General features: G+C 67.5%; 92 protein-coding genes, 1 tRNA gene and 1 pseudogene. 64 read left to right on the forward strand and 30 right to left on the reverse strand.

Annotation, left to right across the window (positions count from 1 at the left end; all coding sequences use genetic code 11):
- Positions 1–377, reverse strand: a pseudogene (locus tag BM372_RS18740) (HNH endonuclease); the annotation flags it as partial.
- A 255-nt stretch (positions 378–632) separates the two neighbouring features.
- Between BM372_RS18740 and BM372_RS18745 the strand changes: the two are divergent.
- The gene (locus BM372_RS18745; protein ID WP_090956965.1) at positions 633–1,838 is read left to right on the forward strand and encodes an NAD(P)-dependent alcohol dehydrogenase; all 1,206 of its coding nucleotides are present in this window, start codon (positions 633–635) and stop codon (positions 1,836–1,838) included.
- Complete coding sequence (locus BM372_RS18750) at positions 1,835–2,263, forward strand: HIT family protein (RefSeq protein WP_090956966.1); 429 nt, start codon at positions 1,835–1,837, stop codon at positions 2,261–2,263. The genes BM372_RS18745 and BM372_RS18750 overlap by 4 nt, the downstream gene beginning before the upstream one ends.
- Before the next feature lie 89 nt (positions 2,264–2,352).
- Here BM372_RS18750 and hrpA read toward each other — a convergent pair whose 3' ends face one another.
- A complete protein-coding gene (gene hrpA / locus BM372_RS18755; RefSeq protein ID WP_090956967.1) occupies positions 2,353–6,402 on the reverse strand; it encodes an ATP-dependent RNA helicase HrpA in 4,050 nt (1,349 codons plus the stop codon).
- 156 nt (positions 6,403–6,558) lie between these two features.
- Positions 6,559–6,726, reverse strand: a complete 168-nt coding sequence (locus BM372_RS20795) for a hypothetical protein (protein ID WP_177236077.1) — start codon at positions 6,724–6,726, stop codon at positions 6,559–6,561.
- An 81-nt stretch (positions 6,727–6,807) separates the two neighbouring features.
- On the opposite strand from BM372_RS20795, the gene BM372_RS18760 reads away from it, so the two are divergent.
- Entirely contained in the window at positions 6,808–7,773 is a 966-nt protein-coding gene (locus BM372_RS18760; RefSeq protein WP_090956968.1) for a GlxA family transcriptional regulator, read from the forward strand.
- A 39-nt stretch (positions 7,774–7,812) separates the two neighbouring features.
- Here BM372_RS18760 and BM372_RS18765 read toward each other — a convergent pair whose 3' ends face one another.
- Together BM372_RS18765 and BM372_RS18770 are read right to left on the reverse strand one after the other, a co-directional pair.
- On the reverse strand, positions 7,813–8,109 hold the full coding sequence (locus BM372_RS18765) for a protealysin inhibitor emfourin (RefSeq protein ID WP_090956969.1): 297 nt from the start codon (positions 8,107–8,109) through the stop codon (positions 7,813–7,815).
- 68 nt (positions 8,110–8,177) lie between these two features.
- A complete protein-coding gene (locus BM372_RS18770; RefSeq protein ID WP_090956970.1) occupies positions 8,178–9,236 on the reverse strand; it encodes a M4 family metallopeptidase in 1,059 nt (352 codons plus the stop codon).
- Positions 9,237–9,455: 219 nt separating this feature from the next.
- On the opposite strand from BM372_RS18770, the gene BM372_RS18775 reads away from it, so the two are divergent.
- Complete coding sequence (locus tag BM372_RS18775; protein WP_143111515.1) at positions 9,456–10,385, forward strand: hypothetical protein; 930 nt, start codon at positions 9,456–9,458, stop codon at positions 10,383–10,385.
- A gap of 81 nt (positions 10,386–10,466) precedes the next feature.
- Here the strand turns inward: BM372_RS18775 and BM372_RS18780 are convergent.
- From BM372_RS18780 to BM372_RS18795, 4 genes are all read right to left on the reverse strand, one after another.
- Positions 10,467–10,539, reverse strand: a tRNA-Arg gene (locus tag BM372_RS18780).
- Positions 10,540–10,700: 161 nt separating this feature from the next.
- The gene (locus BM372_RS18785; RefSeq protein ID WP_090956972.1) at positions 10,701–12,335 is read right to left on the reverse strand and encodes a ferredoxin--NADP reductase; all 1,635 of its coding nucleotides are present in this window, start codon (positions 12,333–12,335) and stop codon (positions 10,701–10,703) included.
- Positions 12,332–13,204: an FAD:protein FMN transferase gene (locus tag BM372_RS18790; protein WP_090956973.1), complete on the reverse strand. Its 873-nt coding sequence runs from the start codon at positions 13,202–13,204 to the stop codon at positions 12,332–12,334. Before BM372_RS18790 ends, BM372_RS18785 begins: the two co-directional genes overlap by 4 nt.
- Positions 13,205–13,224: 20 nt before the next feature.
- A complete protein-coding gene (locus tag BM372_RS18795) occupies positions 13,225–13,659 on the reverse strand; it encodes an FMN-binding protein (protein ID WP_090956974.1) in 435 nt (144 codons plus the stop codon).
- Between the two features lie 196 nt (positions 13,660–13,855).
- On the opposite strand from BM372_RS18795, the gene argS reads away from it, so the two are divergent.
- From argS to BM372_RS18845, 10 genes are all read left to right on the forward strand, one after another.
- Complete coding sequence (gene argS / locus BM372_RS18800; protein WP_090956975.1) at positions 13,856–15,520, forward strand: arginine--tRNA ligase; 1,665 nt, start codon at positions 13,856–13,858, stop codon at positions 15,518–15,520.
- A 5-nt stretch (positions 15,521–15,525) separates the two neighbouring features.
- Complete coding sequence (gene lysA / locus BM372_RS18805; RefSeq protein ID WP_090957045.1) at positions 15,526–16,983, forward strand: diaminopimelate decarboxylase; 1,458 nt, start codon at positions 15,526–15,528, stop codon at positions 16,981–16,983.
- Positions 16,984–18,312 carry a homoserine dehydrogenase gene (locus BM372_RS18810; RefSeq protein WP_090956976.1) on the forward strand — a complete coding sequence of 443 codons (1,329 nt, stop codon included), beginning with the start codon at positions 16,984–16,986 and terminating at the stop codon, positions 18,310–18,312.
- A complete protein-coding gene (gene thrC, locus BM372_RS18815; protein WP_090956977.1) occupies positions 18,313–19,419 on the forward strand; it encodes a threonine synthase in 1,107 nt (368 codons plus the stop codon).
- A gap of 2 nt (positions 19,420–19,421) precedes the next feature.
- Positions 19,422–20,408 (forward strand): homoserine kinase, encoded by a 987-nt coding sequence (thrB, locus tag BM372_RS18820; protein WP_090956978.1) that lies wholly within the window; start codon positions 19,422–19,424, stop codon positions 20,406–20,408.
- Between the two features lie 322 nt (positions 20,409–20,730).
- Entirely contained in the window at positions 20,731–22,851 is a 2,121-nt protein-coding gene (gene rho / locus BM372_RS18825) for a transcription termination factor Rho (protein ID WP_090956979.1), read from the forward strand.
- 201 nt (positions 22,852–23,052) lie between these two features.
- Complete coding sequence (gene prfA / locus BM372_RS18830; protein WP_090956980.1) at positions 23,053–24,126, forward strand: peptide chain release factor 1; 1,074 nt, start codon at positions 23,053–23,055, stop codon at positions 24,124–24,126.
- Positions 24,127–24,139: 13 nt separating this feature from the next.
- Positions 24,140–25,045 carry a peptide chain release factor N(5)-glutamine methyltransferase gene (gene prmC / locus BM372_RS18835; RefSeq protein ID WP_090956981.1) on the forward strand — a complete coding sequence of 302 codons (906 nt, stop codon included), beginning with the start codon at positions 24,140–24,142 and terminating at the stop codon, positions 25,043–25,045.
- A gap of 15 nt (positions 25,046–25,060) precedes the next feature.
- Positions 25,061–25,840, forward strand: a complete 780-nt coding sequence (locus BM372_RS18840; RefSeq protein WP_256214433.1) for an L-threonylcarbamoyladenylate synthase — start codon at positions 25,061–25,063, stop codon at positions 25,838–25,840.
- The gene (locus tag BM372_RS18845; protein ID WP_090956982.1) at positions 25,837–26,613 is read left to right on the forward strand and encodes a WecB/TagA/CpsF family glycosyltransferase; all 777 of its coding nucleotides are present in this window, start codon (positions 25,837–25,839) and stop codon (positions 26,611–26,613) included. Before BM372_RS18840 ends, BM372_RS18845 begins: the two co-directional genes overlap by 4 nt.
- A 30-nt stretch (positions 26,614–26,643) precedes the next feature.
- Here the strand turns inward: BM372_RS18845 and BM372_RS18850 are convergent, their stop codons facing one another.
- The gene (locus BM372_RS18850; protein ID WP_090956983.1) at positions 26,644–27,540 is read right to left on the reverse strand and encodes a glycosyltransferase; all 897 of its coding nucleotides are present in this window, start codon (positions 27,538–27,540) and stop codon (positions 26,644–26,646) included.
- Between the two features lie 296 nt (positions 27,541–27,836).
- On the opposite strand from BM372_RS18850, the gene BM372_RS18855 reads away from it, so the two are divergent.
- From BM372_RS18855 to BM372_RS18920, 14 genes are all read left to right on the forward strand, one after another.
- Entirely contained in the window at positions 27,837–28,961 is a 1,125-nt protein-coding gene (locus BM372_RS18855; RefSeq protein WP_090956984.1) for an MraY family glycosyltransferase, read from the forward strand.
- A 117-nt stretch (positions 28,962–29,078) separates the two neighbouring features.
- Entirely contained in the window at positions 29,079–29,564 is a 486-nt protein-coding gene (locus tag BM372_RS18860) for a Cg1360 family ATP-synthase-associated protein (protein ID WP_090956985.1), read from the forward strand.
- Positions 29,557–29,862 (forward strand): hypothetical protein, encoded by a 306-nt coding sequence (locus BM372_RS18865; RefSeq protein WP_090956986.1) that lies wholly within the window; start codon positions 29,557–29,559, stop codon positions 29,860–29,862. Before BM372_RS18860 ends, BM372_RS18865 begins: the two co-directional genes overlap by 8 nt.
- Positions 29,863–29,953: 91 nt before the next feature.
- Entirely contained in the window at positions 29,954–30,754 is an 801-nt protein-coding gene (gene atpB / locus BM372_RS18870) for a F0F1 ATP synthase subunit A (RefSeq protein ID WP_090956987.1), read from the forward strand.
- 125 nt (positions 30,755–30,879) lie between these two features.
- The gene (gene atpE / locus BM372_RS18875) at positions 30,880–31,098 is read left to right on the forward strand and encodes an ATP synthase F0 subunit C (RefSeq protein ID WP_028276067.1); all 219 of its coding nucleotides are present in this window, start codon (positions 30,880–30,882) and stop codon (positions 31,096–31,098) included.
- A 48-nt stretch (positions 31,099–31,146) separates the two neighbouring features.
- Positions 31,147–31,698 carry a F0F1 ATP synthase subunit B gene (locus BM372_RS18880; protein WP_090956988.1) on the forward strand — a complete coding sequence of 184 codons (552 nt, stop codon included), beginning with the start codon at positions 31,147–31,149 and terminating at the stop codon, positions 31,696–31,698.
- Positions 31,698–32,525, forward strand: coding sequence for a F0F1 ATP synthase subunit delta (locus BM372_RS18885; protein ID WP_090956989.1), 828 nt, complete (start codon positions 31,698–31,700; stop codon positions 32,523–32,525). Before BM372_RS18880 ends, BM372_RS18885 begins: the two co-directional genes overlap by 1 nt.
- 82 nt (positions 32,526–32,607) lie before the next feature.
- The gene (atpA, locus tag BM372_RS18890; protein WP_090957046.1) at positions 32,608–34,245 is read left to right on the forward strand and encodes a F0F1 ATP synthase subunit alpha; all 1,638 of its coding nucleotides are present in this window, start codon (positions 32,608–32,610) and stop codon (positions 34,243–34,245) included.
- A gap of 76 nt (positions 34,246–34,321) precedes the next feature.
- Entirely contained in the window at positions 34,322–35,218 is an 897-nt protein-coding gene (locus BM372_RS18895) for a F0F1 ATP synthase subunit gamma (RefSeq protein WP_090956990.1), read from the forward strand.
- An 81-nt stretch (positions 35,219–35,299) separates the two neighbouring features.
- A complete protein-coding gene (gene atpD, locus BM372_RS18900; protein ID WP_090956991.1) occupies positions 35,300–36,754 on the forward strand; it encodes a F0F1 ATP synthase subunit beta in 1,455 nt (484 codons plus the stop codon).
- Position 36,755: 1 nt separating this feature from the next.
- Entirely contained in the window at positions 36,756–37,040 is a 285-nt protein-coding gene (locus BM372_RS18905; RefSeq protein WP_090956992.1) for a F0F1 ATP synthase subunit epsilon, read from the forward strand.
- 10 nt (positions 37,041–37,050) lie between these two features.
- Entirely contained in the window at positions 37,051–37,482 is a 432-nt protein-coding gene (locus BM372_RS18910) for a DUF2550 domain-containing protein (protein ID WP_090956993.1), read from the forward strand.
- A gap of 5 nt (positions 37,483–37,487) precedes the next feature.
- Complete coding sequence (locus BM372_RS18915) at positions 37,488–38,861, forward strand: alpha/beta hydrolase (protein WP_090956994.1); 1,374 nt, start codon at positions 37,488–37,490, stop codon at positions 38,859–38,861.
- On the forward strand, positions 38,858–41,500 hold the full coding sequence (locus BM372_RS18920; RefSeq protein WP_090956995.1) for a bifunctional lysylphosphatidylglycerol flippase/synthetase MprF: 2,643 nt from the start codon (positions 38,858–38,860) through the stop codon (positions 41,498–41,500). The genes BM372_RS18915 and BM372_RS18920 overlap by 4 nt, the downstream gene beginning before the upstream one ends.
- Positions 41,501–41,748: 248 nt before the next feature.
- Here the strand turns inward: BM372_RS18920 and BM372_RS18925 are convergent, their stop codons facing one another.
- The gene (locus tag BM372_RS18925) at positions 41,749–41,952 is read right to left on the reverse strand and encodes a cold-shock protein (RefSeq protein ID WP_011692441.1); all 204 of its coding nucleotides are present in this window, start codon (positions 41,950–41,952) and stop codon (positions 41,749–41,751) included.
- A gap of 300 nt (positions 41,953–42,252) precedes the next feature.
- On the reverse strand, positions 42,253–42,948 hold the full coding sequence (gene nucS, locus BM372_RS18930; protein WP_090956996.1) for an endonuclease NucS: 696 nt from the start codon (positions 42,946–42,948) through the stop codon (positions 42,253–42,255).
- A 77-nt stretch (positions 42,949–43,025) separates the two neighbouring features.
- Here nucS and BM372_RS18935 point away from each other — a divergent pair, with 77 nt between their 5' ends.
- Both BM372_RS18935 and BM372_RS18940 read left to right on the forward strand, forming a co-directional pair.
- On the forward strand, positions 43,026–43,373 hold the full coding sequence (locus BM372_RS18935) for an ATP/GTP-binding protein (protein ID WP_090956997.1): 348 nt from the start codon (positions 43,026–43,028) through the stop codon (positions 43,371–43,373).
- A 49-nt stretch (positions 43,374–43,422) separates the two neighbouring features.
- Positions 43,423–44,262, forward strand: coding sequence for an alpha/beta hydrolase (locus BM372_RS18940; protein ID WP_090956998.1), 840 nt, complete (start codon positions 43,423–43,425; stop codon positions 44,260–44,262).
- A 112-nt stretch (positions 44,263–44,374) separates the two neighbouring features.
- Here the strand turns inward: BM372_RS18940 and BM372_RS18945 are convergent, their stop codons facing one another.
- A complete protein-coding gene (locus BM372_RS18945; RefSeq protein ID WP_090956999.1) occupies positions 44,375–45,673 on the reverse strand; it encodes an AI-2E family transporter in 1,299 nt (432 codons plus the stop codon).
- Between the two features lie 208 nt (positions 45,674–45,881).
- Here BM372_RS18945 and BM372_RS18950 point away from each other — a divergent pair, with 208 nt between their 5' ends.
- The 8 genes from BM372_RS18950 to BM372_RS18985 all read left to right on the forward strand — a co-directional run bounded on the left by BM372_RS18950 (position 45,882) and on the right by BM372_RS18985 (position 55,556).
- The gene (locus BM372_RS18950; RefSeq protein WP_090957000.1) at positions 45,882–47,717 is read left to right on the forward strand and encodes a hypothetical protein; all 1,836 of its coding nucleotides are present in this window, start codon (positions 45,882–45,884) and stop codon (positions 47,715–47,717) included.
- A gap of 56 nt (positions 47,718–47,773) precedes the next feature.
- Complete coding sequence (locus BM372_RS18955) at positions 47,774–48,790, forward strand: tetratricopeptide repeat protein (RefSeq protein WP_090957001.1); 1,017 nt, start codon at positions 47,774–47,776, stop codon at positions 48,788–48,790.
- Positions 48,790–49,890: an NADH:flavin oxidoreductase/NADH oxidase gene (locus BM372_RS18960; RefSeq protein ID WP_090957002.1), complete on the forward strand. Its 1,101-nt coding sequence runs from the start codon at positions 48,790–48,792 to the stop codon at positions 49,888–49,890. Before BM372_RS18955 ends, BM372_RS18960 begins: the two co-directional genes overlap by 1 nt.
- Positions 49,891–49,986: 96 nt before the next feature.
- Complete coding sequence (locus BM372_RS18965; protein WP_090957003.1) at positions 49,987–50,793, forward strand: ABC transporter ATP-binding protein; 807 nt, start codon at positions 49,987–49,989, stop codon at positions 50,791–50,793.
- On the forward strand, positions 50,775–52,346 hold the full coding sequence (locus BM372_RS18970) for a transporter (RefSeq protein ID WP_090957004.1): 1,572 nt from the start codon (positions 50,775–50,777) through the stop codon (positions 52,344–52,346). The genes BM372_RS18965 and BM372_RS18970 overlap by 19 nt, the downstream gene beginning before the upstream one ends.
- Positions 52,347–52,426: 80 nt before the next feature.
- The gene (nagB, locus tag BM372_RS18975; protein WP_090957005.1) at positions 52,427–53,209 is read left to right on the forward strand and encodes a glucosamine-6-phosphate deaminase; all 783 of its coding nucleotides are present in this window, start codon (positions 52,427–52,429) and stop codon (positions 53,207–53,209) included.
- A gap of 73 nt (positions 53,210–53,282) precedes the next feature.
- Positions 53,283–53,609 carry a DUF3039 domain-containing protein gene (locus tag BM372_RS18980; protein ID WP_090957006.1) on the forward strand — a complete coding sequence of 109 codons (327 nt, stop codon included), beginning with the start codon at positions 53,283–53,285 and terminating at the stop codon, positions 53,607–53,609.
- Positions 53,610–53,765: 156 nt separating this feature from the next.
- Complete coding sequence (locus tag BM372_RS18985) at positions 53,766–55,556, forward strand: DEAD/DEAH box helicase (RefSeq protein WP_090957007.1); 1,791 nt, start codon at positions 53,766–53,768, stop codon at positions 55,554–55,556.
- A gap of 52 nt (positions 55,557–55,608) precedes the next feature.
- On the opposite strand, the gene BM372_RS18990 is transcribed toward BM372_RS18985, so the two are convergent.
- From BM372_RS18990 to BM372_RS19000, 3 genes are read right to left on the reverse strand one after another with little or no spacing between them, the layout of a single operon-like run.
- Complete coding sequence (locus BM372_RS18990; RefSeq protein ID WP_371261765.1) at positions 55,609–55,995, reverse strand: hypothetical protein; 387 nt, start codon at positions 55,993–55,995, stop codon at positions 55,609–55,611.
- Positions 55,996–56,023: 28 nt separating this feature from the next.
- On the reverse strand, positions 56,024–56,689 hold the full coding sequence (locus BM372_RS18995; RefSeq protein ID WP_090957009.1) for an isochorismatase family protein: 666 nt from the start codon (positions 56,687–56,689) through the stop codon (positions 56,024–56,026).
- A gap of 1 nt (position 56,690) precedes the next feature.
- The gene (locus BM372_RS19000) at positions 56,691–58,019 is read right to left on the reverse strand and encodes a nicotinate phosphoribosyltransferase (RefSeq protein WP_256214440.1); all 1,329 of its coding nucleotides are present in this window, start codon (positions 58,017–58,019) and stop codon (positions 56,691–56,693) included.
- 37 nt (positions 58,020–58,056) lie between these two features.
- On the opposite strand from BM372_RS19000, the gene clpS reads away from it, so the two are divergent.
- From clpS to rdgB, 6 genes are all read left to right on the forward strand, one after another.
- Positions 58,057–58,422 carry an ATP-dependent Clp protease adapter ClpS gene (clpS, locus tag BM372_RS19005; RefSeq protein WP_090957010.1) on the forward strand — a complete coding sequence of 122 codons (366 nt, stop codon included), beginning with the start codon at positions 58,057–58,059 and terminating at the stop codon, positions 58,420–58,422.
- Positions 58,415–58,981, forward strand: a complete 567-nt coding sequence (locus BM372_RS19010) for a DUF2017 domain-containing protein (protein WP_090957011.1) — start codon at positions 58,415–58,417, stop codon at positions 58,979–58,981. The genes clpS and BM372_RS19010 overlap by 8 nt, the downstream gene beginning before the upstream one ends.
- Positions 58,982–59,084: 103 nt before the next feature.
- On the forward strand, positions 59,085–60,104 hold the full coding sequence (gene murI, locus BM372_RS19015; RefSeq protein ID WP_256214441.1) for a glutamate racemase: 1,020 nt from the start codon (positions 59,085–59,087) through the stop codon (positions 60,102–60,104).
- On the forward strand, positions 60,101–60,898 hold the full coding sequence (locus BM372_RS19020) for an MBL fold metallo-hydrolase (protein ID WP_090957013.1): 798 nt from the start codon (positions 60,101–60,103) through the stop codon (positions 60,896–60,898). Before murI ends, BM372_RS19020 begins: the two co-directional genes overlap by 4 nt.
- Positions 60,899–60,940: 42 nt before the next feature.
- The gene (rph, locus tag BM372_RS19025; RefSeq protein ID WP_090957014.1) at positions 60,941–61,699 is read left to right on the forward strand and encodes a ribonuclease PH; all 759 of its coding nucleotides are present in this window, start codon (positions 60,941–60,943) and stop codon (positions 61,697–61,699) included.
- Complete coding sequence (gene rdgB, locus BM372_RS19030) at positions 61,696–62,373, forward strand: RdgB/HAM1 family non-canonical purine NTP pyrophosphatase (protein ID WP_090957015.1); 678 nt, start codon at positions 61,696–61,698, stop codon at positions 62,371–62,373. Before rph ends, rdgB begins: the two co-directional genes overlap by 4 nt.
- Before the next feature lie 85 nt (positions 62,374–62,458).
- Here rdgB and BM372_RS19035 read toward each other — a convergent pair whose 3' ends face one another.
- Positions 62,459–63,226: a VTT domain-containing protein gene (locus BM372_RS19035; RefSeq protein WP_090957048.1), complete on the reverse strand. Its 768-nt coding sequence runs from the start codon at positions 63,224–63,226 to the stop codon at positions 62,459–62,461.
- Between the two features lie 118 nt (positions 63,227–63,344).
- Between BM372_RS19035 and BM372_RS19040 the strand changes: the two genes are divergently transcribed.
- Both BM372_RS19040 and BM372_RS19045 read left to right on the forward strand, forming a co-directional pair.
- Positions 63,345–64,358 carry a 3'-5' exonuclease gene (locus BM372_RS19040; protein ID WP_090957016.1) on the forward strand — a complete coding sequence of 338 codons (1,014 nt, stop codon included), beginning with the start codon at positions 63,345–63,347 and terminating at the stop codon, positions 64,356–64,358.
- A 199-nt stretch (positions 64,359–64,557) separates the two neighbouring features.
- On the forward strand, positions 64,558–64,986 hold the full coding sequence (locus BM372_RS19045) for a DUF4395 domain-containing protein (protein ID WP_256214444.1): 429 nt from the start codon (positions 64,558–64,560) through the stop codon (positions 64,984–64,986).
- 47 nt (positions 64,987–65,033) lie between these two features.
- On the opposite strand, the gene BM372_RS19050 is transcribed toward BM372_RS19045, so the two are convergent.
- Positions 65,034–66,212, reverse strand: a complete 1,179-nt coding sequence (locus BM372_RS19050; protein ID WP_090957017.1) for an ADP-ribosylglycohydrolase family protein — start codon at positions 66,210–66,212, stop codon at positions 65,034–65,036.
- A gap of 292 nt (positions 66,213–66,504) precedes the next feature.
- On the opposite strand from BM372_RS19050, the gene BM372_RS19055 reads away from it, so the two are divergent.
- The 6 genes from BM372_RS19055 to BM372_RS19080 all read left to right on the forward strand — a co-directional run bounded on the left by BM372_RS19055 (position 66,505) and on the right by BM372_RS19080 (position 74,384).
- Positions 66,505–66,807 carry a YidH family protein gene (locus BM372_RS19055; protein ID WP_256214442.1) on the forward strand — a complete coding sequence of 101 codons (303 nt, stop codon included), beginning with the start codon at positions 66,505–66,507 and terminating at the stop codon, positions 66,805–66,807.
- Entirely contained in the window at positions 66,804–67,142 is a 339-nt protein-coding gene (locus BM372_RS19060) for a DUF202 domain-containing protein (RefSeq protein ID WP_090957019.1), read from the forward strand. Before BM372_RS19055 ends, BM372_RS19060 begins: the two co-directional genes overlap by 4 nt.
- A 240-nt stretch (positions 67,143–67,382) precedes the next feature.
- Complete coding sequence (locus tag BM372_RS19065) at positions 67,383–68,453, forward strand: MIP/aquaporin family protein (RefSeq protein WP_090957020.1); 1,071 nt, start codon at positions 67,383–67,385, stop codon at positions 68,451–68,453.
- A gap of 151 nt (positions 68,454–68,604) precedes the next feature.
- A complete protein-coding gene (locus BM372_RS19070) occupies positions 68,605–69,780 on the forward strand; it encodes an exonuclease SbcCD subunit D (RefSeq protein WP_090957021.1) in 1,176 nt (391 codons plus the stop codon).
- Complete coding sequence (locus BM372_RS19075) at positions 69,777–72,836, forward strand: AAA family ATPase (RefSeq protein WP_090957022.1); 3,060 nt, start codon at positions 69,777–69,779, stop codon at positions 72,834–72,836. The genes BM372_RS19070 and BM372_RS19075 overlap by 4 nt, the downstream gene beginning before the upstream one ends.
- Before the next feature lie 93 nt (positions 72,837–72,929).
- Positions 72,930–74,384 (forward strand): MFS transporter, encoded by a 1,455-nt coding sequence (locus BM372_RS19080; RefSeq protein WP_090957023.1) that lies wholly within the window; start codon positions 72,930–72,932, stop codon positions 74,382–74,384.
- Positions 74,385–74,405: 21 nt separating this feature from the next.
- Here BM372_RS19080 and BM372_RS19085 read toward each other — a convergent pair whose 3' ends face one another.
- Entirely contained in the window at positions 74,406–75,122 is a 717-nt protein-coding gene (locus tag BM372_RS19085) for an IclR family transcriptional regulator (protein WP_090957024.1), read from the reverse strand.
- Positions 75,123–75,314: 192 nt separating this feature from the next.
- On the opposite strand from BM372_RS19085, the gene BM372_RS19090 reads away from it, so the two are divergent.
- The 3 genes from BM372_RS19090 (at position 75,315) to BM372_RS19100 (ending at position 78,930) form a co-directional block, all read left to right on the forward strand.
- Entirely contained in the window at positions 75,315–75,848 is a 534-nt protein-coding gene (locus BM372_RS19090) for a flavin reductase family protein (protein WP_090957049.1), read from the forward strand.
- A 78-nt stretch (positions 75,849–75,926) separates the two neighbouring features.
- Complete coding sequence (gene hpaB, locus BM372_RS19095; protein WP_090957025.1) at positions 75,927–77,381, forward strand: 4-hydroxyphenylacetate 3-monooxygenase, oxygenase component; 1,455 nt, start codon at positions 75,927–75,929, stop codon at positions 77,379–77,381.
- A gap of 214 nt (positions 77,382–77,595) precedes the next feature.
- Positions 77,596–78,930, forward strand: coding sequence for an MFS transporter (locus tag BM372_RS19100; RefSeq protein ID WP_090957026.1), 1,335 nt, complete (start codon positions 77,596–77,598; stop codon positions 78,928–78,930).
- Between the two features lie 82 nt (positions 78,931–79,012).
- On the opposite strand, the gene BM372_RS19105 is transcribed toward BM372_RS19100, so the two are convergent.
- From BM372_RS19105 to BM372_RS19130, 6 genes are all read right to left on the reverse strand, one after another.
- Positions 79,013–79,693: a phosphoribosyltransferase gene (locus BM372_RS19105; protein WP_090957027.1), complete on the reverse strand. Its 681-nt coding sequence runs from the start codon at positions 79,691–79,693 to the stop codon at positions 79,013–79,015.
- Between the two features lie 42 nt (positions 79,694–79,735).
- Positions 79,736–80,563: an alpha/beta fold hydrolase gene (locus BM372_RS19110; protein ID WP_090957028.1), complete on the reverse strand. Its 828-nt coding sequence runs from the start codon at positions 80,561–80,563 to the stop codon at positions 79,736–79,738.
- A gap of 4 nt (positions 80,564–80,567) precedes the next feature.
- A complete protein-coding gene (locus BM372_RS19115) occupies positions 80,568–80,897 on the reverse strand; it encodes a biotin/lipoyl-containing protein (RefSeq protein WP_090957029.1) in 330 nt (109 codons plus the stop codon).
- On the reverse strand, positions 80,890–81,930 hold the full coding sequence (locus BM372_RS19120) for an alpha-ketoacid dehydrogenase subunit beta (RefSeq protein WP_090957030.1): 1,041 nt from the start codon (positions 81,928–81,930) through the stop codon (positions 80,890–80,892). Before BM372_RS19120 ends, BM372_RS19115 begins: the two co-directional genes overlap by 8 nt.
- Complete coding sequence (locus BM372_RS19125; RefSeq protein ID WP_090957031.1) at positions 81,923–82,960, reverse strand: thiamine pyrophosphate-dependent enzyme; 1,038 nt, start codon at positions 82,958–82,960, stop codon at positions 81,923–81,925. Before BM372_RS19125 ends, BM372_RS19120 begins: the two co-directional genes overlap by 8 nt.
- A 106-nt stretch (positions 82,961–83,066) precedes the next feature.
- On the reverse strand, positions 83,067–84,497 hold the full coding sequence (locus BM372_RS19130) for an amino acid permease (RefSeq protein ID WP_371261766.1): 1,431 nt from the start codon (positions 84,495–84,497) through the stop codon (positions 83,067–83,069).
- A 187-nt stretch (positions 84,498–84,684) separates the two neighbouring features.
- Here BM372_RS19130 and BM372_RS19140 point away from each other — a divergent pair, with 187 nt between their 5' ends.
- Complete coding sequence (locus tag BM372_RS19140) at positions 84,685–85,158, forward strand: Lrp/AsnC family transcriptional regulator (RefSeq protein ID WP_090957034.1); 474 nt, start codon at positions 84,685–84,687, stop codon at positions 85,156–85,158.
- 79 nt (positions 85,159–85,237) lie between these two features.
- On the opposite strand, the gene BM372_RS19145 is transcribed toward BM372_RS19140, so the two are convergent.
- Positions 85,238–85,882 carry a maleylpyruvate isomerase N-terminal domain-containing protein gene (locus tag BM372_RS19145; protein ID WP_177236078.1) on the reverse strand — a complete coding sequence of 215 codons (645 nt, stop codon included), beginning with the start codon at positions 85,880–85,882 and terminating at the stop codon, positions 85,238–85,240.
- Positions 85,883–86,083: 201 nt separating this feature from the next.
- Here BM372_RS19145 and BM372_RS19150 point away from each other — a divergent pair, with 201 nt between their 5' ends.
- Genes BM372_RS19150 through BM372_RS19170 form a run of 5 tightly spaced genes read left to right on the forward strand, consistent with a single transcriptional unit; the run spans position 86,084 to position 91,935 of the window.
- Positions 86,084–86,803, forward strand: coding sequence for an NUDIX hydrolase (locus tag BM372_RS19150; RefSeq protein ID WP_090957035.1), 720 nt, complete (start codon positions 86,084–86,086; stop codon positions 86,801–86,803).
- The gene (nadA, locus tag BM372_RS19155) at positions 86,800–88,107 is read left to right on the forward strand and encodes a quinolinate synthase NadA (protein ID WP_090957036.1); all 1,308 of its coding nucleotides are present in this window, start codon (positions 86,800–86,802) and stop codon (positions 88,105–88,107) included. The genes BM372_RS19150 and nadA overlap by 4 nt, the downstream gene beginning before the upstream one ends.
- On the forward strand, positions 88,104–89,810 hold the full coding sequence (nadB, locus tag BM372_RS19160; RefSeq protein WP_090957037.1) for an L-aspartate oxidase: 1,707 nt from the start codon (positions 88,104–88,106) through the stop codon (positions 89,808–89,810). Before nadA ends, nadB begins: the two co-directional genes overlap by 4 nt.
- Before the next feature lie 2 nt (positions 89,811–89,812).
- Positions 89,813–90,778: a carboxylating nicotinate-nucleotide diphosphorylase gene (nadC, locus tag BM372_RS19165; RefSeq protein WP_090957038.1), complete on the forward strand. Its 966-nt coding sequence runs from the start codon at positions 89,813–89,815 to the stop codon at positions 90,776–90,778.
- Positions 90,779–90,786: 8 nt separating this feature from the next.
- Entirely contained in the window at positions 90,787–91,935 is a 1,149-nt protein-coding gene (locus BM372_RS19170; RefSeq protein WP_090957039.1) for a cysteine desulfurase family protein, read from the forward strand.
- 72 nt (positions 91,936–92,007) lie between these two features.
- Here BM372_RS19170 and BM372_RS19175 read toward each other — a convergent pair whose 3' ends face one another.
- Complete coding sequence (locus BM372_RS19175) at positions 92,008–92,490, reverse strand: GtrA family protein (protein ID WP_090957040.1); 483 nt, start codon at positions 92,488–92,490, stop codon at positions 92,008–92,010.
- Between the two features lie 4 nt (positions 92,491–92,494).
- Positions 92,495–93,169, reverse strand: a complete 675-nt coding sequence (locus BM372_RS19180) for a DUF1684 domain-containing protein (RefSeq protein WP_090957041.1) — start codon at positions 93,167–93,169, stop codon at positions 92,495–92,497.
- A 107-nt stretch (positions 93,170–93,276) separates the two neighbouring features.
- Here BM372_RS19180 and BM372_RS19185 point away from each other — a divergent pair, with 107 nt between their 5' ends.
- Positions 93,277–94,185, forward strand: a complete 909-nt coding sequence (locus BM372_RS19185) for a hypothetical protein (protein WP_256214443.1) — start codon at positions 93,277–93,279, stop codon at positions 94,183–94,185.
- Positions 94,186–94,257: 72 nt separating this feature from the next.
- On the forward strand, positions 94,258–95,061 hold the full coding sequence (locus BM372_RS19190; RefSeq protein ID WP_090957042.1) for a transglutaminase-like domain-containing protein: 804 nt from the start codon (positions 94,258–94,260) through the stop codon (positions 95,059–95,061).
- Here the strand turns inward: BM372_RS19190 and BM372_RS19195 are convergent.
- The gene (locus BM372_RS19195) at positions 95,058–95,519 is read right to left on the reverse strand and encodes a MarR family winged helix-turn-helix transcriptional regulator (protein WP_090957043.1); all 462 of its coding nucleotides are present in this window, start codon (positions 95,517–95,519) and stop codon (positions 95,058–95,060) included. The genes BM372_RS19190 and BM372_RS19195 overlap by 4 nt on opposite strands.
- Positions 95,519–96,640 carry an LLM class flavin-dependent oxidoreductase gene (locus BM372_RS19200; protein WP_090957044.1) on the reverse strand — a complete coding sequence of 374 codons (1,122 nt, stop codon included), beginning with the start codon at positions 96,638–96,640 and terminating at the stop codon, positions 95,519–95,521. Before BM372_RS19200 ends, BM372_RS19195 begins: the two co-directional genes overlap by 1 nt.
- A 656-nt stretch (positions 96,641–97,296) precedes the next feature.
- Here BM372_RS19200 and BM372_RS19205 point away from each other — a divergent pair.
- Positions 97,297–97,712 (forward strand): aminotransferase class III-fold pyridoxal phosphate-dependent enzyme (locus BM372_RS19205; RefSeq protein WP_143111516.1); only part of this gene is annotated, 416 nt, incomplete at its 3' end.

Consider the following 97,712-nt stretch of genomic DNA (forward strand, 5'->3'; position numbering starts at 1 on the left):
TGCGGCATTTCGGTGACCAGGGCCTTGGCCAGTCCGAGGAGGCGGCCGCCTTTGGCGGGGGATTCGCGCCGGGCCAGGGCGATCTGCGCGCCGGTGCCGGTGCCGGGCCGTTCCGGCGGTACCCCGGCGTTGGCCTGGGCCCGGCGCTGGGAGAGGTCGAAGGCCACCGCGATCCGGGCCTGGCGGGCCGCGGCGGCGGATTTCAGGTCTTCCAGCTCCCGGATCTCATCAATCATCCCGGCGCAGCCGGTGGCCAGCGGAACGGCCGCCAGCAGTGCGGTGACGGCCCCGAAAGACCCGCCGCGGAGCCGGCCCGCAGCGACGTCCGTGCCGCTGTTTCCCGTCGGAACCACTTCGGGCCCCTGGTTGCTGTCCATGAATCAAGTGTCCTTCGAGGGTCTGACACTTATTAGGACGGCCGGAGCGTTAGGAAAGAATCACGCGGATTTCCCGCGTTCGTGCGACTCCCGGCTCCTGTCCGCTCGAAGCCGATGACCTCGATGGCGGCAAGCGGCCAGGCCGTCTCCCAAACCGGCCAGTCCGCCAAGGTTGGGGATTATCCCTGCGTGCGCTTGTAAGCACCCGTCCCGCCAAAGTGGAACCGACCCCGGGGCCGGGGGTAGCGTCGACCTATGACACCTGGACGTCCTGTACCCCCGCCCCTTGCGAAGCCGCTGCCGAACATCGATACTCCCGACACTACGGCCGCTCCTACGGCCGCTCCCACGACGAGCACCACGGCCGCTCCCGCGACCGCTGGCCCCACCCTGGCCGCTGCGTATGGGGCCACGGCGCCGGACAGCGGACTGGTTCCCCTGACGGTGTCCCGCCGGGAGCCGAAGGCGGACGACGTCGAAATTGCCATCGAATTCTGCGGACTCTGCCACTCTGACGTGCATGCTACCCGTGGCGAATGGGGCGGCAATACGTACCCCTTGATCCCGGGTCATGAGATCGTCGGCCGGGTCACCCGGATCGGTTCCGCCGTCGATGACTTCACCGTGGGTGAGCGCGTGGGCGTGGGCTGCATGGTTGATTCCTGCCGCGAATGCGACAGCTGCCTGGAGGGCCTCGAGCAGTATTGCGAAAAGGGCCTGGTGGGAACCTACGGAGCCAAGGACGGCCGCAACGACGACGACATCACCCAAGGCGGGTACTCCACATCCATCGTGGTGGACCGCAACTACGTCCTGCGGATCCCGGAAGGTCTGGACCCCGCCGCCGCGGCGCCCCTGCTGTGCGCCGGCATCACCACGTTTTCGCCTTTGAAGCACTTCGAGGTTGAGGACGGCGACGTCGTCGGCGTCGTCGGTCTCGGCGGGCTCGGCCACATGGCCGTCAAGATCGCCAAGGCCATGGGGGCTGAGGTCAAGGTCTTCACGACGTCGGAGAAGAAGTTCGACGCGGCCCGCGAGCTGGGCGCCGACGACGTCATCCTTTCCACGGACCCGGCCGCAATGGAGGCCGCGAACCGCAGCATCGACGTCATCATCGACACTGTCGCCGCGCCCCACGATCTCAACCCGTACTTCCGCACATTGCGCCTGGACGGCGCGCTGTTCCAGCTGGGCCTGCCCTCGGAAGCGATGCCGCCGGTCAATCCCGGCGCCCTGATCCGGCGCCGGATCGCCTACGCGGGGTCGCTGATCGGAGGCATCGCCGAGACCCAGGAGATGCTGGACTTCTGCGCCGAACACGGCGTGGTCTCCGACATTGAGGTGGTTGGGGCGGATCAGCTCAACGCAGCCTATGACCGCATGGTGGCCGGCGATGTGAAGTACCGTTTTGTCCTGGACGTCAGCACCCTGGGGTCCCCGGCGGAAAAGGCGGATGCATGAGCACTCTCTTCACCAAAATCATCAACGGCGAGATCCCGGGCCGCTTCGTCTGGCGCGAGGACGACGTCGTGGCGTTCCTGACCATGGGCCCGCTGGCCGACGGCCACGCCCTCGTGGTGCCAGTCGAGGAAGTGGACCGTTGGACTGACGCCTCGCCCCAGGTCGTCGGCAAGGTCATGGAGGTCGCGCGCAAGATCGGCGCCGTCCAGGTGGACGTGTTCGGGGCGGCGCGGGCCGGCCTGATCGTGGCCGGCTACGAAATCAACCACATGCACGTCCACGTGTGGCCCTCCAACTCAATGGCGGACTTTGATTTCGGCTCGGCGGACCATCACCCCGATCCGGCCAGGCTGGACGCCAACGCCGAAAAGCTCCGCGCGGGCCTCCGCACGGCCGGCCACGCCGAGCACGTCCCGGACGCCTAAGCCGGGCACCTAAGTCGGGTACCCGCGCCGGGCACCCGCGCCGGGTACCCGCGCCGGGCGGCTGTGCCGGCGTGGCCCCGGCAAGGGGCCTACGCCGGCGCCAGCACTTTGTTCAGCGCCGCCCGGATGCGCTTTTCGGACACAGAGTAGGCGGTTCCGAGTTCGACGGCGAAGAAGCTCACCCTGAGCTCTTCGATCATCCAGCGCACATGGGTGAGCTCCGCGCCGGCCCGTCGTCCGGGCAGAAGGGCGGAGACGGCGTCGTCGTAGTCGTCCTCAAGGGCCTGGACGGCGGCCATGTGCTGGGCATCCCGCTGGACGTTGCCCGGCAGCTTCTCGAGGCGTTTTTCGATCGCTGTCAGGTAGCGCGGCAGCTGGCTGAGCTGGGCGTAGCCCGTCCGTGCCACAAAGCCCGGGTAAACGAGCTGCTCCAGCTGGCTCTTGACGTCGTTGAGCGCACTGATAAGGGCCAGGCTTGTGGTGCCCTTGAGCTGCTTTTCGATCCGCCGCGTGCTGGCCAGGATGCGTTCGACGACGGCGGTGACCGTGAAGACGGTGTCGATCAGCTCCGCCCGGACGGTCTCATAGAGCGCCTTGAACGCGACCTCATCCCAGGGCAGGTCCGCCGGAGTGAGTTTGTCGATGGCGGCCAGCGCACAGTCGGCGATCAGCGCGGTCACGGAGCCGTGCGGGTTCTGGCTGAACGTCAGCTTCTCAGTGTTGTTCAGGTGCTCCAGGACGTAACGGTCCGGCGGGGGCACCTTTAGGGCCAGAAGCCGGATGACGCCGGCACGCATGGCCTCCTGCTGTTCGGACGCAGACTGAAACAGCCGGAGCGCCACGGAATTTCCTTCATCCACCAGGGCCGGATAGCCGGTGACGGTGTGCCCCCCAACGCTGCCTTGGACCTGGCGCTCAACTTTTCCGAAGGTCCAGTCCTTGAGTCCGGTCAGTTCGGCGAATCCACCGGCAGCCGCTGACGTGCCGGCCGCCAGTGCGGCCGAGGGCGCACCCGACGTCGCCCCCGACGGCGGCGATCCCGCCGAAGTCCGCGACGCGCCCTTTCCATTCGGTGAGGCTTTCCCCCTGGCCGGGGGCGCCGTCGTGCCCGGGGTGGCGCCGAGCGATTCCGCGATGGCGCGGCGGGTGGCCGGGGCCAAACGCTCCTGCAGCGCCGCGAGATCCTTGCCCTCATCGAGCACCTTGCCGCGGGAATCGACCACCCGGAAGCTGACCCGCAGGTGCGCCGGTATAGCGTCCCAGTTCCAGGACCCCGGCGGGATGACCTGCCCGCGGATCCGCCGCAGCACGAGTTCGAGTGACGGCTCAAGTTCATCGGTGGCGGGATCGAAGTCCGCTTCCAGTGCCGCGACTGCATGGCGCGCCACATCCGGTGCGGGAACGAAGTTCTTGCGGATCTGCTTGGGCAGCGACTTAATAAGCGCCGTTACAAGCTCCACCCGCTGCCCGGGAATCAGCCAGCGGAAAGCGGCATCGTCGAGCTGGTTCAGGAACAGCACGGGCACCTCGGCGGTTACGCCGTCGGAAGGATTGGGCGGCGAGCCGGGCGCGACAGGGTGGAATTCGTAGCTCAGCGGCAGCTCGAAGCCCTTGTGTAGCAAGGTCTTGGGGTAGGCCGAATCGTCCAGGGCAGCGGCGTCTTCGCTGATGAGCAGGGACTGGTCGAAGTCGAGCAGCGCGGGATCCTGCTGCCGTGCGTCCTTCCACCACTTGTCGAAGTGCCGCTCCGAGACGACGTCCTTGCCGATCCGGGCGTCGTAGAACTCAAACAGCGTCTGGTCGTCCACCAGGATGTCACGGCGCCGCATCCGTGCCTCCAGTTCCTCGACCTCCTGGAGCAGCGCCCGGTTACGGTGGAAGAACTTGTGGTGGGTCTGCCAGTCGCCTTCAACCAGGGCATGGCGGATGAAGAGGTCCCGGCAGAGCTGGGGATCCACCTTGCCGTAGTTGACGCGCCGGCTCGGGATGATGGGCACGCCATAGAGCGTGACCTTTTCGTGGGCCATCACCGCGCCCATCTTCTTGGACCAGTGGGGTTCGCTGTAGCTGCGCTTGACCAGGTCAGGTGCCACCTGTTCGGCCCAGAGCGGATCGAACTTCGCCGCGACTCGGGCCCAGAGCCGGCTCGTTTCCACGAGTTCGGCTGCCATCACGAACGTAGGGGACTTCTTGAACAGCGCCGAGCCCGGGAAGATCGCGAAGCGGCTGCCGCGGGCACCGGCGTACTCGCGCTTGCGCTCGTCGAGGATGCCGATATGGCTCAGCAGGCCGGAGAGCAGGCTGATGTGGATCCCGTCGTGGTGGCCCACGGGATCGGCCAGACGTTTGTTGTCCAGGCTGATGCCCAGCGGCCGGGCAAGCTGGCGGAGCTGGGCGAAGAGGTCCTGCCATTCACGGACCCGAAGGTAGTTGATGAACTCGTTGCGGCAGAGCCGGCGGAACGCAGTGGAGGACAGTTCCTGCTGTTTCTCCTGCAGGTAGTTCCACAGATTGAGGTAACCCGTGAAGTCCGAGTTCTCGTCCCGGAACCTGGCGTGCTTTTCAGCGGCAAGCTGCTGTTTATCGGTCGGGCGCTCTCGCGGGTCCTGGATGGTCAGCGCCGCCGCCAGGATCATGACTTCCCGGACGCAGCCGCGGCGGCCGGCCTCCACGATCATGCGGCCGAGCCGAGGGTCCACCGGCAATTGGGCCAGCTGCTGCCCGACGGCGGTGAGCCCGCTTCCGGGTCGGCCGGAATCACGGCGCTGCCCGCCGCGCCGGTCGCCGTCGTCGTCCGCTTGCTCCGGCGCCCGCGCGGCGCTAAGCGCGCCAAGTTCGCGCAGGAGGCTGACGCCGTCGTTAATCGCCCGGGAATCCGGCGGTTCCACGAACGGGAAGTTCTCCACATCCTTGGGCCCGCGCGCCACGCCCATGGCAGTCATCTGCAGGATGACGGCGGCGAGGTTGGTGCGCAGGATTTCGGGGTCGGTGAACAGCGGCCGGGACTCGAAGTCCTCTTTCGAATACAGCCGGATGGCGATGCCGTCCGACACGCGGCCGCAGCGGCCCGAGCGCTGATTGGCGGAGGCCTGCGAAACCCGCTCAATCGGCAGGCGCTGGACCTTGGTTCGATGCGAGTAGCGGGAAATGCGTGCCGTGCCGGTGTCGATGACGTATTTGATGCCCGGTACGGTCAGGGAGGTTTCGGCCACGTTCGTCGCCAGCACGATCCGCCGCTTGCTGCCAGGGTGGAAGACCTTGTGCTGCTCCTGGAGGCTCAGCCGGGCGAAAAGCGGAAGAACCTCGGTGCCGGCCAGCCGCCGGTTGGACTGGATGCGGGCGTTGAGGGCCTCCGCGGCGTCGCGGATTTCGCGCTCGCCGGAGAAGAAGATGAGGATGTCGCCGTGGGCCTCCAATGCGAGCTCGTCGACGGCGTCGCACACCGCATCGAGCGGGTCGCGGTCCTCCTCGAGTTCGTCGTCCGAGGCCGCGCCTTCTCCGTCTGCGTCTTCGGCGCCGCCGCCGGCCGGCTGGGAGAGCGGGCGGTAGCGGATTTCCACCGGATATGTCCGGCCGGAGACCTCAATGATGGGGGAGGGCTCTTCCTCGCTGCCGAAATGCTGGGCGAAGCGCTCGGGATCGATGGTGGCCGAGGTGATGACGATCTTCAGGTCCGGGCGCTGCGGCAGGATCCGCTTGAGATAGCCGAGGATGAAGTCGATGTTGAGGCTGCGCTCGTGCGCCTCGTCGATGATGATGGCGTTGTACTTGCGCAGCAGCTTGTCGCGCTGAATTTCCGCCAGCAGGATGCCGTCGGTCATGAGTTTGACCTTGGTGGAGCGGCTGACCTCACCGGTGAAGCGGACCTGGAAGCCGACTTCCTGGCCGATCTCGACGCCGAGTTCCTCCGCGATGCGCTCAGCAACGGTGCGGGCAGCCAGCCGGCGCGGCTGGGTGTGGCCGATCAGCCCGTTCTCGCCCAGGCCTAGTTCCAGGCACATCTTCGGGATCTGGGTGGTCTTACCCGAGCCGGTCTCGCCGGCGATGATGGTCACCTGGTTGGCCGCGATGGCGGCCATCAGATCTTCGCGGCGCTCGGAAACCGGCAGCTCGGCGGGGTAGGAAATATGCAATGTCATGGCTGGAGACAGTCTACTGGGGCGGGCTGTTTCCTGGGGTGTCGCCGGCTCGAATGCCGGCACCGGCGCTTGGCGGGGGCCCGGCTGGATGGCCGGGCCCGGGTGGATTTGCGGGGGTGTTGGTGTGCGGGTGAGCCGTGCGTGTGCGGGTAGGGGTTAGAAATTCCGCAGCGTGTAGTTGACGCTGGGCAGGTCCCGGGCCATCCAATAGTCTTCCGAGCGGACGGGCGGGTTGTGGCCAAGGCCGTCCCTGCGCAAGGCGGAGATGGTGGCCGTGATGATGGCGAGAATCAAGATGATGACGGCGATTCCGAGGAGTTCCATACCTCCATGGTTCTCCTGTGCGCCGACGAAAAAAAGTGGCAGAAATGCCCAAAAAGCTATAATTTCTGCCACACTGGAATCATGATCAAATCAGTGGCGATGATCGTGGTTCCCAACTTCTCGATTTTTGAGTTTGCGACCGCTTTTGAGGTCTTTGGCATCGACCGCTCGGACCGCGGAAACGGCGTGCCCGCCTTCGATTTCCGGGTCTGCGCGCCGGAGCCGGGGGATGTCCCGCTCAAATCCGGGCTGTCCATGCACGTCGGCTTGGGGCTGGACGCGGCGGCGGACGCAGACCTGGTGGTGATGGCGCCTTACGGCCACGACGAGGACGTCCCCCAATCCGTCCTGGACACGCTGCGGGCCGCCCACGCCCGCGGTGCCTGGGTAATGTCCATTTGTTCCGGGGCCTTTGCCCTGGCCCGGGCGGGCCTGCTTGACGGCCGCCGGTGCACCACGCACTGGCACTACTCGCAGGAGCTCGCCAGCCAGTACCCTGCTGTCCTGGTGGATGAAAACGTGCTCTACGTCGAAGACGACCGGATCATCACGAGCGCCGGGACCGCCGCGGGGATCGATGCCTGCCTGCACCTGATCCGGGTTGAATTTGGCGCCAAGGTAGCTGCCGCGATCGCCCGGGACATGGTGGTTCCGCCGCACCGCGACGGCGGCCAGGCGCAGTACATCGACCGGCCCATTCCGCAGTGCGGCTCCGAGCCCATGGAGCAGCTGCTGCAATGGATGGTCCGTCACCTGGACGAGGAGCACCCGGTCAACGAACTGGCGGCCCGGGTCCATATGTCGCCGCGGACATTCGCCCGGCGGTTCCGCGCGGAAACGGGGGCCACCCCGGCGGCATGGCTCAATGGCCAGCGGGTGCTGCGCGCCCAGGAATTGCTGGAGACCACGGAGCTCAACATTGACGAGATCGCGCGGGAGTCCGGCTTCGGACATTCCGTCCTGTTGCGGCACCACTTTACGAAGGCACTGGACACCAGCCCGCAGTCCTACCGCCGCACCTTCCGGGGGCACCTGGCCACGGCATAGGGCAAACCCCGGGGACAACTGCTCCCCCCCGGGGACGGGCTAGGCAGGGTCCGGCGGTGCTGACTCTTCGGCCGCAGCCCGGGCGCATTCCACAAGGTCGCGCCACGGGCCCGTCAATTCACGCTCCGGCAGGACCGCACGGCGTCGATCGGCCCGGATGCTGTACATGAACCGGTCCGGCTGGCCGGCGGCTCCGCCGATTCCCGTGATGGCATCCCACGGACACGCCTCAATCAGCGGTTGCCACCGGTCGGTGTCCTCCGGCGGCTCCGGCTGGACGGTCCACGTCCTTTTCATTCCGGCCACGCCGCCGCTGCGCTGGACGATTATTTTCATGAGCCTGCGATTTTCATGAGCCAGCGATCCTCACGGCCTTGGTTGCTGCGTTGGATTGCTGCGTCGGATTACAGCTTTACCTTCACAGTGTCCCACGCAGACCGGACGGCGTCATGGGCCGGGGATTCGGCGCCGAAAAGTTCCTTGGCGGATGCCGCAGTGGCCTTCGCGAAGGCAGTAAATGTTGTGTTCGGCGCCAGCCCGCCGCCGGTCAAGGTCTCGTACCAGATCTGCCCGGGGGCGTCCCAGGCATTTCCGCCGAGAGCCGTGGCCACCAGGCAGAACGCACGGTTGGGGATGCCGGAGTTGATGTGCACGCCGCCATAGTCCGTCCGTGTCCGAACATAGGAATCCATCGTGTCCGGCTGGGGATCCTTGCCGAGCACGTCGTCGTCGTAGGCTGTGCCTGGGGCCTTCATGGACCGCAGGGCGGCGCCCTGGACCTGATCCGTAAACAGCCCCTCGCCGATCAGCCAGCTCGCCTCCGCGGTGGACTGCTGCTTTGCGTACTGCTCCACGAGGGCCCCGAAGACGTCGGACAGGGATTCGTTGAGGGCTCCGGCCTGGTTGCGGTAGTTGAGGCCGGCGGAAAACTGCGTGACGCCGTGGGCGAGTTCGTGGCCGATCACGCTCAGCGACTTGGTGAACCTGCCGAAGACCTCGCCGTCGCCGTCGCCGAACACCATCTGCCGGCCGTCCCAGAACGCGTTGTCATAGCGTTTGCCGTAGTGGACCGTGGCTTCGAGGGGGAGTCCCCGTCCGTCGATGGAGTCGCGGCCAAAGGCGTCCGCGTAGAGCCGGTGCGTGGAGCCCAGCCCGTCGTACGCTTCATCCGTGGCGGCGTCCCCGGTGGGCGGCTTGCCCTCCTTGCGGACCGGGCTGCCCGGGAGCTCTTCCAGGGACATGGCGTCATAGATGGTGCGCTCGGGCGGGCCCGGTTTGGCGCCGACCATGGCCGGGATCGCCAGCGGGGACGGCTCGGCGCGGGTCGCCTGGAAGCTGCTGACGTGCAGCAGCGCATTGCGTGCGGCCTCGGCCGCGCCGGAGAGCCGCGGCTCCTGCTGGGCGGCGATGCGGCGGAGTAGGTAGGGCGGAACGATGGAACAGTGCACACTTGGAACGAACATGTGAGACCCCCTCATGCTTCGGGGCGTGCAGGGTAGCGCGCCACCGATGAGAACAGCCTACGAGCGGGCACCGACAATCGGCAGGGGACGGGGCCGTTGTTCGTTGGCAATGTGCATGTGTCACGAGTTTCCGCTTAGTCATTGACGGCAGCAGGCCAGCTTCCTAGCATGATGCGCACGGTCTCACGAGAGTGCCCACGCCTGAACCGGAGCCGAGAAATGGGAAGCTCGAAGGACCGGAAGCCAGCGAAGGCTTCATCGCGAAAGAAAACCAGTGGCGCCCCGCCCAAGGACACCAGGACACCGTGGTGGCAAAAACCTTTCCTGTGGGTGGGAGGCGTCGTTCTCATAGCACTGGGCGCGGCTCTCAACGCTCCGCTGCAGTTTACGTTCGGCCGAATAATTGAGAACTTCGCTCCCGACATTGGAGACCCGGTCTCGGCTGTTGTCTCGCTGGAGCATTCTGCCTTGCATGGTGTATCGCTGCCGCGCGCCGGGGCCCTCTCGGATCAGGATCTGGAGAGCCTTCGCAGTATGGGCTCAGAGCAGCAGGTCTCGTGGCTGATGGAAAAACGCGACGGAATACCACTGAGTTATCCCCAGCTCAGGCTGGAACTGAAAAGCAATCGGCCACATCCCGTTCGGGTGACAGACATACAGCCTGTGAGCACTTGCGAGGAGCCCAGCAGAGGAAGTCTCGTGAAAACTGTCCTTGGGGGAGTAGGCAATGCGAGCAATTCGATTGTTTTCCGCCTGTACGCGGACAGGCCGGGTAGCGGTGCCGAAGTCGTGGGGCCGGGCAAGGAACAGCAGCCGTTCTTTCCCAATCGAACGATCACTCTTGCCGGGGAAGAACGGGAGTATCTGGTGCTGAATCTGGAGGCCAGCGCCACAAAACTGTGCCGCCTGGAGGTCGAACTCAAAGTTGTGGACGGCGACAAGGAGGTCCGCCAGACCATTTCGCCTGGCAGGAAGGTGGCCCTGCTTCCTTTTACAGAGGTAGAGGATTTCGAAGACGTTTACTCATCCGTGTACCTGGCAGGAACGATCTGCAACCGGCCTGTACTGGCGCCGAAGAATTACCGGTCAAACGTCGGGGCAGCGTGCGGGCCGGGCAACCTTGGGTCAGAGCTGACCCAAGGTAGATGAGGAGCTTTGCCGGTCCTTTGGGGCATCCAGAAAACAAGAAAGAACCCCTAGAATCCAGCGGATTCTAGGGGTTCGTGTCTGTGCCCTCGATAGGATTCGAACCTACGACCTTCTGCTCCGGAGGCAGACGCTCTATCCCCTGAGCTACGAGGGCATCCAGGGATCCTGCCGTAACCGGCGGGACGTCCTAGAGCTTAGCAGGAAGGTGGCCCCCAACGGAAAATCGGTCCGCCTCCGCCACCTTTTCGAGCATGAATTAGGCGCGTTGAGTGCGTGTCTTAGTCTGTTGACAAGCCACCCAGCTCGCCGGTCGGCTCAGTAGCCGGTGAAGGAGTCCTCGTGCACCCGGCGGGCGCCGGCGCGCCGTGCCGCAGTCCCCAGTGAGCGCACACTGGCGGGCGAGCCGGAAATATAGATCTCCCGACCAGCGACATCGGGGACCAGCTTCTTGAGGGCCGCAGCGTCAATCCTCTCGGCCCCGGCGTCCTGCATGAAGGCCGGCGGCGGTGCCGAGCCGTCGCCAAGCCGGGCCAGGATGCGGGCCCCGGAGCGCTGCAGTTCCTCCGCATAGGCGAGTTCCGCGGCGTTCTTTGCCAGATAAAGCAGGACGACGTCCCTGTTCCCGGCAGGGCCGCCCTGGCCGGCAGCGGAGGCGCCGGCACGGCCGGCACCCGAGGCGGCAGCCGTGGCATCCGCCAGATGGGCCAGGTAAGGGGTGATGCCGATTCCGGCGGCGATGAGCAGCACAGGCGTCGAGGGGTTCCGGGGCAGCACGAAGTCGCCGCCCACCGTGGTGGCGCTGAGCCTGTCACCGGGGACCAAGCCGAGCAGCGAGCGTTTGGCTGATGACACCGGCTCCGCCGTCCCCACACCGATCGTCAGAAGGGGTGCGCCGGGCGCGCTGGTCAGGCTGAACACCCGCCGGATTCCCTTTCCATCACCCTTGCCGGCCTGCCTGCCGCCGGCCTGCCTGTCGCCGGCCTGATCCGGCGGAAGGTGCAGCTCCAGATACTGTCCGGCCGTGAAGCGTACCGGGCGCTCGGGGCGGAAGCTGAATTCCGTCGTCGTCGGCGTTAGCGGCCTCCTGCCGACGAACCGCAGCCGGACTGCGCCGCGCTGCCCGGCGGCGAAGGCGAGCACGTTGCCCACCAGCAGGGCCAGCTCGGGGGAGCTGAATACAAACCCGAGGTCGTAGGGGACGGCGAAAAGCACCCCGACGACGGCGGCCTCCGCCAGCTGCTGCCAGCGCCGTGGCGGCAGGGTGAGCGGCTCAGTCAGCATGAACCCGACGAAGAACAGCACCGGACGCTGCGCGAGCGGCTGCCACAGGGCCTCAGGCAGCGCCATCCCGGACTGGAGAAGGTCGGCGGTCACGACGGACACCGCGACCACTGTGAAGACGGCAGCCATCGTCAGCTTCCGGACCCGGTAGAGCACCAGCAGCGCACCCGGCAACACCAGCAAGAGCATGGCCGGTGTCGCCGCCCACCAGGTGGCAATGTTCAGTCCGGTCAGCCCGGCCAGGAAGGCTCCGGCCGCGGCCGGGTTAAAGATGTGGCGGCCGCGCCAGGCCAGCGCGTATTTCGAGGCCGAGGCCAGCACACAGGCCAAGGCGACGCCGGCGAGTTCGGCCACTTGAATCCCCTGCGTCAGCTGGCTGGGCCAGAAGAGGAAGTACAGCAGGAGGCCTGTGATGAGTGAGGACTCCAGGTGCGGCCGCACGTGGAAGAGCGCGGCGATTGCCCGGTTGGAGCCGTACGTCAGGCCAAGGCACAGGACCAGGTGGGCGATCATTTCCGGCAGCCCGAAGGTGAGCCAGCCCAGCACATTCAGCAGGAGGCTGTAGGCGGCAAGGGCGGCCAGGACCCACAGCACCAGGCGGTACATGGTGAGCCGGCCCAGGGCTGTGTCCAGCCTGGAACCGAGTGAAGTCGTGGTGATGGCAGTCATGAAAACAGCGCCCCCTCAAAGCCGGTGGAAAACTCTGCGTGCCCGTCTGAATATGCGGTGAGCCAGTCGAAGTCGAACTCTTTTTCCAACCGCGGGCCGTCGACGAAGAACAGCGCGGTGGCAAGCGCGTCGGCCACCATCGCGGTTTCGGCCATAACCCAGCTGGCAACGACCGTGCGGACCGGAGCTCCGGTGGTGCCGTCCAGCACGTGGTGGAAGCCGTCAGCCCAGGCCCGCCGGTTGGCGGCCGAAGCACACAGGGCACCGGCGCCGAACCGGATCGTCCCGATGGCCTGCGTGGGATCGTACGGGTGCTCGAGCGCCACCTCCACCGGCTCCGGCCCGGGATTCAGCAGGTCCCCGCTGGCATCGATGAAGTGCTCCGCGTAGCCGCCGTCCCGGAGCTGGGCGGAGAGCAGATCGGCCAGCTGGCCCTTGCCGGCGGCGCCGACGTCGATCACTACGGGGACGGTGTTGGTCAGCACGGCGCCCTGCCAGTCCAGCACATCCTCCCAGCGCGGTGCGGGAAGCGGCCGGCCGGACGGGCGCAGCGTGTACCGGGCGTCGTAGCCAAGCTGCTCCAGGCTGCTGCCGATCAGCGGGGTCATAGCCCCCTCGGTGAGCCGGTACAGCGTGCCATAGAGGTCTCCCAGCGCCGCGGCCTCCGCGGGCAGCTCCAAGCGGCCCGGCGACCGGGCTGCGTCCGCTACGAGCGAGTCGGCCCGGAAACGGGACCACGCGGCGTCGTACCGTTCCACCGTGGCGAGCAGTCCGCGGCGGTGCTCACCGGACAGGCGGGACGGCGTGGAAATCTCCCAGCTGGTCCCGATCCCGTCAAAGCTGAAGTGCGCCCAGCCCGGGTGCGGCACGATTCCTCTGTCCCTGCGCCTTATTGGGCCTGGGACTTGATCTTCGCCACGGCCTGGTTAAAGCCGCCGCTGGTCAGCGAGGATCCGGCGACTTTGGACACCTGGAGCTCGTCAAGCTTCTTACCCACAACCTGGGCCTGGATGCCGCCGGCGAACTCGCCTTGGAACTTGCGGGTGTTCGGGTTTGACGGGTGCGTCGTGATCTTCACATCGGATACCGTTCCGCCGGCCAGTGTCAGTTCCACGCCAACGGTCTCGATGCCGTTGGGGGATTTGTAGTTGCCGTCGGCGCTGTAGGTGCCGTCCTTGTAGGAACCGGTGCCAGCGGACCCGGACGCAGGCGGCGCGGCCTCGGCGGCCGGGGGTTGCACAGCCGGGGCGCAGCCGGCCGCGGTGCCGGCAACGGACAGGCCGGCAAGGCCGACCAGGACGCTCTTACGGATGGCGGTATTCATGCGGAGCTCGATTCGTTGCGGGGACCGGACAGCGAAAGTGTGCAGGCACTTACAGCGGTGATGACGTTGGTTTCAGGGTAGCGGTTCACCTTGGAGCAAGGTGTCCAGCGCTTCTTGAGTTTGTTGCCTCTGGCCCCGTCCGTCATGCCTGGCGCGGGATTCCGCCGCACCACTGGCCCACCGGTAGGCTAGAAGTGTGACCCCAGAAGAACTTTCCCTCGCCATATCCGCCTGCCTGAAGGACGCCGTCGCGGCCGGCGAAATCGCCCTTGCCGCCGCTGACATCCCGGACCAGGTGCGCGTCGAGCGCCCGAAGAACAGGGAGCACGGGGACTGGGCCACCAACATTGCGTTGCAGCTGGCCAAGGGGGCAGGCACCAACCCGCGTGAATTTGCCTCCGTCCTGAGCGCCCGGTTGAAGACGATCGACGGCGTTTCCGCCGTGGATATCGCCGGGCCCGGCTTCCTGAACATCACGGTCGACGCCGCCGCCGCGGGTGCGCTCGCCAAGGCCATCGTCGAAGCAGGCCCGGCCTACGGGACCAACACCGCGCTCGCCGGACACGTGGTCAACATGGAGTTCGTCTCGGCCAACCCGACCGGCCCGCTGCACATCGGCCACACCCGCTGGGCCGCCCTGGGCGACGCGATCGCGCGCGTCCTGCGGGCCTCCGGCGCCGAAGTCACGGCCGAGTACTACATCAACGATGCCGGCTCCCAGATGAACGTGTTCGCGAACTCGGTGTTCGCCAGGCTGCATGGGCGGGACGTGCCCGAGGGCGGCTACCCGGGCCAGTACATCGCCGACCTCGGCCATGAGGTGCTCAGCGAACACCCGGGCATCCGCGAACTGACCGAAGTGGCGGCCCTGCCGGTGATCCGGGGAGCTGCCTACAAGGCACAGATGCACGACATCAAGGCGACGCTGGCCGAGTTCGGCGTCGACTTTGACGTTTTCTTCTCAGAGCAGGAACTTCACGACGCCGGCGCGATCGAAGATGCCGTCGCCCGCCTGCGGGAACAGGGCCACGTCTACGACGACGGCGGCGCGGTATGGCTGCGCACCACCGACTTCGACGATGACAAGGACCGCGTGATGATCCGCGCGAACGGCGAGCCGACGTACTTTGCCGCCGACGCCGCCTACTACCTGTCCAAGAAGGACCGCGGCTACACCGAGAAGATCTACCTCCTTGGCGCCGACCACCACGGCTACATCAACCGGCTCAAGGCCATCGCAGCCGCCGCAGGCGACGATCCCGAGGTCAATATCGAGGTCCTGATCGGCCAGCTGGTCTCCGTCAACGGCGCCAAGCTTTCCAAGCGCGCCGGCAACATCATCGAGCTCAAGGACCTCATCTCCTGGCTCGGCAAGGACGCTGTCCGCTACTCCCTTGCCCGGTTCCCCGCCGATTCGCCGCTGACCCTGGACCCCGAGCTGCTCAAGAAGCACAGCAACGAAAACCCGGTGTTCTACGTCCAGTACGCGCACGCCCGTTCCCGCGGCGCCGCCCGCAACGCCGTGGCCGCAGGCGTGGAGCGCCGTGTGAACGGCAAGGACAGCTTCGACGCAGCCCTCCTGGACCACCCCACCGAAAACGAATTGCTCTCCCACCTGGGCAGCTACCCCTCCGTGGTGGCCAAGGCCGCCGAACTGCGCGAGCCGCACCGCGTGGCCCGCCACCTGGAGGTCATCGCAGGCGCCTACCACCGCTGGTATGACGCCTGCCGGGTGGCGCCCCAGGGCGAAGAGCCCATCACCGACACCAACCGCACCAGGCTCTGGCTCAACGACGCCACCAGCCAGGTGCTGGCCAACGGACTCGAACTGCTGGGCGTCTCGGCGCCGGAACGGATGTGACCGCCATGACAACAGATTCCCCGCTCGCGCCCGCCTGGCTTGAGGTCCCCGCCGACCTGAACGCACTCCACGAACCGCTGTGGGCAGGCGGTGTGGCCCGGAACGGCGACGGCGAACTGACCATCGACGGGTTGACCGTCAGCGAACTGCAGCGCCAGTACGGCACGCCGCTGTTCGTGCTGAGCGAGTCCGACTTCCGCGCCCGGGCCCGGGCGTTCAGCGACGCGTTCAACGACGCCTTCGCGGACATCTGCGGGGGAGTGGACGTCTACTACGCCGGCAAATCCTTCCTGTGCACCTCCGTGGTCCGCTGGGTTGAGGAGGAGGGGTTGCGCCTGGACACGGCCTCCGGCGGCGAACTCGCCGTTGCCGCCCGCGCCGGCATCCCCGGCGCCGACGTCGCCCTGCACGGCAACAACAAGTCCGACGGCGAAATCCACCGGGCTCTCGACATGCAGCTGGGCCGGATCGTGGTGGACAGCCTGGACGAACTCGAACGCGTCGCAACGATCGCCGCCAACCGGGGCGACACCGCCAGGGTCATGCTCCGGCTGACCCCCGGCGTGCACGCCCACACCCACGAGTTCATCGCCACCGCCCATGAGGACCAGAAGTTTGGCCTCTCCATGGCCGGGGATACCACCGACCAGGCCGGCCTGTCCGCTGCCGAGGAAGCCGTGGCCGCGGCCACCCGGCACGAGAGCATCGAGCTACTGGGGCTGCACTGCCACATCGGCTCGCAGATCTTCGAACCGGACGGCTTCGCCCTCGCCGCGGAGAAGCTGCTGGATTTCCTGGCGGCGATGCAGTCCAAGTACTCCATCGTGCTGCCCGAACTGGACCTCGGGGGCGGCTACGGCATCGCCTACACCCCCGTTGACACGCCCCGCCCGGCCGCCGAAATCGCGCAGGCGATGGCCGCCGTCGTGCGCTCCAAGTGCGCCGCGCTCGGCATCACCGCCCCGCGGATCTCGATCGAACCGGGCCGCGCAATCGTTGGAAGCACCACGTTTACGCTGTACGAGGTTGGCACGCTCAAGACAGTCCGGGTGGATGCGCCGGCCGTCGGCGGCGACAACGCCGCCGGCGACGTTACGTACCCCCGCCGGTATGTGTCGGTGGACGGCGGGATGAGCGACAACCCCCGTCCGGTGCTGTACGACGCGGATTATTCGGCGATTCTCGCCTCACGGAGCTCCGACGCGGCGCCGCAGTTGTCCCGCGTAGTGGGCAAACATTGCGAGAGCGGCGACATAGTTGTTAGAGATGTATATCTGCCCGAGGACGTGGCAGCCGGTGATCTGCTTGCTGTACCGGGGACCGGCGCCTACTGCTGGGCCCTGTCAAGCAACTACAACTATCTGGCCCGGCCGGGCGTTGTCGCTGTCAGCGACGGATCTGCCCGACTCATTGTCCGCGGGGAAACCGAAGAAGATTTGCTCAACCGCGACATGGGAGTCTGAATGACCGAATTGCGAACCCTGAAAGTGGCCCTGCTGGGCTGTGGCAACGTCGGGGCCCAGGTTGCGCGCATTCTCATTGACGACGCCGATGCCCTCGCGGCGCGCACCGGGGCCCGCCTTGAATTGAGCGGCATCGCCGTGCGCAATGTGGACGCCCCGCGCGAAGTCGACCTGCCGCGCGAGCTGTTCACCACCGACGCCGAATTGCTCGTCAAGGACGCCGACCTCGTGATCGAGCTCATGGGTGGGATTGAGCCGGCCCGCACGTTGATCCTGACGGCCATGCGCAACGGCGCTTGTGTTGTCAGCGGCAACAAGGCGCTCCTGGCACAGGACGGTCCCACCCTCTACGAGGAAGCGGACAAGGCCGGGGTGCAGCTCTCCTACGAGGCCGCCGTCGCCGGCGCCATCCCCATCCTGCGGCCGATCCGTGACAGCCTCTCCGGCGACCGGATCACGCGCGTACTCGGCATTGTCAACGGCACCACCAACTTCATCCTGGACCAGATGGACTCCACGGGGGCGCAGTTCGCCGATGCCCTGGCCGAGGCCCAGCGCCTGGGCTATGCGGAAGCCGACCCCACGGCCGACATCGAGGGCTACGACGCCGCCGCCAAGGCCGCGATCCTGGCCTCGCTGTCCTTCCACACCCGGTTCGCCCTGGAGGACGTCTCGTGCGAGGGGATCACGGCCGTCACCGCTGCGGACATCGCCGCCGCGAAGGAGGCCGGCTTCGTCATTAAACTCCTCGCGATCGCCGAGAAACTCACCGACGCAGGCACGGAAACTGAAGGCGGCGCCGGAGTCTCCGTCCGCGTGCACCCCACGTTGCTGCCCCGCGAACACCCCCTCGCCGCTGTCCGCGGTGCGTTCAATGCCGTCTTCATCGAAGCGGAGAACGCCGGCGAGCTCATGTTCTACGGCCAGGGTGCCGGTGGCACGCCGACGGCGTCTGCCGTGCTGGGCGACCTCGTCTCCGCGGCCCGCCGCCTGGTCCTGGGCGGCCCCGGCCGGACCGAAACCACCACCGGGCACGTGCCCGCGCTGCCCATCGACGCCTCCATCACGAGCTACTACATCGGGCTCGACGTCGCGGACCAGCCCGGCGTCCTGGCCAAGATCGCCCACCTCTTCGCAGAGCACGGCGTATCCATCGAAATCATGCGGCAGACCATCCACCGCGACGCCGACTCCAACGTGGAGTCGGCCGAGCTGCGGATCGTGACACACCGTGCACGCGAAGCCGCACTTGCAGCAACCGTCGAGGCCGTCAAAGGCCTGGACGTCATCAATTCCGTCACATCCGTACTGCGGGTAGAAGGGGTCTAAGTGGCTCACCAATGGCGCGGTGTCATCCGCGAATACGCTGATCGTCTTCCTGTCACGGAAGCCACTAAGGTCATAACCCTGGGCGAGGGCGGCACCCCGCTTGTGCACGCCCGCCAGCTCTCCGAACTGACCGGCAGCACCGTCTACCTCAAGGTCGAAGGCATGAACCCGACCGGTTCGTTCAAGGACCGCGGCATGACCATGGCCATGACGGCAGCGGTGGCCGCCGGCGCCAAGGCCGTGGTCTGCGCTTCCACCGGCAACACCTCCGCCTCCGCCGCGGCCTACGCCACCGCTGCCGGACTGCAGTGCGCGGTGCTGGTCCCGGAGGGCAAGATCTCCATGGGCAAGCTCAGCCAAGCAATCGCCCACGGTGCCACGCTGCTGCAGGTGGACGGCAACTTCGACGACTGCCTGGACATCGCCCGCAAGCTCGGCGAGTCCTACCCGGTGTTCCTGGTGAACTCGGTCAACCCGGCCCGGATTGAGGGCCAGAAGACGGGCGCCTTTGAAGTGGTGGACGCGCTGGGCGACGCCCCCGACTTCCACGTGCTTCCCGTGGGCAACGCCGGCAACATCAGCGCTTACTGGAAGGGTTACAAGGAGTACGCCGCGGCGTTCGCGTCGCCCACCGCCGGGACATTGCCGGCCGTCGCGACCAAGACCCCGGTCATGTGGGGATTCCAGGCGGCGGGGGCCGCCCCGTTCGTGGCCGGCCACCCGATCACGGAGCCCGACACGATCGCCACCGCCATCCGGATCGGCAATCCGGCCTCGTGGGACACCGCCGTCGCGGCGCGGGATGAATCCGGCGGCGTGATCGAGGCGGTCACGGATGAGGAAATCCTGTCCGCGCACCGCTGGCTCTCCGCCAAGGAAGGCGTCTTCGTGGAGCCCGGCTCCGCTGCCGGCGTCGCCGGCCTGATCAAAAAGCACGCGGCCGGGCAAGTGCCGGCCGGCAGGACGATCGTCATCACCGTAACCGGCCACGGCCTCAAGGACCCGCAGTGGGCCCTGCGCACCGAGGACGGCAGCGATGTGCAGCCGGTCAAGGTCTCCAACGACGTCGTCACCGTCGCCGCGGCACTGGGACTGGAAGAAAAATAGCGTTGGAAACAACCCTCACCGTCCCGGCTGAATCCGCTGCCGGCTCCCCGGCCGTACCGGCCGGCCAACTGGTCACCGTGCGGGTGCCGGCCACCAGCGCCAACCTTGGACCCGGGTACGACAGCCTCGGCCTGGCACTCACGCTGCATGACACGCTCACCGTGGAGACCCTTTCCAGCGGCGAACTTGAGTTCGAGCTCAGCGGAGAGGGTGCCGAGTCGCTGCCCCGTGACGCGACGCACCTGGTGGTCAAGGCCCTCACCGAGGCGCTGCACCGCCTCGGCTTCCGGCACGAAGGTCTCCGGATCACGGCGGACAACGTCAACCCGCACGGGCGCGGCCTGGGTTCCTCGGCCTCTGCCGTGGTTGCGGCCGTCACCGCCGCAAATGCCTTGGTTCCGGAGGCGTCCCGGCGTGGCCGGGACTGGATTCTGCAGCTCACTTCCGAAATGGAAGGCCACCCGGACAACGTCGCACCCGCCATTTTCGGCGGGCTGGCGCTGTCATGGCAGGACAGTGACCAGTACAGCAGCACGTGCGCCACCGTGGCCGCGTCGGTGATTCCCGTCGTCGCCGTGCCGGACTACGAGCTTTCCACCGAAGCCGCCCGGGCCCTCCTGCCGCCATCGGTGGGACACCACGCCGCCGCCATGAACTCCGGCCGTGCCGCCCTGCTGATCCACGCCCTGACCGCCAATCCGGAGTTCCTGCTGCCCGGAACCGAGGACTACCTGCACCAGAGCTACCGTGCCCAGGCCATGCGGCCCAGCGCAGAGCTGATCGCCGCGCTGCGGGGGGCCGGGCATGCCGCCGTCGTGTCCGGCGCCGGGCCGACCGTGCTGGTGCTCGCCAACGGCGAAGCCGAAGCCCGCCAGGTTGTCTACTTCATCGGCGCCTACACCGCAGGCAACACGCCGGAAGTGGGCTGGCGAGTGATGAAGCTGGCCGTGGACGTTGAAGGTGCTAAAGTAGAAGTGCACCGGCGGTAAATACGCAGGCGGTAAATCAGTAACCGTTCCAAAGACCGCGATGTTGGCCATGTAGCCTCTCTCATCTTTCACTGCGCGAATATTTTCCGGTGCCACCTGCTTTCGGTCTGACGCAGGAATCAGCAGATTGTCTCTGCCCCCTGAACCGTCAGCCCGCCGTTCCTCATTTCTCGGATCGTGCATGGTGAAGCAGTATCCGGCCCTGCTGGCCGAAATTCCATCCGGCAAGGCCGAAATCCGGCTGCAGATCTGAACTGCAGCCCAGATCAAATCACCGCGTCCAGCTCTTAGCCTGGACGCCGTCGAGGGGGAAGGATCCTTCGTGACCGAAACCACTGAGCTGTCTCCGGCTGTGGATACATCTTCAGCTGCCGGATCAACGGCCGCACCTGCCAAGAGCAGCGGCCTTGCAGGCCTCAAGCTCGCCCAGCTCCAGGCCCTCGCCAGCCAGCTGGGGATCTCCGGCGGTTCCCGCATGCGTAAGGGCGATCTGGTCACGGCCATTTCGGCCCACCGTGCTGGCACTCCGGTGAACCAGGCACCGGCCCGCGTTGCCGAAAAGGCGACCGACAATGGCACGGTTTCCCGCGCAAAGGCAACGGCACCGGCAGCGGAACCCGCCGCCGCGCCCGCCGCCGAAGAGGCCCCGGCCCAGGAAGGCACCCGCGCCCGCCGCGGACGCAGCCGCCGTGCAGGCAGCGACGGGGTTGTCGCGCCGGCAGCCACGGAGGCACCCGCCCCGGCTCCGGCAGAAGCCCCCGCGGTTTCCACTGACGCCGCCGCCGAAGCCGGATCCGCCGTTTCCGCAACGGAAGGCAGCGACCGGACACGGCAGCCGCGTACCCGCAACCGCCGCCGCGGCGAAGCGGCAGCCCAGGCTGCCGACGCCGCCGGCCAGAACGCCGGTGAGGTTCAAGCCGAACAGCCCGCGGCCGAACAGCGCACCGAACAGCGCGAGCAGCGCGAACAGCGCACCGAACAGCGCCAGGGTGAGCAGCGCGAGCAGCGCGAACAGGGCAGCGAAGACGGCCAGCGCCGCGACTCCCGCAACCGCGGCCGCGACGAGACCGCGGGCAACCGCGACAACAGCCGCGACAACGATGACAGCGACGGCGGAAGCCGCCGCAACCGCCGCAACCGCCGTGATCGCAACGACCGCCAGGGCCAGCAGGACAGCCGCGACAACTCCTCGCGCAACGACCGCTTCCGCGACCGGAACGACCGTCGGCGCGGCCGCGCGCAGGGGCCGGACGTCGACGACGTCGAGGTCACCGAGGACGATGTCCTCCTGCCGGTCGCCGGCATCCTTGACGTGCTCGAGAACTACGCGTTCATCCGCACCTCGGGCTACCTGCCGGGCCCGAACGACGTTTACGTCTCGCTCGCCCAGGTCAAGAAGTACAACCTGCGCAAGGGCGACGCCGTCGTCGGCGCCATCCGCGCCCCGCGCGAAGGCGAGGACCGCAGCCAGCAGTCCGCCCGCCAGAAGTTCAACGCCCTGGTCCGCACCACCTCGGTCAACGGCAAGACCCCCGAGGAACTCAAGGACCGCGTCGAATTCGCGAAGCTCGTTCCGCTGTACCCCTCCGAGCGCCTGCGCCTCGAGACGGACCCGAAGAAGATCGGCCCCCGCGTCATCGACCTCGTGGCCCCGATCGGCAAGGGCCAGCGCGGGCTGATCGTTTCGCCGCCGAAGGCCGGCAAGACCCTCATCCTGCAGTCCATCGCCAACGCCATCACCACCAACAATCCTGAGGTCCACCTCATGATGGTCCTCGTTGACGAACGCCCCGAAGAAGTCACGGACATGCAGCGCACCGTCAAGGGCGAGGTCATTGCCTCCACCTTCGACCGTCCCGCCGACGACCACACCACCGTGGCCGAACTCTCCATCGAGCGCGCCAAGCGCCTCGTGGAAATGGGCATGGACGTCGTGGTGCTCCTGGACTCCATGACCCGCCTGGGCCGCGCCTACAACCTGGCAGCACCGGCCTCCGGCCGCATCCTGTCCGGTGGTGTGGACTCCGCGGCGCTGTACCCGCCGAAGCGCTTCTTCGGTGCAGCCCGCAACATCGAAAACGGCGGCTCGCTGACCATCCTGGCCACCGCGCTCGTCGAGACCGGCTCCAAGATGGACGAGGTCATCTTCGAAGAGTTCAAGGGCACCGGCAACATGGAGCTCCGCCTGTCCCGCCAGCTGGCTGACAAGCGCATCTTCCCGGCCGTGGACGTCAACGCGTCCGGCACCCGCCGCGAAGAGAACCTGCTCTCCGCCGAGGAAGTCAAGATCATGTGGAAGCTGCGCCGCGTCCTCTCCGGACTCGAAACGCAGCAGAGCCTTGAGCTGCTGACCAACAAGATCCGGGAGACCCAGAGCAACGTCGAGTTCCTCATGCAGGTGCAGAAGACGACGCTCGGCGCGAAGTCCGATAACGACAAGTAGCTGGCTTTAGCCGCTCAAAATATGCCGGCCGTTCCCTGGCCGGCATATTTTGAGCGGCTTTGCTGTTTGCCCGCTTTCGCGTGGAGCTCTGCCCACAGCAACGCGGGGTCAGATACGGCCCATTGGGGCCCCCGGAATGGGCGGTAAGTGACCCCGCGTTGCAGTTACTAGACTTGGTATCGAGTCGAAAGAGGTTTGAAAATGTTTGAGTCCGTACAGGGCCTGCTGGACGAGCATGATGCTATCCAGGCCCAGCTGGGGGATCCGGCTGTCTACGCTGACCAGCGGCTGGCCCGGAAACTGGGGCGGCGTTCGGCCCAGCTGAACGGCATTGTCGAGGCTTACCACCGCTGGGAAGGCCTCCGCGATGACCTGGCGGCTGCCAAGGAAATGGCGGACGAGGACCCCGAATTCGCCGCGGAGGTGCCCGAGCTGGAGGCGTCGCTGGAGACGGCGGCGGCCAAGTTGCGCCGGCTGCTGATCCCGCGGGACCCGGACGACGCCCGCAACGTGATCCTCGAAGTCAAGGGCGGCGAAGGCGGCGACGAGGCCGCGCTGTTCGCCGCGGACCTGCTGCGGATGTACAGCCGCTATGCCGAATCCCGGGGCTGGAAGACCGAAATCATTTCCGCCACCGAATCGGACCTCGGCGGGTACAAGGACGTCCAGATGGCCGTCAAGGGCAGCTCGAACGACCCGGCTGAGGGCGTGTACGCGCGTCTCAAGTTCGAAGGCGGGGTGCACCGCGTGCAGCGCGTCCCCGTCACCGAATCCCAGGGCCGCATCCACACCTCGGCCGCCGGTGTGCTGGTGCTCCCCGAAGTGGACGAGCCCGAAGAGCTTGAGATCAACCAAAACGATCTCAAGATCGATGTTTACCGGTCCTCCGGACCCGGCGGACAGTCGGTCAACACCACAGACTCGGCCGTGCGCATCACCCACCTTCCCACCGGCATCGTCGTGGCCATGCAGAACGAGAAGTCGCAGCTGCAGAACCGTGAAGCCGGCATGCGCGTGCTGCGTGCCCGCATCCTGGCGCACCAGCAGGAGCTGATCGACGCTGAGAACTCGGCCCAGCGCAAGTCGCAGATCCGCACCATGGACCGCTCGGAGCGCATCCGCACGTACAACTACCCCGAAAACCGGGTCGCGGACCACCGCACCGGCTACAAGGCGTACAACCTGGACCAGGTCATGAACGGCGACCTGGAACCGGTGATCCAGTCGGCCATCGAACTGGACGAGCAGTCCCGGCTCGACGCCATCGGCGAATAGGTCCGGGCCTGTGATGACAGCAGGCAACCGCCCCAGCCTTGCGGAGGCCGTGCGAGAGGCGACGGCGGTGCTGGCCGCGGCCGGTGTGCCCAGCCCGCGCGTCGACGCCGAGCTTTTGGCCGAACACCTGCTCGGCGTCGGGCTCGGCCGGCTGCGCGCGCTGATGCTCGGCGATTCCCCAGCACCGGAGGGGTATGCGGACCTCGTCGCCGAACGGGCGCAGCGGATTCCGCTGCAGCACATCACAGGTGTGGCGCACTTCCGGTACCTCGAACTCTCAGTCGGCCCCGGCGTGTTCATCCCGCGCCCGGAAACGGAATCCGTGGTCCAGTTGGTGATTGACCGCCTCCAGGGCATGCCGCATCCCAAAGTGGTGGACCTGGGCACCGGGTCCGGCGCGATCGCGGGGTCGATCGCTCACGAGGTCCCCGGAGCCGAGGTTTACGCGGTGGAGTACAGCGAGTTCGCGCACGCCTGGGCGGCGAAAAACCTCCTGCCCCTGGGCGTCCACCTCGTCCGCGGCGACCTGCGCGACGCGCTGCCCGAACACAATGGCACGTTCGACGTCGTCGTCTCCAACCCGCCGTACATTCCGGCCGAAGCGATCCCGAATGAACCCGAAGTGGCACTGCACGATCCCCCGGTGGCGCTCTACGGCGGGGGAGCGGACGGCATGGAACTTCCGACGGCGGCGGCCGCCTCGGCCGCCCGGCTGCTGGTACCCGGCGGCTACTTCGTGATGGAGCACGCTGAAGTGCAGTCACAGTGGATCGCCGCGATGCTCGACCGGACCGGGCTGTGGTCCGAGGTGCAAACGCACGTGGACCTCAACGGCAAGGACCGCGCCACCAGCGCTGTGCTGGCAGTGTCTGATCTGACAACGCGAGGTCTGGCGGCGTCAAAAACGTGCGACAAGTGATGAAAGAATAAGGCAGTGACGACTAGCTACGATTGCACGGCAGCTGAGCAGCGCGCCGCAGGACTCGAACACGCCCAGCGGGCCATCCGTGAGAACAAGTGCGTGGTTTTCCCCACGGACACCGTCTACGGCATTGCCGCCGACGCCTTTTCACCCCTTGCCGTGACCTTGCTGCTCGCGTCCAAGGGCCGGAGCCGGAAGATGCCGCCACCCGTGCTGATCCCCAGGCTGAACGCGCTCGACGGACTCGCCACGGACGTTCCGGCCGAGGCGCGGCGCCTGGCCGAGGCGTTCTGGCCCGGCGGCCTGACCCTGATCCTGCATGCCCAGCCCTCCCTTGACTGGGATCTCGGCGAGACCAAGGGGACAGTGGCCCTGCGGATCCCGGCCGACGACGTCGCCCAGGACCTGCTGACCCTTACCGGGCCGCTTGCCGTCTCCTCCGCGAACCGCACCGGGCACGCGGCGGCGCAGACCGCTGCGGAGGCCGAGGCGCAGCTCGCGGAATCCGTGGAGGTCTACCTTGAGGACGGACCCCGGCCCACCGGCGGTGCCGAGGCCCTCGCCTCGACCATCATCGACGCGACCGCCCTGCCTTTGCGCGTGGTCCGCCAGGGCGCCATCAGCCTCGAGCGTTTGCGGGCCGTGGTCCCCGGGCTGGTGGACGTCGACGGCAACGCCCCGGACGCACCGGGGCCGGTTGAGCCGACCTTGGATGCGCCGGAGCCTGTATTGCCGGAACCGGTCGAGCCCGAGCCAGGCGCCGCGCCGGGCGCAGGGTCCGGCTCCGCATGACGCTCGAGCGCCAGTCCGTCCCGTTTCTCGACGTCGATGCCACTCCGCTGACGGTGTCCCAGCTGACCGCGGTCCTGGGTACGTTTGTGGCCGAGGGCGGGACCCGGTTCGTGGTGGGTCACAATCTGCACAGCGTGACGCTGCTGCACTCCGAGCCCACCTTTCGATCCTTCTACGCGAACGCCGACGTGGTGCTGATCGACGGCGCGCCCGTGCTCTGGCTCTGGGCCAAGACGGGTGAAGAGGACGACGGAAGGGCGCCGGTGATGGACTACCGACTGGGCTCGACCGACTGGATTCCCGCCCTGGGCAACGTCCAGGGCCTCGAAAGGATTGCGGTCATAGGGGCCGGCTCCGTGGCCAACGCGGGCGCCGTGGCGAAGCTGCAGCAGATCGTCCCCGGGGCTCGGGTGGACGGCATGCCCGGCGAGGGCTGGAACTGCGACGTTGAGGAAACCGCCGTCGAATGGCTTTCCCGGCTGCGCCCGCAGCTGGTGCTCCTTGGCCTCGGCATGCCGCTGCAGGAACAGGTCCTGGCACGCCGGCTGGCCGCGCTCCCGCCCGCCGTTTACTGCACCGTCGGTGGCGCCATCGAACAAATTGCCGGCGTCCAGAAACTGGCGCCGCGCTGGATCGGCAGGCTCGGTCTCGAGTGGGCCTGGCGGCTCATGCTGCACCCCCAGCGGGTGGCCTACCGGGTCTTCGGCGAGCCCTGGGTGCTGCTGGGCCTGTTGCTGCGCCGGCGGCTGCCGCAGCTCCGCCGGCAGCCCTAGGAATACAACCTGTCCGCCTGGCGCGGACGGTTAGAACTTCTGGTCCTCCAGCGGGCCGAAGCCCTTGCCGCGGAGCCCCGCGGAAAACGCGGAGAACCAGTGCGCGAGCCCGCGGAAGTCACCGCTGCGCAGGAAGTAGCCGAGGTAGCCGCCCACATCCGCGATGAAGGATTTCACCCGGAAATGGCGGCGGATCATGTAGCCGCGGTTCCGGTAGTAGAAGTAGCGCTTGAAGGCGGAATCCGGAACGATCACGTGCCACCGTGCGCCGAAGACGTGCTTGGTTTCGGAGAAGGCGTGCGGGTGGCTGATGGCAGCGGTGGTGACCGTGCCGAAACGGATCCCGGCCTTGCGGAGCCTGAGCGTGAAGTCCACCTCGTCGCCGCGGATGAACAGGCGCATGTCCGGCAGTCCGACCTTGAAGAAAACGTCGGACCGGATCAGGGCGCCGTTGAAGAAGTGTCCGTCGCCGGGCAGGAAACCGACCTTTTCCACCTCCGCACGCTCGTGGGTGACCTTGCCTCCCAGCCGGAAGAAAAAGGACAGCTGGTCCGGGTGGCCTGGGGCCACCACGAGCGGCACGACGGCCTCGAGGCCGCGGTCCTGTGCCTCGCGGAGCAACGTGGCGAGGCATTCCGGATCCGCCGGCTCGGCGTCGTCATCCATCATCCAGATCCAGTCCGCGCCGCTGGCGACGGCTTTGAGGATGGCCAGCGAGAATCCGCCGGCACCGCCGAGGTTCGCCTCGGACCGGACATAGTCCACATTGGCGTGCCGGTTCGCGACGTCCCGGGACGGCGCGGTGCCGCTGTCGACGAGGCAAATGGAGCGGACCGCGGCGCTCTGGTTGTTGATGGCGTCCAGCAGGACAGCCAGCTCCCTGGGACGGTCAAACGTCACGGCGGCCACTGCAACCGAGGGGGTCATCGCGGGGTCCTTTCAGCACGACCGTCAGTGGTTTTCCCGCCGGCGGAGGGCCGTGTGACGCGAAGACAGGTGGCCGTTGGCATTAGTATCTTGACTAGAGTCCACTCTAATACAGCCCTGTCAGGCACTACGCACTGCCTGCCCTGCGCACGGCGACGGAGAAGTTTCATTTTTCGAAAGACAGTTCCACGGCAATTGAATCCACCCAATTTCCGCAGCTCAGCGGTGCCTCCGCGGCTGCGGAACGTGCCGCCGTGTAGTGTCTGCGCCGATGGCACCGGGCTGGTGGTCTTCCCGTGATCATGTACCTGCTCATGATGCTGACCGCCGCCGTCGTGAGCTACGCGGCCACCTGGAGTGCCCGCCTTGTAGGCAACAAGCTGGAGCTGTTTGCCCCGATCCGCAGCCGCGACATGCATTCGACGCCGGTCTCCCGGCTTGGCGGGCTCGGCATCTTCGCCGGAGTCCTGGTGGCACTGGTCCTGGCCAGCAGTTCCTTCTTCGTTAAGGACATCTTCCGCAACAACACCGCGCCCTGGGGCATCCTTGCCGGGGCAGCCGTCATCGTGCTGGTCGGCGTCGCGGACGACCTGCTCGATCTGCGCTGGTGGATCAAGCTCATCGGCCAAAGCGCCGCGGCACTGGTCGTGGCCACCTGGGGAGTCCGGATGACGATTATCCCGTTCATCCCCGAACCGTTCGTGATCCAGAACGAGGCCGTGAGCATCGCGCTGACGGCCGGGCTGATTGTGACCACCATGAACGCGTTCAACTTCATCGACGGGCTGGACGGCCTCGCCGCAGGCGTGGCCATCATCGGGGGAGCGGCGTTTTTCCTCACGGCCTACTGGGTCCACCGGACCGCCGTCCTGCTGGACCGCTCGGACCTGGCCACCCTCCTGACCGCCGTCGTGGTGGGCAGTTGCGTCGGGTTCCTGCCGCACAACTGGTTTCCCTCCAAGATCTTCATGGGCGATTCGGGGGCGATGCTGATCGGCCTGCTCATGGCATCGGCCGGCGTCGTCTCCACCGGCCAGATCAGTTCCGGACTCTACGACCGGGCCAACGGCATCCCCACCGTGATCCCGATCCTCCTGCCGTTCGCCGTGCTGTTCCTGCCGCTCCTAGACCTGTGCCTGGCGGTGGTGCGGCGGACCGCGCTGGGCCGCTCGCCATGGTCGGCGGACCGCGGACACCTGCACCACAAGCTGCTGGACATCGGATACTCGCACCGCGGCGCCGTCGTGCTGATGTACCTGTGGACCTGCATCCTCGCGTTCGGCGGCCTCGCGTTCGCGATCTTCCCCTGGCATATCGTCCTCGCCGTTGATCTGGCCGCCGCAGCAGTTTTGGCCGTGGTGACCGCTTTGCCGTACCTGCGCCAGCGCGGGCCCCGCCAGGTGGCCGGCACCTCCGAATAGCCAGGGATGCTGCGTTCACAGGGAATTTTCAGAATAATTTCTATCTGATGTAGAATTCAGGGGCGGCTCTTCGCCGCCCACCTTGACCAGCCTTACGCCAGCGACGATTGGGATCTCATGACCTCCAACGCCGAACCGGGACCCGCTTCCGGCAACGGACCTGTTGGTGTCTCCGGCCCCACAAAGTCCCTCTGGCTCAGGCTTCTGGCCATGAGCTCGGCCGCCTCCGCTGTTGCCCTGGTGCTGAGCGGCCTTGCCGCCTTCGTCTTCAACGGTGCCGTGGGGTTCTGGTCCGCTCTCTTCGGGGGAGCGCTGGTGATGGCGTTCTTTGCGATCAGCCTCGCGGTGGGCCACTTCGTCGGCCGCAACAACCCTTCCGGAGCGATCGGACTGTTCGTCGCGACGTACTTCGTCAAGGTTGTCGGCTTTGCTGTAGTCCTCTTCGTCATTGGGGCTCCGGCCTGGTTGCACGGCCGCTGGTTCCTGATCGGCGCCGTCGTGACCGTGGTGTTTTGGCAGGCAGCCGAAATTTACGGCTTCAGCAAGGCCAGACTCCAGATTTACAACGATCCCGACACCCGAAGAGGCGGCACCGATGTTTAGCCGCAAATCGCCTAAATCCACCCCCGGCGCCCCCGGTGTATCAACCGATGACAGTGACGGCGGATACAACGCCGGCATCGCCGTCTTTAGCTACATTGTTGGCGGAATCGTCGTCTGGAGTTTGATAGGGTGGGGACTGGATAATCTGTGGGGAACCCGCTGGATTGTGCTCGCAGGCGCTCTGCTTGGAGCTGCGGGAGGGTTCTATCTATCTCATATGCACGGTCTCACCAGTAATGGAACTTCAGCTGGTGACGGCAATGCTGCACGTGGCCCGTCCCAGGACGAGGAACAGTAATGCCAAATAATTTCACAGGGGGAGAGGCGGGCAGTAATGTCGCCGGTCCCCGCCCGACGCCCAATGATGGACACTGCAGAGAGGAAACGCGTTGATCGCGCTTGCGCTCCCGGCCCAAGATTCAGGAACCTTCACGCCTCCTGGAATTGAAGAACTTCACCTGCCGGCTATCCTGCCCTGGGGTGCGGCCGAAGGATTCTCCAAGCAGATGCTGCTGGTAATCCTGTCGGTCGTCATTATCGCTACATTCTTTGTGCTAGCTGCGCGGAAGCAGCAGCTGGTCCCCGGCAAGCTGCAGTTCGCAGGCGAGGCAGCTTATGGCTTCGTCCGCAATGGTATCGCCAAGGACATCATCGGCGGCAGGGACTTCATGAAGTATGTCCCGCTGCTGTTCACCCTTTTCTTCTTCATCCTGGTGAACAACATCTACGGTGCTATCCCCGTCATCCAGCTCCCGACCTTCTCGCACGTCGGCGGAGCCTACGTGCTCGCCGCGATCGTCTATGTCACCTGGATCGGCATCGGCGTCAAGAAGAACGGCCTGCGCTACTTCAAGCTGGCCACCGTTCCTACCGGTGTCCCTTGGTACATCCTCCCGATCGTCATTCCGATCGAGATCATCTCCAACTTCCTGGTCCGTCCGGTCACGCACAGCCTCCGTCTGTTCGCCACCATGCTGGCCGGCCACCTGATCGTGATGATCGCCGGTGCAGGCGTTGAATTCCTCGTCATGCAGGAAAGCGTTCTGCTCAAGGGCGCGTCCGTACTCGTCCTTGGCGGCGCCATTGCCATGTACATGCTCGAAGCGCTGATCATGGTGCTCCAGGCCTACGTCTTCACACTGCTGACCGCGATCTACATCGAGGGCGCGCTCCACGCCGACAGCCACTAGGCCCGCCGCCGCAGGCGCAAAGCGTCAGGCACAGCGTCAACCGGCGCAAAACATAGTCTTCCCCTCACGGGGATGAAGCAACCCAAACAACCTGCCACATGGGTGGCATCTTGAAAGGAACAAAAATGGAAGGCTCCATCAACGGCTCCCTCAACCTCGTCGGCTACGGCCTCTCCGCCATCGGCGGTGGTATCGGCGTGGGTCTCGTGTTCGCTGCCTACATCAACGGCGTGGCACGTCAGCCGGAAGCCCAGCGCGTCCTGCAGCCGATCGCATTCCTCGGCCTTGCGCTGACTGAAGCCCTCGCCATCCTGGGCCTGGTCTTCGCGTTCGTTCTCAAGTAAACAGAACAACCGAACATCCAGAACCGAGTAGATAAGGACGGGTGAAATATGCATCAAGCGATCATCTCAGCCGCCACCGAAGGCGGTACTAACCCCCTCGTTCCCAATCCTTGGGAGATGCTTGTCGTCTTCGCCGGCTTTGCTGTCCTCATGTTCATCGTGGTCAAGTACGTTGTCCCGATGTTCGAGAAGACCTTCGCAGAGCGGGCCGAGGCCATTGAGGGCGGCATCGCCAAGGCCGAAAAGGCCCAGGCCGAGGCCTCCGCTGCACTCGAAGAGTACAAGCAGCAGCTCACGGACGCCCGCGCGGAAGCCAACCGCATCCGTGAGGAAGCACGCGCCGAAGGTGCCCAGATCCTTGCAGAACTGAAGGAGAAGGCGGGTGCCGAGTCTGCCCGCATCACCGCTCAGGCCCACGCCCAGATCGAATCCGAGCGCCAGGCGGCCGTTGTGTCGCTGCGCACGGAGGTCGGGACGCTGGCCACGACGCTGGCAAGCCGCATCGTCGGCGAGTCGCTGAGCGACGACGCACGGTCGGCCCGAGTGGTTGACCGCTTCCTGGCAGATCTGGAGAACCAGAACGCGGGTGTAGCTAAGTAATGGCAGGTGTATCGAGCGAATCGCTGGCCGCTGCGCTGGCGGCACTGGAAGCCAAGCTTCCCTCCGCGTCGCTGCAGTTGGCAAAGGAACTCTTCGGAATCCTGGGCACGGTGGACAGCTCGGCTGGCTTGCGCCGCGCCTTGACTGACCCGTCCCGGAGCGCCGACGAAAAGTCGGCGCTGATCAAGCAGCTCTTCAGCGGAAAAGTATCCCCTGATGCTGTTGAGATCGCTGCCGGACTGGCCAGCTCCCGCTGGGCGTCGGCACGGGATATCGGCGATGCACTCGAGACCCTTGCCGCTTCGGTGGTCATCGCAGTTGCCGAGAACAAGTCGGCCGTCTCTGCCTCCGGGCTCACCGGGCTGGAATCGCTGGAGAACGACCTGTTCACCTTCAACCAGTCCGTCGAGTCCAGCCACGAGGTCCAGCGCGCTCTGTCCGAGCCGCAGGCCAGCCCGGCCGCCAAGGTGTCCCTCGCCGAGAAGCTCGTACCCGGTGCGAGCGAGGAAGCGAAAGTCCTGATCGGACAGGCCGTCACGGCACCTCGCGGGCTCAAGGTCACCAAGCTCGTTGGCCGTTTCGCCGAGCTTGCCGCCAAACGCCAGCAGCGCTGGATTGCAACGGTCAGCGTCACCCGTCCGCTGACGGAGACCCAGACCAGCCGCCTGCAGGCGGGGCTCAACGCCCTCTATGGGCGCGAGCTCAAGATCAACATCAACGTTGACCCGGCACTGATCGGTGGAATCCGGATCCAGGTTGGGGATGAAGTGGTTGACGCTTCCCTCCTGACCCGTCTGGGTGAACTTCACCGTCAGCTTGCCGGCTAGCCGGACAAGCACAACCTAACGACAAGAAACCCCGGTCATCGTGAGCAACGATGATCACGAAACAGGAGAGCAGGGACTGCAGATGGCCGAATTGACCATCAACGCCGACGACGTCCGTAATGCGTTGAACGAGTTCGCGGCGTCCTACGAACCCGGAAACGCAGAGCGCGTAGAGGTCGGCCGTGTAACAACCGCAGGTGACGGCATCGCCCGTGTTGAGGGCCTTCCCTCGGTCATGGCGAACGAGCTGCTTCGCTTCGAAGACGGCACCCTGGGCCTTGCCCAGAACCTTGACGTCCGCGAAATCGGTGTCATCATCCTCGGTGACTTCACCGGAATCGAAGAAGGCCAGGAAGTCCACCGCACCGGGCAGGTTCTGTCCGTGCCGGTCGGCGACGCCTTCCTCGGCCGTGTGGTTGACCCGCTGGGCCAGCCCATCGATGACCTCGGCGACATCAAGGCCGAGACCACCCGTGCCCTGGAACTCCAGGCGCCCGGCGTGACCCAGCGTAAGTCGGTCCACGAGCCGATGCAGACGGGCCTGAAGGCCATCGACGCGATGATCCCGATCGGCCGCGGCCAGCGTCAGCTGATCATCGGCGACCGCCAGACCGGCAAGTCGGCGATCGCGATCGACACGATCATCAACCAGAAGGCCAACTGGGCTTCCGGCGATGTCACCAAGCAGGTCCGCTGCATCTACGTCGCCATCGGCCAGAAGGCGTCCACGATCGCGGCCGTCCGCCAGACTCTGGAGGACAACGGCGCACTGGAATACACCACCATCGTGGCTTCCCCCGCGTCCGACCCCGCAGGCTTCAAGTACCTGGCACCGTACGCCGGCTCGGCCATCGGCCAGCACTGGATGTACGGCGGCAAGCACGTCCTCATCGTGTTCGATGACCTCTCCAAGCAGGCCGAGGCTTACCGTGCAGTGTCGCTGCTGCTCCGCCGCCCGCCGGGACGCGAAGCCTACCCGGGCGACGTCTTCTACTTGCACTCCCGTCTGCTGGAGCGTTGTGCCAAGCTCTCGGACGAGCTCGGTGCAGGCTCGATGACCGGTCTGCCGTTGATCGAGACCAAGGCGAACGACGTTTCGGCCTACATCCCGACCAACGTGATCTCCATCACCGATGGCCAGATCTTCCTGCAGTCGGACCTCTTCAACGCCAACCAGCGTCCCGCTGTCGACGTCGGTGTGTCCGTCTCCCGCGTCGGTGGCGCCGCCCAGGTCAAGTCCATGAAGAAGGTCTCCGGTACCTTGAAGCTGGAACTGGCCCAGTACCGCGACATGCAGGCCTTCGCCATGTTTGCCTCGGACCTCGACGCAGCTTCGCGCCAGCAGCTGACCCGTGGTGCACGCCTGATGGAACTGCTCAAGCAGGGCCAGTACTCGCCGTTCCCGGTCGAGAACCAGGTCGTCTCCATCTGGGCCGGTACCAACGGCTACCTCGACGACGTTCCGGTTGAAGACATCAACCGCTTCGAGACCGAGTTCCTGGAGCACCTCAAGCACAAGTCCTCCATCCTGACGACGCTGGCCCAGACCAACGTCATGGACGACGACACCGCTGAAGCGCTGAAGACCTCGATCGTGGACTTCAAGAAGGGCTTCTTCGGCGAGGGGGACAACCTCCTGGTCGGTGCGGGCCATGAGGAGCACAACGCCATCGGCGAGGATCAGGTCGACCAGGAAAAAATCGTCAAGCAGAAGCGCTAGTTTCGCTGGCAGGAACTGCCGGGACCCGCACGGGTTCCGGCAGTCCCGGCCATCGGGATCTTAGGAAAGGATAAGTATGGGAGCCCAGATCCGGGTCTACCGCCAGAAGATCAGCTCGACGACGTCGATGCGCAAGATCTTCAAGGCGATGGAACTGATCGCTACCTCGCGCATCGGCAAGGCCCGCGCACGCGTAGCAGCTTCACTGCCTTACGCGAACGCGATCACGCGTGCCGTTTCTGCTGTCGCAAGCCAGAGCGAAGTCGACCACCCGCTGGTCACCGAGCCGGCCCAGATCCGCCGGGCCGCCGTCCTGGTGATCACCTCGGACCGTGGCCTCGCAGGGTCATATTCCGCGAGCGTCCTCAAGCAGGCCGAAGGCCTTAACGAGCTGCTCCACGCGGAAGGCAAAGAAGTCAAGACATTCCTGGTCGGCCGCAAGGCGCAGGCGTACTTCGACTTCCGGAACCGGCCGTACCACCGGGTGTGGACCGGCAATACGGATGCACCGGAGTTTGCGACCGCGAAGGAAGTCAGCGAAGCACTGCTGACCGACTTCGCAGCCGCCTACGAAGAAGAGGGCGGTGTCGACGAGATCCACGTCGTGTACACCCGCTTCAAGTCGATGGTGACCCAGGAGCCGACGGTCGTCCGTCTGCTGCCGCTCGAGGTTGTCGAAGAGACCGCCGCGTCCGAGTCGGACCTGCTGCCGCTCTACGAATTCGAGCCGGAAACGGAGCAGGTCCTCGATGCCCTGCTGCCGCGCTACATCGAATCACGTATCTTCGCCGCCATGTTGCAGGCAGCAGCTTCCGAGCTCGCCGCCCGCCAGCGGGCGATGAAGTCCGCTGGCGACAACGCCACGGAACTCATCAAGAAATACACGCGTCTGCGCAACACTGCCCGCCAGGCTGAAATTACGCAGGAGCTTTCCGAAATCGTGGCCGGTGCCGACGCCTTGAGCGCGTCCTAGCCAGCCCGACGCCGGATCCAGCTGTACCTGCACCAAGAGATAAACTTAACCCCACGCCATCTACTGAGTGAAGTGAGAGAGATGACTGCCACTGCTACCGAACGCGTAGCCGCAACGACCGGTGCCACCGGCCGTATTGCACGCGTTATTGGCCCGGTTGTCGACGTCGAATTCCCGGCTGACGCAATCCCCTCGATTTACAACGCACTCACCACCGAGATCACTCTCAACGGTGAGACCCGCACCATCACGTTCGAGACTGCCCTGCACCTGGGCGACAACCTCATCCGTGCCATCTCCCTCCAGGCCACCGACGGACTCGTCCGCGGTACCAATGTTGTGGACACCGGCGCCCCGATCTCCGTGCCCGTGGGCGACGGCGTCAAGGGCCACATCTTCAATGTCCTCGGCAAGCCGCTGGACGTTGAAGAGTCCGAGATCCAGGCGGCCGACCACTGGCCGATCCACCGCAAGGCTCCCGCCTTCGCGACCCTGGAAGGCTCCACCGAGATGCTGGAGACCGGCATCAAGGTGATCGACCTCCTTACCCCCTACATCAAGGGTGGCAAGATCGGTCTGTTCGGTGGTGCCGGCGTCGGCAAGACCGTGCTGATCCAGGAAATGATCACCCGTGTTGCCCGCAACTTCGGTGGCACCTCGGTGTTCGCCGGTGTCGGCGAGCGTACCCGTGAAGGTAACGACCTCTGGGTCGAAATGGAAGAGGCAGGCGTCCTCAAGGACACCGCCCTTGTGTTCGGCCAGATGGATGAGCCGCCGGGAACGCGTCTGCGCGTGGCACTGTCTGCACTGACCATGGCGGAGTACTTCCGCGATGTGCAGAACCAGGACGTGCTGCTCTTCATCGACAACATCTTCCGCTTCACCCAGGCAGGCTCCGAGGTTTCTACCCTCCTCGGCCGCATGCCTTCGGCTGTGGGCTACCAGCCCAACCTGGCTGACGAGATGGGCCTCCTCCAGGAGCGCATCACATCCACCAAGGGCCACTCCATCACCTCGATGCAGGCCATCTACGTTCCCGCAGATGACTACACCGACCCGGCTCCGGCCACGACCTTCGCACACCTCGACGCGACCACGGAACTTTCCCGTGAAATCGCCTCCCGTGGTCTGTACCCGGCCGTTGACCCGCTGACGTCGACCTCCCGCATCCTGGATCCGCAGTACATCGGCCACGACCACTACAACACGGCCGTCCGCGTCAAGCAGATCCTGCAGAAGAACAAGGAACTTCAGGACATCATCGCCATCCTCGGCGTTGACGAACTCTCTGAAGAAGACAAGATCGTCGTGTCGCGTGCACGCCGCATCCAGCAGTTCCTCTCGCAGAACACCTACACCGCCAAGCAGTTCACCGGCGTCGAAGGCTCCACCGTGTCCATCAAGGACACCGTTGAAGGCTTTACCGCGATCTGCGACGGTGACCTTGACCACGTTGCAGAGCAGGCGTTCTTCAACGTCGGCGGCCTGGACGACGTCGAGCGCCAGTGGGCCAAGATCCAGGAACAGACCAAGTAATATGGCTGAGCTTGAGGTTGAGATTGTCGCAGCGGATCACTTCGTGTGGTCCGGAGCGGCCAAGATGGTCAAGGCCCGCACCAGCGATGGTGAAATCGGAATCCTGCCCGGCCACTCGCCCCTGCTGGCGATTCTGGCCGAAGGTGAACTGGCCATCGAGCCGGTTTCCGGTGACCGGATCACTGTAGCTGTCGACGGCGGATTCTTCTCCGTCGACAACAACAGGGTGGTTATTGTTGCTGACAACGCCCAAATGGGCGAAGCGGCTACTGCGGGGATCCGCTAGCACGACCTTGATGAACGATATTGGTTTGCCGTTCATCGTCCTGGCAACTGCCTTTGCGTTGCTGGTCTTTGCACTGTGCCTTGCGGGGGTGCGCCGCTTCAATCTGCGGCGCGCCCTCGGCACAGTGGACGCCTCCATTTGCACAGCTGGAAAGAGCTGGCAGATGGGGGTTTGTCGTTATCAGGACAACGACTTGGAGTGGTTCCGCGTGGTCTCACTCAGCGTGCGCCCCAAGCACACCTACCGGCGCAGCTCGCTGGAGCTGTTGGGCCGGCGCAAGCCCACCGAGTCCGAGCTCCTCAAGGTCCAGCCTGACGCTGTGATCGTGGAGCTCCGCTACGAGGGGCAGCAAGTCCTGCTCGCGATGAAATTCGACGCCTACGCAGGATTGTCGTCCTGGCTTGAGGCCGGACCCGTCATCGGCGTCGGCACCTGGCGCTAACGCCGGTGGATCTCATCGACGACCTGCGCGTGGTCGACGGCCCCGTTGCGTGGGCCGCGTGGGCCGCCGGTGCCGCGGGCCTGGCCTACCTCCTGTGGCACACCGTCTTCCGGCGCGGCCGCCGGTGGCGTCCCCCCGGCCCGGCCTCAGTTACCCTCGCAGGGGTGGTCCTGCTCGCCGTGGCGCTCGTCGCGGCCCTGCACTGGTTCCTGATTTATGCGGTCTCTGTCTTCCCCTCGGAACTTCCCGCGGAGCCGTTGGCGTGGTCCGCAGCCGCCGTCGCGGCCTTGCTGTTGCTGCTCCTGCGCCTCGTTGGTCTCCGGAATAGTGTCAATCTTCGGAACGGCGTCGGACAGAACCGGACGAAAGCCTGGCGTTCACGCGCCGCCGCCACGGCCGCCTTCCTGGCCGTCCTGGCGCTTTGCGCCGTGCAGATCAACATCTACTTCGGCCTGAACCACACCGTCGGCGACCTGACCGGGGCCGCCGTGGCCCGGATCCCGACGCTCGACGCCGGCCTGGGGCGTGCGGCCGGCGCTCCGCGTGCCACAGGACTCGAACAGTGGCACGCACCCCGGGACCTTCCGGCGGGCGTCATGGGCAAGGCCGCGATCCCCGGCACAGTTTCCGGCTTCCAGAGCCGGGACGCCTACGTCTACCTTCCGCCGGCCTACCAGAGTTCCCCCAGGCCCGCCCTGCCTGTCCTCGTGCTGTTCTCCGGCCAGCCGGGCAGCCCCGCCGACTGGCTGACCGGCGGCGCGCTCCAGAGTCGTCTCGATAACTTTGCCGCACAGCATGCAGGGGTGGCGCCCGTGACGGTGGTGGTCGATCCTAACGGCTCAGCCTCGGCGAACACGCTGTGCATGGACAGCCGGATTGCCCGGGCGGACACCTTCCTGGCCCGGGACGTGCCCGACTGGATCAACCGCACGTTCGACGTCGACCCCGATCCCCGGAACTGGGCCGTGGGCGGCTTCTCCTTCGGCGGTACATGCGCCATGCAGATGGTTACGAGGCATCCCAACGTCTACGGCGCCGCGCTGGCGTTCTCCAGCGAGAAAGAACCGGCCCTGGCCAAGGAGCGCGACAAGACCATCCAGGCCACCTTCGGCGCAGACGTGGCGGCCTTTGACCGGCTGACGCCGCTCTCCGTTCTGGCCAAAGACCGCTTCGACGGCCACGGCGTGTTCTTCGCCGCGGGGGAGCGTGATCCGGAATTCACCGGGTATATGGACGTGCTGTCAGAGGCGGCACGAAAGGCCGGGTTCACTGTCGAAACGCACCGGATTGCCAACGTGGGGCACTCGTGGGAGACCGCGGCCAACGGCCTGCCCGGCGGCCTGGACTTCCTGGAGCGCCGCTGGGGGATGGCACCATGAGCGTGGACACGAACACGCCGACGGCGGCGCGCCGGGGTCCCGAGGACGCATCGTGGCTGGGGGTATGGCAGCAGGGCATGCGGCGGACGCTTGCACACTTCCGGGCCGTGCCCTTCACCCTGGCCGTCCTCGCGGCCTTCCTCGTGACCGGTGCCATCACGGGCAGCTTCCTCTCCGGGCCGCCGCAGGCCCTGCTGCCCCTCGCCTCCGTCAGCGCCCCGGGGCTGCGGGCAGGTCACTGGTGGTCCCTGTTCACCTCCATGTTCTTCGCGACCAATCTGCTGGCCTACCTGGCAGCGTCCCTAATGATCCTGCTGCTGCTGGGCCTTGCCGAGCGGCACCTGGGTACGCTGCGGACGGCTGTCTTCTACTTCGCGGGCCAGTTCGCGGCGGTAACGCTGTACCTGCTGGCCACGCAGACGGCGCGGTATCTCGGCGACGGCTGGCTCGGCCTCATGGTCAATGCCCGGCTGATCGGGCCGTACGCCGCCGTCCTCGCCGTTGCCCTGGCCGCCGGCGGGCTGCTGCCCACGCTGTGGCAGCGGCGCCTGCGGACCGGCGTCGTGTCCGCGTCACTGCTGCTGGTCCTCTACGTCGGGCATCCCGAGACGGTGGTGGGGCTCACCGGGGCCCTCGCCGGCCTAGCCACGGGCTGGTGGATCCAGGACGACCGGGGGACCCTGCACCGCCACCGCTCAACGGGACGCGAAACGCGCAACCTGCTGGCTCTCACGGTTGCCATCTTTGCGGTGGGACCGATCCTCACGGCGGCGGTCAGCAGCCCCACCGGGCCGTTGGCGTTGTTGCGCGACGTCGTGTTGAATCCGCTGCCCACGCTGAGCCAGCTGGAGCAAAACTGCGGCGGGACCGTCGACGTCAGTTGCCTGGAGGCCGGCCGGGCCGGTTTCGCGGGCCCACTGGGCCTTGCGCTGGCAGTCGTCCCGGTGGTCCTGCTGCTGATCTGCGCGGACGGCATGCGGCAGGGACGCCGGTTGGCCCTGCGGATCGCCATCGCCGTCCAGCTCGGCGTGACGGCCCTGGCCGCAGTGTACCTGGCGCTGTTCGCCCGCATCCCGCACTACCCCAACCGGCCCCGGACGGCCGTCATGGGTTCGGGCTTTGTCCACGTGCTTCCGCTCGTGGCCGTGCCGCTGCTGCTGGTTCTGCTGCTGTGGTTCAACCGCCGGCAGTTCCGGGTGGAGACGGCGCCGCGGGCCCGGAAGATCCTGGGCCTGGTGGTCGGCGGTACCTGGCTGGCGCTCACCGGGGCCTATGCGGTGGCGTGGCTGGCCGCCGGCGGGATGGACCGTGACGGCGGAGTGCTGGGCCTGGCGGCCGAACTCGCCCGGCAGTACCTGCCGCTGCCCATTCCGGGCTCCTACGGCCGCCTCTTCCAGAACCGGAACGCCGTCGAGGCCAGTCTGTTCGCCTTTGCCGGCATCATCTTTTGGGGTGTTGCCCTGGCTGCCGTCTGGCTGGTCTTGCGGCGGCGGGTGCACGCCACCGGGCTGAACCGTACGGACGCCGGTTCCGGGGACCGCGATGCGGCCCGTGACCTGATCCGCCAGGGCGGCGACTCGCTGTCCTGGATGGCGCTCTGGGAACCCAACAAATACTGGTTCACGGCGGACCGGCGCGCCGGGGTCGCCTATCAGCAGCACGGCAACGTGGCCTTGACGCTCGCCGGCCCGTTTGGACCCGCGGCCCTGCGTGAGGAAGCCGCGGCAGGGTTCATGCGCTACTGCGCCGAGCACGCCCTGATCCCGTGCTTTTACTCGTGCACCGCCGAACTCTGGCCGATGTTCCGGGCCAGGGGTTTCCGCCGCGTGGCTGTGGCCCAGGAAACCAGGCTCGCCGTGCGCCAACTCGAATTCAAGGGCAAGGAATGGCAAAACGTCCGCACGGCCCTGAACCGCGCGGCCAAGACCGGCGTCGGCGTCGTGTGGGGACGCTACAGCGAATTCCCGGCCGCGCTGCGCGCCCAGCTCATCGAGGTCTCCGAAGACTGGGCGGCGCAAAAGCAGGTGCCGGAAATGGGGTTCACGCTGGGCGGCATTGACGAGCTCGACGACGACGAAGTGCTGTGCTGCCTGGCCATGGACGCCTCGGGACGGGTGCAGGGCGTCACGAGCTGGCTGCCCGTGTATGAGGACGGCCAGCTGGTCAGCTGGACCCTGGACTTCATGCGACGCCGCGGGGACGCCTTCCCTGGCGTCATGGAGTTCCTCATCGCTTCCGCCGTGCTCGAGCTCAAGCGCACGGTCGAGGTCATCTCCCTTTCCGGCTCGCCGCTGGCTAAGGAGGGCGCCGGGGACGACGCCGGGGACGGGGAAGCCGGTGGCGTGGCCGGGGACGGGGCGGCACGGGACAGCGCGGCCGGGGACGGCGCGGTAGCCGACGCCGGTCCGAACGGTCTGGCGGGAATCCTCGACGTGGTGGGCCGTGCCTTGGAACCCGTCTACGGCTTCCGCTCGCTGGCAACGTTCAAATCGCGCTTCAAACCCGACTACCGGACGCTCTACCTGTATTACCAGGATCCGCTGCAACTGCCCGCGATGGGCCGGGCCCTGAGCCGGGCGTATCTTCCCGGCCTGTCCGTCCGGCAGAGCGCGCGTCTGTTGCGAACGCTGGTGCGGTAGGCAGGCAATGCAGTTGGGCCTCTGCGCCCGCGCTGCCGGACAATTCCGCAGAACAATGTGGCCCAACAATGCGGTTGCGCATAGATGTAAACGCCCTGGACTGTAAACGCGCTGGACTGTAAACGCGCTGTGGGACGGTAAAAGCAGCTGAGTGGGAAACCCCGTCCCGCAATGCAAAAAATGATCCCCGGCACAAATGCCGGGGATCATTTTTACCGGAAATGCACTTGGCAGTTCCTGGCGGGAGACTAGACCAGCGTCACGCCGGTAGCCTGGGGGCCCTTGGCGCCCTGGCCGATCTCGAACTGAACGCGCTGGTTCTCATCGAGAGTCTTGAAGCCGCCGGTCTGGATCTCGGAGTAGTGAACGAAGACGTCACCGTCGGAGTCATCCGGGGTGATGAAGCCGAAGCCCTTTTCTGCGTTGAACCACTTCACGGTTCCCTGTGCCATTTGTTTCTCCTCATTGTGGATCTTGAATAAGTCCGGTGCACTTCACACCGGACTTTGGTCACTCTGCGAGAAGAACCTTGGCTTCGGTCCGGATTCACGGGCCTTGGCGGCGGGAGCTTCACGCTCGCAACATGTCTTGCGAGCATGAAAAAACACCTACACAAAGACTTGTATAAGAATTTCATGTCACCTGCGTCAGGTCAACGGGCGCAAGCGAGAATTGCATAAAATTTGTGCAAAGAACTGCTGAACGCGAATCATCCGCCCGGGAATGCGTCCCGGAGCAGGCCGGAGTCCGGCCTAGAAGAGTCTGGACTCGCTGTCGTCAACGCCGCGCATGGCGTCGTAGTCCAAGGTGACGCAGTCGATTCCGCGGTCCTTGGCGAGGACCTTAGCCTGCGGCTTGATCTGCTGGGCCGCGAAGATTCCCCGGACCGGTGCCAGCAGCGGATCCCGGTTCAGCAGTTCCAGGTACCGCGTGAGCTGTTCGACGCCGTCAATGTCGCCGCGCCGCTTGAGCTCAATGGCCACGGTGGTGCCGTCGGCGTCCCTGGCCAGAATGTCCACGGGGCCGATCGCGGTGAAGTACTCGCGGCGGATCAGCGAGAAACCGGTGCCGAGCAGCTCGATTTGGGCCGCCAGAAGACGCTGGAGGTCCGCCTCGACGCCGTCCTTGATCAGGCCAGGGTCCTGGCCCAGTTCGTGGGAGGTGTCGTGCAGCTGCTCGTGGATGTTGATGATCAGCCGGTCGTCGGTCTTGGCGGACTGGACCGTCCACTGCTCGATCACGCCGATCTCGACGTCGACCTCTTCCGGCGTGGACACCCGCAGCGACGCCGGGGGACTCATCCAGTTCAGCGGCTTGTAGGATCCGCCGTCGGAATGGACCAGGACGGAGCCGTCAGCCTTGACGAGCAGTAACCGGGTGGCCAGAGGGAGGTGGGCTTTGAGGCGGCCGACGTAATCGACGGAGCAACGGGCTATGACTAAACGCACCCGGTCTACTCTACCTGCCGCCAGCCGGCGGGGCCGGGGCGAGTGAAGAGGCGGCCGGGCTGGGGCAGAATGGAAGCATGCCCCGTTCCAACCGACCCCGCCGCGCTGCTTCGGGGAAGAGTGCTGCTTCTGGAAAGAAGGCGTACGGAGCGAACCAGGGGCCGGAGCTCGATCTGGAACGAGCCCGCTCAGGCTTCGCCCGCCGGGAGAGCGCGCCGGACGGTGAATGGATGGTCCGCTCCATGACCGCCAGCCGTGCGGAGAAGACCTACATCTGCCCCGGCTGCTCCACGGCCGTGCTGCCGGGCATCGCCCACTTGGTGGTCTGGTCCGAGGACCATCTCTTTGGTGCTGCCGCTGGCCTAGCGGAGCGCCGCCACTGGCACACCAACTGCTGGACCACACGGACGTACCGGTATCGCTAGCCGGTTCCGCTGGCCGGTTTCGCTGGTCGGTTTCGCTAAGGTGGACAGCATGACTTTTGATCCCGCGTCGTACGTCTTCACCCAGCCGTCCGCGCCGACCGCCATCCGCGCTTCCACCATCCTGCCGGCCCGCCGCGAGAACGTCGACCTGCGCACCTCGGACGGGCACCGGCTGGTGGGCGAACTGGCGGTCCCCGAATCCGGGGAGATCAAGGCGACCCTCATCACCTTGCACCCGCTGCCGACGCACGGCGGCTTCATGGATTCGCATGTCTACCGCAAGGCCTCCTACCGGCTGCCGGCCCTCGCCGGGGTCGCGGTGCTGCGCTTCAACACCCGCGGCACCTCCTCGCCGCGGGGTGTCAGCGGGGGATCCTTCGAGGAAGGGATCGGGGAGCGCCTCGACGTCGAGGCCGCGGTGCGGTTCGCCGTGGACCGCGGCCTGCCGAACCGGTGGCTGGTGGGCTGGTCCTTCGGCACGGAACTTGCACTTATGTACGGCGCCACGGAACCGGTGACCTCCGAGATCGAGGGCGCTGTTCTGCTCTCGCCTCCGCTGCACCGGGCCACGGACGCGCATTTGATGCAATGGGCCACGGCAGGCAAGCCGCTGAAGGTGCTGGTCCCCGAGCACGATGACTACCTGCAGCCGGCCGCCGCGGCGGAACGGTTCGCCATCGTGCCCCAAGCGCAGGTAATCGGCGTCGACGGCGCCAAGCATCTGTGGGTGGGGGAGAAGTACGCCGGACGGGTGCTCAACGAGATCGTGGACGAGGTCATTCCAGGCGGCGTTGGTGGCCCTGTAGGCGTTGCCGGTGGTGTTGGGAGTGGCGCCGGAACTGCCCTGCCGCAGGAATGGGACGGACCGGTCGCCACGGCCCACGCCTGAGGAAACCGCGCCGGTTCCGGAAATCCGCACCGAAATAGGACAGCCGCACCGTGGATCCACGGTGCGGCTGTCCTATTTCGGTGCGAAATCCGGCTTTCGGTGCGAAAACCCGTCAGCGGCTGTCCTGCCGGGCGATGAAGATTTCCTTGACCAGCAGCAGGACCGCCGCGGCTGTGGGGATGGCGATCAGGGCTCCGAGCACACCAAGCAGGCTGCCGCCGGCGATGACCGAAATGACGGCGACGGCCCCGGGCACCGCCACTGCCTTTTGCATGATTCGAGGTGAGATGAAGTAGGCCTCGAACTGGAGGTAGGCAAAGTAGCAGATGGCGAAGATTAGTGCCGTCTGCCAGCCGGCGGACAGGGCCACGAGGGTGACGAGGAATCCGGCGATCATGCCGCCCACGAGCGGGATGAAGGCGAGCAGGGCCACGACGAACGCCAGCAGCGTGCCGTACGGCACCCCGATGATCGACATCACGATGAAGGCGAACGTGGCGTTCAGCAGTGCCACGGCGGCCTGGCCGATCACGTAGTTGCCCACCGAGCTGGTGATTTCCTCGGACAGGGCGGCAACCCGGGTCCGGCGCGAGCGTGGCGCCAGCCGGTAGCCCCACTTCTTCATCGAGGGAAGGGCGCCCAGGAAGTACAGGCTCAGGACAAGCACGATCAGAGCGCCGAACAACCCGTTGGCCACGGTGGAGCCGAAGCCCACAACCCCGCCGAAGATGCCGCTTATGGCTTCCTGGTTGTTGACGAACTTCGTGAGCTCCTGGGCGATGCGGTCCCGTATGCCGAACTGCCTGTCAACGTTCCGGAAGAAATCGGAGTCAATGAAGTTCTGGACCCACTGCGGCGCCTGCTGCACCACCTGCGTGACCTGCTGCACAATCGTCGGGATGAGGGTGGCGAAGAATGCGGCCACTGCCAGTGCCAGGGTGGAGACCGCCATGAGAATGCCGGCCGACCTAGGGACATTCTTGCCTTCGAGCCAGCGCACCACCGGGTCCAGCCCCAGGGTGATGAAGAGCGCCGTGAGGATCCACAGGAGCAGCTGCGTCGTGTTCGAGCCGATCCAGTAAACCAGCAGCGCGAAGCCGACGCCGACGGTGCCCATGAAGCCCATATACAGCGGGTGCTGGGCGGACATCCGCGGTCCGGGGCTGCCGAAGCGGGCCCCGGTCCCGTCCTCGGCCTCCGGACCGGCCTCGGCCTCATGGTCGGGCGGCATTTCGAAGCGAAGCCGGGGCTGGGCTCCGGGAATTGGCTGGCGCAGGCGGCGGGCCACGGACACGAGCAGGCTGGCGGCGGCCGCCCGGGGGCTCGGGACGGTCTGGGGGCGGCGTTCCTGGCTGCCGGATTCTTGGGCTTCATCCGATCCGGCGGAGGACGAATCCGTATGTTCAGTCACTGCGTTTAAATGCCCTTAATTCTCTGTGGCGCCAGGCAGGCGGCCCTAGTGTGATGATCACCGCAAACACTATCAGCAGGCTTGTCAACACAAGGGTCGGGGGCCGCGGCGGCCCCCTCGGACGCGGGGGGACCGGGCCGCCGATCTGACTCAGGGGTAACAGAATGGTTACTATTGAAGCTAAGTGTCCGCTGATGATAGGTGTATTTTGCGTTTCAAGACTGCAGTCGCCCTGGTGCTGCTCGGCCTCCTGACACTGCTGGCCGGAATTGGCCAGAAGACTTTTTGGGCTCCTCCAGAGACAATCACGGCCACCGCTCCCGCGGGGACTGCCGCGCCGCTGACCGTCTTCGACGAGAAGCTGAGGACGCTTCACCCCGGGACCGTGCAGATCAACGTCAAGGGTGAAGGCAGCTTCATGCTGGCCGCGGGCCGGCCGGACGACGTCGACGCCTGGGTGGCGAAGACGGCGCACAACACCGTTGCCGGAGTCTCAGACGACGGCAAGGCCCTGCAGTTGACGCATACCGACGGCGAAGCCACCGCGCCCTCACCCGCCGGGTCCGATCTTTGGGTCACCACCGAGAACGCCAGCGGTGAAATGAACTACTCCTGGAACGCGCCGGCCGACGGCGACTGGTCCCTCCTGCTGGCAACTGACGGCACTAAGCCCGCCCCGAGCTCCATCACGATGACGTTCCCCAACGACACCTCCACGCCCTGGGCCATTCCGCTGATGGTGCTTGGCGGCCTGCTGATCATCGCCGGCGGCGCGTTGCTGGTCCTCAAGCCCAAGTCCGGCAGCCGGGCAGGCGGCGGGGGCAGCAGCATCTTCGCCCGCCGCGGCCAGGCCAAGGCGGCCGCAGCACAGGACACGGCAGCACAGGACACGGCATCACAGCCCGTAGCGCCGCAGTCCGCAGCGCCGGAGAAGTCCGCCCCCGGGAAGGCCACTCCCGAGCCGTTCAAGGGCGCCATGAGGGCGCGCCGTTCCGGCATCGTCGTGGCCGTTTTGACCGCAGCCGCCGTCGGCGGCACCTCCGTGGCGGCCCAAGCCAGCCAAACGCCCGCGCCGTCGCCGAGCGCCAGCGCACCGGCCTCCAGCGCCCCGGCCTCCGGCAGCGCGACCCCCGGCACTGCCGGCCAGGACCAGGCCGGTGAAGCACCGGTGCTGTTGGATGCCCAGTTCCGCCGCGTCCTGGAACAGGTTGCCAGTGCTGTCGATGCCGGAGACGCGGCCAAGGACGCCGCCAAACTGAAGCCGCGCGTGGCACAGTCCGAGCTCGAGGTGCGCACGCAGAACTACAAGGTCCGCTCACGGGTCGGCTCCTACGAGGCCCGCATGCCTGTCCGCTCCACGAAACTGCTGACCACGGTGGTCACCAACCAGCGCAGCTGGCCCCGCTCCGTCCTGGCCGTGACGCAGGGCGAGGGCAACGTCGTGCCGCAGCTGCTGACCCTGACCCAGGCTTCCGCGCGGGAAAACTACAAGCTCGTCAGCACCACGCCGCTGCAGCCCGGCGCCACGTTCCCGTCGATCGGGCGGGACGGCACACAGACCCTGGCCCCCTCGGACAAGTCCGGACTCCTGTACAGCGGTGAGGAAGCGCTCGCCGGGCTCGGTGACCGCCTGACCAAGGCCGACTCCACCTTCAAGGACAAGCTCGTTGAAGGCAAGTCGTCCCCGTACATCGCCGACACCCTCGCGTACCAGGCTGACGTCGTGAAATCGGGCGTCAACGGCACCTTTGCCTTCACGCACAAGGTGGCTGCCGACAATACTGTCGTGTTCCGGACGGCCGACGGCGGAGCGCTGGTCCTGGGCCGCCTGAACTTCGCGTTCGACGGCACCCCGAAGGCGGCCGGCGATAAGCTCACGATCGGCGAGGACGCAGCCGCCCTTGCCGGCGGCAAGGAGACCGGCACCGGCATGGTGCTCAACTTCGCCGAGTCCGTGGCCGTCTACGTCCCGCCGACCGGCTCCACGGATCCGATGAAGCTCGTGGCCGCCACCCGTGGCCTGGTCGGGGCGGCTTTCAAGTAGCCGCCCGCGGCGCCTGGGGTGGCGCCGGGGCGGGCTTCAATGGCTAGAGTGGTGCTATGACTACGCCAGCTTCCCGACCGGTCCCGCCAGTTGCCGCCAGCCCGCTCAACCTGCGCGGCGCCGTCGATCTTTCCGCCTTGAAACAGCGGCCGGCGCCCGCGCGCCCCTCCGCCGCCCGCCCACCGGAAGCAGGACCGGCTGCTCCAGCCGGTGACCAGGCCGCGGCCGGCGACGGCGGACAGCCCGGCCGTCCGCTGCGCGTGGACGTGACCGAGGGCAACTTCCAGGAACTCGTGGAGCTGTCGGCCCAGGTTCCCGTGGTGATCGCCCTCTGGGCCTCCTACTCGCCCGGCTCCGCCGGGTTGGTGGATGTCCTGGAAGGCATTGTCGAGAGCTACGACGGCCGGCTGGTCCTCGGCGCCGCGGACATCGACGTCTTCCCGCAGCTTGCCCAGGCCTTCCAGGTCCAGGCCGTGCCCACCGCCGTGGCCGTGGTCAAGGGCCAGCCCGTTCCGCTCTTCCAAGGCGGCGCGGACGAGCAGCAGGTACGCAGCCTCTTCGATGAACTCCTCAAGGTGGCCGCCGCGAACGGCGTGACCGGCCGGATCGGCGCCGGCGGTCCCGGCAGCACTGAACCGGAGGCTCCGCCGCTGCCGCCGCTGCACCAAGCCGCGTTCGACGCGATCGAGGCCGGCGACTACGCGGCCGCGGCGGCAGCCTACCGGCAGGCCCTGAACGAAATGCCCGCCGACGCCGACGCGAAGGCCGGGCTGGCGCAGGTGGAACTCATGGAGCGCCTGCAGTCCATCTCGGGACCCGAGGCGGATGCCCTCCGCCGGCTCGCGGCCGAAGAGCCGGACAACATCGACGCCCAGCTCGGCGTCGCCGACCTGGACATCGCCGGCGGGCACATCGAGGACGGCCTGGGCCGGGTCGTGGCGTTCATCGGCCGGAACTTCGGCCCGGAACGGGAGACCGCCCGGATCCGGCTGCTGGAGCTCTTCGACGTCGTGGGCGCCGCCGACGAGCGCGTCGCCAAAGCTCGGCAGGGCCTCGCCCGGGTGCTGTTCTAGTGGGGGCCGCTCTCTTTGCGCCGCTGGAGCTGAGGTCCCTGCGGCTGGAGCACCGCGGCTGGGTGTCCCCGATGTGCCAGTACAGCTGCGAGCCCGGCACCGGCGAGGGCGTGCCCACGGACTGGCACCTGATGCACCTGGGATCGTTCGCCACCGGTGGGGCGGCCTTGATCCTCACCGAGGCCAACTCCGTGAATGCCGCGGGCAGGATCAGCCCCCGCGACGCCGGAATTTACAACGATCGCCAGGCCGAGGCGTGGGAACGCATCACGTCCTTCGTGCACCGGAACGGCACCGCCGGGGCCAAGATCGGCACCCAGCTGGCTCACGCCGGGCGCAAAGCGTCCTCGTACTGGCCGTTCTCCGGCAAGAAGGGCAGCGTGCCGGCGTCCGACGGCGGCTGGGACACCGTGGGCCCCGGCGCGGGGGCCTTTGACGGCTACGCGCCGCCGTCCGCCATGACCGAGGCACAGATCGACGCCGTGATCGCCGACTTCGCGGCCGCCGCCGTGCGGGCCGCCGACGTCGGGTTCGACACGATCGAAATCCATGGCGCCCACGGCTACCTGCTGCACCAGTTCCAGAGCCCGCTCATCAACGACCGCACAGACAGCTGGGGCGGGGACGAAGCCGGCCGCAACAGGCTGACGCTCGCTGTCGTGGACGCCGTCCGGGATGTCATCCCGGATTCGATGCCGCTGTTGCTGCGGATCTCGGCCTCCGACTGGGCGCCAGGCGGGATCGACGCCGAGGCCTCGGTCCGGATGGCCGCTGCCGCCGCCGAGCACGGCGTGGACCTGGTGGACGTGTCCAGCGGCGGCGCCGTTGCCCACCAGCAGATTCCCCTGGGTCCCGGCTACCAGACCGGTTTCTCCGCCCGGATCCGGCGCGAAGCCGGGGTCAAGACCGGCACCGTGGGACTCCTGACGTCGGCCGGGCAGGCCGAGCACGCGGTGGCCACCGGCCAGGCCGACGGCGTGTTCATAGCCCGGGCCGCACTGCGGGATCCGCACTGGTGGCTGCGCGCCGCGTTTGAGCTCGGCCATGACCTTGCGTGGCCGCCGCAGTACGAGCGCGCCATGCCCCGGCATGTGTTCTAGAACGCCCCGCCAGTTGCACGGCTAGCCGGCCGCCGGGTCCGAAACTACGCCTTGCGGACGATCCATTCCGCGCTGGGGGACGGTTAGTCTAGCGTCATGACTTACCAACCCCCAGCCCCGGACGGACCGCCCGCACCGCCTGCCCCGCCGGTTCCCGCCCTGTCGCTGCGCGGCCTTGCCAAGCGCTTCGGCGACAAAATCGCCGTCGACGGGATCGCCCTGGACGTCCCGGCGGGCTCCTTCTATGGTGTGGTTGGCCCCAACGGCGCGGGCAAGACCACCACCCTGTCCATGGCGACGGGCCTGCTGCGCCCCGACTTCGGCACTGCGCTGGTCCACGGGGTGGACGTCTGGCAGGAGCCGCTGCGCGCCAAGAAGCTGATGGGCATCCTGCCCGACGGCGTCCGGCTGTTCGACCGCCTCAGCGGCACGCAGCTGGTCACTTACGCCGGCCTGCTGCGCGGCATGGACAAGGACGTCGTGACGTCGCGGGTCCGGGAACTGCTCGCGGCCCTGGACCTGACGCAGGACGCCGGCACCCTTGTGGTCGATTACTCCGCCGGCATGACCAAGAAGATCGCCCTGGCCTCGGCCCTGATCCACGCGCCGCGGCTCCTGGTCCTGGACGAGCCCTTTGAATCAGTGGACCCCGTCTCCGCGGCCAATATCCGGGACATCCTGGACCGCTATGTCGCCTCGGGTGGAACGGTCATCGTCTCCAGCCACGTCATGGACCTGGTCCAGCGCATGTGCGACCACGTCGCCGTGGTCGCCGGCGGCCGCGTGCTGGCGGCCGGCACCGTGGAGGAGGTGCGCGCCGGCGTGAGCCTTGAAGACCGCTTCGTCCAGCTGGTGGGCGGCCGGAGCCAGGCGGAAGGGCTGGAATGGTTGCGCACCTTCTAAGGCTCAAGGTCACGCTTCTGCGCAACAGCGTCCGGCGCAATCCCTGGCAGCTCGTGGGCCTCGGAATCGGGGCGCTCTACGCCCTCGGCGTCGTTGGCCTTTGCGTCGTAGGGCTGTTGCTCCTGCGCGGGCAGGACGTTGCGCTGGCACAGACGGTGGTGGTGCTCGGCGGGGCCGCGGCGCTGCTGGGCTGGGCTGTCATCCCGGTGGCCGCGTCCGCGGCCGACCTCACGCTGGACCCCGCACGTTTCACCACCTTTGCCGTCCCTACGCCGCAGCTGTTGGCGGGGCTGGCCCTCGGCGGCCTCATCGGCATCCCGGGAGCCGCCACCGCGCTCGTGGCGCTCGCCACCGTGGGCACCTTCTCCCGCAGCATCCCCGCGACGGCCGCAGCCCTGGTCGGGGCCGTGCTCGGCGTGCTGACCTGCATCGTCTTGTCCAGGGTCGTGACGACGGCGACAGCGGGACTGGCGAGCTCCCGCCGCTTCAAGGACGTCAGCGCCGTCGCCTTCCTCATCCCCCTGGTGCTGATGGGACCCATCATCGGGACCGTCGCACGGGGCATTGCCGGCTCGCAGGACTTCCTGACCGAACTGGCCAGCACCTTGTCCTGGACCCCAGCGGGCGCGGCTTTCTCGCTCGGGGGTGACGTCGCCGCAGGGAACCCTGGAGCGGCAGCGGTCAAATTCGTCGTAGCCCTGGCTACCTTGGCCGGGCTCGCCCTGTGCTGGAAGATCATGCTCCAGCGGGCCCTGGTCACGCCGCCCTACGTGGGCACGTCCAGGAAGCGCGCCGGAGGACTGGGCCTGTTTGGCGTGTTTCCCGCGACGCCGACCGGCGCGGTTGCCGCCCGGTCGCTGAGCTACTGGCTGCGGGACCCGCGCTACGCCGGGGCGCTCGTCGTCGTCCCGCTGCTGCCCGTGCTGATGCTCTTCCAGGGCAGCCAGAGCGGGTTCTATGGGCCGTTCCAGTTCGTGGGACCGGTGACGGCGTTCCTCCTGGCCTGGTCCATCTCCTCGGACGTCTCCTATGACAGCACCGCGTTCGCCCTGCACGTTTCCACCGGAGTTCGCGGCCTCCACGACCGGCTCGGCCGTGCGGTGGCGTGCCTGAGCTTCGCGCTGCCGGTGGTGCTGTTGTTCAGCATCGGCCCGTTCTTCTTCACCGGCGGCTGGGACCGGCTGCCCGCCGTCCTCGGGCTCGCGCTCGGCGTCCTCTTCACCGGCCTGGGCCTGGCCTCGGTGGTCTCGGCACGCTACACCGTGAACGTCCCGCTGCCGGGGGACAGCCCGTTCAAGAAGCCGCCCGGAAACGTAGCGCAGACCTTGGCGGTGCAGTTCGGCGGCATGGGCGTGCTCATGGTCCTCGTCGCGCCCGAACTGGCGCTCGTGGCCGCGCAGTTCATCACCGGCAGCTCCGTGCCGGGCTGGATCACCCTGGTCCTCGGGCCCGTGCTGGGCGTCGCGCTGTTCGTCGTCGGCGTTCGGGTCGGCGGAGCATGGCTTGACCGGCGGGCACCGGAGCTGCTGGCACAACTGGCCGTCGACCGCTGACGGGTGCATGCTGGGAGGGCGCAGATTGGAGCGCCGGAACCAGCAGCAAAGGCCCGGCATAGCAGCAAAGGTAAGGGATCATGGAAGTTGTCATCCTTCCCGGCAGCAGGCAGATTTCTTCGCTTGCCGCGGATGCGGTGGAGGCCCTGCTGCGCCGCAAGCCCGACGCCGTCCTGGGCCTGGCGACCGGTTCCACCCCCTTGCCCGTCTACGCCGAGCTGGCCCTGCGGCACGAGCGCGACGGCCTGGACTTCAGCCAGGCCCGGGCCTTCGCCCTGGACGAGTACGTGGGACTGCCTGCAGGCCATCCCGGGTCCTACCGCGAGGTGATCGCCCGGGAATTCACCGCCCGGGTCAACATCAGCCCGGCCAACGTGCACCTGCCCGACGGCGCGGCGGCGGACATCCCCGCGGCCTGCCGGGCCTATGAAGAGGCTATCCGCGACGCCGGGGGAGTGGACCTCCAATTCCTCGGCGTCGGAACCGACGGCCACATCGGCTTCAACGAGCCGGGCTCGTCGCTGGCTTCCCGGACCAGGATCAAGACCCTGATCGAACAGACACGCCGGGACAACGCACGATTTTTCGGCAGCGTGGCCGAAGTGCCGCACCACGTCCTGACCCAGGGGCTCGGCACCATCCTGGAGGCCCGCCACGTGATCCTCATCGCCACCGGCGCGCAGAAGGCCCAGGCCGTCCGGGACCTCGCGGAGGGCCCTGTCGCCGCGATCTGTGCGGCCTCCGTGCTGCAGTTGCACCCGCACGCCAGCGTCCTCGCCGACGAGGCGGCGGCGTCGTCGTTGCGGCTGGCCGATTACTACCGCCACAGCTATGACCACAAACCTGCCTGGCAGGGCCTCTAGGCTCCGCCGCCCCGCCTCCTCAGCTCCGCCGTCGCGCTTCGGTACGTCGGCCGGCGCACTTCCAACGGCTAAGATGGGTGACATGACTAGCATGACCGATCCTCTCGAAAACGACCCGATGCGCGAGCTCTCCGGAGCTGGCTCGTCAACGGCAACGATCGAGCGCGAGGAACTGCGCCAGGAAGTGGAGCCCGGTGACCGGGAGCGCTTCTCGCACTACGTGCGCAAGGAAAAGATCATGGAATCCGCGCTGACCGGTGAGCCCGTCATCGCACTCTGCGGCAAGGTCTGGACGCCCGGCCGCGACCCGCAGAAGTTCCCGGTCTGCCCCGAGTGCAAGGAAGTTTACGAGGGCCTGCGCCCCGGGAACGACGGCGGCAAGGACTCCGGCGACAAATAGCGGCACGTAGCGGAAGAATCAGGATCCGCTAGCCGTCCCTCTCCGGCGGTGCCCGCCGCGCCGCCGCGATTTTTTCTGTCCAAAATAGATTGGTGTTTTTGTGCTGAATTGCGTTTCCTCGTCGGCTGCAGCCATGCGCGGATGGAGGGCGCCCCGATGACAGAGACACTTTTCGGCGGACCCACGCTTCCCCCCGCCTATCCCGAGCGGGCCGCCTGGGGTACCGCCCCGAAGTTGCGCGCCTGGCAGCAGGAGGCCCTGGACAGCTACTTCAGCACCCATCCCAAGGATTTCCTCGCCGTCGCTACCCCCGGCGCCGGTAAGACGACCTTCGCGCTGCGGGTGGCATCGATGCTGATCGATTCCGGGGTGGTGAACCGCGTGACCATCGTGGCGCCGACCGACCACCTGAAGCGCCAGTGGGCCGACGCCGCCGCCCGGGTGGGCATCGCGATCGACCCGAACTTCAAGAACGCCGACGGCCAGCACGGCCGCGGGTTCATCGGCGTCGCGGTGACGTACGCGCAGGTGGCCAGCAAGCCCATGCTGCACCGGGCCAAAACCGAGGCCGCCCGTACGCTGGTGATCCTGGATGAAATCCACCACGGCGGCGAGGCGCTGTCCTGGGGCGACGGCCTCCGGGAGGCGTTCGACCCCGCGGCGCGCAGGCTGTCCCTGACCGGCACCCCATTCCGCTCCGACACCTCGCCGATCCCGTTCGTGGAGTACGCCGAGGACAGGGACGGGATCCGGCGCTCCAAGGCCGACTACACGTACGGCTACGGCAAGGCGCTGCGGGACCACGTGGTCCGCCCGGTCATGTTCATGGCGTATTCCGGGCAGATGCGCTGGCGCACGAGCGCCGGCGACGAGATGGCAGCCTCCCTGGGGGAGTCGGCCGTCACGAAGGACATCACCTCGCAGGCCTGGCGCACGGCGCTGAATCCCGCCGGCGAGTGGATTCCCGCCGTCCTCGCCGGCGCGGACAAGCGCCTCAGCGAGGTCCGGCGCAGCGTTCCTGATGCCGGCGGCCTGGTCATCGCCACCGACCATGAGGACGCCCGCGCCTACGCAGGCCAGCTGAAGAGGATCACCGGCGAATCGCCCACCGTCATCCTCTCCGACGACGCCAAGGCCTCCAGCAAGATCGAGGAATTCTCCGCCGGCGACAAGCGCTGGATGGTGGCGGTGCGGATGGTGTCCGAAGGCGTGGACGTGCCGCGGCTCTCTGTCGGCGTTTACGCGACCTCCACCTCCACGCCCCTGTTCTTCGCCCAGGCCGTGGGCCGCTTCGTGCGTGCCCGCAAGCGCGGTGAAACGGCGTCGGTCTTCCTGCCCTCGGTGCCGCAGCTGATGGCGCTGGCCAACTCCATGGAAGCCGAGCGAGACCACGCCCTGGACCGGCCGGAGAAGGAGGACGGCGACGGCCTGTTCAATCCCGAGGACTCGCTGATGGACGAGGCGAACCGCGAGGAGAAAGCCTCGGACACGCTGATGAAGGGCAAATTCGAGGCCCTCGACTCGCAGGCGTCCTTTGACCGGGTGCTCTTCGACGGCGGCGAGTTCGGCACCGGCGGTGAAGTCGGCTCGGAGGACGAGCTCGACTTCCTCGGCATCCCCGGACTGCTCGACGCCGAACAGGTCGGCACGCTGCTGCGCCAGCGCCAGCACGAGCAGTTGAACCGCAAGAACAAGCGCGGGACCCAGGCCGTCGGCACCCCCGCGGCGGCAGCCCCGGCCGTGCCGGACCACCGAATGCTCATGGACCTGCGCACCGAGCTGGCAAAGAACGTCGCCGCGTGGTCCGCCCGGACCGGGACGCCGCACGGGGTCATCCACACCAAGCTCAGGACCGTCTGCGGCGGCCCGGCCGTTGCGCAGGCAAACGAGGAGCAGCTGCAGACCCGACTGCGAAAGCTCCAGGACTGGTTCATCGGGCGCAAATAAATGGAAAGGGACCAGGCGAATCGCCTGGTCCCTTTCTTTTGTGCGCTGGTGCTTACTGGCCGCCGCCGCAGACCTGGCCGTAGGTCTGGCCGGCCTCCGTGTAGTCGGCCTTCATGGTGTCGAGCTTGGCGGTGTCCGGGCTGGGCTTGGCCGACTCGTCAAAGTACTCGATGATGGTCTGCAGCGGAGCCCGGAGGTCATCGGATGCCGCTTCCTTTATGGGCCGCAGCTGGTTCGCGACCCTGTTCATGCCGGTCTTGTCGGACGTGGCCGACGCGGCGGAGACCACTGTCTTGACCCGGGCGCAGGTTTCCTCGTTGGTCAGCTGCGGCGTGGCTGCGCAGCCGGCGGCGCCGAGCAGGGCTCCGGCGGCAATCAGGACGGTCAGGGTCTTCTTCATGGTGTACTCCGGGGTTTTACGGTCAAGACGATATGGCAAGGATTTCGAGTCTACTGTGGCTGCGGGCTCAGGTTACATCGACGCCGCCGAGCTCCATCTCGGCAACGGCGTCGTCGAGGTCGTCGGCGATTCCGACCGTCAGACTGCGCAACACGGTGACGGAGTAGCCGGCCTGGATGGCGTCCAGCGCGGTCGCCTTGACGCAATGGTCCGTGGCGATCCCCACCACCACGATATCCTCGACGTCGTGGCTTTGGAGCCAGTCGTCGAGTCCGATCGCATCCTCCATGGCAGCGAAGGAATCCCCTGTTTCTTCCGTGCCGGACGCGGTGCCGGCTCCGGAGACGGGCATGGCGCCGGCCTTCCGGTCTCCGGTGGGGACGTCGTCCTCGGGGGCCAGGAGTCCCTCAAAGCCTGAGTACGCCGCGGCGAACTGGCCCTTGCGGAAGTAGGCCTGGATGTATTCGGGGTCGAGATTCGGATGCAACTCGGCCCCCCGGGTACCGGCCACGCAGTGCCGCGGCCAGCTGTCCTCAAAATCGGGCTCCTCCGAGAAATGCGTCCCCGGATCGATGTGCCAGTCCTGGGTGGCCACCACGTGGTCAAACTGGCCGTGGTGCGCGTCGAGGTACTCGCTGATCTCGCCGGCGAGTTCCGCACCGCCGGCGACGGCCAGGGAGCCCCCCTCACAGAAATCGTTCTGGACATCGACGATGAGCAACGCACGGGACATTTCAGTCCTCCTCGTAGATGGTGGGGATGGCTGCCTCGCCGCGCTGAAGCCGGTTGACCACCGCGGGCAGCTCCTGCATTGTCTCGGCGTGGCGGCGGCGCGCGCGCTGGACCGCCTCGGGGCCGGTCCACCCCGGCAGGACCTCGCCGTTCTTGATGAACTGGTGCAGCAGCGCACGGTCGTTCCCGTCGTCCTCCGGGTGGTGGCCGACGCCGACGATCTCCTGCGTGGCGGTGCCGCGCTCGTTGAGCTTGCGCAGGGCGTACTTGCGCCCGCCCTTGCTGGCTTTGTTCTTGGCCGCTTTCGCAACGGAGACGAACTCGCCGGAGTCGTCGGTGCGGCTGACGAGCTTATAAACCATGCTCGCCGTCGGGGCACCGGAGCCCGTGACCAGCGAGGTGCCCACGCCGTAGGAGTCCACCGGCGCCGACTGCAGCGCCGCGATGGCGTATTCGTCGAGGTCGGAGGTCACCACGATCTTCGTGTGGTCGTTGCCGAGTTCATCGAGCAGCTGCCGGACCCACTGGGCCTGCGCCACGAGGTCCCCGGAGTCCAGCCGGACGGCGCCGAGTTTGTCCCCGGCGAGTTCGACGGCGGCGCGGACGGCAGTCTCGACGTCGTATGTGTCCACCAGGAGCGAAGTTTCCGGCCCGAAGGCGGCAATCTGGGCCTCGAACGCCTCACGTTCCGTGTCATGGAGGAGCGTGAAGGAGTGCGCTGCAGTGCCCACCGTCTTCAGCCCGTAGCGCAATCCCGCTTCGAGATTGGAGGTGCTGTCGAAGCCGGCGATGACCGCGGCCCGGGCGGCGGCGGCCGCGGCTTCCTCGTGGGTCCGGCGTGAGCCCATCTCGATGCACGGGCGGCTCCCGGCGGCCGAGATCATCCGGGAGGCGGCGGAGGCGATCGCGCAGTCGTGGTTGAGCACGGAGAGCAGGTAGGTCTCCAGGATGCAGGCCTCGGCGAAGGTGGACTCCACGACCAGGACTGGGGAGTTCGGGAAGTACGCCTCACCCTCCGGGTAACCCCAGATGTCGCCGGAGAAGCTGTAGTCGGCCAGGTACTCCAGTGTCTGGTCGTTGACCACCTTGGTCCGCCGCAGGAAGTCCAGTTCCGGTTCGCCGAAGCGGAAGTTCGCGATCCCTTCCAGGAGACGTCCGGTGCCGGCCACGATCCCATACCGGCGCCCGTCCGGCAGCCGCCGGGCGAAGGCTTCGAACACCGATTTCCGGTGGGCCGCACCGGACTGCAGCGCGCCCTGCAGCATCGTCAGTTCGTAGTGGTCGGTGTACAGAGACGTGCGGGGACTGTCCCAGCCAGCTGAGGTACTCACAAATTCACTCTAGTGTGCATCCCCATAGAATGGACAGATGACCCTCAGCGTTGCGCTTGGCCCCGACACACGGGAGAGCACCCAGACCGGAACAGCGGCGTCCACCGACGTCCTGACCGCCCCGGACATCCCCTGGAACCTCGTGATCTGGAACGATCCCGTGAACCTGATGAGCTACGTGAGCTACGTGTTCCGCAGCTATTTCGGGTACTCGGAGACCAAAGCCAACAAGCTCATGATGGAGGTCCACAAGAAGGGCCGATCGATCGTGGCGCACGGCAGCAAGGAGCAGGTGGAACAGCACGCCGTGGCCATGCACGGCTACGGACTCTGGGCGACGGTGGAAAAAGCCACCGACGGCAACGGCAGCGGTTCCGGCAAGGGCAAGGGAAAACGTGGCTAAGGCATTCAAATACGGGCTTAAAGGCATCCGGGGCTACCTGGAACCGGCCGAGCGGGAACTTCTTCGCAGCCTCTTCGACGACGTCATCTCCATGCTCGCGCCGGCGAAGCAGGCCAGCCAGGACCCGCTGGCCGCCCTGGTGGGCCTGGACCCCGAAGCCCGCGAACCCTCGGACCGCGCCCTGCGGCGGCTGCTGCCGAATGTCATGAAGAACGACGGCGACGCCTCGCTTGAGTTTCGCCGCTATACCGAGCGGTCCCTGCGCGAAAGCAAGATCGGCGCGCTGAAGGCGGCGGCCCTGACCCTGGACCGGGAGGACCTGGTCCTGACCGCGGCCGACGCCCGGCACTGGGCCACGGCCCTCAACGATGTCCGGCTGGTGCTGGCCGAGCGCCTCGACATCCGCGACGACGCGGACGCCGACAACATCCACCTCATGCAGGACTGGTCCCAGGCCGAGGACGTGGAAAGCTACCTGGCCCTCGTGTACAACTTCACCACCTGGCTGCAGGAGTCACTGGTCCAGGCCATGGTGCACTCCCTCGATGCCCGGCACTGAACCCAGGCCTGTGACACATGAGACACGAGTTGCGCGCCACAATGTGATGGCCGCCCCGCAACCGTTGTCCTATCCTCAAATAATCATGACTTCAGCATCGAGTATGGATCCGGCAGCGGCTGCTGCCGACTCCCCAGCCAGCAGCAGCGCAACCGGCCCCGCCGACCCCGGGCAGGCATCCGAGCCGGGGTCGCGGCCCATTGGCGTCTTCGATTCCGGCGTCGGCGGCCTCACGGTGGCCCGGTCGATCATCGACCAGCTGCCCAACGAGTCCATCCTGTATGTCGGCGACACCGCGCACGGCCCCTACGGGCCCCTTCCCATCGCCGAAGTCCGCGCCAACGCCCTCGGTGTCATGGACGAGCTCGTCGACTCCGGCGTGAAGCTGCTCACCATCGCCTGCAACTCCGCCTCAGCCGCCGTGCTCCGCGACGCCCGCGAGCGGTACACCGCCCGGTACGGCATTCCCGTGATCGAAGTGATCCAGCCCGCCGTGCGGCGCGCCGTCGCCGCGACCCGGACCGGCCGGGTGGGCGTGATCGGGACCTCGGCCACGGTGGGTTCGCGCGCCTACGAGGACACCTTCGCGGCAGCCCCGGACCTGGAGATCACGTCCGTGGCCTGCCCCGCCTTCGTGCCATATGTGGAGGCCGGCATCACCACGGGGCCGGAACTGCTCGCCGTCGCCCGCGAATACCTGGCGCCGCTGATAGCCGCCCGGGTGGACACCGTGGTGCTTGGCTGCACGCACTACCCGCTCCTGACGGGCGTGCTCTCCTTCGTCCTGGGCGAGGACGTCACGCTGGTATCCAGTGCCGAGGAAACAGCCAAGGACGTCTACCGGTCGCTGGCTTCCCGCGGGCTTGAGCGAACGGGCGCCGCGGCGCCCGAACACCATTTCATCGCCACCGGGGATGCCGCCGCGTTCGAGCACCTTGCCCGCCGCTTCCTCGGACCCGAGGTCCTCAGTGTCCGCCACGTGGACCACGTCGCGGCGCAGTATCCCACCGGCAGCCTGGCCCGGATCACCCCGGAGATGATCGCCGCCGCGCAGGCCGGCGCGGACCGGCCGCGGATCTCCAACTTTGTGGGCGGACCCGCAGGCGGGGGAACACTGCTGTGAAGCTGACCATCGTGGGCTGCACCGGGTCCTTCCCCGGGCCCGGCTCGCCGGCGTCGTGCTATCTGCTGACCGCCAACGACGGCGAGCGGAACTGGAAGATCGTCCTGGACCTCGGCAGCGGGGCGCTTGGCGCCATCCAGCGCTACACCGACCTGGAGGACATTGACGCGATCTTCCTCACCCACCTGCACCCGGACCACTGCATGGACCTGTGCGGGCTTCACGTAGCCGTGCGCTGGAAGCCGGGCGGCTGGGGCCGCGGCAGAATCCCCGTCTGGGGGCCGGCCGCCACGGCCGACCGGATGGCCACCGCGTACGGCCTGGACCTGGATCCCGGGATGCATGAGGAATTCGACTTCGCCAACTGGTCCGAGCGCAAACCCGTGACGATGGGCCCCTTCACGGTCACGCCGTACGCCGTAAACCACCCGGTGGAAGAGGCCTACGCCCTGCGTGTCGAGGTCACAGAACCGGACAAGAACGGCGACCCCGTCGCCCGCGTCCTGAGCTACTCCGGGGACACAGACTCCTGCAGTGGGCTGGAGGACGCAGCGCGAGATTCCGACCTCTTCCTTTGCGAAGCGGCCTTTGAGGAGGGCCGCGACGACGGCATCAAGGACGTGCACCTGACCGGCAAACGGGCGGGCGAGGCCGCCGTCGCCGCCGGGGCGCGGCGGCTGCTGCTGACGCACATTCCGGTCTGGACGTCTCCCACCACCGTCATGGCCGAGGCCAAGGAAGTCTTCGGCAAGGACGTCGCCGTTGCAGTCGCGGGTGTGCACTACACGGTGTAGCCCGCGCCCGGGCACCGACGGGCAAGTCGATAAGCTAGAGGCATGACTTCCCAAGCTCCTACTGTTCCCGTCCTCCGCGCCGATGGCCGCACCGCCGATCAGCTGCGTCCGATCAGCATCACCCGCGGCTGGTCCAAGCAGGCCGAGGGATCGGCCCTGATCGAGTTCGGCAACACCCGTGTCTTGTGCACGGCCTCCCTGACAGAGGGTGTCCCGCGCTGGCTCAAGGGTGAGGGCCGCGGCTGGGTTACCGCCGAATACGCCATGCTCCCGCGGGCCACGAACACCCGTTCCGACCGTGAATCGGTCAAAGGAAAAATCGGCGGACGCACGCATGAGATCTCCCGGCTGATCGGCCGCTCGCTGCGCTCCATCATCGACACCAAGGCCCTCGGGGAGATCACGATCGTGCTGGACTGCGATGTCCTGCAGGCTGACGGCGGAACGCGGACCGCGGCCATCACCGGCGCGTACGTGGCGCTGGCAGACGCCATCCGGTTCGCCCGGGAGAAGAAGATGATTGCCCGGAACGCCGAGCCCCTGATCGACACCATCGCCGCTGTTTCAGTCGGCATCATCGACGGCGTGCCGATGCTCGACCTGCCCTATGTCGAGGATGTGCGCGCGGAGACGGACATGAACGTCGTGGTGACCGGCTCCGGCAAGTTCGTCGAAGTCCAGGGCACCGCTGAGGGCGCACCCTTCGACCGTGACGAACTGAACCAACTGCTGGACCTGGCCCTCCTGGGCACCGAACAGCTCGCGGCCATCCAGCGCGACACCCTGGCGGAAGCCCCGTGACGGAAGCGCCGCTGGCGGACCAGCCTGACAAGGACGGCGCCGCCCCCCGCTTGGTCCTCGCCACCCACAACAAGGGCAAGCTCCGGGAACTCCGTGAGCTGCTGCGCGGCCAGGTGCCCGGGCTCGACGTCGACACGCAGGTGGTGGACGCCGGCGCCGTCGGCGCCCCCGACGTCGCCGAGACCGGCGTGACGTTCGCCGAAAACTCGCTCCTGAAAGCCCGGGCCGTGGCGGAGGCCACCGGGCTGGTGGCGATCGCCGACGACTCCGGGTTGGCCGTGGACGTGCTGGGCGGCGCGCCCGGGATCTTCTCGGCGCGCTGGTCCGGCCGGCACGGCGACGATGCCGCGAACCTGCAGCTGCTGCTGGCCCAGCTGGCGGACGTGCCAGACGAGTACCGCGGGGCGGCGTTCGTCTGCGCCGCGGCGCTTGCGGTCCCCGGGGCCGAAGCCGACGGCGGCCGGGAAGTAGTCGAGTACGGGCAGCTGGAAGGGGTGCTCCTGCGGGAGCCGCGCGGGGAGGGCGGCTTCGGCTACGACCCCGTCCTGCAACCGAGCGGGCTGGACCGCAGCTGCGCCGAGCTCAGCTCCGAGGAGAAGAACGCCATCAGCCACCGGGGACATGCGTTCCGGGCGCTCCTGCCGGCCATCGTCGAGGCCTTGGCCGGACGGTAGCCCTGCGGCCGCGGCAGCTGCCGCGGATCTTGTTTTAAACAACGAAGGCGCCCCACAGCGTGGGGCGCCTTCGTTGTTGAGGGCGTCAGGGGGTCCGGCGCTCTTCTTCGGGCCTGTGCTCTTCGATGAACTCGTCCACGGCGTCCGTGCCGTACTTCCCGGCCTGCCGTTTGGCAATGGTTCCACGGATGACTTCGATGGCGACCGGGATCACCGAAATCAGCACGATGACGATGAAGATAACGTCCAGGTTGTCCCGGACCCACGGCACCGTGTCGCCGAGCAGGTACCCCAGCAGCGTGACGCCGCCGCCCCACAGCACCGCACCGATCACGTTGTAGGTAAAGAACTTGCGCTTGCTCATCTCCGCGACGCCGGCAATCACCGGGACAAAGGTGCGGATGATCGGCACGAAGCGGGCCAGGATCAGCGACTTGCCGCCGTGCTTTTCGAAGAAGGCATGGGCGCTTTCCACGTTTTCGTGCTTGAACAGCCTGGAATTAGGCCTCTTGAACAGGGCAGGTCCGGCCTTGGACCCAATCAGGAAGCCCACCTGGTTGCCGATAATCGCGGCGACGATGATGAGCGCGGTCAGGACCAGAATGTTGACCTGGATGGTGCCGGTGGCCACAAGCAGCCCGGCCGTGAACAGCATGGAATCGCCGGGCAGGAAGAAGCCCACCAACAGCCCGGTTTCGGCGAAGATGATGCCGCAGACCAGCAGGACCACCCACGGCGCGAAGACCGGATTAGCCAGGAAGACCTGCGGGTTGAGCCAGTCGGGCAGGAAGGAGGCCAGATGCGGCTGCACGGGGCCGGCGCCGCCAAGGGCGGACACGGCGAGGTCGCTGATTGCTATTACGTTCACCCATTAAGGGTACTTGACGGGCCCGGACCAGCCGGCGGGCGCGGCCGGCGGCGGGGGGAGACAGCGTCCGGGTGGGCCGCCGGCGGACGGTAAAGTTGAGCGAGTGGGTTTGGACTTTACGGCGATCGATTTTGAGACCGCGAACGGCTTCCGCGGTTCACCGTGCGCCGTTGGCCTGAGCAAGGTCCGCGGCGGTGTCGTCGTCGAGGAGGCGTCCTGGCTCATGCGGCCGCCGGAAAACTACGACACGTTCGACCACCACAACGTCCGGATCCATGGCATCCGCCCGGACCAGGTGGCGGGCCTGCCGCGCTTCGGCGAGCTTTTCCCTGAGATCGGCGCCTTCATCGGCGGGGACGTGCTGGCCGCCCACAACGCGGCGTTCGACCTCGGCGTGATCCGTTCAGGCCTGGAAGTGTCGGGGCTACCCGGTCCGGCCTACGACTACGTCTGCACGGTGATGCTGTCCCGGCGCTGCTACTCGCTGGTGTCCAATTCGCTGCCCTACGCCGCGGAAGAGGCCGGCGTGCCGTTGGTCAACCACCACGATGCCGCCGAGGACGCCCGTGCCTGTGCCGGCATCCTGATCGACATCGCCCGCCGCAACGGGGCGGCGAGCATTGCCGAACTCCATCTGTCCCTCGGCTTGGCCGTTTCGCACCAGCCGGCCTTCGATCCCCGGCTGGACCCGTTGTCCAAAGCCACCGTGGCCGCGCTGGACGCGCTCGCCGGGGGAACGGCCACGCCCTCGCGCCGGCCGTTCGTTTCAGGGTGGCCTGAGGAAGGGCCCAACCCCGAGCCCAGCGCCGCCGCCAGCCCCGGCCACCCGCTGTTCGGCCAGACCGTCGTGTTTACCGGCGAGCTGGCGATACCGCGCACAGAAGCCAAGGTCCGCTCCGCCGAGCTGGGTGCGCGGCCCGAAAGCCGGGTCACGGCCCGCACCACCGTCCTGGTGGTGGGTGACGGCTTTGTGGCCGCGGACCTACGCTCTGGCCGGCTCACAGGCAAGGCCCGCCGTGTCCTGGAACTGCACGAACGCGGGCAACGGATCGAGGTCCTGTCCGAGGGGGAATTCCTCCAGATGGTCGGCGGCCACGTGGTGGCTGCCTCGGCCTGAGCATGCAGGCGGGGCCGCAGGGGGCGGTCACATGGCGCAACAATCATTCCAACCGCGGGGCGCCGCTCCCTAGTCTTGGCCCATGAGGCCTTGGCACATGAGCACACCGGATCCGAAGGCTCCCGCGGCGCCGGAGAGGGGAATCGACTGGCGCAGGGTGTTCGCATTCCCCAACCCGGTGAACTAGTACTCCGCCCGCATCACTGCTGCCCTGGTGGTGGTGCTCGCCGCAGTGACCCTGCTGACCGGGTTCGGCTGGGGGCTTGCCATCATCGCGGCTGGGTTCTGGCTGCGCGTACTGTTCGGCCCGCGGATCTCGCCCCTGGCCCGGCTCTCCGTCAAGGTCCTGACGCCTTGGCTCGGACGGACCCGGCTGGTTCCCGGCCCGCCCAAGCGATTCGCCCAGGGCATCGGCGCCGCCGTGTCGACGGCCGCTGCGTTGCTGCTGGCCGCCGGCGTCGCCCCGGCGGCATGGGTCTTGCTGGCAGTACTGATTGCGGCGGCCTCGCTGGAGGCATTCGCCGGGTTCTGCCTCGGCTGCAGCATCTTCGGCTTCCTGCAGCGCCGCGGACTCATCCCGGAGGACGTCTGCGAGGCCTGCAACAACATCACGCTCCCGCGCGCCTGAACCTGCGCGGTGATCTAAAACGCGGGTGATCTTAAACGCCGTTGGTTTTAGACGCCGGTGACGGCCGCCAGCCTCGATGCCATGCCCCGGATGACCTCCGGCGCTTCCAGCGCGGCCAGCCAGCCGGCCGGAAGGCACTGCTCGCCGTAGTACGCGCCCAGGATGTTCCCGGCGATCGACGCCGTTGAGTCACTGTCCCCGCTGTGGTTCACCGCGACCGCGATCGCCGCGCGGAAGTGCGCCTCAGCGGCGTCGGCCGCCGTCGTCCCTGTTTCTGTCCCGGTTCCCGGGGCGGTGGCCAGCACGGCGTAGAGTGCGACGGCGAGGGCCTCCTCGGCGACCCACCCCTCGCCGAGTTCGCTGACCAGGGCTTCAGAGCTGAGCCTGTCGCCCGCCAGCCGCAGGGCCGACTCCAGCCGGGCCATCACGTCAGGATCCGGGTCTTCGCCCTTGCGCAGGACGCCGCCGCGGAGGTGCCCCAGCGCCGATTCCGCTGCTTCGCGCGGCCCGAGTCCGGAAGCCAGGGCATGGATGACCAGACTGAAGACGCCGGCGCTTTGCCGCGCCGCGGGGTGCCCGTGGGTCAGGGAGGCGGCGTCGGCACTGAGCTTGTAGACCGTTTCTGGCGCGAGGTGGGGAATCAGGCCGAACGGGGCCGAGCGCATCACTGTGCCGCAGCCCTTTGAATCGGGATTGACCGGACGGTACACGGTACCCATCTCGCCCGTGGCGAGTCCGCTCAGGCACGCGTTGCCGGGCGCCCGGCGGTTTTTGAGGACGTCCTGGCCGTCGATCCAACGCGGCGGCTGAACCGGGGCCGACGGCGGCACGGCAACGCCCTGCGTGCCGAGCCAGCGCAGGTACGCCAGCCACACGCACGCGTTAATGTCGGCCGCCACGCCGTCGTTGGCCCACTCCAGGGCCTCGAGCAGGCCGTCGGCGGTGTACAGCGTCATTTGCGTGTCGTCTGAAAAGTGGCTGCCGGGGCCAAGCGCGGAAAAGTCCTGCAGGCCCGCGGGGCCGAACCGGGCACGGATCGCGGAAATGTCGTCGAACTCGACGGCGTAGCCGAGCGAATCGCCGAGCGCACCGCCGAGCAGGCAGCCGTGGATCCGCGAGCCGTGCTCCGGCGCGGAGGCTGGCTTCGAGGCGGGGGCCGAAGCGGGGGAGTGCGGCGGGCCGGGTACTGGGGCAGGTGCGGGAGTGGTCCCGGGCTCGGTGCTCATGTCCCCAAATTTACCGGCACCGCCGCGCACCGCCCAATGAGGCCCACCGGTGCCGCACTGCCCACTGAGGCCCACCGGTGCCGCACTGCCCGATGCGCACTGCCCAATGCGGCCCGGCCGGTGTCCAACGCCGGTAGGGTGCTGTTAGGACCCGTCCGGGGGTCAGTCCGGCGATCAGGCAAGGTAGCCGCACAGCGATGCCTCGGCCGGGCCAGATGAGCCCAGCAAGAGGAAACGAATGCGCGAACCAGTGTGGCGGAAGACCGGGAGCACGCCCGATTACAGATTTTCTTTGGCCAACGAGCGGACGTTCCTGGCCTGGATCCGCACGTCCTTGGCCCTGATCGCGGGCGCACTGGCGATTGACCAGCTGGCCCCGGAGATCGCGCCCGCACCGGTGCGGATTGTGCTGTGCGTGATCCTCGCGTTCCTGGGCGCGGGCCTGGCCGCCCTGTCCTACCGCCGGTGGGGGCTCATGGAGGCAGCGATGCGCAATAACCAGGAGCTGCCGTTCTCCGGCGTGATGTTGGTCATGACGATCGGCGTTGCGGCCGCGGCCCTCGTATTCGCCATCCTGATCCTGGTGGCGCGGTGATTCCGGGTGCGGCCCGGGATCCCGGGCTGCAGCCAGAGCGGACCTCCCTGTCCTGGCGCCGGACCCTGCTGGCATTGATCGTTGCGGACCTGCTGATCTGGCGCAGCTGGGCGCTCGCGGCATCCCGCAGCGTCCCCGGCCCTGTTGACTACCTGGGGATCTGTGCGCTCGTCGCTATGGCCGCCACCCTGGTGCTTGGCGTGTGCGTGCTGGCCCGGGGGCGGGAGCTCCGCCGCTCCAACTCCGCGCCGCCGGCGGCGCTCCTGCGCTGGGCCGCCGGCGCCGTCGTCGCCCTCGCCGCCAGCGCCGTGGCCGCGGTGGGCCTCGGGCACTGAGGAAGGCGGGCACTGAGCGGCCCCGCGCTGAAGGCGTGCGCTGAAGGCGTGCAGTGAAGGCGGGCACTGAGCGGGCCCGCAGGGGGAACCCAGCCAACATCCAGACGGCGCTGACAGACTGCGGGCGGACCATTCTCCGGGCGGGCCGCGGCCGCGCCCGGACCACGACCCGGCGGCGGCCAGCGACGGCGCCAAATTCAGCCCCAGGGTGCGCTGCCACCAGCAAAGGAAATCCTGACCATGACCCTTCTTGTGCCAGCCCCCGAGTCCGTGGGCGTCCAGCCCGCGGCCTCCAACGACAGCCCGCCCCGCCCCCGGCTCGCCGCCAGGTTGTCCGCCGAGGCGTTCGGGACCCTGATCATCGTGGTCGCAGGGCTCGGTGTGCCGCTGTTCACTATTCCGCAGTCGAACCCGCTGCCCGCCGCCTTGGCTGCCGGCCTGGCCCTGACGGCGGCGATGCTGGCCGTCGGCTACGTCTCCGGCGGGCACTTCAACCCGGCCGTCACTGTGGGCAACGTCATTGTCGGCCGGATCAAGCCGGGCGCGGCCGCCGCCTACATTGGCGCCCAGCTGGCGGGCGCCGCGCTCGGAGCCGCCGCCCTGTTCGGCGTCCTGTGCACCGTCCCGACGATCACCGACAGCCAGGGCGCCTTCGCCACCGTGGCGGCCGGATTCGGCGAACATTCGGTCATCCAGGTACCGATGGCCGGCGTCCTGCTCATGGAGGTCCTCGGGACGGCCCTGCTCGTCGCCGTGTTCCTTGCCACGACGGCCAGCAGGAGCCCTGCCACGGCGGCTGCCCCCTTCGCGGTCGGCCTGACGGCGGCGGTGCTCCTGCAGTTCGGCCAGGCGCTCGGCAACGTCCCCTTCAACCCTGCCCGGGCCACGGCGTCGGCCATCTTCAGCGGCCCGAATGCGCTCGGGCAGCTGTGGCTGTTCTGGGTGGCACCCCTGGTCGGCGCGGCCATCGCAGCCCTGGTTTTCCGCGGCTTCGGGCAGCCGACCGCCGCGGCAGTTCCCCGCACGGACCGCCTTTCCGCCCGGAACAACGCCGCCGCGGAGCACACTGACAATGAGCAGGATTCTGCGTTTGACGATGCTGAGCTGGCTGACGCCGAGTTCGAAGACGCAGAGTTGGACGACGCCGAGTTGACTGCAAAGTCGAACGCAAAGCCGGCCGTCGCGAAGCCGGATGTCGCGAAGTCGGCCGACCCAAAGTTGGACGACGGCGTCGGCCCTGCATCCGATTCCCGGGCCGGTTCCAGCGCCGCCGATGACGAAGCCCGCAGCTTCTTCGACAGCAAGCGCTGACGCCCGCCGCCCAGGAACCTCCAGGAACCCCCAAGCAACGCGGCGTCACTTATGGCCCATTCGAAGGGCCGGAATGGGCGCCAAGTGACCCCGCGTTGCTTCACCGGGGTGGTGGCGCAAGACTGTCGGTGCCAGCCGATACGGTAGGAATATGCGGTTATTGCACACCTCCGACTGGCATTTGGGCCGGTCCTTCCACGGCGTCGGCATGCTGGATGCCCAGCGTTCCTTCATCGACCAGCTCGTGGCCTTTGTCCGGGACGAAGCCGTGGACGTCGTCCTCATCGCCGGTGACGTCTACGACCGCGCCTTGCCCGGAGTCGACGTCGTCGGGCTGCTTGACGACGCACTGGTGCGCCTGACCGGAGCCGGTGCCCAAGTAGTCCTCACAAGCGGCAACCACGATTCGGCGATCAGGCTGGGCTTCGCCTCACGGCTCCTCGAACGCGGCGGAGTGCATCTGCGCACGCGGCTGGATGAACTCGACCAGCCCGTCCTCTTACCGCTCGATCCGGCAGGCGACACGGGGCCGGTGCTGGCCATTTACGGAATACCGTGGCTCGAGCCCCGGCTCGTCGCCGAGCAGCTGGGCGTCGGGACAGCAAGCCACTTCGAGGTCACGCGCGCCGCCACCGAACGGATCCGGGCGGACGTGCAGCACCGCCGCGTGACCCGGACCGTCCACTCGGTGGTCCTGGCCCACACCTTCGCCAGCGGGGGCATCAGCTCAGACAGCGAACGGGATCTTAGTATCGGCGGGGTCGGCGCCGTCCCGCTGGATCTCTTCGACGGCTTTGACTACACCGCACTGGGCCATTTACACGGCCGGCAGGAGCTCTCTGCGGCGGTGCGCTACTCCGGCTCGCCGCTGGCCTACTCGTTCTCCGAAGCCAAGCACAAGAAGGGCAGCTGGCTGGTGGAGGTCGATGCCGCAGGGATCGGCGAGGTGCGCGAAGTACTCTGGGAACCGCCCCGTAACCTGGCCGTGCTGCGCGGGAAACTGGAGGACCTCCTGGAATCGGAAGACTTCGCCTGGGCCGAGGGCGCCTATTGCCAGATCACCCTGACGGACCCGGCGCGCCCCGCACAAGCGATGGACCGGCTCCGGACACGGTTCCCGGACACCCTGGTGCTCGGTTTCGATCCCGACGGCCCCGGCGCGGGGCCGAAGGCCAGCTACAGCAGCCGGCTCGCCGAAGCCGACGACGACCTCTCCGTGTGCTGCGGGTTCCTCGAGCACGTCCGGGGACGCGCCGCTTCCGACGCCGAATCGGCAGTCCTCGCCGAGGCGCTCGAAGCCGTACGCCTGGAAGGGGCCTCGCTGTGAGGATCCACCGCCTGGAAATTTCCGCCTTCGGCCCTTTCGCGGGCACGGAGCGGATTGACTTCGACCGCCTCAGCGCTCACGGGCTGTTCCTGCTGAACGGTGCCACCGGCGCCGGCAAGACCAGCGTCCTGGACGCCATCTGTTTCGCCCTGTACGGATCGGTGCCAGGGGCTCGCCAGGACGGCAAACGGCTGCGCAGCGACCATGCGGAGACCGCCGCCGAGCCGCGCGTCACCTGCGAATTCTCGGCCAAGGGCCGTCACTTCGAGGTCTCCCGCTCGCCCGCCTGGAACAAGCCAAGCGCCCGGGGAAAGAACGGCTTCACGGTCCAGCAGGCCAACACCCTGCTGCGCGAACGCATCGACGGCGTGTGGACGGAAAAGTCCGGCCGGAACGATGAGGCCGGGGCCGAGATCGCCGACGTCCTGGGCATGAACCGGGACCAGTTCACCCGCGTGGTCATGCTGCCGCAGGGCGACTTCGCCGCCTTCTTGCGGTCCAAGGCGTCCGACCGCCTGGAGCTGCTGCAGAGCCTGTTCGGCACACAGCGCTTTGAAGCCGTGGAGCAGGAACTGTCCCGGCAGGCGCAGGCCGCCAAGACGGAGGTGGCAAGCCTCACCTCGAGGCTGGACCTGCTGCTGTCCCAGGCGGAGTCTGAAACCGCGGCACTCGAACTTGACCCCGAGGGCGCCCCTGGCCGGGACGTGCCCGATGCCCTGCTGGCGTGGCTGGGCGACGCTGCGGCAACTGCCGCGGATACGCGACGGACGGCGGCCGCGGCGGCTCAACAAGAGTCGGTCAAGCAAGCTGCACTTCTGGAGGCCGCCAACGCACGGGCAAGCCGCCAGGCGAAACTGGCCGCCGCGGAACTTCGCCGCAATGACGCAGACGCCGCCGCCCCGGTCCTGGCCGAACAAGCTCTCACGCTGGGCCTGCACCGCAAAGCCGAGGTGCTCGGCGGCCAGTTGCGGGCTGTTGAAAGCGCCAAGGGGGCCGAGGACCTGGCGGGAACAGCCCTGGCAGAGGCCGCGCGGGAACTGCGGTCCGCGGCTGTCACAGATCCCGAGCTCGCGGGGCTGGTCCTCTTCGATCCTGGCGCGGGAAACGCCGCCTCCTTCGACAGCGCAGCCCTCCGCAGCGCGCTCGGACGGCTGCGGTCCCTGCGTGCCGTGCTCGCAGAACGCCTGCCCGACGAAGCCCGGCTTGCCGGGTTGACGGACCGCCGTGGCCGACTGCGCCGGCAGCTGCAGGACCTGGAAACCGGTCAGCGGACCGGAGCCGCAGTCCTGGACGCCTTGCGCTCAGAATCGGCCGCCCTGCTCGCCGGAATACGGCCGCTCGAGGAACTTGCCGCCGAAGTCCAGCTGCGCAACAAGGAGGCAACGGCCGCGGACGAGCTGGTGACCATCGTGGGCCGTTACCTCGACGCGGAGGCCGCATGCTCGGCCATCGAGGAACGGCACACCGCGGCCCGGACCGAACACCAGGACCTTCGCCAGCACTGGCTCGACCTCCGCGAGCAACGGCTCACCAACGCCGCAGCCGAGCTCGCCGCCCAGCTGACCGACGGCGATCCCTGCCCGGTTTGCGGTAGTCCAGAGCACCCGGTCCCGGCCCCGGCGGCGGACTCTGCCCTGGCAGTGGCCGAGGCGGAGAAGGCAGCCCAGGATGCCTGCGATACGGCGGAAGCGGCGTTCACGGCCCTCGGGCGCAAACTTGCCGAGGCCCAGCAGCACGTCGCTGTCCTGGCGGCCCAGGGCGGGAGCACACCTGTCGCGGAAGCGCGTGCCGATGCGGAGTTGGCCCGGGACCGGGCCCACGACGCCGGCCGTGCGGCCGCGGAGCTGGCCACGAGCCGGGCACGGCTGACGGAACTCGACGACGCAATCAGCACCGCCGAACGCGCGAAGGCCGAGGCCGCCTCCGACATCGCCGAAACACAGTCGAGGATCGCCGAGGTCGAGGAACAGGCGGAGGTCCTCGAACAGGCCCTGGACAAGCTCCGCGCCGGCCACGCTGGCCTCGAGGAACGGATCGCCGCCCTCACCGGTACGGCTGCGGTCCTTGAAGAGGCAGATGCTGCCCAGTCGGCCCTGGAACAGGCCGGCGCCCGGGTGGCGGAAACGCGTCGGCAGCTTGAGCAGGCACTGCCCGCAGCCGGGTTCCCCTCCGAAGCCGCGGCCCGGGCGGCCCTGCTTCCGGCGCCGGAGGCCGCCCGCTTGGAGGCCGCCATCCGTGCCGGACAGGACGAAGCCGCCAGGATCCAGGAACTGTTCGCCGGGGAAGAACTTGCGCAGGCGGCCGCCGAAAGGGCCGCCGGGGAGACCGTCGGCGATTCCGCCCTCGAACAACTCCGGCTGCAGTCTGCCGCGGCGGGGCGCAATGCCCGGGACGCCCTGCTCGCGGCTGGTCTGGCGGAAAACTCCGTCCGGACGCTCGGACGCATCGCCGGCGATTACGCGGAACTCGCCGCCGCCGGGAGGGAACCGCGGGAACGAGCCGCGCTGTTGGCCGCTGTGGCCGACGCCGCCAAGGGCGGCGGGGACAACACCTACCGCATGAGCCTGAACAGCTACGTCCTCGCCGCCCGGTTGGAACAGGTCGCCGTTGCCGCCTCGGAACGTTTGATCGGCATGAGCGACGGCCGCTACACGCTGCAGCACTCCGATGCGAAAGCAGCCCGAGGAGCCAAATCCGGCCTCGGCCTGGAGGTTGTGGATGAGTGGACCGGCCAGCGCCGCGATACCTCCACGCTTTCGGGCGGCGAGTCCTTCATGGCCTCGCTTGCCTTGGCCCTTGGCCTGGCCGACGTGGTGCAGCACGAGTCCGGCGGTGTGGACATCGAAACCCTGTTCGTGGACGAGGGCTTCGGCAGCCTTGACGACCAGGCACTGGAACAGGTCATGGACGCCCTCGAGGGACTCCGGGATGGGGGCAGGGTAGTGGGGCTCGTGAGCCATGTGGCGGAGATGAAACAGCGCATCGGCACGCAGCTGCAAGTGGTCAAGGGCCGAGCTGGCTCCACCCTGCACATCGGCGACGACCTTAGGGTCTGACCCGGCGGAACCGGTCCGTTATCATAGATCTGTTACCGGGTCGCGCGCATCGGGAGGAGGGACGATGCGCACCATTGAGCGAACCCGGAAACCATGAACCCCTCACCGTCTTCTCTGGCGTCCTCCCTTGACGCGCCAACTTCCCCTGGCGAAGCCACTCCGGCCCGCACCCGGCCCGCGCGGGCACCAGCCGAAACACCGGCCGCGTCCCCTGCCCCCGTGCCCGGAAAGGGCGGCCGTTTCGCACGCTTGCCAGTGCTCGCCGGCCGAGGCTTTATCCCCTTAGGGCTCGTCGCCCGGCTGCCGCTGGCCATGCTCACCGTCGGAGCCCTCACGCTCGTCACCGCGGTCACCGGCTCCTATGCCGTGGGTGGCGCCGCGGCCGGCGCCGTCGGCATCGGTTCCGCACTGGGGGCTCCCGTCCTGGGTGTCGTCGCAGACCGGCTCGGCCAGCGCGGGGTGCTGCTGGTGTCCGCCGTCGCCAACACCGTGGCTGTCGTGGCGCTGATTCTCGCGGCGTACCTGATCCCCGGGGTGCAGGAGGTCGCCGCCGCTGTACCGGTTCTCGCGGCGGCTTTCGTGGCCGGGGCCAGCTGCCCGCAGGTCGGGCCGCTGGCCAGGGTCCGCTGGATGGCATTGACATCCCGGACATCCGGCCCCGGGCGCGGGGCGGGTCCGGACTCCGCCGACCTGGACACGGCACTGTCCTATGAGAGCACCGCGGACGAGCTCACCTTCGTGCTCGGCCCCGCCCTCGTGGGGGCCATCGCCAGCCTGCTGGCGCCGTGGCTGCCACTGGCCCTGGCCGCGGCGCTGACAGTCGTCTTCGTGCCCGCCTTCGCCGTCCACCCCACGCACCGCGCGGTGCTCCGCACGCCGCCGCGTCAGCAGGCCGGCCGCGCAGTCACGCTGGCGGGCGGGCCGGCGGGAAACCGGCGCCCGGGTGCCCGCACGGCGGCACAGCGCGCCAGGACCCTGGCCGCCGTCGCGCTTCCCGTGCTTGCGATGGTGTGCATGGGCACCTTCTTCGGCGCCACCCAGACATCGCTGAGTTCCTTCTCCGCCAGCTTCGCCACGTCCGAGCTCGCGGGCCTGCTCTACGCGGTCATGGGACTGAGCTCGGCGGCTGCGGCCCTCTCGGTCGCGTACTGGCCGCGGCGGTTCGCGTTGAACGCCCGCTGGATGGCCTGCGCGGCACTCATGGCCGGTTTCGCCGCACTCCTGCCGCTGCCGTCGACGGCGCTGCCCATGATCCTGGTCCTCCTGGTCCTGGGCCTGCCCGTCGGCCCGCTCATGGTCACCATCTTCGCCATCGGAGGCGTCGTGGCGCCCGCCGAAAAGCTCGGCACGGTCATGACGGCGCTGGCCAGCGGCATCGTGGCCGGCACCGCGCTCGGCGCCTCGATCGCCGGGCAGCTCGCCCAGAATTTCGGGTATTCGACCGCGTTCCTGGTGCCGGTGTGCGCGGCCGCCGCGCTGTTCCTGCTGGGAACGGCCGCCGCCGTCGTGCTCCGGCAACGCGAAAAGAAGCCTGTGCCCGCCGCTTAGCCAGTTGGGAAGGCGGGGGACCTAGCCCAGCTGCGCCTCGATGCGCCGGGCCGCCGCCGTGAGGGAGCCGGCAACTTCCGCGGGATCCTGCGCCGCGCGGATGTAGACGACGGCGAGGGCGGCGGGCCGGCCGCCCGGCACGCGCAGCGGCACCGCGACGGAGGACACGCCGGCAATGACCTCGTCATGGCTCGCGGCATAGCCGAGCCGCCGGGCCTCGGCGGCTTCGGCCCGGTAGGGGATGCCCGGGACCAGCGCCTCCCACTGATCTTCGGCGAAGGCGGACTGGATGGCGATGCCCGGCGCCCCGGCGCTGATCGGATGCCGCGACCCCGGATGCTGCACGACGGCTGCGCCGCTGTGCCGCGGGTCCACCGTCACCAGGGTCACGCACTCCTCCCGGTCCCAGACGGCCACAAAGGCGCTCATGGTCAGGGAGTTGGCCAGCTGGGTCAGTTCGGGCAGGGCCGCCGACTGCAGGTCGCGCGAAACGCCGCGCGCCAGGACGGCCAGGCCGGGGCCCGGCTGGACGCGGCCGCCGTCGTCGCGCACCAGCAGAGAGTGATCCTCCAGCGTGCGAAGGATCCGGTACGCCACGGAGCGGTGGACGCCCATGGCGTCGGCGAGTTCAGCGATGGTCAGCGGCTGCTGGGCTTCGGCGAGGATCTCCAGGGCCCTGATCCCGCGCGAGAGCGTCTGGGACGGGGAAGCCTGAGCCGTGCCGGCGTTCGGGGTCATGGGGTCCATCCTAGGGTGGGGTCGCTGGAGGCCGGGCGCCGGTCGGCTCTTGTGCCCCGATTCATGGTCCGCTAGCGTTCTGTATAGGAATTATGTGTTCGATTATAGAACACGCATATGGTAAAGCGCAGCACGGGAAAGCGCAGCTTTCGGAGAAGCCTCAAAACCGCCACTGAACGCAAGGGATCAACGATGATTGCCACGCCGCGCAACCACGCCGGAGGCGTCCACGGCCGGCTGTCTGCCCCGCGGGCCAGCCACTTCCGGGGCAGCCTCGGCCGGTTTGCCACCGGCGTCGCGATCGTTACCTTCGACGGAGTGACAAAGCGCCACGGCATCACCGTGAACTCATTCACCTCCGTGTCGATGGAGCCTCCGCTGGTGCTGGTGAGCATCGCCCGCACCGCCAAGGCCCACGATGAACTCGCCGGCCGGCCTTTCACGGTGAACATCCTCGGCGCCGAGCAGCGGTACCTCGCCATGCACTTCGCCGGCCGGCCAGGGCCCGAGCCGCTGTGGGTGGAAGGAGGTACCGCGCCGCGGCTGTCCAACGTGCTCGCCTATTTCGAATGCAAGCCCTGGGCGGCGTACGACGGCGGGGATCACACCCTCTACGTCGGCGAGGTGGCGGACTTCAATTACCGCAACGGCGACGCCCTGGCGTTCGCCAACGGCCGTTTCACCACCATCCCGGAAAGCCAGTTGGGCATGGAAGACCTGCTCTAGCCCCGCGCCACCTTGCTTCAAGGCAGCATCACGCCAACTCATCAAGGCAACTCAGTTCGACGACGACTGGAGAGAGAAATGGGTATCCGTACCGGACAGCAGTACCTGGAAAAACTCAACGCCATGAGCCCCCATGTGGTGATCGGCGGTGAGGTGGTCAGCGAGAAGGTCGCCGAACACCCTGCCTTCCGCAATGTGGCCCGCTCCTACGCCCAGCTCTTCGACATGCAGCACGATCCGGAATACCAAAAGGCGCTGACCTACGCCTCACCGAGCACCGGCGAGCTGGTCAATGCCTCGTTCCTGGTGCCGAAGACGATCGAGGACCTGCAGCGCCGCCGCAACGCCATCTCCACGTGGGCCGAGTCCTCCAACGGTTTCCTGGGCCGCTCCGGGGACTACATGAACTCCGCGCTTACGGCGCTCGGCACGGCCGGAAAGTGGTTCTCGCAGGCGGATCCGGGCTTCGGCGAGAACATCCGCAACTACTACGAGTGGGTCCGGGAAAACGATGTCCTGGCCACGCATACGCTCATCCCACCGCAGGTCAACCGCTCAGTTTCCGGCTCGGAGCAGCTCGGCGGCCAGCTTTCGGCCCGGATTGTGGAGGAGCGGGGGGACGGAATCGTCATCCACGGCGCGCGCATGCTCGCCACCATCGCCCCGATTGCCGACGAGCTCCTGGTCTTCCCGTCCACGGTGCTCCGGGGCGCCCCCGAGGACGCGCCTTACTCCTACGCCTTCGCCATCCCCAACGACGCCCCGGGCCTGCGCTACCTCTGCCGTGCTTCGCTCTACAACGGCGGCAGTACCCACGACGAACCGCTGGCCTCCCGTTACGAGGAGATGGACGCCGTCGCGGTCTTTGACCACGTGTTTGTGCCCAACGAGCGCATCTTCATGCTCGGCCACCCGCAACTGTGCAATGCCTTCTACTCCGAAACCGGCGCCGGGGCGCTCATGACCCACCAGGTGGTTACCCGCACCATCGCCAAGAGCGAGTTCTTCCTGGGCCTGGCCTCGGAACTGGCCGACTCGATCGGCATCGACGGGTTCCAGCACATCCAGGAGGACATCGCCGAGCTGATTATCGACGTGGAGATCGGCAAGGCGCTGGTCCGCGCCTCCGAGGCCGACGCCGCGCTCAACGACGCCGGGGTCATGCTGCCGAAGTGGTCCACCCTGAACGCCGCCCGCAACTGGTACCCCAAGATCGCGCAGCGCTTCCCGCAGATCATCCGCAAGTTCTCGGCGTCGGGCCTCATGGCGCTGCCGGGCGAGGCGGATGTCCACAGCGCGGCGCGGGCAGACATCGAGATGTACCTGCAGGGCAAGACCCTGACGGGGCCCGAGCGCGTGCGGCTGTTCAAGCTCGCGTTCGATGCCTCGATTTCCGGGTTCTCCGGGCGGCAGTCGCTCTACGAGTACTTCTTCTTCGGGGACCCCGTCCGCATGGCCGGCGCCCTCGTGAACAGTTATGACCGCGAGCCGGTCCGGGCCAGGGTCCGCGAGTTCCTGGCCCGCGTGGACTGACGCGCAGCCGCAGATGTGCGCGGTATCACATTTTTCATAGTAGAATCCTGTCTACTAACTGACCGTTCGATCGGTAATTCGGCCGTTCCGCAGCGGCCATCTTCAGAGGCAGGTACTCAAGAGGCAGGCACTCCGGAGCCCAGTACTCAAGAGGCATCAGCTAGTCACTTCGCATCCACTTCGGGCAGCATCTGCCCCCAGCAACGGAGTTCCAATGACCGCAACTTCAGCCGTAGATTCCCCAGCGGGTCCCAGCAGCAAACAAGAGGAACGCAAGGTCCTCGCCGGAACGCTGGTCGGCACCACCATCGAGTGGTATGACTTCTTCATCTTTGCCCAGCTGACGGCAACCCTGCTCTCGCCGCTGTTCCTGGCACCTCTAAACGAATCCAACCCCGGCCTGGCGCAGATCCTCTCCTTCGCCCTCATCGGCATCAGCTTCCTGTTCCGCCCGCTCGGCGCGATCATTGCCGGCCACCTGGGCGACCGCCTCGGACGCAAGGCCATGCTGGTCTTCACGCTGATCATGATGGGTGCCGCCACCGCCCTCATCGGCGTGCTGCCCACATATTCACAGATCGGCGTCCTGGCCCCGATCCTGCTCATCACCCTGCGCGTCATCCAGGGCTTCTCCGCCGGCGGTGAATGGGGCGGCGCCGCACTGATGGCCGTCGAGCACGCTCCGCTGTCCAAGCGCGGCCTGTTCGGCGCCTACCCGCAGATCGGTGTGCCGGTGGGCATGATCCTGGCTACCGGCCTGCTGTTCATGCTTAACACCTCGATGTCCAAGGAGGACTTCGCCGCCTGGGGCTGGCGGGTTCCGTTCCTTCTGTCCATCGTCCTGATCGTGGTGGGCTACCTGATCCGCCGCGCCGTGGGTGAAAGCCCGGTCTTCAAGGAGATGGCCGCCCGCAAGGAGGAGAGCAAGGCGCCGCTGAGCGAGCTGCTCCGCAAGCACAAGAAGGCAGTGCTCTACTCCACGCTGATCTTCGTCGCCAACAACGCCGCCGGTTACCTGCTGATCGCCTTCTTCATCTCCTATGCCACCAAGACGCTGAAGATGCCCACACCGCAGATCCTGCTGGCCACCACGCTGGCGTCCTTCGGCTGGCTGGTCTTCACGCTGGTCGGCGGCTGGCTCTCGGACAAGATCGGCCGCGTGAAGACGTTCCTGATCGGCTACGCGATTGTGTTCGCCTGGATGATCCCGATGTTCGCGCTCATCGACACCAAGGACATCGTGCTTTACGGGGTGGCGCTGTTCGTCCTCACGATCGGACTCGGCCTGTCCTACGGCCCGATGTCCGCCATGTACGCCGAGATGTTCCCCGCCAAGGTCCGCTACTCCGGCATCTCGATCGGGTACGCCTTCGGCGCCATCCTGGGCGGCGCCTTCGCGGCCACGATCGCCGAGGCACTCCTGCAGAGCACCCACTGGACCGGCTCCATCGGCATCTACATCATGATCCTGTCCGTCATCTCCGCCGTCGGCGTCATCCTGGCCAAGGAAACCCGCGGACGGCCGCTGGGCGTCAGCGCCCACCACTAGCCCAGCAACCAACAACGCGGGGTCACTTCGCGCCTATAAATCCCCTCGGATTGGGCCGTAAATGACCCCGCGTTGCTTTAACCTAGCCGGGCGCGCCGGGCAGCAGCCGCACGACGTCGTCGTCCTCCAACTGCTCAAACATCCGGTAGTAGCTTCCGACGGCGCGGAACTGGCCCGGGGTGTGGAGGCTGAAGACGGCCTGGGTGACAGGCTCCAGCGATGCCTGGGCCGTCAGGGAAGCCACCGGGACGGCCACGACGACGCGGGCCGCGCCTGCTCCGCGCACCGCCTCGACCGCGGCCCGCATGCTTGCGCCGGTGGCGAGGCCGTCGTCGGCCAGAATGACGGTCTTGCCGCCGAGGTTGCGCGTGGAGTCCGGATAGCGGGCCGCGCGGCGTTCCAGCTCGGCCCGTTCCCGCCGTTCAACCTCGTCAAAGGATGACTGGGTCAGGCCCAGGGCCAGCAGCCGGGTCACGAGTGAACGGTTGAGGATCCGCACCACCTGTCCGCCGGTCTGTTCGCCGGTCTGTCCACCCGACCAGGCGAGGGCGCCGAAGGCGATTTCCGTGTGCCCCGGGATGCCGAGTTTGCGGACGGGCAGGACGCCGGCGGGCAGCCCGAGCTCGGACGCGAGGGCGACGGCCACGGGGACGCCGCCGCGGGCCAGTCCCAGGATCAGAGTGTCCGGCCGGCCGCGGAACCGGGAGAGGAGGCCGGCGAGCTGCCGGCCGGCCTGGTCGCGGTCTTGAAAGCGCATGCCCATGGTTCATCTTCCCGCCGCGGCCCGATGCCCGGAAGCCGGATTTCAGACGGCCAGGAAGCTGATGGCCCCCTGCTTGAAGGCCCGGCTCGTGATGGCGTTCGTGTGGTTTCGGCCGGGCAAGATGAGCTGCTCCACCATCGCACCGGCCTTGCTGCCGATGGCTGCGAGGTCCGGCAGGGTCGCGGACCGCTCGTCGTTTTCGCCGGCCACGAGCAGCATCGGCACGTGCGGAACGGCTTCGGCGGGGTCGAACGGCTCGCCCTTGATGGCCTCAACGAGGGACAACAACGCGAAGATGTTGTTGCTGGGCAGCAACTGGGCCATTTTCAGCAGCCCGGCTGTGGACTCATCGGCGATGGGGGTGCCGTCGGCCAGGTAGCGCTGTGCGGCCAGGAGGTCGAATTCCGCCAGCGGATCGGCGGTGTTCGGCCCGCCCAGGACCAGGCGGTGGACGAGTTCATGCTGGGTGGCGCCGAATTCCCAGGCGAGCCGGGAACCCAGCGAGTAGCCGATGACGTCCAGGCCGCTGCTGGAGTCGCCGTCACGCAACGGCCTGGCTCCGGCGTCGAACGCGATCTGGAGCAGGTCCGCGCGGATCCGGCTGGGGGAGTAGGAGTCCATGTCCTCCGGCGCCCCGCTGCGGCCGTGGCCGGGCAGGTCCACGGTGATGACGCGCCGGCCGGCCTCCAGCAGGGCGGCCAACCAGCCGGTGTCCTCCCAGTTGAGCTTGGCGGAGGAGGAGAAACCGTGCAGCAGCAGGACGGGGCGGAGCCCGGCGTCGTTCTTGGGCTCGTGCACCTCCACGTGGAGCTGGGGGTCGGTGCCCTCCACCGTGTGGGAGTGCTGTTGGCCGGTGTGTCTGCCGCTCATGGTGTCAGTCCTCATCAAGTACGGCGCTCAGGCGGACCCGGCGCTTCGGTGCCTCTTCCGTCGGGACCGTGCCCACGATGCCGGCGGTGTTGTCCGGCACCTCGAACACAATCAGGGGCTCGCCGACATTGATCTTGTCACCGGGCCCGCCGTGGATACGCACTACCTTACCTGCCTGTGGGCTGGGCAATTCAACGGCCGATTTGGTGGTTTCGACCTCCACCAGCGGCTGGTTGCGCTCCACCTGCTCGCCCGGGGAAACCAGCCATTCCAGCACGGTCGCCTCGATGAGCCCTTCGCCGAGATCCGGAAGCGGGAAGGAAATTTCAGCCACGTTTGTACTCCAATACTCGCTGGATCCCGAAGAGGATCCGGTCAATGTTCGGGATGTATTCGTCTTCCAGGTCGCCGGAGGGATACGGCACGTCGAAGCCGGTGACGCGTTCCACCGGCGCCTTGAGCGTGTCGAAGCAGTGCTGCGTGATCAGCTGGGCCACCTCTGCGCCGAGACCGGAGGTCAGCGGTGCCTCATGGACGACGACGGCGCGGCGGGTCTTGCGTACAGAGGCGGCCAGGGCCGCGGCGTCGATCGGCTTGAGCCAGCGCAGGTCCAGGACCTCGACGTCGATCCCGTCCTCCGCCGCGAGTTCTGCCACCTGCAGGCACCGCGACACCATGGCGCCCCACGCGACCAGCGTGAGGTGGCGGCCCTCCCGCATGATCTTGGCGCCGGTGGGCGCGCCGCCGTCAGCCTCGTGCCTGGCGATGTCCACCTCAGCCTTTTGCCAATACCGGGACTTCGGTTCCATGAAGATCACCGGGTCCGGTCGCGTGGCGGCGTACTTGAGAAGGTGGTAGGCCTCGTGCGGGTTCGACGGCGAGACCACCTTCAGGCCCGGCACGTGGGCGAAGAGCGCCTCGAGGCTTTCGCCGTGGTGTTCGGGGGCGCGGATGCCGCCGAAGCTGGGCACCCGCAGGGTGATGGGCATCGGCATGGTGCCACGGCTGCGGTAGTTCATCCGGGCGATCTGGCAGACGATCTGGTTGATGGCGGGGTAGGCGAAGCCGTCGAACTGGACCTCGGGGATGGGGTGGAAACCGGCCATTGCCAGGCCCACAGACAGGCCCAGGATGCCCGATTCCGCCAGCGGGGTGTCAAAGACGCGCTGCGCGCCGTGCTTGGCCTGCAGCCCGTCCGTGATCCGGAAGACGCCGCCGAGCCGGCCGCAGTCCTCGCCGAAAACGACGGCCTTGCGATTTTCCGCTAGCACCTCGTCGAGGGCGCGGTTGAGTGCCTGTTGCATGGACATCACGGTGGTGGAAGCCGGTTCGTTCGTGGTGCCGCTTTCCAGGATCGAGTTAGACATGTTCGGACTCCTCGCGCCAGTTGGCGGCCTGGGCCTGCAGGGCCGGGGTGGTTTCCTGGAAGACCAGGTCAAACATTTCAGTTCCGGGCCGGGAGCCGAGTCCTTGGATGCCGGTGCGGATCTGCTCCTCTTCGGCCTTGGCCGCGGCCAGCACCTCGGCGAAGAACGCCTCGTCCGCGATTGAATCGGCCAGCAGCCGCTGCCGGAGCCGCTCGATCGGGTCGACGCCGGCGCCGTCGCGTTCCTCGTCGAGGGAACGGTAGCGGCCCGGATCATCGGAGGTGGAGTGCGGGCCGCGGCGGTAGGTCATGGCCTCGATGAGCACCGGGCCGTTGCCGGAGCGGGCATGCGCGAAGGCGCGGCGGGTCGCGTCGACGACGGCGACGACGTCGTCGCCGTCGATCTTCAGCGCCGGGATGCCGTAGCCGGCGGCGCGGGCCGCGACGGAGCCGCCGGCCACCTGCCGTTCGGTGGGGACTGAGATGGCCCAGCCGTTGTTCTGGACGAAGAAGACCACCGGGGCCTTCATCACGGCGGCGAAGTTCATGGCCTCGTGCACATCGCCCTGGGAGGAGGCGCCGTCGCCGAAGTAGGTCAGGGCGACGCCGTCTTTTCCATCGAGCGTCTGGCCGTGGGCCCAGCCGACGGCGTGCAGGACGGAGCCGGCGACGACCGCCTGGATCGGGGCCAGCCGGGATTCCATCGGGTTGTAGAGGCCGCCGTGCCACGTGGCCTTGTGGGTGGACATGTAGGCCACCATGTCCACGCCCAGGGTCCGGGCGACGCCCATTTCGCGGTAGGTGGGGAAGACGAAGTCACGGGTGATGTCCACGGCGTAGCCGCTGCCCACCTGGGCAGCTTCCTGGCCGAGTTCGGGCGCGTAGCCGGGAATGATGCCCTGCCGCTGCCAGGCGATGGCCGAGGTGTCGAGGTGCCTTACGGCCACCATCAGCGAATAGAGCTCTCGGAGCTCGTCGGCAGTGAGCGGCCCGGCAGCGCCGCCGGAAGCCACAGGGGAAAGTGTGTCCATGCCTGTGACCCTAGTCACCGGCAGCGGGGTGGGCAATCAGCCTAGGCTGGGGTGCCCAGACTGCACACTTCTGCCGCCCCGGCCGCCGGTGAGCTTGGCAATTTGTCTAGCGGGTCTGCCGGCCGGCCTCTTCGCCGGCTCGGCGGTTGCGGGCGATCCGGGCCCCGACCCAGCATGCCGCGGCGATGCCGGCCACGAGGGCCAGGGTGCTGAACAGCTGCTTGCTGCTGTCCGGGCTGCTGAAGCCCACGGCGAAGATCAGCGCCAGGAGCACGAGACCGAAGACTGTCAGGCCGGGGAAGCCCTTCATCCGCAGCGGCAACCGGGTTCCGTCGCGGTCCGCGCGGCGGCGCAGGATCAGCTGCGATACGAGGGCCGAGCCCCACACCACAAGGCAGGTGGAGCCGACCAGCTGGAACAGGGCCGGCAGAATCTGGTCCGGAAAGAGCAGTTCCAGCACGGCGGCCAGGAAGCCGAAGGCGACCGAGACGCTGACGGCCACCACCGGCACCCGCGCCGGGCTGAGCTTCGAGAGGAACCGCGGGGCTTCGCCGCGCTCGGAGAGCGAGTACACCATGCGGGACGCACCGTAGAGATTTGCGTTGAGGGCGGACAGCAGCGCGACGACGGCGACCAACGTGATTGCGGCGCCGGCGCCCGGAATCCGGGCGGCGTCCAGAACGCCGGCGAAGGGGGACTTGAGCGCGTCCGAGGTGGCCGGCAGGACGGCGGCGATGACGAACACCGAGCCGATGTAGAACACGAGGATCCGCCACACCACGGTGCGGATGGCCTGGCCGACGCTGCGCTCCGGGTTTTCCGTCTCGGCCGCGGCGACGCTGACAATCTCCGTGCCGCCGAAGGCAAAGATCACGACGAAGAGTGCGGTGGCGATGCCGCCCAGGCCCGCAGGGGCGAAATCGGAGGTGAAGTTGCTGAGCCCGGGGGACGGGACGTCCGGCAGCCAGCCCAGCAGCAGAGCCGCGCCGATGGCCAGGAACAGCAGGATGGCAACCACCTTGAGGATGGCGAACCAGAATTCGAACTCGCCAAAGTTCTTCACCCCGGCCAGATTGACCGCCGTGAACAGGGCCATGAAGATCAGAGACAGCGCCCCGACGGGGATCACCGGCCATACGCTGAACAGGAGCGCGGCCGCACCCAGGGCCTCGGCTGCGATGACCACCACGAGCTGCAGCCACCAGAGCCAGCCGACGGTGGCGCCGGCCGTCCGGCCCATGGCCTTTTCCGCAAAGACGGAGAAGGCGCCGCTGTTCGGATTGGCCGCAGCCATCTCGCCGAGCGCCCACATGACCAGGATGATCAGGGTTCCGGCGACAAGGTAGGAGATCAGCACGGCCGGTCCGGCCGCCTGGATTCCGGCCCCGGAGCCCAGGAACAGGCCGGCGCCGATCGCGCTGCCCAGTCCCATCATGGTCAGCTGGCGGGGCTTCATGCTGTGCCCGAGGGCCGGGGTTGGGGCATGGGCTTGGGATGGGGCTGTGGCGGGCAACTTCGCTGTGGACTTCGTTGTCATGCTGGCGAACCTTCGTGTGGTTTGGATTTGGGCGTCCTTATGGGACCTATTGAATTTACCGTCTTTGGCCGTGCTCTCACCGCCGCCCCGGCACCGCGGCCGTGAGAGCATGGTGGCAGTTTGCTAACTAGAACGGAGTGTCGGCAGCGGTTTGTCCGACCCGGCGCGCTTGGGAAGGGAAAATTTCATGGACGTCGATCCGCTGGACGCCAAAATTGTCCGATTCTTCACTGATTCGCCAAGGGCGTCCGTTCTGGAGGCCTCCCGGGTGCTGAAAGTTGCCCGGGCCACCGTCCAGTCGCGCCTGGACCGGATGCAGGACTCCGGCGTGATCGGTTCGTGGGTGCCGCAGCCGGACCCGGCGCACTTCGGCTTCCCGGTGGTGGCGTTTTGTTCCCTGACCATCAACCAGGATCTGGGGCACGACGCCGTCGTCGAGGCCCTCGCCGAGATCCCGGAACTGATTGAGATCCACACCGTCTCCGGCAGCTCGGACCTGATGGCCCGCATAGCCGCCCGCTCCAACCCGGACCTGCAGCGCGTGCTCGATGCCATGATTGCCACCCGGACCGTGCTGCGGTCCTCCTCGGTGATCGTGCTCAATACTCACTTTCAGGGTCGCACCCTGCCGCTCCTTGAAGCCGCTGCCCGCGGCCGGTGAGCGCAGGCCGGTGAGCCAGGCCGGTGAGCGCAGGGCGGTGGGCGCAGACCGGTGAGCCGTTCTGCCGCCGGCCGGCGGGCTAGACGACGCTCAGGTTTCCGGGCAGGCCCGTCCGGCCGGTGAGCAGGAGCAGCAGCTCGCCGACGGAGGGCAGCCGGGAGCCGATGGCTCCGGCGAGCTTCAGGGACGCGGCGAGCGCCGGGGTCAAGGAGGTGGGCGGCGGTAGCCCCAGGGCGCGCGCCAAGTCCAGGGTGTGCACGGCCAGCTCGAAGGTGCGGGTCGGAAGGTAGTCGATGAGCCTCATCGCACCGGCGGGGGTGGCCACCACGGCGTCGTCCGGCGTGTTCCTGACGAGGGCGGTGACGCGTTGGACCACTTCCCGCACCGCTGCCGCCGGGTCCGCACCCAAGGCTTCCCCGGTTTCCTTGCCACGCTGCGCTATGGCGTCCGCCGAGGTGGCACCCCGGACGGCCAGGAAGTATTCCACCGGGCCCGCCACCAGCTCCCCGGTGGCCGGGGTGCGGAGGTAAGTCTCCACGGTTGTCAGGGCGCGGCTCGTATGGCCTGTCAGTGCCCGGACATCCCATTCGCCCAGTGCCTGCCGCGACCAGGCCTGAGGCGGCACCTGGCCGGAGAGTTCCAGGAATGCCTGGGCCGCTCCCGCGTAACAGGCCCTCACTGCTTCTGCGTCCACGGCGTCGATGTCTCCAGCGTCGATGTCCATAGCCCCGATTTATACCGTTGCCGGCAGCGGCGCACAAGCACGGTCCGCCCGCTGGAGCCGGTGGGTTACCTGACACATTTTGCGCCCGAGCGCCACGGTCGTATCATTAGTTCTAGTCAACATGACCATAACTAATCCGGCGGTCGGCCGGAGCTGTCCGGGCCTCCCATCGCGGGACCGGCCCGGGACCTCAGAAAGTGGGTGGGTCCCGTCTACACCACCGCAGCCAACGTCTCGGAGCGCCAGCTTGCTCCGCCGTCGCTGGCCATCTCGACCGTGATCTTCGCGCTGCGGCCCAGCGAGCGGTCCGGCCGTCCCACGCTGTGGATCCCGCTGGTGCGCCGGATCCGCGAGCCGTTCAAGGGTCTCTGGGCCCTGCCCGGCGGCCCACTCACGCACTCCGAGTCCCTCCAGGATGCCGCCTCCCGGAACCTGCGCGAGACTACCGGCCTGGCCCCGAACTACCTCGAGCAGCTCTACGCCTTCGGAGGGCTGCACCGCTCGCCCAGCCAGCGGGTCGTCTCGATCGTGTACTGGGCGCTGGTTCAGCCCACGGAAGCCGCGCTCGCGGACGAATCGGAGAATGTGCGCTGGTTCCGCGCCGACCGGCTCGGCGAGCTCGCCTTCGACCACAACACGATCATCGACTACGCCCTCTGGCGGCTGCGCAACAAGATGGCGTACGGATCCATCGCGTACCACCTGCTCGGCGAATACTTCACGCTGGCCCAGGTCCGGGAAGTCTACGAGGCCGTCCTGGACCGCGAGCTCGATCCGGCCAACTTCCGCCGGCAGATCAAAGCCGCCCCCGAAATCGAAGAAACCGATCAATACCTGCAGGGCGGAAAGCACCGCCCGCCCCGCCTCTACCGCTTTACCGGCCGCCCCGGCCTTGACCCAGACAACAGGAGCACACCATGAGCAGCGTCAACACGGCAATCCAGCTGATCACGCGCGAGCAGGCCGCCGCCACGGCAGGCGGGGCCGCGGCCAACACGTGCAGCCCCGCGCTGGCCCGCGGGCCGTGGGACTTCGACCTCGCCGAGGCCCTCGCGGGAACGCCCGCCTACGGCCCCGGCGCCTCCGCGGCCGACGTCGCCCCGGCGTCGACCCCGCGGCAGGGGCAGCTGCCGGAGGAGTACAAGCTGGCCAGCGACGCCGAGCTCGACGCGCGGATCCGGGCCGCCAAAGCGGCACTGGGGGACCGCGCCGTCGTCCTGGGACACTTCTACCAGCGCGACGAAGTGATCCAGTACGCCGATTTCGTGGGCGATTCCTTCCAGCTCGCCAACGCCGCCCTGACCCGTCCCGACGCGGAAGCCATCATCTTCTGCGGCGTCCACTTCATGGCTGAGACCGCGGACATCCTCTCCCGGCCCGACCAGGCCGTGATCCTGCCCAACCTGGCGGCCGGCTGCTCCATGGCGGACATGGCGGACATCGATTCGGTGACCGAGTGCTGGGAACAGCTGGCGGAGGTGTTCGGCACGGAGCCCGACGCCGACGGCCGGGTTCCGGTCATTCCGGTCACCTACATGAACTCCTCCGCCGCGCTCAAGGGCTTCTGCGGGGAGCACGGCGGGATCGTCTGCACCTCCTCGAATGCCGCCACCGTGCTGGAGTGGGCGTTCGAACGCGGCCAGCGCGTGCTGTTCTTCCCGGACCAGCACCTGGGCCGCAACACCGCCAAGGCCATGGGCGTCCCGCTGGACCGGATGCCCATGTGGAACCCGCGGAAGGACTTCGGCGGCAACGATGAGCAGACCCTGCGGGACTCCCGGGTGATCCTCTGGCACGGTTTCTGCTCGGTCCACAAGCGTTTCAATGTCGGCCAGATCGAAAAGGCGCGTGCCCAGTTCCCCGGCGTCAATGTGATTGTGCACCCGGAATGCCCCATGGAGGTGGTGGACGCCGCCGACTCCGCCGGTTCCACGGATTTCATCAAGAAGGCCATTGCCGCAGCCACCGAACCCACTACGTTCGCGATCGGCACCGAGATCAACATGGTGAACCGGCTGGCTGCTGAATACCCGCAGCACACGATTTTCTGCCTGGACCCCGTGATCTGCCCCTGCTCCACGATGTACCGCATCCACCCCGGCTACCTTGCCTGGGTCCTGGAAGCGCTCGTCCGGGGTGAGGTGGTCAACCGCATCACTGTTGACGACGGCGTGGCCGCCCCGGCGAAGGTGGCGCTCGAACGCATGCTGGCGGCGCGGCCGTGACCAGGCGGCTCGTGATTGTCGGCAGCGGGATTGCGGGACTCTACGCCGCCCTGCTTGCCTCCGAGCCGGACGCCGGCCGGAACGTCGAGGTGGTCCTGCTGAGCAAAGGGTCGCTGGAGCAAAGCAACACCTTCTATGCCCAGGGCGGGGTCTGCGCCGTCCTCGCGCCGGAGGAAGCCGCCCCCGGGGACTCCGTGGCCGCCCACATCGCCGACACGCTCGCCGCGGGTGCCGGGCTGAACGACGCCGAGGCCGTGCGCGTCCTGTGCACCGAGGCCGCCCGCGATATCGCCGGCCTGTCACGCTACGGGGTGCACTTCGACCTGGGTCCCGACGGCGGGCCGGCGCTGGGGCTCGAGGCCGCGCATTCGGCACCACGCATCCTGCACGCCGGCGGGGACGCCACGGGCGCGTGCATCGCCCGGGGGCTCGTCGCCGCCGTCCTGGAACGCGCCGTCCTGGAGCGCGCCGGCCAGGGCCGGCTCCGCGTGGAAACCAGCGCGTTCGTCACCGAACTCCTCACGACACAGACAGATGGGGCACAGACAGACAGTACGACGCCGGCCCGGGTCACCGGGGTGGCCTACCTGGGCGGCGGCCGCCTCCAGCGACTAGCTGCCGACGCCGTCCTGCTCGCCAGCGGGGGAGCAGGCCGGCTGTTTGCCCGCACCAGCAATCCCTCCGTTGCCACCGCCGACGGACTGGCCCTGGCCTGGCGCGCCGGCGCCGGGGTGCGCGACCTCGAGTTCTTCCAGTTCCACCCCACCACCCTTGCCGCCGAGGAGATCCCGGGCGGACCGCCGGCACTGCTGATCTCCGAAGCGGTCCGCGGCGAGGGAGCGGTGCTGCTGGACGCCGCAGGGTACCGCTTTATGCCCGACTACCATCCGGAGGCCGAACTCGCCCCGCGCGACGTCGTGTCCCGGAGTATCGCCCTGCATCTGGCCGCCACGGGGGCCGCGCCGGACAGCCCGGTCTACCTGGACGCCCGCGGCATTGAGACCGGCCGCGGCGCGGGCTTCCTCCTGCGGCGGTTCCCGACCATCACAGCGGCGACCCTCGCTGCCGGGTATGACTGGACCACCCAGCCGATCCCCGTATCTCCGGCCGCCCACTACTGGATGGGCGGAGTATGCACCGATCTGCGGGGCCGCACCTCCGTCCCGGGCCTGTACGCCGCCGGTGAGGTCGCCCGCACCGGTGCCCAGGGCGCAAACCGGCTGGCGAGCAACTCGCTGCTGGAGGGCCTCGTGTTCGGCCGCCGCGCCGTCGAGGACTTCCTGCGCGCCGCGCCATCGCACGGCACCACTGCTCCGCGTGCTCCCCACGATCTCCCAAACCTCGCAAGCCCGGCAACGCCCGAAAACGTTGTGGAGTCTGCATCCGTGCCCGAGGTTTTCTCGCGCGACGCTCTTCGGCGGTTGATGACTGCGAACGCCGGAGTCATGCGCAGCGGGGAGCAGCTACGGGCGGCGGATGCCGTGCTTGCTGCCTGGGCCGCCGTCGTCCGTCCTGAGAGGGTGACGGACGCAGCGGATCCGGGGGAGCACGAAGATCGCAACCTGCTCCTCGCGGCCCGCCTCCTTGTGGCCGCGGCCCTGAACCGGGCGGAATCCGTCGGCGCCCACTACCGGGCAGACACCGCATCATTGACCTCCGGTGGCCGGCATCCGGCCACCGCCCGCTCCATGCAAAGGATCTAGCCATGACAGCAACCGCTGCACCGGAAACCATGCCCGCCCGCGCCGCCGCGCTCGCCGGGAGCCTGCCAGAAGCCGCCGTGCTGGCCGTGCTCCGTTTGGCCCTGCAGGAGGACGCCCCGTACGGCGACATCACCTCGCAGACCCTCATCCCCGCCAAGACCCGCGCGACGGCGGTACTCAACGCCCGCGTTCCCGGCGTGTTCAGCGGCGGCGAGGTCTTCGCCACGGCGATGAAGCTGGCTGACCCGGGCGCCGTCGTCGAACTCCTGGTCAACGACGGCGAGGCCTTTGCCGCCGGTACCGTCCTGGCCCGGGTGACCGGCGATGCCCGCTCGGTGCTGCTGGCCGAACGCGTGGCACTGAACCTGGTCCAGCGGATGAGCGCGATCGCCACCAAGACGGCGCGGTTCGTGGAGCTTGTCGAGGGCACCAGGGCACGGATCACCGATACCCGCAAGACGACGCCGGGGCTCCGGGTGCTCGAACGCTACGCCGTGCGCTGCGGCGGGGGCGCCAACCACCGCTTCAGCCTCTCCGACGCCGTCCTCGCCAAGGACAACCACCTGGCCGTCCTCACCGGCGGCGACCCGGCCAAACTGACCGCGGTGCTGCGCAGCGCCAAGGCACAGCTCGGCCATACGACGCACTTTGAGGTGGAAGTGGACACCATGGAGCAGATCGAGCCGGTGCTCGCCGCCGGGGTGGACACCATAATGCTGGACAACTTCTCCCTTACCGAGCTGGCCGCCGGCGTCCGGCTCGTAGGCGGCAGGGCACGGGTCGAGGCCAGCGGCAACGTCAATCTCTCCACCGTGGCGGACATCGCGGCCACCGGCGTGGACGTCATCTCGATCGGGTCCCTGACCCACAGCGTCTCGGCCCTGGACCTCGGGCTCGATATTGAGTTCGCGGGGCCGGCGATTGCGCTGGCAGGTACGCCTGGCGGCACCGGTCCGGCGGCCGGCTGAGGCGCACCATGATTTTCCTCGACGCCGCGGCCACCACCCCAGTCCGCCGTGAAGTGCTGGAGGCCATGTGGCCCTACCTCACGGGCGAGTTCGGCAACCCGTCAAGCCATCACGGCTTGGGGGAGGCGGCTGCCACGGCGCTCGCCGCGGCCCGGGCCACGACGGCCAAGGCCATGGGCTGCCGGACCGGGGAAGTCGTCTTCACCTCCGGCGGCACCGAAGCGGACAACCTCGCCGTCAAGGGCATCGCCCTGGCCCGACGCGCCGCCGACCGGCACCTGGACCGGGTGGCGATCAGCGCCGTCGAACATCCCGCCGTGGAAGAATCCGCCCGGTATCTCGCACGTGTCCACGGCTTCGCCGTCGACGTGATCCCCGTGGACCAGTACGGGCAGGTGAGCGAAGAAGCCCTTGCGGAGGTGCTTGGTCCCCGGACGGCGCTCGTCAGCATCATGTACGCCAACAACGAGGTCGGCACAGTCCAGCCCGTCGCCCGGCTCGCGGCTCTGGCCCGTGCCCTCGGAATCCCGTTCCACACCGACGCCGTCCAGGCCGCCGGCTGGCTGCCGCTGGACGCTGGCACGTTGGGCGTGGATGCGCTGAGCATTTCCGGCCACAAACTCGGTGCGCCCAAGGGCAGCGGCGCGTTGTTCGTGCGCGGAAGAACCCGGATTGAACCCCTGGTCCACGGCGGCGGGCAGGAACGCGGCCGCCGGTCCGGGACGGAAAACGTCGCCGGGGCAGTGGCGCTGGCGACGGCGCTGACGCTCGCCCGGGACCCGGCCGAGCGCGTCGCCGCCCTCCGGGACGAGTTTATCGAGGCGGTGCTAACCGGTGTTCCCGGGGCGGAGCTCACCGGGCACCCCACCGAGCGGCTGCCCTCGGTGGCATCCTTCTGTTTCCCCGGCACCAGCGGCGAGTCCGTGCTGCTGGAACTCGAACGCCAGGGCGTGATCTGCTCCAGCGGATCGGCGTGCGCGGCGGGGTCGGACGCGCCGTCGGCCGTGCTGCTGGCCATGGGCATCGAACCCGAGGTGGCGCAGACGGCCGTGCGCTTCAGCTTCGACTCGACCGTGACCGCCGACGAGCTCCGCCAGGCGGCGGCCGCGGTCCGCACCGCCGTCGGCGGCGTCCGCTCCCTCCGCACCCCCTCCTGACCCCCGTTGCGCTATCAGGTATGGCGGTCACCGAGCACTCTAGGGAGCCATAACTGATAGCTCAACGCGGGGTTAGCGGTGACGGGCGCGGCGGAAGATCCAGTGCCGCAGCATCGTGAAGCGCACGGCCGTGGCGGCGAAGCCGGAGAGGGTGGTGGTCCAGAGCTCGTCGGCCACCGTGGCCGCGGGCCGGAGCCAGTGCAGGACGGCCAGGCTGCCGCCGGTGAGCAGCAGCGCCACCAGGATCACGACCAGGCCGTTGAGGTGGTCGCGCTTCATGCGGCGGCGTTCGGTGATCTTAAACGTCAGGCGCCGGTTGAGGGCGGTGTTCATGAACGACGTCAGGATCAGGGCCGCCGCGTTGGCTGGCTGGGCTCCGAACCAGGGCCTGGACAGCGCGTACAAGGCCAGCGACGTCAGAGTGCAGACAATGCCCACGCCGGTGAACCGGATGAGCTGCCGGACCACGGGGTACCGGAGGATCCCGCGGTGGCGGTTCTGCCGGCGGACGACGGCGGTGGAGACGGGGGAGTGCTGTTCGAGCTGGGACTCCATCCGCTCAGTACAGCTCGCCCACGGGGATGTCCACCGCCAGCCGGTTGGCCGGACCCGCCAGGGGGCAGGCCCAGGCTTCGTTGTAGGCGCAGGACGGGTTGTAGGCGAAATTGAAGTCCAGGACGAATTCGGCCTTCGGTCCTGAGCCGCGCACGCCGTGGAACGCGCCCTTGATGGTATCCAGCAGGTACCGTCCCGCGCCGTAGCTGCCGCCTGGCTGGCCGGCGGTGGCGTCACGGAACGGCACGAAGATGCCGCCGCCGTAGCCCTTGAGTTCCCACACGGCGAGCTGTCCCATCTCCGGAAGGTCGAAGGTGCCCAGCCGGACGAACCGGACCAGGCCGTCCGTCCCGGTCTCCACATTCATCTCCCGGCCCGCACCCTCGTGCGTCAGGGGGACATGGAACCGGTAAATCGGATCATAGTCCGCCGTCTTCAGCCCGCCGAAGCTTGCCTTGGCCTCAGCCGTCAACGCCGAGGCCGGATGCGTGCCAAACATGCGGTCCCGCTCCTGGCGCCAGTAGGAATGGGCCTCGGCGGGGCTGTCCGCCGCGATCTTCCGCGTGGCGGCGTAGAGGGCGAAGGTCCGCAGCCGCCAGTCCGCGATGTCGAGGGCCGACATACCCGCAACGTCGCCCTGCTCCCCAAAATGCGTTCCGTCTGAGTGCTGTTCGGCCATGCCCCCAGCGTATCGGCTTTCCCGGCGCGGAAAGTCGGCCTGCGCTTCCGCGCCGGACTCGCCGACCCATCATCGGCGATGGGCCAGGCCCCCGCTACGCTGGGATTATGACCCGGACGGCCCCTTTCGGAGAATCGGACAATGCCATGATGCGACGCGCCGCGCTGCGTCCTGGGGTCCTGCGCTCTGGCATCGCGCTCGCGATGGCCGCTGCGGCGCTCTCGGGCTGCAGCAGCGACGGCAAGGGGGCGCCGGTATGGACAGCAGGCAGCAGCGCCGCGGACAACCCGACGCCGTCGGGCAGCGCCTCCGCCACTCCCGGCGCGACGCCGTCGGGCAGCGCCTCCGCCCCTCCCGGCGCGACGCCGTCGGGCAGCGCCTCCGCCCCTCCCGGCGCGACGCCGTCGGGCAGCGCCTCCGCCACCCCGGGTTCGACGGCGGCGGCCTGGAAAGTCTTCAGCGATCCGGCAAAGACCGTGAGCTTTGAGGTGCCGCAGGACTGGATCGTCCAGTCCGTAACCCCCGGTCCCGGGACCCTGCCCGGTGCGCTGAAGCTCGACGTCAAAGATGCCAAGGGCGGGTATCTGGCCACCCTGCAGACAGGTCTTCCACCGCAGACCGCCGCGGCGTGCCCGCGCGGCGCCACACGCGACTACGTCGTGGTCAGCAGCGTGCCTGTGGACGTGCCGCACCGGGACGGCGAGGGAACCATCGATCCGCATGTCGTGTTCCGGGTTATCAAGGGCTACAAGTACTTCGGTTCCTACGGCATCACCAACGTGGTGGGTGGCACCGGCGGCAAAAGCTGCGGACTGCAGAATGTGGTTCGCGGCCCGGACGGCAAGGGAGATTATTCCTTCGGGGATCTGACCGTGCTCAGGCCGCTGGCTCCGGACCAAAAGGTCGCCCCTGCAAAGGCGTTCGACACCCTCGGCCAGGCGGCCAAATACGTCAACGAGGGCTCCGAGTTCGCCAACGTCCAGCGGATGCTAATGTCTCTGAGGATCAAAAACTAGTCCCGCACCCCCGCACATCCCCGGGCCGTCGACGGCGACTTTTCCCTGCCCCCGCCTCACATCCGGAGATACATGGAACGCACCGTGACCGCCCGCCTGGCCTTCAAGACCGTCGCCGAAACCAAGGTGGCTCTCGCCGTGGCCGTGGCCAGGAACGCGGGGTACGACTCGCTGGAAGAGACGCTCAGGGTGACCGCCGGCGGCGGGGACGTGCCGCTGACCGAGCTCTCGGACCACCACGGGGGCCGCTTCCACTACCTGGAGTTCGCCGAACCCGCCGAGGTCCTGGTTGAATACTCGGCCACAGTCACCGGGTTCGCCCTGCCTGACGAACCCGGGCTGATGGAACTCATCCGTTATGTACGGCCCAGCCGCTACGCTGAGTCGGACCGGTTGTTGCCGACCGCCTACGCTGAATTCGGCGGGCTCCAGGGCGAAGAGCTGCTCCACGCCGTCCGCAACTGGGTCTTCAACGAACTGCGCTACGTCAGCGGATCATCGCGGGGCACCGACGGCGCCGTCGAAACACTGCTGCACCGCCGCGGCGTCTGCCGCGACTTCGCACACCTCGCTATTTCCCTGCTCCGGTCCAAGAATGTCCCGGCCCGGCTTGCGGCGGTGTATGCCCCGGGCCTGACGCCGATGGACTTCCATGCCGTGGCCGAAGCGCACATCAACGGAGCCTGGCACATCATCGACCCCACCGGCCTGGCACCGCGGGAAAGCATGCTGCGGATCACTGCCGGGCGCGATTCCGCGGACACCGCCTTCCTGTCCACGGTGGGCGGCAGCCTGTCCCTGAAGGAACTTGCTGTCACCGCGACCGTTGACGTGCTGCCCGAGGAAGACCCGACGAAGCTGGTCGCCATCCGCTAAGCCCGGGCGAGCGAGGCGCGGAGCTTCTCGGTCAGCCGCAGCAGTTCCTGCTGTTCGGCGGCGGAGAGGGCCGGTCCCACGAGTGCGGCGATGTCGCGGACGTGTTCCCGGCCGATCTGCTTCTGCAGGTCACGGCCGACGTCGGTGAGCCGGATGAGGATGCCCCGCCCGTCGTCGGGGGCTGGCATGCGTTCAACGAGTCCGCGCTTTTCCAGCCGCTCCACCAGGCGGCTCAGGCTGGACTGGCTGAGCAGGACGTTGTCGTTGAGTTCGTTCAGGCGCAGCCACCCGGACGGGCAGCGGGAAAGGGTGAACAGGACGTCGTACTCATTGACGGTGAGGCTCTTGAACGCCGGGCCCGCCTGCAGCTTGCGCATCACGGCCACCTGGGCGCGGAACAGTGACTCCCAGGTTTCCGCGGCCAGGCGCACCGGCGATTCTGTGGTCTTGGCTTGCATCACGCGTCCTGGCTGGACTCTGCCGCGTCGGCGCCCACGGTGCCCGCGGCCAGCGCGGCAGCCACCCGGCCGGCATGGGTCGGCGGGTCGGGGACGTGCGCGGGCTTGAGGGCGGCATATTCCTTGCGGAGCACCGGCAGGACCTCTTCGCCGAACAGGTCAAGTTGTTCCAGCACGGTCTTCAGCGGCAGGCCGGCGTGGTCGATCAGGAAGAGCTGGCGCTGGTAGTCGCCGAAATACTCCCGGAACGTGAGGGTCTTCTCGATGACTTCCTGCGGGCTGCCGACCGTCAGCGGAGTCTGGGACGTGAAGTCCTCCAGCGACGGGCCGTGGCCGTAGACCGGGGCGTTGTCGAAGTAAGGGCGGAACTCCTTGACGGCGTCCTGGGAGTTCTTCCGCATGAAGAACTGTCCGCCAAGGCCCACGATGGCCTGATCTGCCTTGCCGTGACCGTAGTGCTCGTAGCGCTCCCGGTAGAGACCGATCAGCTGCTGGTAGTGCTCCTTGGGCCAGAAAATGTTGTTGGCGAAGAAGCCGTCACCGTAGTAGGCGGCTACTTCGGCGATCTGCGGCGTGCGGATGGAACCATGCCACACAAAGGGGGCGACGCCGTCGAGCGGGCGCGGCGTGGAGGTGAAGTTCTGCAGCGGGGTGCGGTGCTTGCCCGACCAGTTCACTGTGTCCTCGTCCCAGAGGCGGCGCAGCAGACTGTAGTTCTCGATCGCAAGTTCGATCCCGTCCTGGATGTTCTTGCCGAACCAGGGGTAAACGGGGGCAGTGTTGCCGCGGCCCAGCACCAGGTCCACGCGGCCGTCCGCGAGGTGCTGGAGCATGGCGAAGTCTTCGGCGATCTTGACCGGATCATTCGTGGTAATCAGGGTGGTGGCCGTCGAGAGGATGATGCGCTCGGTCTGGGCGGCGATGTAGGCCAGTGTGGTGGTGGGGGAGGAGGAGAAGAACGGCCGGTTGTGGTGCTCGCCGATGGCGTAGACATCCATGCCGATTTCCTCGACCTTTTTGGCGATGGCCACGGACGCCTTGATGCGCTCGTGTTCCGTGGGGGTACGGCCCGTGGTGGGGTCGGTGGTGATGTCGCTGACGCTGAAGACGCCGATCTGCATGATGTGCCTTTCCGTGGCCGGTCTGATCCGGAACTGCTTCCACTATAACCCGATTTACATGCATTTGCATGTATCGACCCGTATAACGCCGACGGCGGCCGGATATTCCCTGGTGCTGGGGGGCGGTGCCACCAAAGCCCGCTTGACCGGCGCCGGTCTTTCCCTCCACGACGGCGACGGGACCTATTTCGGATTGCGAAGCGTTCCTCTCGGCCGGGCATGCCACGCGACGGGCGGTTCACCGGCAACGAGAAGAGAAAGACCCAAGCCCAAGTGCAGGCCTACGCCACCACTGCCAAGGAAAGAGAATCATCGGACGTCCACAAAAACGCAAAGTCTACCAGCCGGTTGAGTGGAAAAAAATGGGTAGTTTACCAGCCGGGTGAGTGAAAAAACAGGTACCGGCTACTCAGGTGCTGAGAGTTTCCTGAGATTAGTATAAAGACCACATATGCAAGCAAGCGGGCAGGCGTATGTGGTCTGCCCAGTTCGCGTGTAGATAACCTCTATATGGCCAAAATACGGGCGCCGTGAAACCAGCGGTCAGTGCGCCACAGATGCCGCGCTGCTTTCTTTCCCCGCCCTTTATGTAGGAACCCGGACTGGTTCCAACCACGGGAAACTTCGCTAGTTGGAAGTGCGGGGGAGATTTACAGATGGATATCTTCGAAACTATGGAATCTGAGGTTCGTAGCTATTGCCGCGGTTGGGACACGGTTTTTGATCGTGCGGCCGGCAGCACCCTGGTCAGTGAAGATGGCAGGGAATATCTGGACTTTTTTTCCGGCGCTGGAGCCCTGAACTACGGACACAACAACGCGGTGCTGTTGCGGCCGCTGGTGGAGTATCTGCTCTCCGGCGCGATCGTCCATTCCCTCGACATGAAAACGCCCGCGAAGCGGCGGTTCCTCGAAACCTTCCGGGAATTGATCCTCCAGCCACGGCATCTGGACTACAAGGTCATGTTCCCGGGTCCCACAGGAACAAACTCGGTAGAGGCTGCCCTGAAGCTGGCGCGCAAGGTGACCGGCAGGCAGCACGTCATCAGCTTCACGAATGCATTTCACGGGAT

It is taken from the genome of Arthrobacter sp. ov118, from assembly GCF_900116495.1.
GTDB lineage: Bacteria > Actinomycetota > Actinomycetes > Actinomycetales > Micrococcaceae > Arthrobacter.

Bases quoted from the DNA above. Each gene is read 5' to 3' on its own strand.
- rph (WP_090957014.1), top strand. From the start codon at position 60,941: ATGACTTCCCAAGCTCCTACTGTTCCCGTCCTCCGCGCCGATGGCCGC.
- BM372_RS18860 (WP_090956985.1), top strand. From the start codon at position 29,079: ATGACCTCCAACGCCGAACCGGGACCCGCTTCCGGCAACGGACCTGTT.
- BM372_RS18750 (WP_090956966.1), top strand. From the start codon at position 1,835: ATGAGCACTCTCTTCACCAAAATCATCAACGGCGAGATCCCGGGCCGC.
- BM372_RS18955 (WP_090957001.1), top strand. From the start codon at position 47,774: ATGACTACGCCAGCTTCCCGACCGGTCCCGCCAGTTGCCGCCAGCCCG.
- BM372_RS19145 (WP_177236078.1), bottom strand. From the start codon at position 85,882: ATGGACATCGACGCTGGAGACATCGACGCCGTGGACGCAGAAGCAGTG.
- BM372_RS19180 (WP_090957041.1), bottom strand. From the start codon at position 93,169: ATGGCCGAACAGCACTCAGACGGAACGCATTTTGGGGAGCAGGGCGAC.
- prfA (WP_090956980.1), top strand. From the start codon at position 23,053: ATGTTTGAGTCCGTACAGGGCCTGCTGGACGAGCATGATGCTATCCAG.
- BM372_RS18935 (WP_090956997.1), top strand. From the start codon at position 43,026: ATGCCCCGTTCCAACCGACCCCGCCGCGCTGCTTCGGGGAAGAGTGCT.
- hpaB (WP_090957025.1), top strand. From the start codon at position 75,927: ATGGGTATCCGTACCGGACAGCAGTACCTGGAAAAACTCAACGCCATG.
- BM372_RS19105 (WP_090957027.1), bottom strand. From the start codon at position 79,693: ATGGGCATGCGCTTTCAAGACCGCGACCAGGCCGGCCGGCAGCTCGCC.
- BM372_RS19085 (WP_090957024.1), bottom strand. From the start codon at position 75,122: ATGACCCCGAACGCCGGCACGGCTCAGGCTTCCCCGTCCCAGACGCTC.
- BM372_RS18965 (WP_090957003.1), top strand. From the start codon at position 49,987: ATGACTTACCAACCCCCAGCCCCGGACGGACCGCCCGCACCGCCTGCC.
- prmC (WP_090956981.1), top strand. From the start codon at position 24,140: ATGACAGCAGGCAACCGCCCCAGCCTTGCGGAGGCCGTGCGAGAGGCG.
- BM372_RS19065 (WP_090957020.1), top strand. From the start codon at position 67,383: ATGACCCTTCTTGTGCCAGCCCCCGAGTCCGTGGGCGTCCAGCCCGCG.
- BM372_RS18995 (WP_090957009.1), bottom strand. From the start codon at position 56,689: ATGTCCCGTGCGTTGCTCATCGTCGATGTCCAGAACGATTTCTGTGAG.
- BM372_RS19175 (WP_090957040.1), bottom strand. From the start codon at position 92,490: ATGGAGTCCCAGCTCGAACAGCACTCCCCCGTCTCCACCGCCGTCGTC.
- BM372_RS18980 (WP_090957006.1), top strand. From the start codon at position 53,283: ATGGGTGACATGACTAGCATGACCGATCCTCTCGAAAACGACCCGATG.
- atpA (WP_090957046.1), top strand. From the start codon at position 32,608: ATGGCCGAATTGACCATCAACGCCGACGACGTCCGTAATGCGTTGAAC.
- BM372_RS18785 (WP_090956972.1), bottom strand. From the start codon at position 12,335: ATGACTGCCATCACCACGACTTCACTCGGTTCCAGGCTGGACACAGCC.
- BM372_RS18985 (WP_090957007.1), top strand. From the start codon at position 53,766: ATGACAGAGACACTTTTCGGCGGACCCACGCTTCCCCCCGCCTATCCC.
- hrpA (WP_090956967.1), bottom strand. From the start codon at position 6,402: ATGACATTGCATATTTCCTACCCCGCCGAGCTGCCGGTTTCCGAGCGC.
- BM372_RS18895 (WP_090956990.1), top strand. From the start codon at position 34,322: ATGGGAGCCCAGATCCGGGTCTACCGCCAGAAGATCAGCTCGACGACG.
- BM372_RS18940 (WP_090956998.1), top strand. From the start codon at position 43,423: ATGACTTTTGATCCCGCGTCGTACGTCTTCACCCAGCCGTCCGCGCCG.
- BM372_RS18865 (WP_090956986.1), top strand. From the start codon at position 29,557: ATGTTTAGCCGCAAATCGCCTAAATCCACCCCCGGCGCCCCCGGTGTA.
- BM372_RS20795 (WP_177236077.1), bottom strand. From the start codon at position 6,726: ATGGAACTCCTCGGAATCGCCGTCATCATCTTGATTCTCGCCATCATC.
- BM372_RS18770 (WP_090956970.1), bottom strand. From the start codon at position 9,236: ATGTTCGTTCCAAGTGTGCACTGTTCCATCGTTCCGCCCTACCTACTC.
- BM372_RS19090 (WP_090957049.1), top strand. From the start codon at position 75,315: ATGATTGCCACGCCGCGCAACCACGCCGGAGGCGTCCACGGCCGGCTG.
- BM372_RS19080 (WP_090957023.1), top strand. From the start codon at position 72,930: ATGAACCCCTCACCGTCTTCTCTGGCGTCCTCCCTTGACGCGCCAACT.
- lysA (WP_090957045.1), top strand. From the start codon at position 15,526: ATGACAACAGATTCCCCGCTCGCGCCCGCCTGGCTTGAGGTCCCCGCC.
- BM372_RS19070 (WP_090957021.1), top strand. From the start codon at position 68,605: ATGCGGTTATTGCACACCTCCGACTGGCATTTGGGCCGGTCCTTCCAC.
- BM372_RS19050 (WP_090957017.1), bottom strand. From the start codon at position 66,212: ATGAGCACCGAGCCCGGGACCACTCCCGCACCTGCCCCAGTACCCGGC.
- BM372_RS19110 (WP_090957028.1), bottom strand. From the start codon at position 80,563: ATGAGCGGCAGACACACCGGCCAACAGCACTCCCACACGGTGGAGGGC.
- BM372_RS18910 (WP_090956993.1), top strand. From the start codon at position 37,051: ATGAACGATATTGGTTTGCCGTTCATCGTCCTGGCAACTGCCTTTGCG.
- BM372_RS18970 (WP_090957004.1), top strand. From the start codon at position 50,775: ATGGTTGCGCACCTTCTAAGGCTCAAGGTCACGCTTCTGCGCAACAGC.
- BM372_RS19120 (WP_090957030.1), bottom strand. From the start codon at position 81,930: ATGTCTAACTCGATCCTGGAAAGCGGCACCACGAACGAACCGGCTTCC.
- BM372_RS18880 (WP_090956988.1), top strand. From the start codon at position 31,147: ATGCATCAAGCGATCATCTCAGCCGCCACCGAAGGCGGTACTAACCCC.
- BM372_RS18885 (WP_090956989.1), top strand. From the start codon at position 31,698: ATGGCAGGTGTATCGAGCGAATCGCTGGCCGCTGCGCTGGCGGCACTG.
- atpE (WP_028276067.1), top strand. From the start codon at position 30,880: ATGGAAGGCTCCATCAACGGCTCCCTCAACCTCGTCGGCTACGGCCTC.
- BM372_RS18795 (WP_090956974.1), bottom strand. From the start codon at position 13,659: ATGAATACCGCCATCCGTAAGAGCGTCCTGGTCGGCCTTGCCGGCCTG.
- BM372_RS19195 (WP_090957043.1), bottom strand. From the start codon at position 95,519: ATGCAAGCCAAGACCACAGAATCGCCGGTGCGCCTGGCCGCGGAAACC.
- clpS (WP_090957010.1), top strand. From the start codon at position 58,057: ATGACCCTCAGCGTTGCGCTTGGCCCCGACACACGGGAGAGCACCCAG.
- nagB (WP_090957005.1), top strand. From the start codon at position 52,427: ATGGAAGTTGTCATCCTTCCCGGCAGCAGGCAGATTTCTTCGCTTGCC.
- BM372_RS18775 (WP_143111515.1), top strand. From the start codon at position 9,456: ATGGGAAGCTCGAAGGACCGGAAGCCAGCGAAGGCTTCATCGCGAAAG.
- BM372_RS19185 (WP_256214443.1), top strand. From the start codon at position 93,277: ATGACCCGGACGGCCCCTTTCGGAGAATCGGACAATGCCATGATGCGA.
- BM372_RS19100 (WP_090957026.1), top strand. From the start codon at position 77,596: ATGACCGCAACTTCAGCCGTAGATTCCCCAGCGGGTCCCAGCAGCAAA.
- nadA (WP_090957036.1), top strand. From the start codon at position 86,800: ATGAGCAGCGTCAACACGGCAATCCAGCTGATCACGCGCGAGCAGGCC.
- BM372_RS18745 (WP_090956965.1), top strand. From the start codon at position 633: ATGACACCTGGACGTCCTGTACCCCCGCCCCTTGCGAAGCCGCTGCCG.
- BM372_RS18765 (WP_090956969.1), bottom strand. From the start codon at position 8,109: ATGAAAATAATCGTCCAGCGCAGCGGCGGCGTGGCCGGAATGAAAAGG.
- BM372_RS18905 (WP_090956992.1), top strand. From the start codon at position 36,756: ATGGCTGAGCTTGAGGTTGAGATTGTCGCAGCGGATCACTTCGTGTGG.
- BM372_RS19200 (WP_090957044.1), bottom strand. From the start codon at position 96,640: ATGCAGATCGGCGTCTTCAGCGTCAGCGACATCACCACCGACCCCACC.
- BM372_RS18845 (WP_090956982.1), top strand. From the start codon at position 25,837: ATGACGCTCGAGCGCCAGTCCGTCCCGTTTCTCGACGTCGATGCCACT.
- BM372_RS18810 (WP_090956976.1), top strand. From the start codon at position 16,984: ATGACCGAATTGCGAACCCTGAAAGTGGCCCTGCTGGGCTGTGGCAAC.
- BM372_RS18925 (WP_011692441.1), bottom strand. From the start codon at position 41,952: ATGGCACAGGGAACCGTGAAGTGGTTCAACGCAGAAAAGGGCTTCGGC.
- BM372_RS19125 (WP_090957031.1), bottom strand. From the start codon at position 82,960: ATGGACACACTTTCCCCTGTGGCTTCCGGCGGCGCTGCCGGGCCGCTC.
- BM372_RS18850 (WP_090956983.1), bottom strand. From the start codon at position 27,540: ATGACCCCCTCGGTTGCAGTGGCCGCCGTGACGTTTGACCGTCCCAGG.
- murI (WP_256214441.1), top strand. From the start codon at position 59,085: ATGGATCCGGCAGCGGCTGCTGCCGACTCCCCAGCCAGCAGCAGCGCA.
- BM372_RS19170 (WP_090957039.1), top strand. From the start codon at position 90,787: ATGATTTTCCTCGACGCCGCGGCCACCACCCCAGTCCGCCGTGAAGTG.
- BM372_RS18920 (WP_090956995.1), top strand. From the start codon at position 38,858: ATGAGCGTGGACACGAACACGCCGACGGCGGCGCGCCGGGGTCCCGAG.
- BM372_RS19190 (WP_090957042.1), top strand. From the start codon at position 94,258: ATGGAACGCACCGTGACCGCCCGCCTGGCCTTCAAGACCGTCGCCGAA.
- atpD (WP_090956991.1), top strand. From the start codon at position 35,300: ATGACTGCCACTGCTACCGAACGCGTAGCCGCAACGACCGGTGCCACC.
- nadC (WP_090957038.1), top strand. From the start codon at position 89,813: ATGACAGCAACCGCTGCACCGGAAACCATGCCCGCCCGCGCCGCCGCG.
- BM372_RS18760 (WP_090956968.1), top strand. From the start codon at position 6,808: ATGATCAAATCAGTGGCGATGATCGTGGTTCCCAACTTCTCGATTTTT.
- BM372_RS19140 (WP_090957034.1), top strand. From the start codon at position 84,685: ATGGACGTCGATCCGCTGGACGCCAAAATTGTCCGATTCTTCACTGAT.
- BM372_RS19130 (WP_371261766.1), bottom strand. From the start codon at position 84,497: ATGACAACGAAGTCCACAGCGAAGTTGCCCGCCACAGCCCCATCCCAA.